At 45.7% G+C, this 91,712-nt stretch carries 81 protein-coding genes, 4 pseudogenes and 2 riboswitches; of the genes and pseudogenes, 45 read left to right on the forward strand and 40 right to left on the reverse strand.

Annotation, left to right across the window (positions count from 1 at the left end; translation table 11 throughout):
- The 6 genes and pseudogenes from QTN95_RS07260 to QTN95_RS07285 form a co-directional block, all read left to right on the forward strand.
- Positions 1-128: pseudogene (locus QTN95_RS07260) on the forward strand (ISAs1 family transposase); the annotation flags it as partial.
- A gap of 338 nt (positions 129-466) precedes the next feature.
- Complete coding sequence (locus tag QTN95_RS07265; RefSeq protein ID WP_331416955.1) at positions 467-1,039, forward strand: fimbrial protein; 573 nt, start codon at positions 467-469, stop codon at positions 1,037-1,039.
- A 65-nt stretch (positions 1,040-1,104) separates the two neighbouring features.
- Positions 1,105-3,522 (forward strand): fimbria/pilus outer membrane usher protein, encoded by a 2,418-nt coding sequence (locus QTN95_RS07270; RefSeq protein ID WP_331416956.1) that lies wholly within the window; start codon positions 1,105-1,107, stop codon positions 3,520-3,522.
- An 8-nt stretch (positions 3,523-3,530) separates the two neighbouring features.
- Positions 3,531-4,238, forward strand: a complete 708-nt coding sequence (locus tag QTN95_RS07275) for a fimbrial biogenesis chaperone (RefSeq protein WP_331416958.1) — start codon at positions 3,531-3,533, stop codon at positions 4,236-4,238.
- On the forward strand, positions 4,213-5,103 hold the full coding sequence (locus tag QTN95_RS07280; protein ID WP_331416960.1) for an OmpA family protein: 891 nt from the start codon (positions 4,213-4,215) through the stop codon (positions 5,101-5,103). Before QTN95_RS07275 ends, QTN95_RS07280 begins: the two co-directional genes overlap by 26 nt.
- Positions 5,104-5,229: 126 nt before the next feature.
- Positions 5,230-6,210, forward strand: coding sequence for a hypothetical protein (locus QTN95_RS07285; RefSeq protein ID WP_331416961.1), 981 nt, complete (start codon positions 5,230-5,232; stop codon positions 6,208-6,210).
- A gap of 295 nt (positions 6,211-6,505) precedes the next feature.
- Here the strand turns inward: QTN95_RS07285 and QTN95_RS07290 are convergent.
- Positions 6,506-6,766 (reverse strand): annotated as a pseudogene (locus QTN95_RS07290) (carboxypeptidase M32); the annotation flags it as partial.
- Positions 6,767-6,819: 53 nt separating this feature from the next.
- Between QTN95_RS07290 and QTN95_RS07295 the strand changes: the two are divergent.
- Genes QTN95_RS07295 through QTN95_RS07305 form a run of 3 tightly spaced genes read left to right on the forward strand, consistent with a single transcriptional unit; the run spans position 6,820 to position 10,584 of the window.
- Positions 6,820-9,321: a TOTE conflict system archaeo-eukaryotic primase domain-containing protein gene (locus QTN95_RS07295; RefSeq protein ID WP_331416962.1), complete on the forward strand. Its 2,502-nt coding sequence runs from the start codon at positions 6,820-6,822 to the stop codon at positions 9,319-9,321.
- Positions 9,322-9,373: 52 nt separating this feature from the next.
- Positions 9,374-9,907: a hypothetical protein gene (locus QTN95_RS07300; protein WP_331416963.1), complete on the forward strand. Its 534-nt coding sequence runs from the start codon at positions 9,374-9,376 to the stop codon at positions 9,905-9,907.
- A 2-nt stretch (positions 9,908-9,909) separates the two neighbouring features.
- Positions 9,910-10,584: a DUF6933 domain-containing protein gene (locus QTN95_RS07305; protein ID WP_331416965.1), complete on the forward strand. Its 675-nt coding sequence runs from the start codon at positions 9,910-9,912 to the stop codon at positions 10,582-10,584.
- A gap of 108 nt (positions 10,585-10,692) precedes the next feature.
- Here QTN95_RS07305 and QTN95_RS07310 read toward each other — a convergent pair whose 3' ends face one another.
- On the reverse strand, positions 10,693-12,174 hold the full coding sequence (locus tag QTN95_RS07310) for a carboxypeptidase M32 (RefSeq protein WP_331416966.1): 1,482 nt from the start codon (positions 12,172-12,174) through the stop codon (positions 10,693-10,695).
- Positions 12,175-12,338: 164 nt separating this feature from the next.
- On the opposite strand from QTN95_RS07310, the gene QTN95_RS07315 reads away from it, so the two are divergent.
- The gene (locus tag QTN95_RS07315; RefSeq protein ID WP_331416967.1) at positions 12,339-12,977 is read left to right on the forward strand and encodes a LysE family translocator; all 639 of its coding nucleotides are present in this window, start codon (positions 12,339-12,341) and stop codon (positions 12,975-12,977) included.
- Here QTN95_RS07315 and QTN95_RS07320 read toward each other — a convergent pair.
- From QTN95_RS07320 to QTN95_RS07335, 4 genes are all read right to left on the reverse strand, one after another.
- Entirely contained in the window at positions 12,939-13,679 is a 741-nt protein-coding gene (locus QTN95_RS07320) for an HD-GYP domain-containing protein (protein ID WP_443088858.1), read from the reverse strand. The genes QTN95_RS07315 and QTN95_RS07320 overlap by 39 nt on opposite strands.
- Positions 13,657-13,800 (reverse strand): hypothetical protein, encoded by a 144-nt coding sequence (locus QTN95_RS07325; RefSeq protein WP_331416971.1) that lies wholly within the window; start codon positions 13,798-13,800, stop codon positions 13,657-13,659. Before QTN95_RS07325 ends, QTN95_RS07320 begins: the two co-directional genes overlap by 23 nt.
- Before the next feature lie 382 nt (positions 13,801-14,182).
- Positions 14,183-15,556, reverse strand: a complete 1,374-nt coding sequence (locus tag QTN95_RS07330; RefSeq protein WP_331416972.1) for an alanine/glycine:cation symporter family protein — start codon at positions 15,554-15,556, stop codon at positions 14,183-14,185.
- 114 nt (positions 15,557-15,670) lie between these two features.
- Positions 15,671-15,754: riboswitch (glycine riboswitch) on the reverse strand.
- Positions 15,755-15,756: 2 nt separating this feature from the next.
- Positions 15,757-15,870, reverse strand: a riboswitch (glycine riboswitch).
- Positions 15,871-16,187: 317 nt separating this feature from the next.
- Positions 16,188-16,526 carry a 50S ribosome-binding protein YggL gene (locus QTN95_RS07335; RefSeq protein ID WP_269376940.1) on the reverse strand — a complete coding sequence of 113 codons (339 nt, stop codon included), beginning with the start codon at positions 16,524-16,526 and terminating at the stop codon, positions 16,188-16,190.
- Between the two features lie 243 nt (positions 16,527-16,769).
- Between QTN95_RS07335 and QTN95_RS07340 the strand changes: the two genes are divergently transcribed.
- The 3 genes from QTN95_RS07340 to QTN95_RS07350 all read left to right on the forward strand — a co-directional run bounded on the left by QTN95_RS07340 (position 16,770) and on the right by QTN95_RS07350 (position 19,621).
- On the forward strand, positions 16,770-16,928 hold the full coding sequence (locus QTN95_RS07340; protein ID WP_171052208.1) for a hypothetical protein: 159 nt from the start codon (positions 16,770-16,772) through the stop codon (positions 16,926-16,928).
- Between the two features lie 16 nt (positions 16,929-16,944).
- Positions 16,945-17,679, forward strand: a complete 735-nt coding sequence (locus QTN95_RS07345; RefSeq protein ID WP_331416974.1) for a chromosome partitioning protein ParA — start codon at positions 16,945-16,947, stop codon at positions 17,677-17,679.
- A 151-nt stretch (positions 17,680-17,830) separates the two neighbouring features.
- Positions 17,831-19,621: a putative bifunctional diguanylate cyclase/phosphodiesterase gene (locus tag QTN95_RS07350; RefSeq protein WP_331416975.1), complete on the forward strand. Its 1,791-nt coding sequence runs from the start codon at positions 17,831-17,833 to the stop codon at positions 19,619-19,621.
- 29 nt (positions 19,622-19,650) lie between these two features.
- On the opposite strand, the gene QTN95_RS07355 is transcribed toward QTN95_RS07350, so the two are convergent.
- A complete protein-coding gene (locus QTN95_RS07355) occupies positions 19,651-20,757 on the reverse strand; it encodes a M20/M25/M40 family metallo-hydrolase (RefSeq protein ID WP_331416976.1) in 1,107 nt (368 codons plus the stop codon).
- A 441-nt stretch (positions 20,758-21,198) separates the two neighbouring features.
- Here QTN95_RS07355 and hppD point away from each other — a divergent pair, with 441 nt between their 5' ends.
- The 4 genes from hppD to maiA are packed head-to-tail and all read left to right on the forward strand — an operon-like array spanning position 21,199 to position 25,063.
- Positions 21,199-22,272 carry a 4-hydroxyphenylpyruvate dioxygenase gene (gene hppD, locus QTN95_RS07360; RefSeq protein WP_331416977.1) on the forward strand — a complete coding sequence of 358 codons (1,074 nt, stop codon included), beginning with the start codon at positions 21,199-21,201 and terminating at the stop codon, positions 22,270-22,272.
- The gene (locus QTN95_RS07365; protein ID WP_331416979.1) at positions 22,265-23,398 is read left to right on the forward strand and encodes a homogentisate 1,2-dioxygenase; all 1,134 of its coding nucleotides are present in this window, start codon (positions 22,265-22,267) and stop codon (positions 23,396-23,398) included. The genes hppD and QTN95_RS07365 overlap by 8 nt, the downstream gene beginning before the upstream one ends.
- A gap of 11 nt (positions 23,399-23,409) precedes the next feature.
- On the forward strand, positions 23,410-24,423 hold the full coding sequence (locus QTN95_RS07370) for a fumarylacetoacetate hydrolase family protein (protein ID WP_331416980.1): 1,014 nt from the start codon (positions 23,410-23,412) through the stop codon (positions 24,421-24,423).
- Entirely contained in the window at positions 24,416-25,063 is a 648-nt protein-coding gene (maiA, locus tag QTN95_RS07375) for a maleylacetoacetate isomerase (protein WP_331416981.1), read from the forward strand. Before QTN95_RS07370 ends, maiA begins: the two co-directional genes overlap by 8 nt.
- A gap of 81 nt (positions 25,064-25,144) precedes the next feature.
- Here the strand turns inward: maiA and QTN95_RS07380 are convergent, their stop codons facing one another.
- The 5 genes from QTN95_RS07380 to QTN95_RS07400 all read right to left on the reverse strand — a co-directional run bounded on the left by QTN95_RS07380 (position 25,145) and on the right by QTN95_RS07400 (position 29,029).
- Positions 25,145-25,330, reverse strand: coding sequence for a hypothetical protein (locus QTN95_RS07380; RefSeq protein WP_269376873.1), 186 nt, complete (start codon positions 25,328-25,330; stop codon positions 25,145-25,147).
- 170 nt (positions 25,331-25,500) lie between these two features.
- Complete coding sequence (locus tag QTN95_RS07385) at positions 25,501-26,526, reverse strand: tetratricopeptide repeat protein (RefSeq protein WP_331416982.1); 1,026 nt, start codon at positions 26,524-26,526, stop codon at positions 25,501-25,503.
- A 154-nt stretch (positions 26,527-26,680) separates the two neighbouring features.
- Positions 26,681-27,349, reverse strand: coding sequence for an OmpA family protein (locus tag QTN95_RS07390; protein ID WP_331416983.1), 669 nt, complete (start codon positions 27,347-27,349; stop codon positions 26,681-26,683).
- A 145-nt stretch (positions 27,350-27,494) separates the two neighbouring features.
- Entirely contained in the window at positions 27,495-28,178 is a 684-nt protein-coding gene (locus QTN95_RS07395) for a DUF2786 domain-containing protein (RefSeq protein ID WP_331416984.1), read from the reverse strand.
- 164 nt (positions 28,179-28,342) lie between these two features.
- Positions 28,343-29,029, reverse strand: a complete 687-nt coding sequence (locus QTN95_RS07400) for a DUF3334 family protein (protein ID WP_138972244.1) — start codon at positions 29,027-29,029, stop codon at positions 28,343-28,345.
- A gap of 205 nt (positions 29,030-29,234) precedes the next feature.
- Here QTN95_RS07400 and ydiJ point away from each other — a divergent pair, with 205 nt between their 5' ends.
- A complete protein-coding gene (ydiJ, locus tag QTN95_RS07405; protein WP_331416985.1) occupies positions 29,235-32,267 on the forward strand; it encodes a D-2-hydroxyglutarate dehydrogenase YdiJ in 3,033 nt (1,010 codons plus the stop codon).
- 68 nt (positions 32,268-32,335) lie between these two features.
- Entirely contained in the window at positions 32,336-32,797 is a 462-nt protein-coding gene (locus QTN95_RS07410; protein WP_331416986.1) for a methyltransferase family protein, read from the forward strand.
- A 72-nt stretch (positions 32,798-32,869) separates the two neighbouring features.
- Here QTN95_RS07410 and hutH read toward each other — a convergent pair whose 3' ends face one another.
- The 5 genes from hutH to hutC all read right to left on the reverse strand — a co-directional run bounded on the left by hutH (position 32,870) and on the right by hutC (position 39,261).
- A complete protein-coding gene (hutH, locus tag QTN95_RS07415) occupies positions 32,870-34,405 on the reverse strand; it encodes a histidine ammonia-lyase (RefSeq protein ID WP_331416987.1) in 1,536 nt (511 codons plus the stop codon).
- Between the two features lie 11 nt (positions 34,406-34,416).
- Entirely contained in the window at positions 34,417-36,114 is a 1,698-nt protein-coding gene (hutU, locus tag QTN95_RS07420) for a urocanate hydratase (RefSeq protein WP_331416988.1), read from the reverse strand.
- A gap of 90 nt (positions 36,115-36,204) precedes the next feature.
- Complete coding sequence (gene hutG, locus QTN95_RS07425) at positions 36,205-37,233, reverse strand: formimidoylglutamase (protein ID WP_331416989.1); 1,029 nt, start codon at positions 37,231-37,233, stop codon at positions 36,205-36,207.
- Positions 37,226-38,443: an imidazolonepropionase gene (hutI, locus tag QTN95_RS07430; RefSeq protein WP_331416990.1), complete on the reverse strand. Its 1,218-nt coding sequence runs from the start codon at positions 38,441-38,443 to the stop codon at positions 37,226-37,228. Before hutI ends, hutG begins: the two co-directional genes overlap by 8 nt.
- Positions 38,444-38,547: 104 nt before the next feature.
- The gene (hutC, locus tag QTN95_RS07435) at positions 38,548-39,261 is read right to left on the reverse strand and encodes a histidine utilization repressor (protein ID WP_331416991.1); all 714 of its coding nucleotides are present in this window, start codon (positions 39,259-39,261) and stop codon (positions 38,548-38,550) included.
- Between the two features lie 101 nt (positions 39,262-39,362).
- Here hutC and QTN95_RS07440 point away from each other — a divergent pair.
- A pseudogene (locus tag QTN95_RS07440) lies at positions 39,363-39,830 on the forward strand (sporulation protein); the annotation flags it as partial.
- A gap of 5 nt (positions 39,831-39,835) precedes the next feature.
- On the opposite strand, the gene QTN95_RS07445 reads toward QTN95_RS07440, so the two are convergent.
- Positions 39,836-40,804 carry a DUF3187 family protein gene (locus QTN95_RS07445; protein WP_331416992.1) on the reverse strand — a complete coding sequence of 323 codons (969 nt, stop codon included), beginning with the start codon at positions 40,802-40,804 and terminating at the stop codon, positions 39,836-39,838.
- Between the two features lie 111 nt (positions 40,805-40,915).
- Positions 40,916-41,689, reverse strand: a complete 774-nt coding sequence (locus tag QTN95_RS07450; RefSeq protein WP_331416993.1) for a RelA/SpoT domain-containing protein — start codon at positions 41,687-41,689, stop codon at positions 40,916-40,918.
- A 333-nt stretch (positions 41,690-42,022) separates the two neighbouring features.
- Here QTN95_RS07450 and QTN95_RS07455 point away from each other — a divergent pair, with 333 nt between their 5' ends.
- A complete protein-coding gene (locus tag QTN95_RS07455; RefSeq protein ID WP_331417028.1) occupies positions 42,023-42,673 on the forward strand; it encodes a thiopurine S-methyltransferase in 651 nt (216 codons plus the stop codon).
- A 45-nt stretch (positions 42,674-42,718) separates the two neighbouring features.
- On the opposite strand, the gene purT is transcribed toward QTN95_RS07455, so the two are convergent.
- The 6 genes from purT to QTN95_RS07485 all read right to left on the reverse strand — a co-directional run bounded on the left by purT (position 42,719) and on the right by QTN95_RS07485 (position 48,771).
- Complete coding sequence (purT, locus tag QTN95_RS07460) at positions 42,719-43,894, reverse strand: formate-dependent phosphoribosylglycinamide formyltransferase (protein ID WP_331416994.1); 1,176 nt, start codon at positions 43,892-43,894, stop codon at positions 42,719-42,721.
- A 243-nt stretch (positions 43,895-44,137) separates the two neighbouring features.
- Positions 44,138-45,025 (reverse strand): cytidine deaminase, encoded by an 888-nt coding sequence (cdd, locus tag QTN95_RS07465; protein WP_331416995.1) that lies wholly within the window; start codon positions 45,023-45,025, stop codon positions 44,138-44,140.
- Positions 45,026-45,343: 318 nt separating this feature from the next.
- Positions 45,344-46,021: a CidB/LrgB family autolysis modulator gene (locus QTN95_RS07470; RefSeq protein ID WP_331416996.1), complete on the reverse strand. Its 678-nt coding sequence runs from the start codon at positions 46,019-46,021 to the stop codon at positions 45,344-45,346.
- Positions 46,021-46,386 carry a CidA/LrgA family protein gene (locus QTN95_RS07475; protein ID WP_331416997.1) on the reverse strand — a complete coding sequence of 122 codons (366 nt, stop codon included), beginning with the start codon at positions 46,384-46,386 and terminating at the stop codon, positions 46,021-46,023. Before QTN95_RS07475 ends, QTN95_RS07470 begins: the two co-directional genes overlap by 1 nt.
- Before the next feature lie 151 nt (positions 46,387-46,537).
- Complete coding sequence (gene sbcB, locus QTN95_RS07480; RefSeq protein WP_331416998.1) at positions 46,538-47,962, reverse strand: exodeoxyribonuclease I; 1,425 nt, start codon at positions 47,960-47,962, stop codon at positions 46,538-46,540.
- A gap of 122 nt (positions 47,963-48,084) precedes the next feature.
- Positions 48,085-48,771: an oxidoreductase gene (locus QTN95_RS07485; RefSeq protein WP_138972260.1), complete on the reverse strand. Its 687-nt coding sequence runs from the start codon at positions 48,769-48,771 to the stop codon at positions 48,085-48,087.
- A 546-nt stretch (positions 48,772-49,317) separates the two neighbouring features.
- Between QTN95_RS07485 and QTN95_RS07490 the strand changes: the two genes are divergently transcribed.
- The 9 genes from QTN95_RS07490 to btuD all read left to right on the forward strand — a co-directional run bounded on the left by QTN95_RS07490 (position 49,318) and on the right by btuD (position 57,787).
- Entirely contained in the window at positions 49,318-49,929 is a 612-nt protein-coding gene (locus QTN95_RS07490) for a flavin reductase family protein (protein WP_138972278.1), read from the forward strand.
- 5 nt (positions 49,930-49,934) lie between these two features.
- Complete coding sequence (cobT, locus tag QTN95_RS07495; RefSeq protein WP_331416999.1) at positions 49,935-50,966, forward strand: nicotinate-nucleotide--dimethylbenzimidazole phosphoribosyltransferase; 1,032 nt, start codon at positions 49,935-49,937, stop codon at positions 50,964-50,966.
- Positions 50,966-51,742 (forward strand): adenosylcobinamide-GDP ribazoletransferase, encoded by a 777-nt coding sequence (locus QTN95_RS07500; RefSeq protein ID WP_331417000.1) that lies wholly within the window; start codon positions 50,966-50,968, stop codon positions 51,740-51,742. Before cobT ends, QTN95_RS07500 begins: the two co-directional genes overlap by 1 nt.
- Complete coding sequence (gene cobU, locus QTN95_RS07505) at positions 51,739-52,281, forward strand: bifunctional adenosylcobinamide kinase/adenosylcobinamide-phosphate guanylyltransferase (RefSeq protein ID WP_331417001.1); 543 nt, start codon at positions 51,739-51,741, stop codon at positions 52,279-52,281. The genes QTN95_RS07500 and cobU overlap by 4 nt, the downstream gene beginning before the upstream one ends.
- Before the next feature lie 10 nt (positions 52,282-52,291).
- A complete protein-coding gene (locus tag QTN95_RS07510) occupies positions 52,292-52,906 on the forward strand; it encodes a histidine phosphatase family protein (RefSeq protein WP_240800912.1) in 615 nt (204 codons plus the stop codon).
- A 13-nt stretch (positions 52,907-52,919) separates the two neighbouring features.
- Positions 52,920-54,710, forward strand: coding sequence for a M3 family oligoendopeptidase (locus QTN95_RS07515; RefSeq protein WP_331417002.1), 1,791 nt, complete (start codon positions 52,920-52,922; stop codon positions 54,708-54,710).
- A 204-nt stretch (positions 54,711-54,914) separates the two neighbouring features.
- On the forward strand, positions 54,915-55,943 hold the full coding sequence (locus QTN95_RS07520; RefSeq protein ID WP_331417003.1) for a succinylglutamate desuccinylase: 1,029 nt from the start codon (positions 54,915-54,917) through the stop codon (positions 55,941-55,943).
- 106 nt (positions 55,944-56,049) lie between these two features.
- Positions 56,050-57,045, forward strand: coding sequence for a vitamin B12 ABC transporter permease BtuC (gene btuC, locus QTN95_RS07525; RefSeq protein WP_331417004.1), 996 nt, complete (start codon positions 56,050-56,052; stop codon positions 57,043-57,045).
- The gene (btuD, locus tag QTN95_RS07530; protein WP_331417005.1) at positions 57,032-57,787 is read left to right on the forward strand and encodes a vitamin B12 ABC transporter ATP-binding protein BtuD; all 756 of its coding nucleotides are present in this window, start codon (positions 57,032-57,034) and stop codon (positions 57,785-57,787) included. Before btuC ends, btuD begins: the two co-directional genes overlap by 14 nt.
- A 301-nt stretch (positions 57,788-58,088) precedes the next feature.
- Here the strand turns inward: btuD and QTN95_RS07535 are convergent, their stop codons facing one another.
- The 3 genes from QTN95_RS07535 to QTN95_RS07545 all read right to left on the reverse strand — a co-directional run bounded on the left by QTN95_RS07535 (position 58,089) and on the right by QTN95_RS07545 (position 60,640).
- Complete coding sequence (locus QTN95_RS07535) at positions 58,089-58,664, reverse strand: nucleoside triphosphate pyrophosphohydrolase family protein (RefSeq protein WP_331417006.1); 576 nt, start codon at positions 58,662-58,664, stop codon at positions 58,089-58,091.
- 159 nt (positions 58,665-58,823) lie between these two features.
- A complete protein-coding gene (locus tag QTN95_RS07540) occupies positions 58,824-59,396 on the reverse strand; it encodes a DUF1415 domain-containing protein (protein ID WP_331417007.1) in 573 nt (190 codons plus the stop codon).
- Positions 59,393-60,640 (reverse strand): MFS transporter, encoded by a 1,248-nt coding sequence (locus QTN95_RS07545; protein ID WP_331417008.1) that lies wholly within the window; start codon positions 60,638-60,640, stop codon positions 59,393-59,395. Before QTN95_RS07545 ends, QTN95_RS07540 begins: the two co-directional genes overlap by 4 nt.
- A gap of 107 nt (positions 60,641-60,747) precedes the next feature.
- Between QTN95_RS07545 and QTN95_RS07550 the strand changes: the two genes are divergently transcribed.
- Both QTN95_RS07550 and modF read left to right on the forward strand, forming a co-directional pair.
- Entirely contained in the window at positions 60,748-61,617 is an 870-nt protein-coding gene (locus QTN95_RS07550) for a LysR family transcriptional regulator (protein ID WP_138972271.1), read from the forward strand.
- Between the two features lie 114 nt (positions 61,618-61,731).
- Positions 61,732-63,195, forward strand: a complete 1,464-nt coding sequence (gene modF, locus QTN95_RS07555) for a molybdate ABC transporter ATP-binding protein ModF (RefSeq protein ID WP_331417009.1) — start codon at positions 61,732-61,734, stop codon at positions 63,193-63,195.
- Between the two features lie 76 nt (positions 63,196-63,271).
- Here the strand turns inward: modF and QTN95_RS07560 are convergent, their stop codons facing one another.
- Positions 63,272-64,879: an RCC1 domain-containing protein gene (locus QTN95_RS07560; RefSeq protein WP_331417010.1), complete on the reverse strand. Its 1,608-nt coding sequence runs from the start codon at positions 64,877-64,879 to the stop codon at positions 63,272-63,274.
- A gap of 239 nt (positions 64,880-65,118) precedes the next feature.
- Between QTN95_RS07560 and QTN95_RS07565 the strand changes: the two genes are divergently transcribed.
- Positions 65,119-65,364 (forward strand): Rho-binding antiterminator, encoded by a 246-nt coding sequence (locus tag QTN95_RS07565; protein ID WP_331417011.1) that lies wholly within the window; start codon positions 65,119-65,121, stop codon positions 65,362-65,364.
- Here the strand turns inward: QTN95_RS07565 and QTN95_RS07570 are convergent.
- The gene (locus tag QTN95_RS07570; protein ID WP_269376835.1) at positions 65,361-65,594 is read right to left on the reverse strand and encodes a glutaredoxin family protein; all 234 of its coding nucleotides are present in this window, start codon (positions 65,592-65,594) and stop codon (positions 65,361-65,363) included. The two genes, QTN95_RS07565 and QTN95_RS07570, sit on opposite strands and share 4 nt — an antisense overlap.
- Positions 65,595-65,710: 116 nt before the next feature.
- On the opposite strand from QTN95_RS07570, the gene QTN95_RS07575 reads away from it, so the two are divergent.
- Both QTN95_RS07575 and rlmF read left to right on the forward strand, forming a co-directional pair.
- Entirely contained in the window at positions 65,711-66,214 is a 504-nt protein-coding gene (locus QTN95_RS07575; RefSeq protein ID WP_138972290.1) for a M48 metallopeptidase family protein, read from the forward strand.
- A gap of 5 nt (positions 66,215-66,219) precedes the next feature.
- Positions 66,220-67,272, forward strand: coding sequence for a 23S rRNA (adenine(1618)-N(6))-methyltransferase RlmF (gene rlmF, locus QTN95_RS07580; protein WP_443088859.1), 1,053 nt, complete (start codon positions 66,220-66,222; stop codon positions 67,270-67,272).
- Between the two features lie 209 nt (positions 67,273-67,481).
- On the opposite strand, the gene pilW is transcribed toward rlmF, so the two are convergent.
- Positions 67,482-68,174: a type IV pilus biogenesis/stability protein PilW gene (gene pilW, locus QTN95_RS07590; protein WP_331417012.1), complete on the reverse strand. Its 693-nt coding sequence runs from the start codon at positions 68,172-68,174 to the stop codon at positions 67,482-67,484.
- Positions 68,175-68,336: 162 nt separating this feature from the next.
- Positions 68,337-69,278: a homoserine O-acetyltransferase MetA gene (gene metA / locus QTN95_RS07595; protein ID WP_331417013.1), complete on the reverse strand. Its 942-nt coding sequence runs from the start codon at positions 69,276-69,278 to the stop codon at positions 68,337-68,339.
- A gap of 130 nt (positions 69,279-69,408) precedes the next feature.
- Here metA and QTN95_RS07600 point away from each other — a divergent pair, with 130 nt between their 5' ends.
- From QTN95_RS07600 to QTN95_RS07610, 3 genes are all read left to right on the forward strand, one after another.
- Positions 69,409-69,810 carry an ATP-binding protein gene (locus QTN95_RS07600; RefSeq protein WP_138972294.1) on the forward strand — a complete coding sequence of 134 codons (402 nt, stop codon included), beginning with the start codon at positions 69,409-69,411 and terminating at the stop codon, positions 69,808-69,810.
- Entirely contained in the window at positions 69,780-70,217 is a 438-nt protein-coding gene (locus QTN95_RS07605) for a DUF3859 domain-containing protein (protein WP_138972295.1), read from the forward strand. Before QTN95_RS07600 ends, QTN95_RS07605 begins: the two co-directional genes overlap by 31 nt.
- 135 nt (positions 70,218-70,352) lie before the next feature.
- The gene (locus tag QTN95_RS07610; protein WP_331417014.1) at positions 70,353-73,079 is read left to right on the forward strand and encodes a bifunctional diguanylate cyclase/phosphodiesterase; all 2,727 of its coding nucleotides are present in this window, start codon (positions 70,353-70,355) and stop codon (positions 73,077-73,079) included.
- 71 nt (positions 73,080-73,150) lie between these two features.
- On the opposite strand, the gene QTN95_RS07615 is transcribed toward QTN95_RS07610, so the two are convergent.
- From QTN95_RS07615 to QTN95_RS07650, 8 genes are all read right to left on the reverse strand, one after another.
- A complete protein-coding gene (locus tag QTN95_RS07615) occupies positions 73,151-74,302 on the reverse strand; it encodes an ABC transporter permease (RefSeq protein WP_138972297.1) in 1,152 nt (383 codons plus the stop codon).
- On the reverse strand, positions 74,299-75,462 hold the full coding sequence (locus QTN95_RS07620) for an ABC transporter permease (protein WP_331417015.1): 1,164 nt from the start codon (positions 75,460-75,462) through the stop codon (positions 74,299-74,301). The genes QTN95_RS07615 and QTN95_RS07620 overlap by 4 nt, the downstream gene beginning before the upstream one ends.
- Before the next feature lie 14 nt (positions 75,463-75,476).
- Positions 75,477-76,454, reverse strand: coding sequence for an HlyD family secretion protein (locus QTN95_RS07625; RefSeq protein WP_331417016.1), 978 nt, complete (start codon positions 76,452-76,454; stop codon positions 75,477-75,479).
- An 11-nt stretch (positions 76,455-76,465) separates the two neighbouring features.
- Positions 76,466-77,878, reverse strand: a complete 1,413-nt coding sequence (locus tag QTN95_RS07630) for a TolC family protein (protein ID WP_331417017.1) — start codon at positions 77,876-77,878, stop codon at positions 76,466-76,468.
- Between the two features lie 118 nt (positions 77,879-77,996).
- A complete protein-coding gene (locus QTN95_RS07635) occupies positions 77,997-79,523 on the reverse strand; it encodes a tripartite tricarboxylate transporter permease (RefSeq protein WP_331417018.1) in 1,527 nt (508 codons plus the stop codon).
- Between the two features lie 18 nt (positions 79,524-79,541).
- On the reverse strand, positions 79,542-80,060 hold the full coding sequence (locus tag QTN95_RS07640) for a tripartite tricarboxylate transporter TctB family protein (protein WP_331417019.1): 519 nt from the start codon (positions 80,058-80,060) through the stop codon (positions 79,542-79,544).
- Between the two features lie 203 nt (positions 80,061-80,263).
- Positions 80,264-81,235, reverse strand: a complete 972-nt coding sequence (locus tag QTN95_RS07645; protein ID WP_331417020.1) for a tripartite tricarboxylate transporter substrate binding protein — start codon at positions 81,233-81,235, stop codon at positions 80,264-80,266.
- Positions 81,236-81,543: 308 nt separating this feature from the next.
- The gene (locus QTN95_RS07650; protein ID WP_331417021.1) at positions 81,544-82,275 is read right to left on the reverse strand and encodes a hypothetical protein; all 732 of its coding nucleotides are present in this window, start codon (positions 82,273-82,275) and stop codon (positions 81,544-81,546) included.
- Between the two features lie 336 nt (positions 82,276-82,611).
- On the opposite strand from QTN95_RS07650, the gene QTN95_RS07655 reads away from it, so the two are divergent.
- The 7 genes and pseudogenes from QTN95_RS07655 to QTN95_RS07685 form a co-directional block, all read left to right on the forward strand.
- The gene (locus QTN95_RS07655; protein ID WP_269376801.1) at positions 82,612-83,307 is read left to right on the forward strand and encodes a GntR family transcriptional regulator; all 696 of its coding nucleotides are present in this window, start codon (positions 82,612-82,614) and stop codon (positions 83,305-83,307) included.
- An 11-nt stretch (positions 83,308-83,318) separates the two neighbouring features.
- On the forward strand, positions 83,319-84,215 hold the full coding sequence (gene prpB, locus QTN95_RS07660; protein ID WP_331417022.1) for a methylisocitrate lyase: 897 nt from the start codon (positions 83,319-83,321) through the stop codon (positions 84,213-84,215).
- Positions 84,216-84,326: 111 nt separating this feature from the next.
- Entirely contained in the window at positions 84,327-85,469 is a 1,143-nt protein-coding gene (prpC, locus tag QTN95_RS07665; RefSeq protein ID WP_331417023.1) for a bifunctional 2-methylcitrate synthase/citrate synthase, read from the forward strand.
- 69 nt (positions 85,470-85,538) lie between these two features.
- Complete coding sequence (gene acnD / locus QTN95_RS07670) at positions 85,539-88,136, forward strand: Fe/S-dependent 2-methylisocitrate dehydratase AcnD (protein WP_331417024.1); 2,598 nt, start codon at positions 85,539-85,541, stop codon at positions 88,134-88,136.
- A gap of 9 nt (positions 88,137-88,145) precedes the next feature.
- Positions 88,146-89,324 carry a 2-methylaconitate cis-trans isomerase PrpF gene (gene prpF, locus QTN95_RS07675; protein WP_331417025.1) on the forward strand — a complete coding sequence of 393 codons (1,179 nt, stop codon included), beginning with the start codon at positions 88,146-88,148 and terminating at the stop codon, positions 89,322-89,324.
- Positions 89,325-89,378: 54 nt separating this feature from the next.
- Positions 89,379-91,256: a propionyl-CoA synthetase gene (locus QTN95_RS07680; protein ID WP_331417026.1), complete on the forward strand. Its 1,878-nt coding sequence runs from the start codon at positions 89,379-89,381 to the stop codon at positions 91,254-91,256.
- A gap of 350 nt (positions 91,257-91,606) precedes the next feature.
- A pseudogene (locus QTN95_RS07685) lies at positions 91,607-91,712 on the forward strand (type VI secretion system tube protein Hcp); the annotation flags it as partial.

Consider the following 91,712-nt stretch of genomic DNA (forward strand, 5'->3'; position numbering starts at 1 on the left):
GGTTGAATATGTTGCGCACAGAGCCGACTAAACTCAGTATCGTTGGAAAACAGAAGCGTTGTATGATGAACACAGCGATGCTAGAGGCGGTCTTGAGTGAAGGCCTAAACGCGGTGGGTAAAAATTAAACACTCATGCGGTCGCCCTGCCGTAATCTATTTATGGGACCAGCTTATTAATTATCATATTTGGCAAGTTCTGAAATGTTGTTTTTTTAGAATGGGTTCAATTTAATAAATGAAAGTACTTTTTGAGTTGCATTATAAATTTATTCAATAAATTGAATTTAATTAAGTTGGTGCGTCCATCACATTAAAGCCGAGACAATAAAGAAAAATCCCACAATAATTTCATTTAATTCTTGTTTAATATATTCGAATATAAAATTAGAATTGCTGCAGCTAGGAGGCCAGAAATTATAACAGCATTACAAGATATTATTGTAAATCCAAAAAGGAAATATTAAATGAAAAAAAGTGTTCTAATTAAAACTATTATTGCTAGCAGTTTGCTAATAGCTAGCGTTGGTTCTTACGCTGCCGATGGCACTATTACCTTCAATGGTCAAATCACGGCAGCTTCATGTACAGTCGGTAATGGTGCTAGTAGCACCGACCTCAACGTTACTATGCCAAGCGTTACTGCTTCAAGTATTGGTACATCACCAGATGTTCTATCTGGTATGACGACATTTAGTATCGAATTAACAAACTGTAAAAGCCAAACAACTACAGCTGAAAAAATGCGAGTTACGTTCTCTGGGCAAGGCGATGAAAATAACCCATATGTCTTAAAGAATACAGCATCTTCAGGCGCGGCCACGAATGTTGGTATCCAACTACTTGAAGCAGACGCGGTTACCCGCATCGATATTAACGCTGGTAGTAACAAAGCTAGCGAAATAACTCTTCCGACCAGCTCCGAGAATCCAGAGTCTTACGTCCTTCATTTCAACGCAGCTTACGTCAATGTCGGTGGAGCAGTACCTACTGCGGGTGCCGTAACTGCAACAGCAAATTACACCATCGAATATAATTAGAATTTTTGTACTCACTGGAGTCAGTTCTGAATAGGAACTGACTTCTTGATTTCCCTTGGTACAGCATGAAAAATCATCAATTTATACTCGTTATCCCACTGTTGTTCTCGTATCAAGTGATCGGCTCGGAGTTTGACTTGAGCTTTCTGAATAGCGATATTTCAGGGAAAAAACTTGATACAAGCTGGTTTGAGCAGGCTATTGCACCCGGTGAGCACATGATTGACGTTGAGCTTAATGGGCTTACTACACAACGTATGCTTATCGACTTCAAGCAGTTTGATAACAGTGATGTTCAGCCTTGTCTATCTAAGAGTCAGCTGCAAGACTTGAGTATCCGCGTGCCTGACATCGTCAAAAGCTGCTATACCGTTGCAGACATCAGTTCAATGGCAACTCAAGACTATGTTTCTGCCCGATCTTTGCTGTTACTCAGTGTGCCAGACATCCATATCGAAAAGAAATATGGGAAATTGAAAACCTCACCTTCTAAATGGGATCAAGGCGTTAATAGTGTAAAGCTAAATTATAATTCTTATATTAGTGGTACGAACACCTCATCCGATGTAAATGGATATCTTGGGATTCAAGCACTTACTACATTTGGTATGTGGCGTTTAAAAGGTGGAGGAAACCTATACAAAAATGGCAGCGTTTTTAACTCTAACTTGAGCGATTTCTTTGTCTACAAAGATGTCGACGCTATTACCTCTCGAGCACATTTCGGCGAAATACGCACCAGCGGGATTTCTGCCATTAACGGCTCACTACCGTTGGTTGGTCTTCGTCTCGCAAAAGCGACAAGTATGTACAAATCTGAATGGAATAACTATGTTCCTGTTTTAAAAGATATCGCCCTAAGTTCGGCCAAAGTTACCGTTCTTCAAAACGGATTGGTTCTGTACAGCAGAGTTGTGCCGCCAGGCGAGTTCGAAATTGATGATCTCGACGTATCGGGCACAGGCGCTGACTTAGAATTGGTCATAGAAGAAAGTAACGGGCAAATTCGACGCAGAATGATACCATTTACCAAGCTACCATCTTTGGTTCGCGAAGGTAATTTCAACTACTCTTTATCTGCAGGACAATATCGCAACTCAAACTCTGCTATTCAACCTGCGGTGCTTACTGGTGGCTTGGAATATGGACTTGGAGTTATTACACCTAAGTTTTCCTCTTTACTGTCCGAGCAATACTATTATGGTGAGTTAGGAATAGCTTATGATCTAGGCCAGTTTGGTGCTATGTCTTTTGAAGGCGGCGCCACTCGCTATTCTGGTTTTGATGATCAACAGCAGCAAAGTGGTTTTATTCTCAAAAGTTTGTATGCGAAACAGTTTTCTCACACAGCAACGAATTTGCAGTTAGTTGGTTATCAATATCGCTCCCCCGACTTTCTTAGCTTTGAAGAGCATATCTCTAGAGCAAATCAAGTATCCCCTGATAGAGCAGGGCTTGGTTTACGAAATCGATTTGAACTCTCATTGAATCAGCCGCTCAGCGAAGCAACACTGTATTTATCCTATAAACATGATACGTACCATAATTCATCGTTGAAAGGTACATCGCTCTACTCATCACTGCACTTTAACCTTGGACGTGTTTCCGTAGGTATGAACTACACGATAAGCGATACTGTTCTAGCCAACTATAGAGTACGTAGTGATAAAAGATTGGGTCTGTCTCTATCATTGCCATTTGGGAAGAGAAACGATTCTAGTGTTATGTTCTCATCCACCCATGAACAAAACACTGGTGCGTTTAACAATCAGCTTTCTTACAGTGGAACAACTGAAAATTACTATTACAACACGTCCGTTAGCCAAATGCTGAATGATACAAATACGAGTAACGAGTCAGTCTCGGCTATGGTGAGAAACGAGACACCCTTTGGACATTTTTCTGCAAATATCGAGTCTAATGGAGAAACAACATCCGGAAGCTTAAGTGCCAATGGCGGACTCCTCATTTATGAGGGTGGCGTTGTTGCCACTCAGTACCTAGGGGAAACTGCTGCCATCGTTCAGGTGGATGATGCTGAAGAGCTGATTGTTAACCACAATCCGACACTAAGGACTAACAAGGATGGTGTTGTTGTTATTCCTTACGCAAATGATTATAGTTCCAACATAGTCTATATGAACGCTGAAGAAAACGCTGACGTTCAGCTCGTAGAGTTCAGCAAAAACTACGTTCCACGACGAGGCTCTACAGTTTTAGTCAACTTAAAAGCTCGTGTAGGCAAACGCGTACTAGTGAAACTTAATACGGAAGAAAACTTATTTGGAGAGCCCGTTGTTTTACGAGACAACCCATCTGACGAGATGTCTTTTGTAGGTACTGACAATATTGTTTATCTATCAGGCATTAAACCTGGCCAATCCGCCACCTTCATTGTTGGTTCTGGTCATTGTGAATTTTCGATCAACGTAAGTCCCGACTCTAAAAGTCTACAGGACATCGTAGAGAGAAGTTGTAATTAGGTACAAATATGTTATTGAGAATCTTATTAATTATTATTGTTAGTCTTTTACCAATTATTCAAGCGCATGCGGGAGTGCGCCCAATAAACACAAGGGAAATAATTACAACCTCAAAAGAACACCAAGTTGATATTATAAATGATTCTGGGGGGGAATATCTCGTTCAGTCTTGGATAGAAGATAGCGATGGAAACACTAGCGGCCTTCCGCTAGTGTTAACACCACCTATCTTCAAGCTAGGCGCTAACGAACAAGGTTTTGTCAGAATTCTACCAATCGAGAACAAACTGGCTAAAGACAGAGAGAGTATCTTTTTCCTTTCAGTACAAGAGATCCCAAGAAAATCTGAAACTGACCAAAACCAGTTAAACATTGCAGTAAGAACTCGAATTAAAGTCATTGTTCGTCCAGAACGGTTGGATTTACAAGGCTTACTTGATGCGGCTAAACAACTTTCTTGGAAAGTTATTAACGAGGATGGGGAAAGGTACTTTCAAGCAACAAACAATAGTCCTTATTACCTAAGCCTTGGCCACCTACAAGCAGTTAGTGGTAGCACATCAAAAATGCTTGATGACAGATTCAACATGACTCCGCCTTTCAGTCAGCAGAAGTATGCAGTGCCAAGAGGAATCAATGTAAAAAACATGTCTTTGGAGTTCGGCATTATTAACGACTATGGTGGTTTAAGTGAAATTCAAACTGTTAACTTTTAGTATTTGTATGACAATGTATTCGGGAGCTTGGTCAGCTCCCTATTCTGCAGATGACAACGCAAAGCGTAGCGACTATTTCGGTTTTTCAACAGGTTACCAACCAACACAAGACTACTTTTCTCCCAACGTTATTTATGGGTTAGATATTGGTCCATCATTGGTGATTGAATCTCAACTTGGTTATAACAGTAATACAAAGCTAGACAATAAAAACTTCTTAACACGAGTCACTTTATATGGGCGCTCGTCATTTTCTTCTAACACTTCGCTACTGCACGGACCGTTTGTTCAGTATGAAGATGACATTAACCCATTTCGAGCAGGCTTTTCAAGTGTTGTCCAACATCGACTAGGAAGTGATGTCAAGCTGTTTGGTGGGCTTTCTGCCGTTGTCAAAAAAGAGTTTTCAGTAAGGGTCGTTCCAGAATTCAATTTAGGTATGACATGGGCGCTTCCTAGTTCAAAGACAACTCGTACCATTGCTTCAGAGCCTATGAGCTCCACAAGCCAAAAAGTTACTGAAGAAGTTGCTCAGCAGCCGACACTACCTCCTAAAGGACCAATTGTCGAAGCAACACAACTGTTCAACGTAAACTCGAGTTATATTTCCAGTACGCAAGTACTAAAAGAAAGTATCCAATATCTTAACCAGCATCCTGATGTGCATGTTCGTATAATCAACAAGCACTCCAAAGGGGGATCTGTAGATTACAACAGATGGCTGGGACAGCGAAGAGTTGAAAGGCTGCACGCTTTTTATAGTGGAAACGGAATTAATGCAGAAAGACTTGAGATCAACTCATCATTTGACGAGAGAGAAAATCTTGAGCAGCCATTGGCACAATTTTTATATTATACAAAATAATACTAATTATTCAAAAGCACACTCGGAGCATAAAATTGCTCACTTTGCTATCATACACTTACGTTAAGTTGAATAACATATTCAGCATAGCGACATGCTTATTATAAGCTAAAGGTTAATTTTATTATGAAATATGTTACTTTAACTTTGCTAGCGATATTCTCTACTTTTGTTCTGGGTGCTGCTCCAGTTGAACCCAAGCCAAATACTTGCTCTACAGGAAATCATGTATCTACCTTTATAGGTAAAGGTATACCTAATGGGAATGTAAATGCAGGTGATTCAATCGGTGAAATTTGGGAAACATTTGACTACAAATGTAATATAGCTTCAGGAGTTACTAAAAAATTTCATACAACTCAGATGGGGCCTAGCTTCCAATCAGGAAACAGATTTTATTCAAACATTACCAATGTAGAACTTGTTACCCCTCTTCCCATTATGTCATGGGATGGTTCTAACTCATCAATCATACTCCATAGTATTACCAATAATACTCAAAGTCGTCAGACATTAGAAGGTACCGTAAGAGAGAAGATTTTTGTCGTAGAAAAAGTAGGAACTGTCAACAAAAACCCACAAGAAGGGTTTAATATAAGTACCAAAAGCCCAATTTCGATGAGAAGTACTATACAAGGTGGAGTAACAACAGTAAACAGAATGAATCTGATTCGCCCTACTACTACAATTTATGATTCGACTTGTAATCTTAGATATGATTCTATTCAGAATATTCCTGACCTTATGGCTGGTCAAGAGTTCAATCATAATTTTAATATCAACTTAGAATGCGCAAGTGCTCTGTCAATAAATGGTAACGTTGAGTGGACGTTCACCGTAAGTGGGCAACACACGCATACATTTGCTAACCTCGCTATTTTTGCCGGAGACAGTGCCGATCTGCCGACATTGACTATGGATTTAAATTACGTTGATAATAACACCATAACACCCATACAATTCGGTTTGGGCCAAAATATCAATCACGGTGGAGATGAACAAACAACAACTTTTATATTACCTCTCGAAGCTAATTTTGTTGTTCACTCTACTAGTAAAACAGGAAGATATAGTTTTAACCTCATCTTCGAGGTGGATTATAAATAAAGTCAGGTTGGTTACCAAACCTCTCGATTGCGTTTATTTCAGTGTAACTGCTTCAGGTATACCGAGAACTTGCAAGGGTGAAAAAAACTATTTCTTTGCCCATGAACGTTTTTTCTCTTTTTGGCTGGCAAATTTTAATCTAGATGCGATTTTTGAATCGTGTGATGGTGAAATAGTAGTCCATTGATAGCGGGGCAGATATCCTACATGCCAGTCTTCTATAGAACTCGAATAATTTGCTTTAAAAAGCTGACATGTACTCAGTGGAAAAACAGAGTACATGTCAGTAACCAAATTAGAGGTAACGACTTTTTAAGTGCGCTTTAAAGTGTTCAGGATTTAACGTCTCACCAGTAGCGGAACTGACCAGTTCATTGGTCGTTAGCAAGCTACCTTTACTCCAGATATTGTCATTTAACCAGATGAAAATCGGTGATAAATCACCTTCTCTAATAGCTTTGTCTACATCTACAGTCTGTTTCATTGATGTCATAAATTGTGCTGCATACATAGCGCCCAACGTGTAGCTTGGGAAGTAACCGAATGCGCCATCTGTCTAGTGCAAAATGTCACCTGCACGATAAGGCTTTGATTACTTGGAAGTAAGTGGTGGCAATTGACAGTCGAAATATGAAGATTCCCGCCAGGCAGGGCAATAGGAATTTATGTGTTATCCTATTGTTATATTCACATGGTAGCGCAAGAAGCGGCGTTTTTTACCATGAATTTGTCAGGGGGGTAGGTAGTAACATCATGGATGAACTTAGTGCTATAGATCAGAAGATATCGGCACTTAAATCAGAGCTAGCACTGCTTGAGAGCAAAAGACGACAGCTAATAGCCTCGAAGCGTATCGAGTCTTCAGACTTTTGCAATACCATGGCACCCGAGCTGAAGGTTGAGCTATTTCAACGCTATTTTCGCGGAAACTCCAGTTGCTATGCGATTCGCTGGCAAAACAAGCAAGGGCGTTCTGGTTACTCCCTTGCTTGTAATAATGAATGGCAGCAAGGGCTTTGCAACAAGCCCAAAGTTAAATGTCTTGAATGCCCGAACCAATCGTTCAAGCCTCTTGATGAGAAAGCCATATATGATCATTTGTCAGGGAAATCTATCGTTGGTATCTACCCAATGGATGCTGATAGTAACTGCTGGTTCCTTGCTATCGACTTCGATAAAAAAGACTGGAAAGAGGCTTCGCTAGCCTATGCTGAGGCCTGCCAACGGAATGAGATAGACTTTCTGCATGAACGCTCTCGTTCAGGAAACGGTGCTCATGTATGGATTTTCTTTGAAACTAAAGTGGGCGCCGCCAGAGCTAGAAAACTTGGTTTTATGCTTCTTGATCAAGCGATGCAAATCCATGGTGGATTGTCCTTTGAGTCATACGACCGTCTATTTCCTAATCAAGATGTGTTGCCTGTAGCTGGAATAGGTAATTTGATAGCTCTGCCGCTTCAAAAAGGTGCAAGAGCAGAAGGTAACTCTGAGTTTATTGATGGGGAGTTTTTATCTTATCAAGATCAATGGCAGATACTGGCTTCAACAAAAAAGTTAGCCGTTGATGCTTTAGCAAAGCTCGTAACGTCTTATGATTCTAATCAGTCTTCTGATAGTGATACATCGGACTCCACATTGCCTCCGTGGGAGCGAAACTTACCCGCTACTTCTTCGGTGATATCGGGGTGTCCAGACAGTATTGAAATAACCTTGGCGAACAGAATCTATCTTCCTATCAAAACATTGCCAAATGGTCTGGTTGCCAGGTTGAAAAAGCTGGCATCGTTTTCAAATCCTAAGTTTTTCAAGGCTCAGGGACTACGGCTATCGACGAACGGAATATCCAGGTATATATCGCTGTCAGAAATCGATAGTGGGTACCTTGCTCTACCAAGAGGCTGCATAGATGATGCTTGTGAGTTGCTCGAACAGTCTGGTGTTAGCTTACTCTTTGATGATAAAAGAAGATCAGGAACCCGACTTAGCAGCATCCAATTCAGTGGTGAGCTAAGGAAAGAGCAGAAGAAAGCGGTCGATGTGGTTTCTAAATTTGATATTGGCGTGTTGCATGCGCCTACAGCATTTGGAAAGACTGTAACGGCAATAGGCCTAGTATGTAAAAGAAAGGTCAACACCTTAATCCTTGTTCACAATAAGCAACTCGTAGAGCAATGGGAAGAAAGGCTGAAGGCTTTTACGACAGGTGTAGAGATAGGTGTGATTACAGGCTCAAAGAAAAAGCCGACGAAGGTTGTTGATATAGCAACCTATCAGAGTTTACTTAATCGCGGCGACAATACAGTTAATCCTATTGTTCATGAATACGGCCAGATCATCAGCGACGAGTGCCATCACCTGTCTGCACCGCAGTATGAAAAACTATTGGGCGAGGTTCACGCAAAATACGTACTCGGTATTAGTGCGACACTGGAACGTAGAGACGGTCACCAGCCGATTATTTTCATGCAGGCGGGGAGGGTAAGGCATACTATTACTTCGTCCAGTTCGGTCAAGTTTACTCAGACCCTTCAAAAGAAGGAGGTTCATTTTGAACCACTGCTTCAACTGGCAACTCAAGATCCTCGGCCACATATCGCTGATGTGTATAGGTGGTTGATCGAGCATGAAATGAGAAATCAGCTAATCATCAGTGACATTGAAGCAGAAGTGAAACAAGAGCGCGTTCCTATCGTTCTTACAGAGCGCCGAGATCATGCGAAGTTGCTGAGTGAGATGCTAACCCAGAGAAGAATTCAGAATGAGGTGTTAGTTGGGGCAATGAAAAAGAAGGATCGCGACGAGGTTAATGAAAAGCTGGCAACAACTCAGGTACTGGTAGCGACAGGTCGATTTATCGGAGAAGGCTTTGACTTACCTCGACTTGATACATTAGTTCTCGCATTACCTGTATCCTGGAAAGGAGCGCTTGTTCAATATGTCGGAAGGATACAGCGGGAGTATGACGGTAAAACGGAAATTCGTGTTATTGATTATGTAGATATGAAAATTCCTATGCTGGCAAGAATGTACTCAAAACGCAGTCGTGGATACAAGGCATTAGGTTTTGATGAAAGTGCGTTTAATATGCAAGAGAAATTGTTTACTGAGTAAAATCCGTTTAGTGCTAGTATGCGACCATAGAAATGATAAGTATAAGCAGAGTATGAACATCCAACACATATTTGAAGAGCTGGAATCGGCCACAGACTTTGAGCTTTTTCGATTAAAATCAGCCATAGAAAAAGTGCTTGAAGACCCAGAGAGAACCAATGCTCTAAAAAGAAAAATTCAGGTCGGGATGGCAGTTGAATATTTTTGCACTGAGCGTAATAAAGCGTTGCTGTGTACAGTGTTAAAAGTCGGACGTAGCCGAGTATCTGTCCGTGAGCAAGACACTGGGCAGCAATGGTCTCTTCCTTTTTACTTTCTTAACCTTGACCATGTTGAAACAACCTTGGTGTCCAATAAAGCTGTGGGGCTTTCAAAAGCTGAGTTAGCGATTGGTGAAACAGTAGGCTTTATCAATAGCAAAGACAATCAAGAACATATTGGCCAGGTATCCAAGCTAAACCCCAAAAGGGCTGTAGTGTTGGTAGGCAATACTGCCTGGACAGTACCGTACTCAATGTTGTTTCCTGTTTTGACCTCCGAAGTGGGGGAATCGAAGCAAACACTATTATTGGCTGACAGAGATTAGTTATGTTGGTTTTTAATTGCACAAAAGCGGCGGCGGAGCACTTTTCTGTCGTCATTAATGGAATAAAGTTATCCTGTCTGGAGCCAGCTCCTCACAGTACTATTGAGGAGTCCGTCCTTTTTCCTGTTTTTCCCGATGATGTCGATCCTAGAATCAATGATGGATTTCAGTGGCAATGGGTGGTGGATTGCATCTCAATTAAAAAGAACAAGTATATGCTGGTAATGGATTATGCTTCACGTTATTGCGTGATATTTCCAGCAGAAGCCAAAGGAAATGAGATGGGGTTTTTAGATGCGTTTGAAAACCAGTTGAAGGCGAATTTCCGTTATTGGGCTGATACGCATCAGATGACAGTTGAGCGGGGCAGCGATTACATCCAAGGCTACGACATGCAGTGCCAGACCAGTTGGTTTCATCAAAGAGGTGATAGAAGTGTGCAAGCTCATCTAAAAGAGGTGAAGTGGCACCTTGAGGCTGTGTGCGCTAAAGAAGGAGCGATTACCAAACCTCTCGATTGCGTTTATTTCAGTGTAACTGCTTCAGGTATACCGAGAACTTGCAAGGGTGAAAAAAACTATTTCTTTGCTCATGAACGTTTTTTCTCTTTTTGGCTGGCAAATTTTAATCTAGATGCGATTTTTGAATCGTGTGATGGTGAAATAGTAGTCCATTGATAACGGGGTAGATACCCTACATGCCAGTCGTCTATAGAACTCGAATAGTTTGCTTTAAAAAGCTGACATGTACTCAGTGGAAAAACAGAGTACATGTCAGTAACCAAATTAGAGGTAACGACTTTTTAAGTGCGCTTTAAAGTGTTCAGGATTTAACGTCTCACCAGTAGCGGAACTGACCAGTTCATTGGTCGTAAGTAAGCTACCTTTACTCCAGATGTTGTCATGTAACCATTTGAATATTGGTGATAAATCACCATCTCTAATAGCTTTGTCTACATCTACAGTATGCTTCATTGATGCCATAAACTGCGCTGCGTACATGGCTCCCAGTGTGTAGGATGGGAAGTAACCAAAGGCGCCATCTGTCCAGTGAATGTCCTGCATACAACCGTTCTTATAATTGTTCTCTGTTGAGAGACCAAGATACTGCTGCATCTTCTGATTCCATAGCTCAGGCACATCGGTATGTTGGATATTGCCGTTGATTAGGTCACGTTCAATTTCATATCGAAGAATTACGTGAGCAGGGTAGGTCAGTTCGTCAGCATCAACACGGATAAAGTCCTTTTTCACTCGCGTGTAAAGCTTATGGAAGTTCTCCTGAGTGAATAGCGAGGCATCATGGCCAAGGAAGTTTTTAGCGGCCAATTTCGACAAATGGGCGATAAAGGGTTCGCTTCGTCCAACCTGCATTTCAAAGAACAGAGATTGAGATTCATGAATACCCATTGAACGCGCTTCACCTGAAGGTAAACCAGCAAGCGCTTTTGGCAAGCCTTGTTCATATCGAGCATGGCCAGTTTCATGAACAATTCCCATCAGTGATTGAACAAATTCACTTTGGTCATATCGAGTCGTAATGCGTACGTCGCTTGGAACACCACCACAGAATGGATGAACACTTTCATCAAGTCGACCATGGTTGAAGTCAAATTGCAGTAGTGACATCACTTCTAACCCCAACGCTTTCTGCTGATGGGGGTCAAAGCGTCCGTGCGGCTGGATGAACTGCTCCGTTGCCTGTTTATCGATGACTTGGTTGATTAGATCAGGTAGCCATGTTTTGACATCACTAAATAATTGGTCGAGAGAGGCGGAACTGGTGCCTGGTTCGTAGATATCTAGCATCGCATCGTAAGGAGAAAGACCGTTCGCCTCGGCGCGGATTTGAGCCTCTTCTTGAGACAGTTTTACGACTTCTGCCCAGTTTTTCTCAAAACCATTCCAATCGTTTTCACCTCTTTGGCTACGCCAAGCATGTTCACACTTTGAACCAGCTAATGACTTCGCTTGAACCAAGGCCTCCGGCAAGACGTTGGCTTGCTGCCACTGACGTTTAAGTTCACGTAAGGTAGCGGATTGCTGTGCATCTAATGCTTCATTTTCCGCTTCAGAGAACCACTCTTCGAGCTGTGGTTGAGTATGCAGGCCATGAATATGAACTGACAGCTCCGCCATGGCTTCAGAACGTGCTTGGTTACCCCCACTAGGCATCATTGCTGCCTGATCCCAGCCGCAGATAGCGGCTAAGTGGTTAAAATGAGAAATCTTTTTAGAATGTTGGACTAACTTATTGAATGCACTCATTGAAATGCCTTCCTTGACCTTGGAAATAGAACGTCAGTTTACCAACCATTAACAGTGATACCAAGCAGTGATCATGTCAGATGTTTTAGAGATCAATACTATTCTCTGGCAAATTAGGACGGAAATAGGTAGTTTGAAGACAAATAGTTAGGAGGATGGATCCTGTGTTTATTGAAAACTTTGAAGCGTTTGTCATCGCTATCACCATATTAACACTCACACCGGGTTTGGATACTGCTCTGGTGATCCGCAATACCTCGCGCGCGGGATTTGTGGATGGCTCGATAACCAGCGTTGGTATCTGTAGTGGTTTGTTTGTACACGCGTTATTTTCAGCGGTTGGGATCTCTGCGTTATTAGCTCAATCCGCGGAGTTGTTTGGCTTCATTAAAATGTTGGGTGCAGCATATTTAATATGGTTGGGGATCAGTAGTTTAAAGACGGTTCTGGGTAAACAGCAGGGTATGGAGTTTAAAGAGGGTAAGGATCACTCCCTCTGCATTCGTCGTTCACTGCGTGAAGGCTTTTTGTCCAATGTCCTTAACCCGAAAACGGCGGTTTTTTATCTGGCTTTTTTACCCCAGTTTATCGACCCACAAGGCTCACCATTGCTGCAATCACTATTCATGGCAAGCATCCACTTTGTCATCGCCATGTGCTGGCAATGTGGCTTAGCTGGGGCATTAACCAGTGCAAAAACGTTGTTAAAAAGTCCTCGTTTTATGAAGTGGATGGAAGGTACGACGGGGGCTGTGCTTATCCTATTAGGGGCAAAACTGATTGTTGAGGATACAACGCTTTAGTTCTGTGATAACGTCTTCTATCGGCCAGGCCGGCTTGTAACAGCGTTCATGGGTTAATGCGTCAAAGACATCTGCAACAGCAATGATCCTTGCCTCTATGCTAATTTCATCGCCTTTTAACCCTTGAGGATATCCACTCCCGTCGACTTTTTCGTGGTGTTGATGGGCTATAGTCGCAGCAGTTTGAAGAATCTTCCTTTTAGATCCAGCAAGTATGTTGTGACCGATTGCTGAGTGAGTTTTCATCACTTGCCATTCTTCGCTATCGAGCTTTCCTGGTTTGAGTAAAACAGAATCTGGGATGGCAATTTTTCCGATGTCGTGCATTGGCGCGGCTTGGCGTAATACGTTGGCTTTTTCTTCTGAATAACCGAGTAATAGGCACAATTCATAACTGAGCTCCGACATCCTCCTTACATGATTTCCTGCTTCTTGCGAGCGCGACTCAACCACATCACCAAGGCGGTAAATGAGTTCTCCTTGCGTATCAATGATCTCCTGACTAAGAGAGAGATTCTCGAACGCGAGGCTGACGCTGTAAGAAAAAAGAGTGAGCAACTGACTTTCCAGTTTGGTGATTTTTCTGGCGCCTTTTAGATAGAGTAGGCTCACTGCTCCTGAGCTGGTAGAGTCTAATTCTTCTTTTTTATCACCAATTTGAGCCAAGATTTTATATTGATTATTCGATTGGTCTGTTATCAAGTTTAAAACGTTTTAGCACCAATACGGTCACTTGATGAATATCAGCCTCATCGTCAACAATCAAGACTTTCCATGCAGGTAGTGTGGGTTCATCCATTTCCCTGAACAGCTCTAGTGGCATATCAGCTTCCTTGCTAATTTTAAACGTATGTGGCGTCTGTTAACTAGGACGGTTCCTCTTATGGGTATAGGAAAGAAAGAAATCAAATACAAGTTGAGTTAGCGGGCACTGCATAGAGACAAGGATCTCGTCCAGATATTGACGAAGATTGAACTCTCTCAGTTCGATAGAGCTCTCGGATGTCAATCCAGAATAGGGTGAATTGACATAAATCATAGGAGAAATGAGGTAGGGAGGCTTCAAGAGTAAAAGCATAGAACATCAGGCGAAAGTTTAGGGGGCTGCCAATCTTTCTTGTCAATTTAGCAGTGACGACAGTGGAATTCAGTGAGCGATGATAAAAAGGGCAAGCCGATTGGCGGCTTGCCCGATGTACAAAAGGTTAAACGACGTGTTGAGGCTTTTGAACGAGGTTGATTGCGGAGTCAAAGTAACGTTTGGTCTCTTCAATCACAACCTGACGCAGCGCGATCAGTCCGATCAAATTCGGAATCGCCATCAGGCCGTTGACGATGTCTGCGATTATCCAGATCATATCGAGTTGCAAGAATGCACCTGACGCCACTAAGCAGACGAAAACAATCTTGTATGGCCATACTGCTTTGGTACCAAAGAGGTATACGACACAGCGCTCTCCGTAGTAGTTCCAGCCTAAAATGGTCGTGAAAGCGAAGAACATCAAGCCAATAGAAACCAGCATTGGGCCAAAAGTTTGAGAGTTCAGGCCGACGGCAAAAGCGTGTGTTGTCATCGCCGCACCAGCGAAGTCACTTTGCCAAGCTCCCGTAAGAATCAACGCCAGACCTGTCATCGTACAGATGATGATTGTGTCGAAGAAGGTGCCTGTCATTGAAATAAGACCTTGCTTGACACAAGAGTCAGTTCTTGCTGCCGCTGCTGCCATGGGTGCACTACCAAGGCCGGACTCATTAGAGAACACACCACGAGCGATTCCAGATTGAATTGCCAGCATGATACTTGCGCCTAGGAAGCCTCCCGTTGCAGCCGTTGAAGTAAAGGCAGAAACGAGCACTAGTTCGATCGCATCAAGCAATTTATCTGCATTGGTGATAATCACACTTAAACAGGCAACAACGTAGAAAAGTGCCATCGCAGGGACGACTTTACCCGCGACGCTAGCGATAGATTTGATGCCGCCGATCGTCACAAATGCTACTAATAAAGTCAGTAGGCTCGCTGATATTTCGCGTGAAACGCCAAACGATAATTCACTTGCGTCAAGAATGGCATTGACTTGTGGGAAGGTGCCAATACCAAAACAGGCAACACCCAGTGCAAATACCGCGAACAAAACGGCCAGAGTTTTGGAACCAACGCCGTACTGTAAGTAGTACATCGGGCCACCAATCATCTGTCCCTTGTCGTCTGTTTGGCGGTATTTTACGGCGAGTAAACATTCTGCGTACTTGGTTGCCATACCAAACAGAGCCGCAAGCCACATCCAAAATAGCGCACCAGGCCCGCCAAGTTTGATTGCTGTCGCGACACCGACGATATTACCAGTGCCGATTGTTGCCGAAAGAGCTGTACACAAAGCAGCAAAACTAGAGACGTCGCCCTGTTTGCCAGAGTCATCTTTGCTAAAAACGAGTTTCAAAGCGGTTGGAAGGTGTCGAAACTGCAGTAAGCCGAGGCGAAAAGTGAAGTATATCCCAGTACCAACCAGCAAGATTAAAAGCGGTGGGCCCCAGACAAAATTGTCGATTGTTTTTAGTAAAGATTGCAGGTTATCCATGATTTCCCCTTAAGTGATAATGCTTATTTAAGGAGAAGAGGGAAAGCACAGAGATCAGGGATCTCTGATTAACTACAGGCAGAAAAGCGGTGTAGTAGGTTAGATCTTTCCACTCCTCTGTCCTTTTGCCTGAGAGTTTCACTTTACTTGCGTAAAGCTTGCTCCTTCGGCGACCGATTTAACGGTTCTCTCCAGAGGTTCCTCCAACTACAGTCCTCGCTACCTAAATAGCACCTGAAAGATTTACTTCTTCGGTAGGTTATTTTATGCAAATGTTAACATTTGGTAAATAACCGCTCTCCTGCAGTCTTCATCGGAACAATTGCTCAATTTAAGAGCAAAAGTTGGTCGATAGCACTGTTCGCTGTCGACGTGTGAACTTTATCATTATTTTGATGTAATTCAATAACAGAATTGCATGTTTTTGATCGATTTTATTATCGAGATAAGTGTGGGTTTTAATGAATTTATTGTGTCATATTGACTCTTGCTTAATGGTGTCAATATGACTTTATTTCTGCCTTGTTAAAGATAAGTTACGTGACACGCTGCTTAGCGCAGTACAATCTAGGAATGGAAGTGAGATAAGACCAATAAAAAAATAGCGCCGTTTAAGGCGCTATAATCGAGATTAGAAGTAGTTTGCGTCTACAAGTTCACTCACTTTCACCGCTTTCACTTCTTCACGTGCTTCTAACCATGCTAAAACTTGAGCTTGATGTTCTTCAGTCGCATCAGCATAGCGTTGGTTACAGCATAGGAAACCTTCAAAGAGTTCTAAGCCGCCACCACCAAAGCACAGACCTAGTCCATCGATGTAGTCGATGAAGTCATCAACAAATGCATCGTATCGATCAAAATCATTGATGTTTGTTTCGCAACTCAGTTCAAAACCTTTCATTGCAAACTCGCCTAGGAAAAGTTTCTTTTGAATACGGCGCTTTTTATTGTCTAGTTTGTATGGTTTCATCATTTTGGTCCCATGGTTTTATTACGGTTCTTTATACCTCATTCTAAGTGACACACCAAATAAAATGCTGATATACAAATAAAAGTGACGCCTTTTCATCCAGATTTGGTCACAACGTATTTAAAGTAACCAATTGAAATAATTTATTTAATACTGTGGGTGGCGAAAACAACCTGACTCTGACTATTTAGGCACAAAAAATGGTATAAAGTAATCAGTATAGGATCTGCCCAAGGAGAGGTTATGACAAGGTTACTTGCCATCGCGTTTTTGATTGTCATCGCGTTTGTACTGATCCGCTATCGTACGAGCGAGAAGTTGCAGAAGTACGTCGTAATAACGTTGGTTTCCAGCTTTATTATCTATACCGCAACAATCATGGTTACAGAACTAATTCGCTAGGCTTTAGGAGCAATAAGTGAACGAACAAAACGATATACAAGAGAATGATGACGTTGTTGTGATTGAGGAGAGAGACAAGCGTGCTCGCCTCTATATTGTCATCGCTGGTGCGCTGGGCCTTGCGTTAGGTGGTTTGGTGGGTTCGACACTCACGGCACAAAAGTGGGAATCGACTTACCAATCTCTTGAACAACAATATCAAACGTTAGTGGCTGACAAACAACAAATGGCCACTCAAGTAGAGCAGAGAGTTGCCAAGGTTGATGATGAGGTTGAAGAGAAGCTGCAATTGGCGATGAATGCTCAGCAACAAGAGCATAAGCTGGCTTTGGATGCGCTTCACTCTCAGGTCAACGAACTACAAACCGAAAATACGACCTTGAAAGAGCAGATTGCGCAGCAAAAACAGCAAATAACCACGGTGAATAGCCAGAATACTCAGCTCAATCGACAGGCCGATATGCAGGCAACAATGTTTGAGCGTTCACGTGAGTTGTTCCAGCAGGAACTGAAAGTCTCTCAGGAGCTAGAAGCCCTAGAGAAAGAACGTGAAGAACTTGCACCCAAAATCGTTGAATTGAAAAAACAGTGTGATGTCTATTTAGAAGGCACCTCTTGGGACGCCAAATCAGATGCGTGTGATAAGCAAGACGAAGCACAATCAAGGTTGAGTCAAGTTGAACAAATGATTCGTGTTCATCAGATGGATTTAAAACAAATGAAGGCCTTATCGCAAGAGCTGGGTCTTTAGTCTGTTTCCGCCTTCGCCCTAAAAGCGCCTCTATCTTAGAGGCGTTTTTATTATTTGTCTCAGGATAGAGGTACTGATTTGGTAACGAGTAAAGCGATTTTCAGAAAATGCGCTACGTTTAAAGTAATTGCTTGGGAAATGAAGGCTCAGGATGCGGCTGTTTAAACTCAATGAAAGCGTGCAGGTTATAAGCTATATCGCCTATATTGCTGCAGTGGGCGTCATGTCCCGTGCACTTTTATCTGATCCACATCCGTGGGAGATGCCGTTTTACCTATTTCCTGCATTACTTCTCTTTGCGTTATACACGCAAGTACTTGCATTCAAGCACCTTTGTGCGTTTGCTGGTGTAGCGATATTTATTGCCGGAGGTTTAGTGCAGCACTTCGGTCTTGATGAGATCAAGGTGTGCCTCTTTGCGCTTCCTTTATGCTATGTGGTGTTATTCCCCGGAACGTTATGGCCGATTGCTGTTTGTGCAGCGTTGATCAATGGCTACCTATATCAACTGTCACTCACTGAGTTTGATGCCTTTATCGATGTGTCGATTGAAATGACAGCGAGTAGTGTGTTCGCAACATTGATGACCTATTCATATATGAAGACCAAGCAGCAAGCCCTTGTCTTTAAAATAGAAAGTCAAACCGATTACCTCACAAAACTGCCGAATATCAATGCGTATCGGGAGGACATAAGCCGAATAAATGAGAGTAACGCCAAGAAATTTGGGCTGATCCACATTGGGTTAGAAGGGTTTAAAAATGTCAATGACAGGCTTGGTTATCGCCATGGAGATGATCTTCTCGTCGCGTTTGCCAGGCATATGAAAGACTTGGTCGGAGATGATGGTAAGGTTTACCGTTTTGGTGGTGACGAATTTCTCGTTGTTGTGGAGCAACAGGACATTGTAGAAAAGCTCAATGATCTGGTTGATAAACTGAGCCGCCATCAAAGAGTGATGTTCAATGTCGACAATACATCTCATCGGTTGTCTTACTGTATTGGCGTTGCGATGGCGGGAGATGCACTTGGCAGCACCGAAGTATGGGAAAAAAACGCAGATTTTGCATTGTATAAAGCACGCTCAGAAGGAGCGGGAGCGGTGTGCTGGTTTGATGATGAACTACTTGGCGAGACAATTAGGCAGCATCAGATTGAAACGGAGATTAAGTCGGCGTTATTAAGCGATCAATTTTTGTTGATGTACCAGCCCAAAGTGGAAATTGAAACCGCACGCATTGTTGGTGCTGAAGCGTTGTTGCGCTGGAACCATCCTCAGCTTGGGCCTATTTCCCCAGGTGAATTTATCCCTATTGCGGAAAAAACGATTCAGATCGTGCCTGTCGGCCAGTGGATAATCATAGAAGCATGCCGTCAAGCAAAACGTTACCATGATCAGGGGCTATCCATCTGTATTGCTGTCAATGTCTCAACGGTTCAGTTTGCTCATGCTGATCTGTTCGAAGTGGTATGCCACGCATTAAAAGAGACACAACTGCCATCGCATCTATTGCAGATGGAGATTACAGAGTCGACCTTAATGAGTGACCCTGAAAACATTACCGATATCTGTCGTCAGTTGAGAGCCATTGGCGTTTCGGTTGCGATTGATGATTTTGGTGTCGAATACTCTAGCCTTAAATATCTCAAACAGTTACCGACGGATGTGATCAAGATAGATAAATGTTTCGTCGATGATTGTGCCGTTAGCCACTCAGACCGAGTGCTTGTTCGAACCATCATTCAGATGGGACATAGTTTAGGCATTAAGCTGGTGGCTGAAGGGGTTGAGTATCAGGAGCAGCTTGATGTTTTACGTCAAGAAGGATGCGATCAATACCAAGGTTACTTGTTTTCTCAGCCACTGTCCTTTGAAGAGTTCGGTTCGATGATGAAACAAGAGGTACGCGAAGCGCGGCTGGTCAAATTAACCAGAGAATAAAAAAGCCGCGGTCGCGGCTTTTTTTACGGTTAGTGTGTAAGGTAGTGTTGAACAAACTCACTTACTTTGACCATATCGTCAACGGCGATAAACTCTTCTGTGGTATGTACTTTTGCCATACCTGTTGAGATATTTACGGTGGTTAATCCTTTCGCATTGAAGTTATTTGCATCACTACCACCCCCAGTTCCTTTGGTGTAAGGCTTAGCACCAATCGCCTCAAATGATGCTTTAACTGCTTCGATATGAGGGTGGTTATCAGCAATGACAAATGCGTTGTATGCGCGGGTTGAATCAATCTCTACTTGAGCACCATACTTATCGGCCGCTGCCTGAAACGTCTCAATCATATGCGATACTTGCTGGGAGAGTTTTTCATCATTTAGCGAGCGCGCTTCTGCGACCACTTTTAAAGAAGGCATAACGATGTTGGTCGCATTACCGCCTTGTACAATCCCGATATTAGCCGTTGTTTCGTGATCGATGCGCAGTAGCTTCATTTGAGTGATAGCATCTGCTGCGACTTGAATAGCGCTAATGCCTTCTTCTGGCGCCAAACCGGCGTGCGCAGGACGACCGATAAAGTTGGCGACGATTTTTTGCTGACCCGGAGCGGCATTGACTATGCTGCCAATCGGCCCTCCTGTATCGAGTACGATCGCTTTGTCTGACTGGATGTAAGACATGTCAAAGTGCTGAGAACCAAATAGTCCGCCTTCTTCATGAACAGTGAAAGCTATCTCGATGGTCTTGTGAGCTTGGTTAGCCGCTTGAATACAACGGACTGCTTCCATGATAGCTGCGATACCCGACTTGTCATCACCGCCAAGGATGGTATTCCCCTTAGAGCGGATAATGCCATTTTCGATGATAGGCTCAATACCAATTCCTGGGGTTACGGTATCCATGTGACAACTCAGTACGATGCTGTCGGCAAGTTCACCTTCCAAGCGAGCGTAGACGTTAAAGCCATTGGAGACATCTTGTGGGACAGCTAACTTATGTACGGTAAAGCCAAGCTCCCCGAGCTGCTCTGCTAGCGTTTCAGCAATTTGCTTTTCGTTGCGAGATTCACTGTCAATTTTGACAAGTTGAATAAAGTGTTCGACCAGACGTTCACGATTAATTTGAGTCATTGTTATACCTCGTTAGGAACAGAGGGGATTACCATATCTTGCTCAGCCGAGTCGCAAACTGCGCTACGTCAATCTATCGGTGACTCTGACAGGCTTTTTATCGTCAGGTATCTGTTGGGCTTATACATGTTCAGGTGATTATTTACTCGTTTTATCAAACACTAATGGCACGCACTCTTAGGTTCAGAACTCGATGTAGGCAAAGTTGAAAAATTCCTCATTCACGGCCGTTGATGCTTGAAATGTAAAATAAATGTTACTGTGCGGTTTTGTTTTAAGTTTTTGTTTTTAATCGTTAAAATTGGTTTTTAAATTCGCCGTTTACAGTTTTTGATTACATTTTCGTAACCTTGAAATTGCGCGTAAAGATTCATTTTTTGCTCGTGATAAGCCAAGTTATTGATAGATACATGGTCGTTACTAATACACGAGGGACATCAAATGAACGAAGCGTACAACCCATTAGGCACTGATGGTTTTGAGTTTGTCGAATACACAGCGGCAGATGAGAAGGGTATTCAAGACCTAAAGCAGTTGTTTAACTCACTTGGGTTTGCAGAAGTCGCAAAACACCGTTCTAAAGAGGCTTGGCTCTACCGTCAAGGTGACGTGAACTTTATCGTAAATGCTCAGCCACACAGTCAGGCTCATGCATTTGCTAAGGTACATGGTCCTTCAGTTTGTGGCATGGCCTTCCGAGTGAAAGATTCTTCGGTTGCGATGAGACAAGCACTAGACAATGGTGCGAAAGAGTACATCACTGAGATAGGTCCAATGGAACTCAGTATTCCAGCGATCTATGGTATCGGTGAGAGTCTGCTTTACTTTGTTGATCGCTACCAAGATGGCAGTATTTACGAAGTCGATTTCCGCTTTTATGACGATGCCAAACAACGTTTAGAAAAGATGGATGTCGGCTTGTACGAGATTGACCACTTAACCCATAATGTTAAGCAAGGCAATATGGATCTGTGGTCTGGATTTTACGAGCGTATCGGTAACTTCAGAGAAATCCGCTACTTCGATATCGAAGGCAAACTGACTGGCCTTGTCAGCCGTGCGATGACCGCGCCTTGTGGCAAGATCCGTATTCCAATCAATGAATCTTCTGACGACAAATCACAAATAGAAGAGTTTATCCGTGAATACAACGGTGAAGGTATTCAACATATCGCCCTAACGACGGATAACATCTATCAAACGGTACAGACACTTCGTGAACGTGGCATGGAGTTTATGCCGACACCTGACACCTACTATGAAAAGATCGATGGACGTGTGGAAGGTCACAGTGAAGACGTCGATAAGTTACGTGATCTGCGGATCCTTATCGATGGTGCGCCAATGAAGGATGGTATTTTACTTCAAATATTTACCCAGACGGTTATTGGTCCGGTGTTCTTTGAAATTATTCAGCGTAAAGGTAATGAGGGCTTTGGCGAAGGTAACTTCAAAGCCTTGTTTGAATCGATTGAAGAAGATCAAATTCGTCGTGGAGTACTAAACGATGCATAAATGGATAACATTCCCGCATCGGGAGGGAGTGTGCTCCAAGCAGGCGCACGCTGACTTCCCGGAACAAGCGATTTATGAACGCGAAGCGGGGCGCAGTGGTTTCTTTGGCCCTGCCGCTCACTTCCATCACCAGCATGCCCCTACAGGTTGGAGTGATTGGCAGGGTGAGCTAAAACCTCGTGCGTTCAATTTCAACCAAGTGGAAGCCTCGATTCAGAACTCTCCATGGTCGGTACCTTACCTTCTGCATAACGCTAACTGTAAAGTTCGTATCTGGAAGCTCGATAGTGCGATGGATCACCTAGCACGCAACGCCGACGGCGATGAACTCTTATTCATTCATCAGGGCAAAGCTGATCTGTTTTGTGACTATGGACACCTTGAGGTGGTTGAAGGGGATTACGTGATGATCCCTCGCTCGACCACTTGGCGGCTTGAACCCCATGAGCCGATGTTCATCTTGATGATTGAAAACACGGATGCCGCTTATACCTTGCCGGAAAAAGGCATGGTTGGTAATCACGCTGTTTTTGACCCAGCAGTGCTCGACGTTCCGAAAATTGATCAGGCATTTAAAGATCAGTATTCAGAACAGTCGACACAAGTTTACATTAAACGTCATGAGCAGGTGAGCGTCGTCACTTATCCGTTTAATCCACTAGATGCGATTGGCTGGCATGGTGACCTTTCTGTGGTACGAGTTAACTGGCGTGATATCAGGCCACTTATGTCGCACCGTTATCATTTGCCGCCGTCAGCGCATACGACATTTGTGGGGCAAGGATTTGTTATTTGCACATTTGTGCCAAGGCCTATTGAAAGTGATCCTGGGGCGTTAAAGGTGCCGTTTTACCACAACAATGATGATTACGATGAAGTACTGTTCTACCACGCAGGGGATTTCTTTAGTCGCGACAACATTGAGGCGGGAATGGTGACCTTTCATCCCGCTGGATTTGCTCACGGCCCACATCCCAAGGCCTTTAAAGCAGGGCAGGAGTATAAGAAGAAATTCACCGATGAAGTGGCAGTGATGATCGATACCCGTCATGCACTCGAAATTAGTGAGCACGCACGTCAGGTTGAAAATGAGCAGTATATCGATAGCTGGAAAGAACAAAAATAAGGGCAAATAGAATGAAGTTAGCAAGCCTAAAAAATGGCAGCCGAGATGGCTTATTGGTTGTTGTGAACAAATCACTCACTCATTGTGTCGCGGTGCCAGAAATCGCACAGACAATGCAGCAAGCACTGGATGTCTGGCAGCGTGTTGAGCCACAGTTAAATGAAATGTACATCGCATTGAATAACGGCGAATTGACCAACGAAATGGTTTTCTCGACTCTGCAGTGCGAATCACCGTTACCAAGAGCCTACCAGTGGGCAGATGGCTCAGCCTATGTCAATCATGTTGAATTGGTGCGTAAGGCGCGTGGCGCGGAAATGCCGCCAAGTTTCTGGACCGATCCTCTAATGTATCAGGGTGGGTCGGATGCCTTTATTGGCCCGTGTGATGATATTCCGGTCGTTGATGAAGCATGGGGCATCGATTTTGAAGGTGAGGTTGCCGTTATCACCGGTGATGTACCAATGGGAGTCAGTGTTGAAGAGGCTGCTCAGTCAATCAAACTTGTCATGCTCGTCAATGATGTTTCATTACGCGGTTTGATTCCAAACGAGTTAGCAAAAGGATTTGGTTTCTTCCAATCTAAACCTTCGTCTGTTTTTTCTCCGGTTGCGGTCACACCTGATGAATTGGGCAGTGACTGGGATGGTGGCAAGGTCAATCTGCCACTATTAAGTTTTTACAACAATGAGCCGTTTGGATGCCCTAACGCCGGTGTGGATATGACATTTGAGTTTCCACAGCTCATTGCGCATGCTGCTATGAGTCGTCCACTGTCTGCCGGTGCGATTATCGGTTCGGGGACGGTGTCAAACAAACAGGGGACAGAACATGGTACCGCGATTGCCGAAGGTGGTGTGGGTTACTCGTGCATTGCAGAAGTGCGAATGATAGAGACGATTCGTGATGGTTCACCTTCTACAGGGTTCATGCAGTTTGGTGACCGGATCAAAATAGAAATGCTTGATAACGATGGGCACTCGATTTTTGGTGCAATTGACCAACAAGTGGTTAAGTATGGGTGATCGTATTTTATATGGTTACTGGCGCTCATCTGCGGCCTATCGAGTCCGAATTGCCCTCAATCTTAAGGGGCTCGACTATCAGCAGCGATCCATTCATTTGATTAAAAATGGTGGAGAACAGCACTCGACCGATTTTAAGCGTCTCAACCCCAATCAATTGGTACCCGTTTTGATCGATGGTGAGATGCGGCTTAATCAGTCCTTAGCGATTATCGACTATCTCGATGAGACCTATCCGGAAGTGTTGTTGACGCCAACGGACCGAGCATTACGTTATCAGGTTAAGGCAATGGCTCATGATATTGCGATTGATGTTCATCCGCTCAATAACTTGCGCGTTTTACAGTATCTTTCTCAAACACTCAACGTCACGGACGAAGAGAAATCATCATGGTATGCCCATTGGATAATGAAAGGGTTTGATGCTCTAGAGCAGAGGCTAAAACTGACACGAGGGCGCTACTGTGTCGGAGACGATGTTAGCTTGGTTGATGTCTGTCTCGTTCCACAGGTTTACAATGCCAAGCGGTTTAAGGTTGATCTCTCCGCGTATCCGAACATTACTCAAGTGACGGCGTCACTTAATAAGCTTGCGGCGTTTGAACAAGCCGCTCCTGAGTCACAATCGGATGCAGATTAGCCGCCAGTTACTGAGAGACTAAAAATACAAAAGCCACCGTCATTCGGTGGCTTATTTACATCGCTGGAGACACAATGCTGATTAGCGTAGAGCGCTAAGTTGTCGCTCTCTATGCTGTAACTCTTCAATGTTAAACTGACGAACATCAAGAGTCGCTAGGTCATTGCACTCTTTACATGAATGGTGACATTTTCCGTCGACGTAATCATGTTTGGTTAGCATGTTTGGTTTCTTACACCAGTCGCACACGCCTTCAATAGTAAACATATACTCTCCCCACCTTAATTTTTTTAGGTGCTATTTTCGCCGTGGAGTATGACACAAACTACGCGGTTTGGTTAAGCATTTGTTACGTGTATTGGGAAGGAGATCGATTGCGCAGCCTTGTGTTTTAAACGCTGAAAAGGTAAGTGAAATATTTTAAAATTGAAATGTAACTATTTATTAACACTTGAAAGAATTATTTTCAACGCTTGATTCAAACGCTTCATTTCTTCTTCACTGCCTTTGAGATCTGGGTGGTAGATTTTACACAGTTGCTTGTATCTTAACTTGATCTCTTTTTCGGCGGGTATCTTGCTTGGGTTAAAGCCAAAAAGGGCACACGCTAGCGTTAGGGGCTTCTCACTGTGACTCTCTGTGACTACCGGCTTGGTATTTTCTTGCTGTTTTTTGATATGGCGATACATGACTTCCATTTGTCGTTTTTGCTGCTTGAGAATATCTTCCTTGCGCTTGAGTTCTCGTTCAAGTTTGAGCTGCTGTTGTTGCGTGTCTGACTCGGTGGTATTGGCGGCCTTTCGGAGCGTTTGGTTCTTTCGCAATAGCCAGCCGACAAGAGTGAGACTCACCAATAGCAATGCGGATAGAGCATATACCAGACTGTTTGCCGCTTGTTGGCTTTGCGATACAGACTTTGCTGTTGGACTCAATTCGATTTCTTGGTGATCAAATGCCACTTCAAGCTGATCAATAGCGGCCACTTGTTTCGCTCTTCGGGCATTAAATTGCTCTTCTAGAATACGAGCATAGGCGTTTTCTGCGTTGGGATCGTTCTTCGCGGCTTCGAGGTACCAGATCTCAGCAAGGTCCAAATTATTGGGTGGCTGCTGCAAGTTTTCGTATAGCTCACCGAGAAGACGAGGCGCTTGGGGATCTCCCTCAAACGCGGCTTTGTTCAACCAAAAAATCGCTTTTTCAACATCGGGGTTCGTTCCAACACCGTTGAGGTAAGCACGCCCTAGATAAATCGCCGCAGATGAGTTGCCACTTTCGGCCGCTTGCTGATACCAATAAAATGCCTCTGAGTCTGAGCGTTCGATACCATTGCCTTGGCTATACATCTCAGCCAGCTCAAGCTGAGCGTGGACATTGTTGTTTTGGGCACTTTTGATCAGCTCTTCTACCGTTTGGGCATAGCTAAAGGCGGACAACGCTAGCAGTAGAAGGGGAAGGATGCGCAAATTAACCTCTGGACATGATTGGCAAGCAGGCAGTATTTACTAAGTATATCAATTACTCAGTAAAAATTGATAACAATTGAACATATTTGAGGTGATGGATATAAAATTGGCTTCCGGAGAAGCCAATAGAAATGGTCACGTTGAGAAAGGCAGATTACTTAAGAGGTAGGATCTGGATTTCTACACGGCGGTTACAAGCTCGGCCTTCCGCGGTGCTATTTGAACACAGAGGGTAGCGCTCACCATTACCACGTGCGACTGCACGACCTGCAGCAACACCTTGAGATACTAGGTAAGAGCGAACAGATTCAGCGCGACGTTCAGATAGAACTTGGTTTGTGGTGTCACTACCGGTGCTGTCTGTATGGCCGTCAATTACTAAGCTTGTATCTGGGTATTCAACAAGAATTTGTGCAACGCCGCGTAGCGTGTTGTGGATGCTTGGGTCTAGTTGGTAAGAGCTCGACTGGAAGCCAATGCCGTTTTCAAGGCGAAGCAGAAGTTGGTTCTCACCAACACGTTCAACTTGAACACCAGAATTGAGAAGCTGTTTGCGTAGTGCGGCTTCTTGCTGGTCGAAGTAGTAGCCCACACCACCACCCACTGCTGCACCACCCGCAGCGCCAATGAGCGCATGTTTACGACGTTCTTTTGCATCATCGCCGGTCGCTAGACCAACTGCTGCGCCTGCGATGGCACCAATCAATGCCCCTTTGGTCGCAGAGTTAGTCTCTGATTCACCGGTAGTGGCATTTTGGCGTTGCGTTACCTGACAGCCAGAAAGTGCGATTGCTACTGCTAGAGCAAGTGTGATTTTTTTCACGATAACATCTCCGTGTATCATTATATTTTAAGCCAGACTCATGTCCGGTTTTTGGATGACAGTGAATAAACCTGATGGCCTTTATTATGTCAATTTTATCTAGCTTATTTGACCAAAGATTAACGGTAGCTGAACGAAGATTGCACTATCTGAGCATTTTGGGCGCTTGTGCACCATCGATAGGGCGGTTTACAGAAACGGTGCGACCTTTCTTCAGACCAACTTCATAATCTTCAGTCAAGTTCTTCATCGCCTCTCTTAATTGCTGCTTAAACGTTTCGCGATCGATGTTTTTAAACTCTTTGTCGATGTAGTCGTCGATCTTCTTCGCTGATTCTTCATCTGGACTGATGATAGGCAGCTTTTCCAGAGCGCCTTCTACCCAGCCTGATAAGAATGAGTTAACTCGGCGAGTGACTTCACTGGCGGGTGTCCCTGTTCCTGCAAAACCATTACGGAAGCGGCCAGTTTGTTCGTTCATCTCTCGATAAATAATATCAAATGCGAAGGCAGCAAAGATAGCGCGGTCAGCTTCACCGATAAACTCTACACGTTTGAGGCCTTTATGATTAAGTAGTACTGCTTCGACACCAAACTTAGTGTTGATGCCACGAATGATGCGTAACAAGTTTGAAGTGACACTGGTTGGAAGTAAGTGGGTCGATTGTGTTTTGCCCATTTTGATAAACTCGATATCGTCCTTATCGAGGCCATATTTGAGCATTAGACGATGAGCCATTTTGATCGCATTGGCTGCTTCGTTGACGTTGGCAGAGTTACCAAGCTCTAAACATTTGGCAATTTTTTTGAGGGCTTTTTGCTTATCCATCGACCACTTTACGTTTCACTCATTTAGAAAAGTCGAACATTTTAACGTTTTCTGAGTAAAAACGGAAATACGTTGTAGTTATAAACGTTGTGAGGTGGGGGATGTGCAACCACGCCACCGTTATCCGGTGCGTGGTTGAGTAGGGTCAAAGTGAGGTCGTGAAGTTAGATTCCTAGCTCATCGAGTAAGTCATTCGCATTGCTTGATTGATTAGAAGCCGCTTTGCTCTCTTGACTCGCTTTCATCTTAAGCTGTGTTTGTTCTAGGATCGTATCTGGACATTCATCCTCAGCGACGTCAAATTCTTCAAGTTGAATGAACTCAGTTTTGTCCATTGCTAGCTCTAAGTAAAAAATGTTGCCCTGCTCAGTTGAGAAGGTAACACGGCGTGCTTGTGGGCGATCAAGATTGGTATCGACAGACAAATTCACTTGCTTGTTTAAAGAGAGCATCTTTGGCTGGTTTTGAGTAATGTGTGTTTGCAGGTCTTTGCGTACTTGGTTGGTAAAGTGACCAACCAGTTGGTTCATCAATTCACCCAGAACATCTGCCACTTCATCTGAGGTATGCAGCACAGCAAGTTCTTCGTCGGGCATTCCCATGTTTCGCATATAGTTTGTGTAGACTTCGAGTGCCGCTTTTGCAGTGAAGTTAATCACGACTAACCCTGAGAACCCTCCGTCAAACAGTACAAAACAGCCAAAGTCAGGTTTAAGGCTGGTCTTGGTAATTTTCTGCACCATTGCAGAGTAGGTAACATTTGAGCTCGTTGCAGAAGTTAGAACACCTGAAACGGACTGACATAACTTTAATAGAATGTCTTCGGTGGTGACGATTTTATTTTTTTTCATGGATGATTCGCTCATAGAAACACTTTAAATTGGATTGATTATTTATAAGTGTGGGAAAAAAATGCGATAACTTCCATTCTGACATTGCATTTCTGTTTTGATCACCCTTTTAAATGTTGTAAAGTGACCTGATTCAAATAATAGTTTTTTACACTTTAGCGAACCCAGTGCTGATAGGATCGGCGTCGTAGGGGGCAGGAAGCAAATGTTACCAAGATTAGATTCTCAATCGGATGTGGATCCGATCGTACTCACCTTTCTCGAACAACTCAAAGCGAATGGTTTTAGTGGCGATATTGAAAGTCAGTATTCAAGTCGATTAGCCGTATCTACCGATAACAGTGTTTATCAGCAGTTACCTCAGGCAGTTGTTCATCCTAAAACAACTCAAGACGTTGCGTTAATTGGTAAGTTAGCCATTCAGTCTCAATATGAACGAGTCACCTTTTCTCCGCGTGGTGGTGGTACAGGCACCAATGGTCAATCCTTGACGAAGGGGATTGTGGTGGATTTGTCTCGCCATATGAATAAGGTACTGGAGATTAACGAAGCGGAAGGCTGGGTTCGCGTACAAACAGGTGTTGTTAAAGACCAACTGAATGATGCTGTACGCCCTTATGGATACTTTTTCTCTCCAGACTTATCAACCAGTAACCGAGCCACACTAGGCGGTATGATTAACACCGACGCTTCAGGTCAGGGTTCTCTTAAATACGGCAAAACGTCTGATCATGTGTTGTCTGTGCAAGCCGTATTTGCAGACGGTTCATGTTTGGAGTCGGATCTGTCACATGGCATGCCTACAGAAGGTGAGTATGCCTATGAGGCTTACAACACGACGGAGCGAATTTGTCGTGAAAAACGCCAGCAGATAGAAGCTAAATTTCCTCCGCTGAACCGCTTCCTAACCGGCTATGACCTTAAGAACGCACTGGATACTGATACAGACCAGTTTAACTTTACTCGCGTTCTGTGTGGCGCTGAGGGCTCATTAGCTTTTATCACAGAAGCCAAGCTTAACCTGACGCCAATTCCTAAAGCGCGCACTCTAGTCAACATCAAGTATAGCAGCTTCGATTCCGCGTTACGTAACGCGCCGTTGATGGTCGAAGCCAAGGCGCTTTCGGTCGAGACGGTTGACTCGCGAGTTCTTAATCTGGCTAAACAAGATATTGTTTGGCATACCGTTAGTGATCTATTGACGGATGTTCCTGGCAAAGACATGCAGGGCATCAACATGGTTGAGTTCGCAGGGCAAGATGTTGAGGAAGTTGAGCAACAGGTGAAGGCCTTATGTCAACGACTCGATGACATGCTTGCGAATGAAGAAGCGGGCATTATTGGCTATCAAGTGTGTGATGATGTGGCGAGTATTGGTCGTATCTACAACATGCGTAAAAAAGCGGTTGGCCTACTTGGTGCGGCGAAAGGAAGAGCAAAACCAGTCGCCTTTGCTGAAGATACCTGTGTGCCACCAGAAAATCTTGCGGACTTTATCGGTGAGTTTCGCGAATTGCTCGATGCCAAGTCTCTGAATTACGGCATGTTTGGTCACGTTGACGCTGGTGTGTTGCACGTTCGACCAGCGCTGGATTTGTGCGATCCGAAGCAAGAAGCATTGATGCATCAAGTCTCTGACGAAGTCGTCAAGCTGGTGGCTAAGTATGGTGGTTTGATGTGGGGTGAGCACGGTAAAGGTTATCGCTCTGAATACGGACCAGAATTCTTCGGTGAAGAATTGTTTGCTGAGCTGCGCCGTGTCAAAGCGGCTTGTGACCCACACAATAAGATGAACCCGGGCAAAATCTGTACTCCGATTGACAGCAATGAAGAGCTGGTTAAGGTGACGGATGTTAAGCGTGGTTACTTCGATCGCCAGATCGACGTAGAGGTACGAGATAGCTTCAAACAAGCGATGGAATGTAACGGGAACGGGTTATGCTTCAATTACGATACCTCATCGCCGATGTGTCCTTCTATGAAAGTAACCGCGGATCGTCGCTATTCACCTAAAGGTCGTGCGGGAATGGTGCGAGAGTGGTTGCGACAGCTAACAGAGCAAGGGGTTGATATTCTTGATCTCGAAAAGCAGACCCTAGAAGATAACTCAACCATCAAGACGATGATTGAAAGGGTGCGCAACACTCTCAATAAGCGTCATGAGTATGATTTCTCTCATGAAGTTTATGAAGCGATGAATGGATGTCTCGCGTGTAAAGCGTGTGCCAGTCAATGCCCAATCAAGGTTGATGTACCTAGCTTCCGCTCACGCTTCCTAAATATTTACTACTCTCGTTACCAGCGTCCAGTGAAGGATTACCTAGTTGCGAACATCGAAACCATGTTGCCCGTTTTGGCTAAAGCGCCAAAGCTGGTCAATGGCGCGCTGAAACAGCAGTGGGTTCAAGACTTAGCCGCTAAATCAGTCGGCTATGTTGATTCGCCGCTCTTGTCTGTTCCTACTCTGGCTCAGCGCACATCGGCACTCAAAGCTTTTGACCTTCAACAACTTGCCGCGATGTCCAAAGAGGATAAAGCAAACCACGTTGTTATCGTTCAAGACCCATTTACCAGTTATTACGACGCGCAAGTGGTCGAAGATTTTGCTTCATTGGTCGCGAAACTTGGCAAGACACCAGTGCTATTGCCGTTTAAACCAAATGGTAAAGCACAGCACGTTAAAGGTTTCCTTAAACGTTTCGCGCAGAGTGCTTCGAACACCGCAGCGTTTCTTCAGCAAGTGGCGGATGTTGGCGTACCACTCGTGGGTGTCGATCCGGCGTTAGTTCTTTGCTATCGAGATGAATATCAGGAGGTGTTGGGTGATCAGCGAGGTGATTTCCAAGTACTGACGGTTCACGAATGGTTAGAACCAAAACTGGTTGAATTTGAACAACGTCCGGCGAGTGAAGAGCAACCGTGGTATCTGTTTGCTCATTGTACTGAAAAAACAAAAATGCCTAACGCTGAAAAAGAGTGGGGAGCTATTTTTGCTCACTTCGGCGCCAAGTTAAACACTGTGGCGGTTGGATGTTGTGGTATGGCTGGTACGTTCGGCCATGAGGTCGACAAGCTGCAAATGTCGAAAGATATCTATGGCTTAAGTTGGAAACCCCGTTTGCAGGATTTGCCAAAAGATCGCTGTCTGATCACGGGTTACTCATGCCGCAGTCAGGTTAAGCGATTTGAACAGGTCAAAACGCAGCATCCTTTGCAAGCTCTGTTGCAGATTGTTTAAATCGAATAGCTCAGCGTCAAACGCTGAGCTATTTTTATTCTATACGATCTTATCTCTAGGGAGATTCCATGGACAAATTGGAACGTAAAATTCCACCTGTCGCACTGTTTGTACTGTTTATTGTCGCGAGTAACCAGTTGAGTCATGAATTTCTCACTTTTCAGGTAAACCTTCCACTCGGTGGCTTGCTGTTTGCTCTCTGCTTTGTCGTGGCTGGGTTTGTTGGTTTAGCGGGAATTTACGAGTTTCGCCGTGCTCAGACAACCGTAAGCCCGATAAAGGTCGACGATGCATCGACGGTTGTGGACTCTGGTATTTATTCTTACACGCGCAACCCAATGTATTTAGGGTTGTTTGTACTGCTGTTTGGTTATGCATATTGGCAACAAAATCTGCTAGCGATCGTGTTTAGCTTCGGCTTTATTGTGTACATGAATCGCTTTCAAATCTTGCCCGAAGAGAGAGCGCTAGAAGCGCTGTTTGGTTCACAGTATCTGGACTACAAGCAACGAGTAAGGCGTTGGATATAAAGGTTTGTTTGCCGTAAAAACGATAAAGCCCCTACTTATACAAGTAGGGGCTTTGTTTTTAACCCTTAGTCCTTACGCAATACTTGGTAGAATCGCTTCTGGCATTAGGTGATTGTGAACCGCCATCATAAGCAGTGAGTTTGCTGCTTCAATATCTGGAGCGAAGTAGCGATCTTTATCGTAGAAGCTAACTTTCTCACGTAGGATCTGTTTCGCCTCCTCAATTCTCGCTGATGACTTGTTTGGTGCGCGGAAATCTAATCCTTGCGCAGCTGATAAGTATTCAACCGCTAAGATACCACGTGTATTTTCGGCCATATCGCGTAGGCGACGACCAGCAAATGTCGCCATAGAAACATGGTCTTCTTGGTTAGCTGATGTCGGCAAACTGTCTACTGAAGCAGGGTGAGCCAAGGTTTTGTTTTCGCTTGCAAGCGCCGCAGAAGTGACTTGAGCAATCATAAAACCAGAGTTAACCCCGCCATTGTCAACAAGGAATGGTGGCAGTTTACTCAAAGCGCTGTCGATGAGCAGCGCCATGCGACGCTCAGATAGGCTGCCGATCTCTGCAATCGCTAGAGCGAGGTTATCGGCTGCCATCGCGACAGGTTCTGCGTGGAAGTTACCACCCGAAATAATGTCACCGTCATCTGCGAATACCAACGGGTTATCCGATACAGAGTTCGCCTCAGTCTGAAGAATATCTGCTGAATTACGGATCTGCTGTAAACATGCGCCCATAACTTGTGGCTGACAACGTAATGAGTAGGGATCTTGTACCTTTTCGCAGCAAGTATGCGATTCACCTATCTCACTCGTGTTGTCAAGCAGATGGCGGTATGCCGTTGCTGCGTCCATCTGGCCACGATGACCACGTACGCGGTGGATTCGTGGATCAAATGGACGACGACTTCCGAGTGCCGCTTCAACAGACATAGCCCCACACACAGTGGCTGAGGCGAAAAGGTCTTCTGCCGCAAACAGGCCTTCAAGTGCAAATGCTGTTGATGCCTGAGTGCCGTTGAGCAGGGCAAGACCTTCTTTCGGTGCAAGAGTAATCGGCTCTAGACCTGCAATTTTCAATGCTTCGATACCAGAGATGATCTTGCCGTTGTGACGAGCTTGCCCTTCACCTAACAAGACGGTGCTCATGTGCGCTAGGGGAGCAAGGTCACCAGAAGCACCAACCGAGCCTTTTTGCGGTACACATGGATAGACTTGAGAGTTGACCAAGTCAATTAGCGCCTGGATGACTTTAAGGCGGATACCCGAGTAGCCACGTGAAAGGCTGTTGATCTTAAGAACCATCATCAAACGAACGGTTTCGTCAGACATAAACTCACCGATGCCAGCGGCATGTGAAAGCACGATACTTTTTTGTAGTGTTTCCAAGTCTTCCGGAGCGATGCGTGTGTTCGCCAGTAGGCCAAAACCTGTATTGATACCGTAAACAGTGCGATCTTCCGCAATCACCTGTTCTACCACTTTGGTACTCTCGTCTATGGCAGGGATTGCCTCTGGGTCAAGAGTCAGGTTGATTGGTGAACGGCTGATTTTACGTAGCACTGGTAGGCTAAGTTGTCCCGGCTTAAGCGTTAGATTCAACATCTTCATCATCCTTATTTAAGCTTCTTTAGTTCTTCGTTAAGCATTGGCAAATCAAGCCCTTGATCGGCGGCACATTGTTTTGCAATCTCGTAACCCGCGTCTGCATGGCGCATTACGCCCGTTGCAGGGTCGTTGTGCAATACGCGTGCGATACGCTCTGATGCGTCCTGACTGCCGTCACAACAGATCACCATGCCTGAGTGTTGAGAGAAGCCCATACCAACCCCACCACCGTGATGAAGTGAAACCCAAGTGGCTCCCCCAGCAGTGTTTAGCAGAGCGTTAAGCAGTGGCCAATCCGACACCGCGTCTGAACCGTCCATCATGCCTTCTGTTTCACGGTTCGGACTCGCTACTGAACCAGAGTCTAGATGGTCGCGGCCAATGACGATAGGGGCTTTAAGTTCGCCATTCTTAACCATTTCATTGAATGCTTGACCTAGACGCTCACGATCTTTCAGACCTACCCAACAAATTCGTGCCGGGAGACCTTGGAACTGAATACGTTCTCTCGCCATATCGAGCCAGTTGTGAAGATGAGGATTATCTGGGATCAACTCTTTTACTTTTTGATCTGTTTTGTAGATATCGTCTGGATCACCAGAAAGCGCTGCCCAACGGAAAGGACCAATACCTTCACAGAATAGAGGGCGAATATATGCCGGTACGAAACCAGGGAAATCAAAGGCATTCTCTACTCCTTTTTCCAATGCCATTTGGCGGATATTGTTGCCGTAGTCGAGTGTTGCGGCGCCGCGTTCTTGAAGCGTCAACATCGCTTTAACTTGAATCGCCATTGATTCTTTGGCTGCGTTGACCACGGCGGCTTCATCTTTTAGACGCATTACAGCAGCATGTTCCATAGACCAACCAATCGGCAAGTAGCCATTCAACGGATCGTGAGCAGAGGTTTGGTCAGTAACAACATCTGGCGTGATGTTACGTTCAACCAACTCAGGGAAGATGTCGGCAGCGTTGCCTAGTAGACCGACTGATACAGGGGTATCCGACTCATAGATGATAGCAAGTGCTTCATCGAGACTTGTTGCCTTTTTATCAACGTAACCAGTACGCAGACGGTAGTCGATACGTGACTCGTCACATTCCACGGCAATCATTGAGAAACCTGCCATAGTCGCAGCTAGAGGTTGAGCACCACCCATACCGCCAAGACCACCAGTCAGAACCCAGCGACCCTTTGCGTTACCGTCAAAGTGTTTTTTCGCAACGGCGACAAAAGTCTCATAAGTACCTTGAACAATACCTTGTGAACCGATGTAGATCCAACTGCCAGCGGTCATCTGACCGTACATCATCAGACCTTGTTTATCTAGCTCGTTAAAATGCTCCCAGTTCGCCCAATGAGGCACTAAGTTTGAGTTTGCGATTAACACGCGTGGTGCATTTTTATGAGTCGGGAACACGCCGACAGGTTTGCCTGACTGAACGACAAGAGTTTGGTCTTCCTCTAGGCGCTCAAGCACTTCAACGATTTTATCGTAACACTCCCAGTTGCGCGCAGCGCGACCGATACCACCATACACGACTAAAGAATGCGGATGCTCGGCAACGTCTGGATCTAAGTTGTTCATCAGCATGCGAAGCGGGGCTTCTGTTAGCCAAGATTTTGCTCTCAATGTCGTGCCGTGTGGCGCGCGAATCGTTCTATTCGTATCGAGACGCTTATCTTCTACTTGGCGTTCCGTCATGGTAAGACTCCTTGTGGTTCACGTTGTTCAGGCAAAAAGGGGGCTAGGGCGCTTATGCACCGTTAACACTAGCCTCTGCCTGATGGATTATTATTTTTCGGAAAAAGCGTTTGCTATGTCCCAGCAGAGTCGAGCCGCTAGACGTGCTGTCTGGCTGTCGACATCATAAGTTGGGTTGTATTCAGCAATATCCGCTATGACCAGTTTTTGCTTGTAATGCAGAATTCGTTCAATAAATGGCGCGAGCATATCGATACTGACTCCACGCGCTGCTGGCGCACTCACTCCAGGAGCCGTCGCCGCAGGGAAGACGTCCAGATCTATGGTCAGGTAGATGTAGTCACACTTATCGATAAAATGCTGTAACTGAGTTAGGTGATAGACGTGGTTTAAATGAGCGAGGTCTTTATCCTCGACGTACCACACATCCAACTCATCTGCTCGATTAAATAGTGCTTCGGTGTTGCTCGCGCGGCTAACACCTAAGCATGCGTAATGAAACGGCCAATCGTGAGTCGCACAGTAGCGCTGGATTTGATTAAACGGGGTTCCTGAACTCGGCTTAACTTCCGCGTGTTCACTCTCGAAAGCGCGAAGATCAAAGTGAGCGTCGAAGTTGATGATGCCGATTTTTGGTGGTTTGGCTGGGTTTAGAAATTCAAAGTACTTCGCCAGCCCCTGAAATGAAGCCCAAGCGACTTCGTGCCCCCCGCCTAAAGTGATCACAGGCGTTGATTTTAAAGCCGTGGCAATGATGTCAGCACATTGAGCCTGACTTTGCTCGAGTAAGTCGTCATCACAAATGACATTGCCTAAGTCGATTAAGGCACTCTGTTTGTGCCACGCCATATTTGCTAGGGCTCGACGAATGAGATCTGGAGCTTTACGTGCGCCAATACGCCCTTTGTTGCGAGCGACGCCAGCATCACTACAAAAGCCTAACAAGCTTACAGCATCACTACAAAAGCCTAACAAGCTTACAGCATTGTGATACGGCTCGAGCTCATCAACTCTGAGCTGTTTAATCACATGATGAACACGCTTACCGAGTGCGCCATCTTCCGCATCGTGGCGGCCTTGCCAATGAAAATCTTGGTTGGTAACGACATGATTAGACATGATCTAACTCTCCGGCAACAAGACGCGCAGCCAATCTCGGAGCGCCTTGGAAATAGCTAAACTCGGCAGGATGTTCAACATCCCAGATCGCCAAATCCGCATCAAAACCTGGCGCAACTTGACCTCTGCTTTCACCGTAGCCCAGCGCTTGAGCAGCGTTCGCAGTGACGCCACGCAAGGTTTCTTCTGGTGTTAGGCCAAATAGTGTACAGCCCATATTCATCATCATAGTCAAATCTGCAAAAGGTGACGTACCTGGATTCAAATCCGTGGCAATCGCCATCGGCACGTTATGTTGACGAAGGAGCTCGATAGGCGGTAGTTGGGTCTCTTTTAGGAAGTAAAAAGCACCCGGCAGTAAGGTGGCGACCGTGTTTGATTGTGCCAGTGCGGTGACACCTTTCGAGTCGAGAAATTCAATGTGATCAGCAGACAGGCCGCCATACTTGGCAGTTAACTCTGTACCGCCAAGATTGGATAGCTGTTCGGTATGGCCTTTGATTTTTAGGCCATGTTCAATGGCTGTGACAAACACGCGTTCAGTCTGCTTTAGGTTGAACCCAATGGACTCACAAAATACGTCTACACTCGTCGCCAACTTTTCTTCGGCTACTTGAGGAATGATTTCTTGGCAGACGAACTCGATATAGTCGTCCGCACGTCCACTAAATTCAGGCGGCAAGGCATGTGCGGCAAGTAATGTGGTCGTAACACGAATTTTTCGGTGAGCTTCGAGAGCACGCGCAGCACGCAACATTTTGATTTCATCTTCTATCGTCAATCCATAGCCTGACTTCACTTCGACAGACGTCACGCCGCTAGCAATCAGCCCGTCTAAACGAGGCAATGCCAGTTCCGTCAGTTGATCAACACTGGCTGCGCGGGTTGCGCGTACAGTAGACAGAATACCGCCACCTTGTTGAGCGATTTCTTGGTATGGAACGCCTTTGAGACGCTGTTCGAACTCGTCTGCACGGCTACCGGCAAAAACAAGATGAGTGTGACAGTCGATAAATCCCGGCGTGACCAGTTTCCCTTCACAATCAAATGTATTGATCTCAGAAGAGATAGCCGATTCGCTTAACGATAGGATTTGACCTTGTTTGATATGAATATTGCTCAGAGGCGAAATGGCATAGCCACGGCTCCCCTGAGTCATAGTGACTACTTTAGCGTTGGTTAAGATGATTTCATCAACAGAGGACTTCATAGTAATACTCATAATCAAATGTATATACAAATACTGATTCAAGTTTGCTAAATGATCAAGTGCAATGTTGCAAAAATGTGATCAGTCAAAAAGTATGAAATGCTCTAAGGAAGGAGAACTTTAGAGCTTAATTTGTATCTCGTGCCAGGATGATAGAGTAATGCAGTGCTGACGAGCTTTTCTTGGCTCCATGTCCTGCGGTTAAGCAGCAGACAAGGCTCATTCATCGCAAGGCGAAGCGCCGCGCGCACGCTTTCGTCAGCAACGATAGCTTCAACCGTATGCTCTATTGCGCTGAGAGGACAGTTCTCTGATAAATATTGGTTGGGCGTGATCTGCGTAAAGTCTTGTTCTAAATAGTTGGGAGCATAACTTGCGTTCACCCAGCGCAACTCGAGTTGTATGGGGGATTTATCTTCAAAGTGAATGATTTCACTGTAGAAAACGTCACTACCTAACATGACACCTAGCTTCATGGCGACCACATCATCGGCGGTTAATGCCAGTTGTTTAACCACTTTACTGCTGTATGCTCTACCACGCTGTTCAACTTCTTTAGCGATGTTACGAATATCGAGTAATGGTGATTCCGCTTTGTCGTCTGGGGCACAAACAAACGTACCGAGGCGAGGGCGTCTGACTAAACGTCCTTCTGATACAAGGTCTCGTATCGCTTTGTTTACCGTCATACGACTGACGTCAAACTGTTTCGTCAGTTCAAGCTCGGTGGTAATACGATGGCCGACAGGCCAATAACCTTGATCAATTTGCTCGACAATATACCGTTTGATCTGGAGATAAAGGGGAGAATTACTCATAATATTTAACTTTATAATTGACTATACAAATGGTTATACATTTGTGCCAAGATTGCAAGTATCGCCCCAATTTAAGCCAATGAATTGAATTCGAGCGCACGTTTTCTTACACCGTTAGTGAAGAAACGCCAATCACGGCGCTCAATGCATTAAAAAATCAGTGCCACGTTTGGCTAGAAACCACGTTGGATATTGATTTTGCCATCGATCCAAAAGATAGGGATTTTGTCGAAGTCAGACCTTTACCTGTGGTGGCAAAGATCCTTTCTGCAATAGAGCAGGCGGGTTTTGCAATGGTAAAAGCAGACGTAGAAAAAGGCTTGTTACGTGGCGGTAACTTTAGCTCAAAATCGGGCTGTTATCAGGAAATTGAGTTTCGTAACAGTGGCTTTATAAGTAGCAAAGAGATTGAGCTTTCGTTTGTATTAGAAGGTGCAACAGTGCATTGCTTGGCGGAAGTGGATCGCTCTTTGAGTGTCCGTGGTGATCAATATCTCTCATTTTCTCTCCAGCGCCAAGCTTCTGATGCCGAAATTGCCGCGGCGGTGAACCGTATTCTCGCCGTCTAACGGGCCTACCCGCCGAAACGATATCGGAAGGCAACGCCAAACGCGATGTCAGTGCTATTGTCAGCGTTAAACATATTTTCTACCGCAGTGATCTCTACTGCGGTGTTTTTTAGCGTATAACGATAGCCGATAGTAAATTCGGTTGAAGGTTTTGAAAACTCGCCATTGTCTGTAGTGATCCCTTGATGGACACTAATTTGGCCGATAAAAGCATGGTGTTCAAACATCTGATACTGATAACTGCCGCCCATTGACCAAGTGGTACTGCGATAGGGCAATTGTGCAAAGACAGTCGGCGTATTGCGAAATGTGAATGCTAACGTGGTGTCTAAAGCGTGTTTATCTCTTCGGTAGCCGTAGTTGGCCTGTATCGCTTGTTCGAACTCTGAAGAGCTAAAAATACCGTGTTTGGTATCGTTGTAATAAAGCGATACTCCCACCGATAAACCGTGATGCTCTTGGGTAAACACCTGATACTGCAAATAACCAGTGATTGCATGACTGAGGGTTTCGCCGCGAAAATCTTCCAGTTCGATACCATACTCAGGCATGTTGATAACAAAGCGATTGTTATTGACCTCTTCTCTACCGTTCTGTTCCAGTGAAAACCAGTCATGAAAAGCGATGGTTAGGCCGTCAAGGTGATTGTTCCCAGCATAATTCCATCGGTAATGTAGGTCGAGTTGCCAGAGAGGATCGAGTTGCCATTTAGCACCAAACGCGAGTTGATTTTGATAGTAATCGAGCTCGTAGCTTGCGGTAACGGCCCAAATACTGGAAATGGTACCGGAAGTGTAGATCTCGCTTTGATCGTCTTGCAGTGAGAAACCAGAGCGTAACTGAGGCGAAAGACTGTTGGTATGAAATGGAGACTGGGTATAGCTTTGTAAAGGGCCATAGCCATCATGACCGTAGGAAAGAATGCTGGTAAACAGGCTGAAAACAAGAGTGAATTGCCAGACAGGAAACCGCATACTAAGCCTCCACCTATTATTGTTATGTTTATGATAACAATATAGTTTAAAATATGAGGCTTTGCTAAATAACGCAAAAAACTTGCCCCACACGGGATAAGTTTTTCGTCATTAAGCGGCTCTTAGATGAGTCGTGATGTAGGGTTGCCACGCATTTTGGTAGAGCTCTTTGGATTGGTGGCGCATGGTACAAATTTGTGCCTGTTCAATTTCGTTGATTTGGCGAGATTCAACAGCCGCTAATCGTTCTATCTTTTGGATTTGTTCGTAAAATTTATGTTCAGGACCATTCTTTACATCGGCGATAGCTTTAAGGTGGAGTTGCACCTCTGCAATTAGGTTCGTTTTTGGTAGTTTGACTAAAAGGTTGAGGTCTCGGTAACCCGAAGCCGCGGGTTTCTTAAAACGGTTTTTCACCTTAACCACGGTCGTTTCACGATTCAGTACTTCATAAGCCGCCATAAGGCTTTCAATATCGTCTGCGACGATGGTTGCACGTGCGAGGTCGGTGATGCGCTGTGGCTGTCCATCAAGCTCATAGGCGATCTTCTCTTTTGCTCTTTGCGCAGATTTTACTCCCGCGAAATAAGATTCAGTGGACGTTAATAGAGCGGTGCTTTTAACTAGAGTTTCGAGTTCAGCCTGAGCTTGATGGGCTTTGCTGTAAAGCACGTCGAAATCTGAATAGGGTTGAAGTGGCGTTGCTGACATTGACTGAATGCCGTAAAGGCCACTCAGGTTATGTCTAAATGCCTTAGAACACACTTCGTTCTGGTTGGTAGAACGGTTTTCCTCGTTAGCTGGTGCGGTTGGAATAGCGGCAAATGCTGGGGCACGGCTGAGCATTAAAAGCATCAGGGCCGTCGTTCGCAAAAATAGGCTCATTCACTCTCCTTAGATGTGTCGGCTTAGCTAAAAGGTGTCGAAAAAGATTCAATCACTAAGTCCACTCATCTCTACATAGTAATGGGGTTAGATTTCGCGTTTCCAATCGCTTGCTGAACCATAATGACAAAAGTTTGAACAGCATCTCATATCCTATGCCACTGTTTAGAGTGCCTCGGTTTTTAAAAGGTTCAGCGCAACTATGTAACCAAGTATAAACAGACCATATGAACTTAATCTGAATGAACTTTTCAGCTAAGAGCATTTGGCTATACCACTTCTTGATGCTTTCAGATAGGCTATGCGCTAGTAAGTAAGCAATAGAGAATGACAATGAGAGATCCCGAGTTTTGGCATGGCAAATGGGCCGCAAATCAGATTGGTTTTCATCTTGAAGATGTGAACCCATTACTTATTGAGTATTGGCAGCACACGAAACCAAACCATGAGGATACGGTGCTAGTGCCTTTATGCGGAAAGTCCGAAGATTTGGTGTGGCTAGCGACGAAACATGCCGATGTGCAGGGCGTGGAGCTAAGCAATATTGCGGTGCGAGCTTTCTTCGCTGAACATTTCTATACGCCGATGGTAGTGCCTATCAACGGTCAGCACGAACTGTTCCAGTTTGATGAGTTGTCAATTTACAGCGGAGACTTCTTTACTGCTCCCCTTAAGCCTGTCGATATCGTCTACGATCGTGCTTCACTGGTGGCGCTGCCAGAAGAGATGCGGGTGGAATATGTTGCAAGGATTAAGTCGCTGCTCAAACCTGGCGGCAGAATTTTACTGGTGAGTCTTGATTATCGACAGGATGAGATGGCTGGCCCTCCGTTCTCGGTGGCTGAACAGGAGATTCGTACGTTATTTTCTGAATTCAAAGTAACGCGACTCTACCGAGATGAAGCGGACGAAGAACACCCTAAGATTGCCAAGAAGGGGTTAACTCGTTTTGCCGAGGAAGTCTATTTAATCGAAAGTGAATAGATGAAAAAGGCTTGGTTCAACCAAGCCTTTTTCTGTTATGCGGTGTTAGTAAAGTATGTTTACTTTGCTCGTACTCTCTACGGCGTCTTTAATCGCAGTTTCAATATCTTCGCGACGAGTGATCGCGACACCAAGACGGCGACGGCCATCGATGTCTGGTTTGCCAAACAAACGAACTTGCGTTAAAGGCTGCGCTAAAGCATCCGCAACGCCTTCAAAACGAATGTTTGTCGATGTTCCTTGACCTAAGATCACCGCTGAAGCTGCTGGGCCATATTGAGTAATGGCAGATATTGGCAACCCTGTAAATGCACGAACATGTAGAGCAAACTCAGAGCTATCTTGTGACATAAGAGTCACTAAGCCGGTATCGTGTGGGCGAGGGGAGACCTCATTAAAGATCACTGTATCACCTTTGATAAACAGTTCGACACCAAAGATCCCAAAGCCACCAAGTGCGTTGACGACTTTACCCGCTGCATCTTGAGCGGCTTCAAGTGCGGCATCTGACATCACTTGGGGCTGCCAAGATTCACGGTAGTCTCCATCTTCCTGACGGTGACCGATCGGAGCGCAGAAATGAGTACCATCGACAGCGCGAACGGTTAATAGAGTGATTTCGTAGTCAAAGTCAATAAAGCCCTCTACGATGACTCGCCCAGCTCCGGTTCGACCACCTTCCTGAGCGTAGTTCCAAGCTTTTTCCACATCGTCGGCGTTTTTAATTACGCTCTGGCCTTTGCCTGAAGAACTCATTACCGGCTTACAAACACACGGAATACCTACTGCATCAACCGCTGACTTAAACTCTTGATAGGTATCAGCGAAGTGATAAGGTGAAGTGGTCAGTTGTAGCTCTTCAGCTGCAAGACGGCGGATACCTTCACGGTTCATCGTCAGCTTGGTTGCCTTTGCGCTAGGGACAACATTAAGCCCTTTTGCCTCAAGTGCGACTAAAGTGTCAGTCGCAATGGCTTCAATTTCAGGTACAACGTAGTCAGGTTGTTCTTTATCGATAATTGCCTGAAGGGCATCACCATCAAGCATGTCTAATGTATAGCTGCGGTGAGCGACTTGCATCGCAGGCGCATTTTCGTAGCGATCACACGCAATCACTTCAAGCCCTAGTCGCTGACATTCAATCGCGACCTCTTTGCCGAGTTCACCTGAACCAAGAAGCATCACACGGGTTGCATTTTTTGCTGTTGCTGTACCAAACATAATTAACCTTAAACTCTACGAGGATTAGCTGAATGGAGGCAATCATACTGATTGTGAAACAAAAAGCAAACGTTTGCGTAGGGTTTGATGTAGTAAAATGGTCGTAAAGAACCGCAACAGCCACTCGCGACGAAAAGAGGGTGCATAAGCAATAGCTGATGGAGAAAACACGCGAGAGCGCAATGGTTCTTGAAGCGAATAGCAGGATTAAAAAAGGCGCTAGATTAGCGCCTTAGAGATGCATTAAAGTTCCAAATAACTCATTGGAATATCAGGGTTAATTGCTTCCAGAGTGGATTGCGTATTGGCCAGATGGCTAATTGTACCACCTTCAGCTTCTACTAGTGCTGCCGAATCAATCTCTGCGAGATCTTGGCGGTCCAGTAACAGTTGTACTAGGGCAACTTGAAGTGGCGGTAGGCTAGGGTTAAATGCCGCGTTTTCAGCGTAAGCCCCTTGGTAAACTTTGCCATTGTTCATCTTGATCGCCACACCACTCAAGTTATGAGTGTATGGAGCATGGCTGCGGTTGAGAGCGTCAATCGCTGCCTGAACCAGCTCATCTTGCTCATCACATCTCTTGCCGTGATCGACGTTGGTCATCAGTGCTGATTTGATACCAAGGTCTGCTGGGCCAAACGATTCAGGGAGATATTCTTGTAGTGATTTACTTTCGCGCTCTGGTAACTGAATTTTCAGTTTATCTGCGGTCGAAAGTTCGTTCATAAATTGGCGACAATGGCCACATGGGCTGAAGTTGATGGTGATATCAGCAACACCTTGTTCACCTTTCATCCATGCGTGGCTAATTGCGGATTGCTCAGCGTGTACCGTTTGGCCTAACTGTACGCCTGAAAACTCAACGTTTGCGCCAAAGTAAAGCTTACCAGAAAGACCACGGACAATAGCACCAACATAAAAGTTTGAAAGGGGGGCATAAGAGTAGGCCGCAGCGAATGGCAGCAGTGCTACGCGTAGGTCAGCATCTTCCATTCCAGAAATAGTCAGTAACTGTTCAAACTGCTCGGCAGTGAGTGTCGCGTCAAAATCGTCAGCGAGAAGAATAGGCGATAAGAAATCTGCTACGTTTTTTGGCGCTGCTGACAGCGCTTGTTCAATGCGGCTTCTCATAGTGAATCCTTGTTTCAGCGTAATTGATATCTTTGAGCTTAGTCGTCAAAAGAGAAGAATAAACTCTGATATTGGTATTACATTTTATGTGAGACTCAAAAATGTTCAGAGATCTAAATCAAAATATTACTTGTAATGGTATTTGTCGTTACATAATTAGAGTGAGCTCACACATGATAACGATTGCACGATTAAATTTTATGAAGTGTGTCGTAGCACGAAACAGACCTAGGGCAAACGAGACGTCATCATCTTAAATCCTAGCGGTCATTTGGTTGCTGTGCATCTGTACCTTGCCAGAAAGTATCGATTTTTCTCTTAAGCTGACAACCAAACCGCTAGGGTAAAGAAGGAAGGCGCCAGTATCGAAGTAATCACTCCGCATACGACTAGGGCAAGAGAACTAAACGCAGCGTCTCGCGGGTCTTTCTCCGCGCAGGTAGCAGTGCCAAGTGCGTGTGAGACGGTTCCCATCGTCAAGCCTTTTGCTATCGGGTGAGTGATATTCAGCAGGTTGTAGATTGGGTAGGCCATGATGGCGCCAAACAAGCCAACAATCAGCACTAAGATAGCGGCAACTGCGGGTTCACCGCCTAAGTGGCTAGAGACCTCCATAGCGATTGGTGTGGTTACCGATTTACCCAGTAAGCTCGCAATCAAGGAGATATCCGCTTTTAGGTAGACGGCAATCATACTGGCTGTAAACATCGACATGACACTGCCGACACCACAGGCAAGCATGATGATTCGCCAGTTAGCTCGGATTTGAGGTAATTGTTCGTATAGTGGGTAGGCGAGGGCCACAACAGCGGGTTGCAGCAGATAGTTGATCCAATGGTTGTCTGCATAATAAGTCTCAAATGGGACTTTTAGATACGTGAGTAAAGGGATCAATACCGCAAGGCTGACCAACAGCGGGTTCATTAACGGGCTATTGAATTTTTGACATAACCAACGTGCTGAGAAGAAGACCGCAATAGTAACAAGTAACCACATTACTTTTGTCCTCCCTTAAGCATTCGGTCTAGCATCAAGCCAAGCAGCACCAAGACGATAAAAGTACCACCAACAGCACTCGCTAAAATCGGCAGTGCATTGGCTATCAGCATATCGAAATGTTCCATTAATCCCACACTGATGGGGACGAACAGTAACACCATATAACGGATAAACACAGTTGCGCCAGGACGAACCCAGTGCGCAGGTACGAGCCCGCTGGCAAGCAGACTAAATAAAATCAGCATTCCGATAATGCTACCGGGGATAGAAATGTCGATTAGGTGCTGAATGTTAATGCCGGTAACTAGGCACAAGAAGATCAGCCCCATAGACACAACAAAATGAAGCAAAGTTTTCGCCATAATCTAGTATTGTCCAACTGAAGAGCCATAAACTGGGGTATAAGGCTCAATAAATTTTTATTTACGCCCAATCCCAACGTCTATTGGTTATTTTGGTGATTGAGCGATCTTGTAGGGTGCAGGACTTGGTCACTATTATAATTTTTGACTACTAGGATACTCGCTTTTGCACGTATTGGTAGATGGATTTTAAGATTGCAATTTTCTTTTGGTCACTTTCATGCTCGTGAACCAAATTTTCGAGATTTAGCATGTACTCTTCAATACGACTTTCAAAGTAATCTCGGCAGTGTGAAGCCCAGCGTTGTTGTTCTACTTCATCCAATGTCCACGGATAGTTTCTAGCGCGGTAACGGAATAGCAGCGGCACAATGCGTTGGTCGCTGAAGGCAATATCGAGTGCGGCGAGATTATTGGGATCGGTTTCTCGAATAATATCCATCGCAGCTTTGTCAGCAGGAGAGAAGAAACCATCGTAAAGCATGTTGTCTACGTCCGAGCTTTTTTCGTACTCTCGTTCAATCGCGTAAATACCAATTAGCTTTTCTCGAACTTCAGGGTGCTGTCGCAATAGTGCAAGGTTTTCTAGGCATTTTTCGCGGTTGATACCGATTTTTTCTGCGTTATCTGCTGTCAATGTTTTCGCGGGTGCTAGGATCGGGCATTTGTTGAGATGAATCAGTTTAACTGGCACTGGCAACTCATCTGGCGCTAAGTCCGTATGTTTAGTGTAAAGACGTTGGTTGAGTTGTTCGGTATCCAGATCGAGCAACACCTGTGGGTCTTTGGCCAAATCAACGCAGATGACCGCGTTCTGATTAGTTGGATTCCAAGCGACAGGCACGATCCAGCTAGTGTAATGACACTCTTTACCTAACATGCCTGATACGTGCATCAAGGGCGTCATGTTAACGATATCGATAAGTTCATTGAGTTTACGCTTGTGGCGCATACTGAAAAAGTAATCGAACAGCTTTGGTTGAGCCGCTTTGACTTTCTTTGCCATCTCGATTGTTGCGATCACGTCTGCCATCGCATCATGCGCATTTTCGTGTTCGATGCCGTTCGCTTTAGATAAGTGTTCAAGCTTAAAGCTAATAAATCCCTCTTCATTCTCAGGCCATTGAATACCTTCAGGTCGCAGGGCATAACACGCTCGCATCACATCAAGCAAATCCCAGCGAGAGTTGCCGTTCTGCCAGCTCCACGCATAAGGGTCGATGAAGTTACGGTAGCAGGTGTAACGAGTCACTTCGTCGTCAAAGCGGATACTGTTGTAGCCGAGGCTTGTGGTATTTGGTGTTGCTAACTGTTGGTGAATCTTGGCAATGAATTCAGGTTCACTCAGCCCTTTAGTTTCAGCTGTTTGAGGGGTGATGCCCGTTATCAGCGCGGCTTCTGGGGACGGCAGGTAATCAGCGGGTGGTTGGCAATAGATAACCAGTGGTTCACCGATGATATTGAAGTCCATATCGGTGCGAATGCCTGCAAACTGACACGGACGATCTTTAGCAGGGCTGGTTCCCCACGTTTCGTAGTCGAAGAAGAAAAACGTAGGTTGATGCTCTTGTTGCATTATCTGATTACCAAGTGTTTAAAATTCACTTTGGTATTAGACCATTGCAACAAGGTCAAGGCAATCGGGTTGAGTCGATATCAGGTTGAGTGGTAGAAAAATGGTCGATCTTTGCAAACGGGTCACTGATATTGATGGATCAGTCTACGCATGTCGGCGCTGTCGAGTATCTCCAACGTTTTGTTTGAATGCGCAAAAAGTTGGTACTGCATCGCTTGGGCGACTTGAGCCGCGTCGATTGGAATGAGCTTGGCCAACGGGCCGAGCATGAGTGGCTTAAGAAAGGTCATCATGGTTTGAATCACCACCTCGTCTTTACGTGGGATCTCACGTAAGCCTTTTAATGGTCCTGGTCGCACAAATACTACCCGTTCAAATCCCATTCGTTCTATGGCGAGCTCCATTCGTCCCTTGCAGCGCAGATAGTGAGAAAAGGAACGTACCGAAGCACCATAGCTAGAGACGACCGCAAGTTGCTTCACGCCGAGCAGTTTCATCTCCTGAGCAACATCACAAACCAACTCATAATCGACTTTTTCTAGCGCTTGCTTTGAGCCTGCCTGCTTTAGAGTTGTACCTAAGCAAATAAAACCAAATTCAGGCTGCGGCTTTTCGTCATCCCAGTGTTGGATACGAAGTTCGGGGTGCTGGATCACTTCGAGTTTGGGATGGAAAAAAGGAAGCTCTCGTCGACTTAGGGCGTAGATGTGATTGAAAGGAGCCTGATCTAACATCTGCTTAATGAGTTCGTTGCCAATCAAGCCAGTAGAACCGGCAATTATGGTGGTGAGGGAGTTAGCTTGTTCCAAAGCCTACGTACCTTGTCCGTTGATATGATTTACCACGCGTCGTCGCATAGCTTGAGACAAGCAAGCTTCTAACAAAGTGGTAATAAATTCTGTGATCGGATCTTGAGATTGGCCAATAGTCTCGAGAGTGGGAGGGGTGTAGGGCTGAAATGGGAGTGATTTGGCATATTGGGCATTATCGACCTCGCCCGAATGGCGAGGTCTGGTCGTAACGTCAGGTTAATGACAAAGGTACTTTCTTTTGGCTACGTTGTTGTGGCTTGTTCTGTTTCTGTTTTTTTGACTTTTGATTGGCAAACATACAACCTCCTTGCACATCAAGTGGGAGAAAACAGTGATACGGCTAGATAAATGCATACTTTGTGCCGTTATAAAATGCACTCCCTAAACTAAAAGATAGGACTTTTGGGTGAAAAATTGCAGTTTTGGATGCAATCTCAGAATCTTTTTGACAGTTCATCGAGTTTTTGGGAGTCGGTTAGGGGTGTTAACTGTATGATTTCACGTTACACTCAGCGCAAAGGATTTGGCACTCAAGGAAAATCGATGAATATTGAGCTAAGCACTCTAGCACCTACCCAAATTTACCACTTAATGACTCAAACCATTATCCCAAGGCCGATCGCTTGGGTATTAACTGACTCCGACCAAGGTTGTTACAATCTAGCGCCATTTTCCTATTTTACGCCGGTATCCAGTAATCCACCGCTGCTGATGTTTTCTGTGGGTAAGAAGCCAACTGGTGAAGTGAAGGACACGACGCGAAATGTGTTGGAAACGGGGCGTCTTGTTGTCCACATAGCGCAGCAATCACAGGCCGAAGAGGTGACTCAAACTGCGGCAACCTTACCCCATGGTGAATCAGAAATTGAAGCGACTGGACTAGACTTGGTTGATTTCGACGGCTTTGAACTGCCGCGTGTCAAAGGTTGTCCTATTGCGTTTGCTTGCAAGTTAGTTGAAGTGAAAGAGATCGGTGAGACACCACAAAGTTTGATTTTTGCGGAGATCGAAAAGGTGTATGTGGACCCGCAAGTCATCGGTGAGCGCAGTGATCGCTTGGTTGTTGATGCTCTTAAAGTCAATCCACTTTCCCGTCTTGGTGGTAGTCAGTATGCCACTATTGATAACGTGTTTTCAGTCGCGAGGCCCGAATAAGCATTATGTTAGACCACAGTTATTCAGAATCTATTTGGCAGCGCATTAATCAGAAAACAAAACCGCTTGGTGCTTTAGGACAATTAGAGACATTGGCGCACCAACTGGCGCTGATCCAAAGTAATATAAAGGGTGACGTTGTCACTGATATTAAAATTAGCCAACCGACAGCGGTTGTGTTTGCTGGCGACCATGGAATAGCAGACGAAGGTGTAAGTATTGCGCCCAGCGCGGTTACTCAGCAGATGGTGTTGAACTTTCTTGCAGGTGGGGCGGCGATTAACTGTTTTTGTCGCACCAATCAGGTGGCGTTAAAAGTGGTCGATTGTGGCATCTTAATACCTGTCGATCATGATTCAGATGCCTTTATTGTCCAACGCCTTGGTGAGAGAACGAATAACTTGGCGCGTCAGGCGGCCATGATGCCAGAACAAGCAAAAAAGGGTATAGAACTCGGTAAACAGATGGTCAGTAAGATCATTGATTCAGGTTCGAACCTAGTGATGTTTGGTGAAATGGGAATAGGTAACACCAGTAGTGCCGCTGCGATTCTTTCTGCACTTAGTGGCCTGCCTGTCACCCAATGCGTCGGTCGTGGAACGGGTATTACGGATCAACAGTGGCAAAAGAAAGTCGACTTGGTGAGTCAAGGTGTCAATCGTTGTGAAGGGCTTGAAGTCATCGATGTCTTGTCAGAAGTTGGAGGCTTTGAAATCGTTCAGATGGTGGGCGGATTCTTAGCCGCGGCAGAAAGCAAAACGCCGGTATTGGTTGATGGCTTTATTGTCTCGGCAGCAGCCTATGCGGCTAGTATGCTCAACCCAGATTGTCGAGAAATCATGATTTTCGCGCACCAGTCTCATGAGGCTGGACATCAGTACTTATTGCAACAGCTAGACGCACAACCCTTATTAGATCTCTCTCTCCGACTGGGAGAAGGCACAGGTGCCGTGCTGGCGATGCCATTGCTGCGTGCAGCTGCCGAGTTTTATAACCATATGGCGAGTTTTGAGCAAGCAGGAGTGGTCGTCGACTAATGTCTACAATCAAGTATCAGTATCAGCTGTTTATGCTCGCATTAGGCTTCTTTTCTCGGATCCCCGTCCCCGTATCTATTCCATATAGCCCTGAACGAATGAATCAGGCTGGGCGGTATTTCGCCCTTGTTGGATTAATGCTAGGGGCGTTATGTGCTCTGGTGCTTTACGCTGCGCAGTTGGTGTTTCCGTCTCCTGTCGCCATTGTGCTGATGATGGTGTTTAGCTTGCTTCTAACGGGTGCTTTTCATGAAGATGGCTTGACGGATATGGCCGATGGTATCGGTGGTGGTATGACGGTTGAGCGCCGGCTTGAGATCATGAAAGACAGCCGTATTGGTACTTATGGTGCTAGCGCGTTAATCATGACCTTGCTGGCGAAATACGTTCTGCTATCAGAGTTGATTCAGGCGCAGCAAATCTTATTAATCATTGTCGTTAGCTATGGTTTAAGTCGGGCTGTCGCCGCTTCACTGATCTACGATATGCCTTATGTCACAGGCACGGATACGAGTAAAAGTAAGCCCTTAGCTGAACGACAATCTCGTCGAGAGTTAGTGATATTGTTACTCACGGGCGTGTTACCGTGCTGGTTACTTGGGTTGGGTCAAACACTCATTTTGATTGCTGTCCTTGCCTTGTTTCGAGTGCTGTTCAAGCGTTGGTTGATGGCAAGAATTGGTGGATTTACTGGTGATTGCTTAGGCGCAGCGCAACAACTGAGTGAAATGCTGATCTATCTCTCCTTGATAGCCGTACAGGGAGTCAACTTATGACTATCCATCTAGTACTTGGAGGCGCACGCTCGGGTAAGTCGCGTTATGCAGAGTCGCAAGTTACTTCCATCGCAAGCAAAAAAGTGAAGCACTACGTCGCAACAGCGATAGCCTTTGATGAGGAGATGGCCAAGCGTATTGCTCATCATCAGCAATCGCGAGGCAATGACTGGGTTGAGCATGAGTGCCCCATTGAGCTAGCGTCACTGCTCGCTCGTTTTGAGTTCGGGGATGTGGTGTTGATAGATTGTCTAACGTTGTGGTTGAACAACATCATTTACAATCATGGTCAAACCTTGAGTGAAGAGCAGATAAAGCGGCATGTCTCAGAGTTACACCAAGCGATTGTCTCCTGTAAGGCAGACGTGATTTTGGTTTCAAATGAAGTTGGCCTCGGTGTTGTCCCTTTGGGCGAAGTCTCGCGTTTATTTGTCGATCACGCTGGCTGGATGAATCAGGCTTTGGCTCAGGTCGCTCATCGCGTAACACTTATCGCGGCGGGATTGCCAATGACACTCAAACAAGTGGATGGAGCCTAGTGTGAGTCAAATCAAAAGCATCAATGTTTACTTGCTTAGACATGGCAAAACACTTGGTGAGCCTGCTCTGTATGGTCACACCGATGTGTCGGTTGCAGCAGAACATCAGCAGGACATTTATCAAAGCCTTATGAGTGAGCGGCTTGGTTTCGATACTTTGATTACTTCACCATTAAAACGATGTAAAGAGTTAGCCGAGTTGATATACGACAATGCCAAACATCTCGATTATGTTGTCGCCCATGAATGGCGCGAAATATCATTTGGTGATTTGGATGGAGTTCCTTTTGCAACAGTACCAGAATCATGGCCAGTTTTTGAGACGTTTTGGCAAGATCCAGCGAACAGCCGCTTGCCCAATGCTGAGTCCTTGGACCTTTTTTACCAACGGATCTCGACAGCGTGGGATAAATTTATGCAAACTGTCGAAAAAGACACTCTCATCGTTTGCCATGGTGGCACGATCAGAATGATTTTAGCTAAGGTACTCAAGCTAGACTGGAGCAATCCAGCCCTTTATTCGAGCTTGAATATCGCCCACCATTCTTTAACTCATATACAAATCACCAAGGCTGAACAGAGCTATCCTCGTGTTTGTATGATAGGTAAACCGCTAAACGGATAGCTAAGGAAGTATCATGACCGCACCAAGCTGGGACTTGTCCATCGCTTATCAAGATTTGAACGACACGAAAATCGAACAAGACATCGATTTGATCAGGCAGTGTATCCAGGCGCTCGGTATCCATGTTGATCATCGTGAGTCACCGTCTGTGACACAGAATGCTATTCAAACCAGCGAAGCTGCTGGAAAACTGTTGGTGACAATCAATACCTTCGCTCACTGCCACGCATCTATTGATGCATCAAACGATGATGCCAAAAGCCTGATAGGCCGTGTTGCCAAGCTCAACTCTGAGTTGTCGCAGGCTTTTGCACCGTACGAAAATACCTTAACCCTAGCACCAGAGAGCTTTATTAGTGACGTGCTCACTCACCCAAGTGGTGATGTTTATGGACAAGCTTTCCAGATAGAGTGTGCGCGTAAACAAGCGGCGATTAAGCTATCGGTAGCTGAAGAGCAACTGCTGACAGCAATGCAAGTGGACGGTCGTGATGCCTGGGGGCGCCTGTATGACAACATCACAGGATCTCTACAGGTGACGTTAGAGGATGGGCAAGGTAGTAAAGTCGGTTTTTCTCATGCCGCGAGTTTGCTGTATGGGACAGACTTTGCGAGCCAAGAGCCCGCGTGGCGTGGTATACAGGCCGCGATGAAAGCCAACCAAGAATCATTTGCTGCGATCCTTAATGCCTTGGCGGGTTGGCGTTTAACGGAATATCAAAAACGTTCTAAGTTAACGGATGTCCATTTTTTAGATGCCAGTTTACATGAAAGCCGCATAGAGAGTTCGACCCTAGACGCTATGATGATGACGGCTAAAGCCAATCGAAGCATAGGTCAAAAAGCTGGCCTGTTAATGGCTCGAGTTCATGGCTTACAAGAGATGCGTCCGTGGAATCATCTTGCGGGAATGCCGAGTATTACTAACGCAGAACCTAAAGTGTATGCGTTTGATGAAGCGATTGAGATTATCCGCACCGCGTTTGCTCAAGTGGATAGTGAAATGGCCGAATTTGTCGATGTGATGGTTGAAAATGGTTGGATTGATGCGCAACCGACTGAAAATCGTCGTTTAGGTGCTTACTGCACCAAGTTTGCCGCCACACGTTCGCCTCTGGTATTCATGACTTGGGGAGGAAGTCGCTCCGATTTGCTCACTTTAGCGCACGAGTTGGGGCATGCGTTCCACAACTGGGTGATGGGTGATATGCCTTTATGTCAAACTCGCTACCCAATGACTCTCGCAGAGACTGCCTCAATTTTCGCTGAAAACATCGTTCGAGACTATTTGCTTGCTCAAGTGAGTAGCCGTGAAGAAAAACTGGAAATGTTGTGGGAAGAACTTACATCCTGCTACGCACTAATGATCAATATCCCTGTGCGGTTTGAGTTTGAAAAAGCCTTCTACAGTCAACGTAGCCAAGGTGAACTGAGCCCGACTCAACTGTGTGATCTGATGAGCGAAACTTGGCAAGAGTGGTACGGCGATTCGATGTCAGAGCCAGATCCTTACTTTTGGGCAAGTAAACTTCACTTTTCTATTTCTGAAGTGAGCTTCTATAACTACCCATATCTATTTGGCTATTTGTTCAGTATTGGTGTTTATGCCCAGCGTGAGCGCAAAGGCGATCAGTTCTATCGCGATTACGTGAGTCTATTACGCGACACGGGTTCAATGATGGCGGAAGAAGTCGTTGAGAAACATCTCGGCATGGACTTATCACAAGCAGATTTCTGGCAACAGAGCATAGATCGAGTGAAAACTAAGATAGATGAGTTTGAATCCTTGTTAGATCAAAAATAATCATATCAAAATCATGATATTATCGGTTGGCCAAGCCAATACTTGGCCAATTTGTACAGTGGAAGACCTATTTGCCACATCTGTTAGTGGCAATCGGATAAATTGCAATGAGGCACATGATTGGTGTCAATAAGTGGGATCGCACCTACAAAATTTATCCGAACAATTCATTAACATACCCGCTGTGCAATAAAGGAGTAGCGCATGACGAAAAACCTCTTTCGCCAATCATTTCTTTTAGACAGTCTAAATTTAGAACAAGAAATGCCAGCCAACGAAGTCACGGTTGCTGGTGGAACTGTCTTTAAAATTCATCAACGTGGTGTGTTGGAGGTCATTCCAGCGAAGCTGTCTGAAGATAGTAAGCACATCATTATTTCCTGTGGTATTCACGGCGATGAGACCGCGCCGATGGAGATCACGGATAAGATCATCACTGATATTCAGTCTGGTTTCCAAACGGTGACTAACCGGCTGCTTTTCATTAATGCTCATCCACAAGCGACTAACGCGCATACGAGATTCATTGAAATGAACCTCAACCGTCTGTTTGATGAGAAAGATTATCAACCGTCTAAAGAGCTTGAGATCGCGAAGAACTTGAAGAAGGTTGTGAGTGATTTTTATCTTGGGACAGAGCAAGAGCAGCGTTGGCATCTCGATTTACATTGTGCGATTCGTCTATCGAAACATTACTCGTTTGTCGTTAGCCCTAAGGTTCGTCATCCTGTCCGCAGTCAGGCTTTGATGGAGTTTGTATCCAGTGCTCATCTTGAAGCCGTAATGTTCTCTAACGCACCTTCGAGTACCTTTAGTTGGTTTAGTGCGGAAAACTTTGGTGCTCAAGCGCTGACCGTTGAACTTGGTCGCGTGGCTAAAATCGGTGAGAATGAACTCGATAGGCTGGTCGCATTTGATCTGGCATTACGTGACCTAGTGTCAGACAGTCAGGCGGAGCATCTGCCACGCAAACCGACCATGTACCGTGTGAGTCGTACGATTGTTCGTCTTCACGATGATTTTGATTTCCTATTCGATGACAACGTCGAAAACTTTACGGCATTTAAACATGGTGAAGTGTTCGGACATGATGGCGATAAACCATTGATGGCAAAAAATGAGGGTGAAGCGATTGTTTTCCCTAACCGTTATGTCGCTGTCGGTCAACGTGCTGCGCTAATGGTATGCCCAGTGAAAACTCGTTATGAAGAAGGTCAGGTCGTTTACGATTAAGGCCATATTTTGTGACTAACTAGGTTAGTACGCTTTCTATTTTAATGGCTTAACGGTATCGTTAAGCCATTATTGTTTACGGCTTTGCCAAATAGATAACGACAACATGGAATTCTCTCAGCTACTTAACCGTAGACAACGTAGATGGACGCACTTTGGTGTACTTTTCTTGATCACTCTACTTGTTATCAGTGCCGTTTATCTCATGGTCGGTGAAGTATTCATTTCGCCTTTCGAGACACTTTCATCATTGCAAGAACAGTTAATTATGCAGCTACGTTTGCCACGCTTATTGGCGGCCGTCGCGGTAGGAGCGGCGTTAGCCGTTTCTGGGGCCGTGCTACAGGTATTACTGGGCAATGTGCTTGCAGAACCTGGAGTACTCGGTATCTCAGGTGGCGCTAGCGTCATGATGGTGCTGGTACTGTTCTTTTTTCCGCTGTTGGCAACGCCCATTGGCTTTATGCTGGCTGCGGTGTCAGGGGCGCTAGCCTTTACTCTGCTATTGGTGTTTGTTGCAAAGTCTCTGCGTTTGACTACCACTCGGTTATTACTGGTAGGGGTCGCCCTTGGCATTCTATCTGGTGCGATTGTCACTTGGGCGTTTTACTTCAGTGATGATCTAAGCCTGCGTCAGTTGATGTATTGGTTGATGGGCAGCATAGGCGCGGCAAGTTGGTATCATCATATGTTGACCTTGTTGCTAGTGCCCGTGTTGGTCTGGCTATGTTGCAAAGGGCGTTTGCTAGATAAGTTGATGATGGGTGAACAGCATGCGAAGCAACTAGGCGTCGATGTTGATAATGCTCGTTGGAAGTTGATCCTTGCCGTATCGATTCTTGTTGGTGGTGCGGTGGCATTAGGGGGAGTCATCGGTTTTGTCGGTCTCGTAGTCCCTCATCTTCTGCGACTCGCTTTTGGCAGTGAAAATAGATACTTACTGCCTATTTCCGCTCTGGCAGGTGCGACACTCGTGGTCTTTGCGGACTTGATCGCCAGAACGGCGCTTGATTCGGCGGAGTTGCCGTTAGGGGTCGTCACCACGTCAATCGGTGCACCAATCTTTATTTGGATGTTGGTAAGTAATCATGATTCACGTTAACAGTTTATCCGTCGGCGCTAGATTGTTGCCACTATCCTTCGCAGTAGAGCGCGGTGAGATCCTTCATATAATTGGTCCGAATGGCAGTGGTAAAAGTACCTTACTATCTGCGGTTGCGGGATTACTCAATTTTGAAGGTCAAGCAACCATCTTTGATTTTGATGTTGCACAAAGTTCAATCTCTACTTTGGCTGAACGTCGTGCGTATCTTACACAAAGTGACCGTCCAGCGTTCAACCTCGATGTTGTTCATTATGTGTCACTCTCTTTGCCAGCCTTTATTAACTCTGCAACCAGTGAAATTGAAAGCGTTATTCAGGAATTGGCTCAACTTTTAGAGATTGACGACAAACTGCACCGTTCCATTCATCACCTTTCTGGAGGGGAGTGGCAAAGGGTACGTCTGTGCGCGATCTGTTTGCAAATATGGCCAACTTTAAACCCTCATGCTCGTTTACTAATCCTAGATGAGCCCGCAGCTCCGCTCGATATCGGTCAGGAAAGCCTACTGTATAAACTTATTCGCCGTGTGGCTGAGATGGGAATTAGCGTGATTATGTCCAATCATGATCTCAACCGGACCCTCAAGCATGCAGACAAAGCATTGCTGCTCGATAAAGGAGTACTGCAAAGCTTCGGCGACGTGGCGCAAGTGCTGAACGCAAGCGAACTGTCACGAGTGTTTAAAACCCAAGTTAAGCACGTCATGTTGGATGGAGAGCCCATCCTGCTGTTTGAGTAATTATTTACCCCGAAAGGATTAGTTTAGTGCGTCTTGCACTGGTTTAGATCGCGGGTCAATGACTCGTGTCGCTGCTTTTTTTAAATCCATTAAAAATCAATTAGTTAAATTTTATTCAAGATTGGCACGCTATTGGCAACAGTGATAGCGATACATTCTCGTTCTTGTTAGGCGGATTTAACTAGAGGGGAGTTCTACGAGAGTGGTAACAAACCAAATGTTAATGAAGTCAGTTTTTGACTATGGCAGCTTACGCCACCTAAGGGAAACCGAAGGTGGCGTCTTTTTATCTAGCGTCGACCTATTTAGTCAGAGGCGCAAGATCCGCAGGACGGTAGTAAACCGACTTCAGTACTTTGCCTTGACGGATCGTCTTACCTTCAGCGACGAAATCTTCAGCACATTTAGCGATAATGTAATCGCCTTTTTGTACTGCCATCAGCTTGATACCTTGCTCTGCATAGTGTGCTTCAGTATCAGCGTACTCTTGCTCGTTACGACATACTTTACTCATATTGCTTGAGTGCACTTCATCCCAACATGGAACAAAGTCAATGCCACGGTTAACCGCAACATTAAGTAGCAGGTCGATAAGGTAGTTGATGGCTAGGTTGTCTTCAATTTTGTCGTGGCCTAGATGCACCAAGCGACCCATCAAAACGTAAACACTGTCGATGATCGCGTCCGCTTGTTCTGTTTTATTGTCAGCTTCTGCTAACTCAGTTAACTCTTCGATTGCAAGAGAAGTGTGTAGAGTGTCAGCCTTGTCATCTAGGCTCTCAGGAGAAGCGACAGGTAAATCGAAGGTGCTACGGAACTCAGAAATATCACGGTAAAGGTGATTGAAAATATCAGTGGTCAGTTTTGAAAGGTACATATCCATTAATCCGGATGTCATTGTGGTGGAGCAATACTACCAAAGCGGGTTAAATCCTGCTATCGGCGCTATAAAATAAATCAGTCGAGCGACAAACAATTGAACAGAGCGGGATCAAGTGCCCAATAAGGTCAGCTTGTCGTTTGTCGCTTCAACTCGTTAGCGGAATAGGTATGGGAAGAGTTTTCGACGTTCTTCAGCCGTTAAGGACTCAACGCGAGCAATGTTGGTATCTGGAATCGCCTCAGGATTTGGGTAATGTTTAAGGACTTTTTCCATGCTCTCTTCGCGGATCAGGTGAAATACGGGTACCGGAGAACGGTTGGTGAGGTTCTCATCGTCTTCAGGCTCTGCGCCCCCAAAACAGTAGTTTGGGTGGAAGGTGGCTAATTGGAAAATACCTTCCCAATCTTGCTGGCGTATAAGCGCTTCGATCCAGTCGATAAACAGGTTGTAGTCGTAGAAGTCACTGAGCATATTGGGAACCGCAACCAGTGTGGTTTCAAGTTGCTCCGGCTCAGTAGAGTCCAGTTCAAGCAACTGAGTCAGAATATCTTCCAGCAGCGCTTCTTCTGTTTCGGCTTCGCTAACGAAAATTTTAATCTGTTTGTTGCGTTGTGGCTTAGCGGCAAATGGACAAAGGTTAAGGCCGATCACCACATCGTTTAGCCATTGTTCTACAGCGCTTGCCACTTGCTGTTTGTTCATCTGTGTTGAGCTTTGGTTAGTCATTTTGCTTCCAAATTAGAATTTGGCGCAAGAATAGCAGATTCTACTGGTGCTGGCTTGTCTATTGGGCCATTAGCCTCGGATCTCGACAGCTTATGGCAGAGGATAAACACCAAAGCATAAAGCATTGAGCCTCCCGCCATGACATACGCCCAGCCCCCTTGTTGCCAGCAGTAGATAAGGAAGAACCCACCAATACTACCGCCGATGTAGTAATGAACGAGATAAAGCGCAGTCGCAGTTGCTTTAGCGTGTGTCGCCTTTTGACTGACCCAAGCATACGCGAGTGTATGAGTGAAGAACGCGCCAAAACTGATCAGGAGTAGGCCTAAAATCATAAAGGTGAGTGAATCTACATAAGCGATCAGCATACCAATTAGGCTGATTGTGGTCCCCGTAACCATTCCCGACACGCTTTGGTGACGCTTACGCCAAACCGAAGTTAATCTTGAACTCAACGTACCTGACAGATAGCAAAGGAAGATCAACGAAGCAAGACCGATTGGCAGGTTGTGCGGAGCCGCGACCAAGCGAAATCCCATCACTGAGTACAGATTGACGAACAGGGCAAAATTAACCCCACCAAGTACCATCGCAATCCAAATCGTTTTGTTTTTAAGGTGCTTCACCACAGCACGATTATGGTAGCGCAACATACCTCGTTGAGGCGTGAAGTTCACCTGCTTTGGTAGGGTAAAGTACACCACTGACGCACCGATCAGTGACACCAGTGCGACGACGATGACGGCTTGCTGCCAGCCAAGTGCATCTGTCAGAGTGCCACCAATGATTCTTCCGGCAATACCGCCCAGAGAATTGGCAGCAATGTATCCGCCGATCGCTTGGGCGAAGGCCTGTTCAGACAACTCTTCAACCATATAGGCAACCGCTACGGAGGCGAATGCAGCCAGCGCCATACCCATGAGCGCACGCAGTATAACGAGAACAACAAGTGAATCACTGATCAACATCGACAGGCCAATCACCGGCATAGCCAGCAGACCTACGAGCATTATCTTGCGCCGCCCGTATGATTCGGACGCGACTGCCCAAGGAACGAGACAAACCGACAAGGCAAGCGTACTGGCGGCAAACACCCAGTTAATTTGGGTTTCGGAAACGGAGAAATGAGTCGCCATAAACGGAAGCATCGGCTGGAACAGGTACAGGTTACAAAAAACCAAAAATGAGCCTAAGGCTAAACTAAAAGTGACGTTCCGGTACTGCTTGGTTTTAAGCTCAATCATAGTGGCGCTTCAAATAAGGAGATATGTGAGCAAAATATCAGTCAAAATGTGATAAATAAAATATATTAAAAATATTATCGTGATATAAAAATTATATAGAGATAAGTATGGACTCGAAGCACCTCAAGCACTTTGTTGCTGTCGCACAACATGGGCATTTCACTCGAGCAGCCAAAGCACTACATATCGCACAGCCGGCTTTGAGCATTTCGATAAAAAAGCTGGAACAAAGTCTGGGAGTCGAACTGTTTCGACGTGAAGATCGGCAAATATCGCTCACCGATGAAGGCGAGGTTCTGTATGAGCACGCCAAACGTATCTTACAGCAATTGGAAGATGCTCAACTTGCGATTGATGAGCTCAAAGGGCTTGAAAAAGGTGAAGTTCGGCTTGGTGCACCAAGTATGATGGGATCCTATTTCTTTCCACAGGTACTGATGGCATTTAACAGCCGTTATCCCAATCTGAAATTAACTTTGGTCGATGCGGGCACTCGAGATATTCGCAAGATGCTACTTAACGGCGAGCTCGATATTGGTGTGATTGATGATGAAAATGTGCCTGAAGACCTAGAAACCGACCATCTTTTGCAAGTGGAAATGTTGGCCGTTGTTGCCAAAGAGCATGCATTCGCAAAACAGAAATCGGTCGGCTTCGAGGATTTTTTTGACCATGAGCTGGTGATGTTTAAACAAGGTTATTTTCACCGTAACTTTCTCGAAGAAAAGGCATTGCAGTGCAGCAAAGAGATGCGCTTCTCTTTTGAAACCAATCTGTTGCCAATGATTCTAAGCATTGTAAAACACGAGTTTGCGATTACGGCACTACTTGAATTAGTGACCCAAAATGAGAAAGAGGTGGTTGGAGTACCGTTTGAACCAAGAGTCAAAATCGATCTATTACTGGCGTGGCGAAAGGATGGATACTTATCTATGGCGGACAGAACGTTTATTGATTTTGTTAAGCAATACGCCTAATGCTCTAATCTCGTTGTGAATATCACACTTTGCTATTTCCCTATCGCACTAAGCCTAGGTTTGAAGTAATTTGAGGCTATCAATCTATGTTTTGAAGGGTAGGGAAACCATTCTATGCAAATAATTATCAACCAGCTCGCTTTAGAAACAGGTACCAATCGACTCGAAATCGACGAGTGGACGATTAACCATGGACAATCATGGGGCGTGTTCAGTACCGAAGGCGATATTGGGTCCGCATTAGGATGTCTACTTACGGGCGAATATACGGTGTCGGAATCCATGCTTTCAGCAAGCGAAGGAGGCATTGCTCAAGTTTCGCTGGTTGAACAGCAACGATTATTGGAAGAGGAAATCGCCAATGATGAGACAGATTTTTTAGATAGAATTGATACAGGCACATCGGTTTACACATTGATTTATCGTCAGTGTCATTCTGAGTCGGTGACTAAAAACCTGCTTGAAAAACTGGATCTTTGCCACTTAGAAAAAAGCGGTTTCCGCGTGCTGTCGACGGGAGAAACTCGTCGTGTAATGCTTGCCCGTGCATTGGCAACACAGCCACAACTGATTGTGCTTGATAACCCCTTTACTGGCCTCGATGTCGCCCACAGAGCATCGCTAGCCGACTATCTGTATGAGTTATCGAAAACTATCCAGATGATTGTTACTTTCAATCGTGAAGAGGATATACCAGCATGGGTTGAGCAGATTGCGATGTTCAATCACGGCAAACTTGAAAGTGTTATGCCAAAGAGTGAATGGGAGTCGCATCCTGTCATTCGTCAGATTAAGGCACAGTCTCAAGAGCAGAGCGAACAGATGCTGGCATTAATCCACCGCTACCAACATAGCCACCATTTCGATAACCCGGTATTTGAAATCACACAAGGTCAAGTCGCGTACACGGATAAAACAATCTTTACGGGCTTGAACTGGCGAATTGATAATGGACAACATTGGCAAATCAAAGGGCCAAACGGCTGTGGAAAAAGTACATTGCTTGGGCTCATTTTTGGCGACCATCCGCAATGTTATTCCAATGACATCCAGATATTTGGCAAAAAGCGCGGCTCTGGTGAATCTATTTGGGAAATAAAAAAGCACATCGGCATGGTGTCGTCTGCTCTGCATCTCCAATACCGTGTCAGTTGTAAGGCACTAGAAGTCATTCTTTCGGGCTTTTACGACTCAATTGGCCTTTACCAGCAACCCTCTAAGAAAGAGATTCAGGTTGCTAAAGAGTGGCTGGAAATTCTCCATATGAGCCAGTATGCCAACATCTCGTTTAGAGAACTGGAATATGGTCAGCAGAGATTGCTGTTGATTGCTCGTGCGATTGTTAAACAGCCCGCGCTGCTGATATTGGATGAGCCATACCAAGGGTTGGATTATCTAGGAAGGCGGCTGGTAAAAAATACTCTAGAGCTGATTGCTAAGGAAAACTTAAGCCAACTTCTTTATGTTTCGCATTACCAAAACGACAAACTGGAAAGTATTGTCAATGAGGTCGAGTTTGTGTTTGATGAAACTGCCCATTGCTACAGAGCGAATGTTTCATCAGGCGAGACGCACTAACATCTTGGTTTATCAGCGATAACTCGTTCCATACGAGCTAGCTAGGTTAAGTAACAGGTAGCTCGATTCACACCATTTATGGTGTCGAATATTCCACCTCTTTGCCTTTGAGTTCAAGTTGATGAGCGGCTTGAGTTAAATCACCACCTCCATTACTGTCGCCAAAACAGACGACTGTGCCATTTGTTTTGAGTACAGCGAATGCGGTATCGGTAGCATAGACTGAATGTATATTGCTAAGATCAACGTTGGATGAGTTAGCGCCAAAATATGGATGCCCCCACGTTAAGACCGTTTCATCCTTCATTAAGGCGAAGAAAGCATGACCGTTGGTGAAGAGTTTTTCCACCCCTTGCGAGAAATCTATGGTTGAGGAATCTCCTCCTGCGCTAGCGGGTCCCCACGATACGACCGTACCGTTGAGTTTAACCGCTGAGAATGCTTGTTTGGTGGCTGAGATCGATGTTACTCCGCCGGAAAAGTCGACACCGGTTGAGTTTCCACCGTGAGCCGCGTCTCCCCATGTGATCACTGAACCATCTTTCCTTAGCGCAGCAAACGCTTTCTTTGTTGCAACAACGGTTTCTACGTTACTGATTTGGCTCACGACACCGCCATATGAGGGGTGCCCCCACGCAGTAATAGAACCGTCGTTTTTTAGTGCGACAAATGCACCGTCATTTGAAAATATATCAACAACAATGTCGTTAATTTGAGTCGGTTGGCGCCCTCCAGTATCAGGGTGCCCCCATGCGACGACAGAACCGTCGTCCAGCAAAGCGGCAAACGAAGCATCCGTCGCGAAGACCTTTTTTACCGTGCTGTTGAAGTGAACACCATTTAGATTTGCTCCAGTAAAGCTATTGCCCCATGCGACAACGCTTCCATCAGTTTTGATTGCGACGAAGGATGCGTCATTGGAGTATATCGATTCAATGTCCCTTGAAAGATCGACATTAGAACTGTTCCCACCGCTATTGGCACTTCCCCAAGTGACGACGCTACCGTCATTTTGCAGGGCGGCAAAGGCATAATCATTGGAGTAAATAGTGTTGACACCACTCGAGTTAAAGCTGACCTGACTACTGTTGGCGCCGAGTGTGTTGTCGCCCCATGTAAAGACTTGCCCCTTGTTATTCAGTGCAGCAAAAGCGCCTCCAGTGGAATAGATGCGTTTTATATCCGAAAGATCACGGTTTAAACTCCCGCCATAATAAGGGTCTCCCCAAGTCACGACCGTCCCGTTTCTCTTTAGTGCGGCGAAAGCTTTAGCGTTGCTATAGATAGTTTCAATGAGGTCTTCAGGTGGAGCGTAGTATTTGATTAGCGGAGAACTGACTTCGTCATTGGCGACGGTTAACTTAACTCTTTTGCCAAAGGTTGCCACATCGATTGTTTTAATCGGCCCAAATGATACTGAGTCTGAATGATCAAACGTACCGTCGTTGTTGCTATCCGTTTCCCACTGGTAGTCAAAATCTTGGTGAGTGCAGATATGACAAAATGCTTTGACACCTATATAGCCAGTACTGGAATTGCCGTACCAAGCACCAAATTTATTGATCTCTATGGGGGGAGGCGGCGTAGGCTTTTTAGGGGGCACAAGGGAGACTGGCTCACTGCTGCCATTACAACCTAAAATGATCATGGGGACGATAATAAACAACAAGCCTATTCGGTTCATATTTTTGGACCATAAAATCAAAACACCAAAAGTATGTGCCGTTTTTAGGCTGCCAATGTTTCAGTTGAGTAACGTCTCGCAGGCATTTAACGTTTATGTCTAACTCAGTGCTGTAAATCTTGAAGAGACAACGACTTGAGTTGTATGACTTGCATGGGTAGAGTGTTTGTTGTTGGTGCTAATAGGGTCAATGGCTGTGAGCCAAATCTGTCCATCAATGAATTAGAGCGGAGAGTAAAATGATTAGCTGCAACGATTATGACTATATCGAGATAGTGTGTTTGTACCGTTATCCTGTTCGTTTGACGCTAACAACAGGTCAAAGCATGGAAGGTATTGCTCGTGATACTGCTCGCAATCAGGACAAGCAAGAAGTGATTAAACTCGACGTAGACGGTGTCGAGCACTTGGTCGTACTCGACGAAATTTCATTAATGGACGTCTTGGTGGCGAATCCGCACTTCGCGCAAAAACGCTTTATCTAACCCTTGGAGTTATACATCTTTTCAAAGTTGTTTGGGTTCCAACCAATCATATAACGGTCTCCAATCTTCAAAACCGGCAGTGAGCGAGCGCCTATTGCATCCAGCTCTTTACGACCACGCTGCATTTTGGCATTGGTTAAACGGTACTGATAGCCTTTCGAATCGAGATAACGCTGAGCGTCTTTGCAGTGAGGGCATTTGTCTTTTACATACAGTACGAGTCGTTTCATCTTGTGTTCCTAGGCAGATATTCAGCGCAGAGTTTAATGAAAAGACCGTGAATGGCAAGTGTGAATAGGGTAGACTTATGCCCCTTTTGTAGACCAGACTTCGCTTTGTGTTAAATATGAATCCTTCATTACGCTACATCCAAGGTTATCCTGAACATATCGTGACTCCCGTTAGCCAATTGGTGGAGTCTGGACGTTTAGTCGCTTGGTTTGAGAAACGCTACCCCGATAATCATACAATCAAAAGTGAAAAAGCGTTGTTTGAGTATGCTTTAGCGATCAAAAACCGCTATATGAAGAAGACAGCTCCGTTGAGTAAAGTGGTCTACGATAACAAGATTCATCTGATAAACAACGCGCTTGGGCTACACACTTATGCCAACAAGATTCATGGCGGCAAGATCAAATCTAAAAACGAGATTAGAATTGCCAGCGTGTTTAAGAATGCGCCGGAGCCGCTTTTGCGTATGCTGATCGTTCATGAGTTGGCGCATTTTAAAGAGAAAGAGCACAACAAGGCGTTCTATCAGCTTTGTTGCCATATGGAACCGGAATACCATCAGCTGGAGCTTGATGCTCGTTTGTTTATGATTTACCTAGAAACAGTGAACCGCAATTAATCGTGATGACTCGTCGAAATAACAATACTAAGTCCAGCAATGATATGGGCCAAACCAAACCAGCATTATCAGAGACTAAAGTGATTAAGCGCCCAGCGAAAGCGGGTCTGCACAAACGAAATCTGCATAATGGACGTTACGATTTCAAAGCGTTGACCGATGCATTGCCTGAATTAAGCGCGCACATAGTGAAAAACCCGAAAGGGGAGGCAAGTATTAACTTCTCTGACCCCGTCGCGGTTAAACTGCTTAATAAGGCGTTGCTGGCGCACCATTATTCTGTGACTCAATGGGATATTCCACACGGTTACCTTTGTCCGCCAATTCCTGGTCGCGCTGATTATGTTCATCGATTAGCCGATTTACTGGCTGACGATTGCGGGCAATCTGTTGCGAGGCGCGTTAATGCTCTAGACATCGGTGTCGGTGCAAACTGTATTTATCCAATTGTGGGTGTCACCCAATACGGTTGGTATTATACGGGGTCGGACATTGACCCAGTATCGGTCAATAACTCGAATCAGATTGCAGCCAATAACGCGGTGCTTAAAGATAAGATCGAATGCCGCTTACAACAGAACAGTCGTTATCTGTTTAAAGGAATCATCAAACCGGGCGAGTTTTATCACCTCACAACGTGCAATCCTCCGTTTCATAAATCTCTCGAAGAAGCGCAGCAAGGCAGTGCGAGAAAGATCAGTAATTTGTCTGCGAACAAGGCTAAGCGTGGTCAGGGTAAAACCCAAGCGACGGAAAAAGGGCAACCGGTTCTCAACTTCGGTGGCCAGCAGGCCGAACTGTGGTGTTCAGGAGGAGAGGCCGCCTTTATCAAAAACATGGCTTTTGAAAGTCGTGAGTTCGCGCACCAAGTGCTGTGGTTTTCTACGCTAATCTCTAAAAAAGACAACGTTCGTTGGATGCGAAAGAATCTTGAAAAAGCCGCCGCGACCGAAATCCATATTGTGGAAATGAGTCAGGGACAGAAAAACAGTCGCTTTATCGCCTGGACATTCCAAACTCAAGAACAGCGTAAGCGTTGGTTGACGTTGAATAAATAAGCCGAGGTCTAGGAGGGCATATGGAGTTTGAGATTTATATGCCTTGTGAACCCGTATGGATATGTGACAGTTTCCTGTTACTGTTCGCTGTGCTGTTTATACTTGGGCTTGGCGGTTTTATCTTATATTCTTTACAAAGAGTATCTCAAGATTCATCGCGCTTCAGATGTTAGACGGCGTAGACAAACGCACCATTCACGTCGTAAACGTTAGTGCAAAATTCGCAAATCAATCTCCGTTTGTCCTTGAGCATAAAGTGCCCGTTGTTGATTTAGTTTATGGGTAGCCTGTAGCCATAGTTCATTCGCTCCATACCACTTCTGGTATTGATTTAGCCGTCTCTGCGCCTCAACAAATGCAAAATTGGCTATTTCTATCTCTGCCAAATAGAGTAAAGCGCGAGGTTTGTCGGGTTGATGTAAGAGCGCTTGCTGGAGATACAGCCGAGCTTTGTGTATCTGTTTTGCTTGAAGAGCGCAAAACGCCGCGTTCTCATAACTATCGCCAATGTTGTAATAGTCAGGAGAGCGAATGGCTTGCAGAAATCGCTCCTCTGCTTGTTGGTAGTGACCTTGCTCACAGAGATATGTCCCATAGTTGTTGAGCACGTCGCCGTTATTTGGGTGCTCGCGAACGGCTTGTTGATAGAGTTGATTAGCGTTTACGTCTTCGCCCACTTTAGCGAGATAACGGGCAAATGCGAGTTGAGCTCGGTAGTACTTGGGTTGGTATTCGATCGCTTTGTTGAGGTTTTGTCTCGCTTTAACGTAGTTGCCTTGTTCGAGATAGCCTAACCCAAGGGTGATTCTCGCGTCGGCGCGCTGCTTAGTGACTAGGGCATGGTTTGTCTGTGATTGAATGCATCCGAATAGCATCAATGTAGATAAGATGAGAATACGCATTGTGGCTGAAGTCGTGTCGAAGTCGATGATTTAGCTAAAACGACAAATGCCTAACGTGCAACGGACGGTGGCTAACGATGGAATGTAGGAAATGGGAAATGAACAAAATAATGTAAATGGGGAATGACAGAATAGGTCATTCCCCATTTAATTTGCTCGCAATTATTCGTCTTTGGTGAAATTCGCTTCACTGAAGTGTTCGAGATCGTATGGCGTTTGCTGGTAGACACAATAATTGAGCCAGTTCGAGAACAACAGATGCCCATGACTGCGCCAACTCGCACAAGGCTTGTTGTCTGGATTATTGTTGGGGTAGTAGTTAACCGGAATCGCGGGCTCCATACCTTCGCCTAAATCGCGAATATACTCTTGGTGCAAGGTGTGCGAATCATATTCTGGGTGGCCAGTAACAAACACGTTACGTTTATCTTTAGTCGCCGCGAGGTAGACGCCAGCCACATCGGAAGTCGCCAAAATGTCTAAATCGGTGTGTTCTTCGAGATACTCTGGCGAAAAATCGGCGTAGCGAGAGTGTGGAGCCAAGAAGGTATCATCAAAGCCACGTAACACTGGATGGTAAGGCTGGTGGATTTTGTGATGGTACACACCAGAAAGCTTCTCTTTACGCGTTCGTTTTGGAAGATCGTAGAGAAGTTTTAGACCTGCCTGCGCAGCCCAACAGACGTAGAGTGTTGAAGTTACATGGTCTCTTGCCCAGTTCATTATCGATTGCAGATGCTCCCAATAAAGCACATCCTCAAATTGAACTAAGCCCAATGGTGCACCAGTAATGATCAGCCCATCAAAGTTGCGATTTTTGACCATTTCAAATTGGCGGTAGAAGTTGTCTAGATGTTCTGTTGGCGTGTTCTTACTCGGTCTATCATCAATGCGTAAAAGCTCGATGTCTACTTGGAGTGGGCTGTTTGATAGCAAGCGTAAGAATTGCGTTTCAGTCTCAATCTTCTTAGGCATAAGATTGAGGATCAGAACCTTTAGCGGTCGAATTTCCTGAGTCGACGCGCGTGATTCTGGCATGACAAAGATGTTCTCAGTGCGTAACACGTCAGAAGCAGGTAGTTGATCGGGGATCTTAATAGGCACAGCTTTCTCCCTAAGCTTGATTGTGGACGTCTATACTTCCAAACTTAACCCAATCACACAGAGATGTCGATAGCTATATCGAGCCAATTTATAATATGATTCATAGCAATGAACACAAACAATGTGAAATATGACCGTTAAACTGACGCTGATTCGCGGGCTGCCAGGCTCAGGGAAAAGCACTTTGGCTCAGACATTCAACGCACAACATCTAGAAGCCGACATGTTCTTTATTGAACCGTCTGGAGAATATGTTTATCAACCAGACAAAATTGCCGATGCTCATCAATGGTGTCAAGCGATGACAGAGCAGTGCCTGAAAGAAAAGCGAGATGTCGTTGTATCCAACACTTTCGTTCAGCGCTGGGAAATAGTGCCGTATTTCAATATGGCTAAACGCTATGATGCTGAGTTTGAAGTGCTTGAATGCACCAATGATTACGGCAACATTCACGGTGTGACGCAAGAAACGATCAATAGTATGAGGAAACGGTGGCAATCATGGCGAAACGCACGCCAATCGTCGAAATGACTTCTTATGGAATCTATCAAGGCTGGGATTCCAAATCTAAAAACCTACCAAAAATAGCACAGTTCACGACCAAGGTTGTTGCCGAAGAGGGGATCGAATTTGGTTTTATTGTAAATATTAAAAGAGCCAAAGGAGAGGTGATCGAGTTTTGCATCGACCACCCAGGAATAGTGGGTAAAAAAGGCCAAATCCTCGAACCTTTTACCGGCGATATGCATGTTGGGAGCAATGATTGGGACTTCTACTTGGGGGATACCATACAGTTGCTTGGTGATATGAACGGATATGAATCAAATCTCGGCAAGTGGCGTATGACCATCTCGATGAGGGACAATGTTGTTGCTGACAAAACGTTTGAACTTTACGCACGTGATGAGGGAGAGTTCTGGAAGCAAAGAGGTTTTTAAGCGACGGAGCCACAGAGTATTGGCATTGCGAAATCGTCTGATTCATTAAAGATTAATAACTTAGATGTATATCAAGCTAAACATAGGCTATTTTTACTAGACTAGATGGTTAATAAAGAATTACAAAAATAGTCAATGAAGCAGATGCGCTTGCTAAACCTTAATCTACAAACGAAAACCGCCCTGTACTTTTTACTAGGTCTTTTGGGTGTCACGCTGAGCTGCCTTTATATCACACGTTACTTCTTCGTTGTTAGCCTGAGTAATTTGGAAACAATGGAGTCGAATCGAGCCAGTCAACAGGCTCAGCATGTCATTGCGATGATGAGTGACAAACTGGCAGAACACTCTTATGACTGGGCCTACTGGGATGAGAGCTATGAAGTTCTCCTTGGCGGCGATCTAAAAGGTTACCGTGAACGCAACTTAGCACCAGAAACTTTGGATGCACTTAGCGTTGATCTTATGTTGCTCACCGATCTGCATGGGCAGGTCGTGGAAGGGATTTCTCTGACTGAAAGTGAGACTCAGCTGTTGGTTGAGTCGGTCGCGACAAATGAGAGAGTCGTCAAACATATCAATTCGATGAATCGAGTGTTGGATAGTGCCAGAGATGGTTTGAGTGGCCTGTTCTCGGTCAATGGTGACGTTTGGACACTTGCAGTTACTCCAGTGAGAAACAGCGATGGTACCTCAGCGTCGTTAGGTTGGTTGATTTGGGGACGCAATCTCTCTGTCAGATTTCCTGGAGACTTTAAGTCAATTCTTGTCGCTGATAACCAAATCGTGAATGTGGATAGCATCACTTCAACGCCAGATGTGGACTCTAGATCCAAAATTGACAAGACCGAGCAAGCCATGACCCAACTGGCGGACTTACACGGAGTTTCGGGGCAGGTTATTGCGCAACTAGAAACGACCATCGAACGTGTTCATTTTCAGAAAGGGAACGTGCTGTTCACCTATTTGTTCGCTGCCGTAGCGATTGCGACAATCGTTATTTCATTGATTACTTATCTTACATTTAAGCGCCGCGTCGCGGTTCGTTTCTCTGACTTAGAGAAAGATATTGATGCGCTTTTTTCTGCCTATCAACTTGAAGGTCTTGATCAGCCTAATAAAGATGAGTTGGATAGACTAACGAAGCTGGTTCAGACCCTCGCAAATAACACTTCCGCTACCCAAGAGCAGCTACTGGATGCCAAGCGGAAGTTCGATGCGTTGTATCAGAGTCGCACGACGGCAATTCTCTTGGTGAGAGCTAGGGTAATTGTCGATATCAACCCAACAGCATTAGATCTACTGAATTATCAGTACGATGATTTAATGAACCAGCCGCTCGATGTGTTGTGCCCAGATTCTGAGCAGCCTGAATGTCAAATTGACCGTATGTATCACAGCTTTAGGCAGGGGCAGACTCAGTTTGAAGCGCAGATGATTACCAGTAGTCATGAAAAGATAGACTGTAAAATTGAAATCAGCATGATCCAGTATCAGGGACAAAGTACGCTGATGCTGTCGATTGTTGATGTACGTGAACACAAACAACAAGCTAAGTTGATTGAGGATCTGGTTGAACGAGACCATCTATCGGGTCTATGGAACCGAAAATCCATTATGGAACAAGCCCGTAATTTACTCGGTATAGCACCCAATAGATTCTCGTTTATGTACGTATCCGTCCCTAATTTGTCTCATATCTCTGAAGTGTATGGTCACCAAATCTTTGATGCAGCGATGGAATTGATGGCCTTTAAATTTGGTGAGATGTTGACGCCATACCCAGTAGGGAGAATCAGTGAGCATGAATTCTTGGTGCTGATTGCCAATCGTCTCGATTGCGAGAAAGCGATTCATAGCGCTGAACAAATGATGATTGGGTTAGCTGACAAACATACCGTAGAAAATGTTGAGTTGGATCTGAAATGTGACGTTGCTTTTGTCAGCCCTGAAATTACTCATGAGCCCCTCGACACATTAATTCAGGCTGCGATTTATAGTATTACAACAGACAAAAGTGTCCGTAGACTCCCTAGTGTGGTCACTGTGAACAGCGAACTATTCGAATCGGCGAAAACAGCAGTCGCAATTAAGCGGGATTTAAGTGGTGCCATTGCGAATGGAGAAATCCTCGCGGTGTATCAGCCAATCGTTGAAGCCAGCAATGGTGAAATCAATGGATTTGAGGCTCTAGCGCGTTGGCAGCATCCTGATTTTGGCTTTGTGTCACCAGGTGTTTTTATTCCTCTTGCCGAACAGAATCAACTCATTATTGCGTTAGGTGAAAGTATCTTAGAGCAAGCTTGCGTGTTTATTCAGCAAGTCAATTTGATGCGGAAGCGAACTGGGCAGGCGATGCTGACGGTCCATGTGAACCTTAGTGCTCCACATTTCTATCACGCAGATTTACCTCAACTGTTGGTCAAGTTAATCGATAGCTATCAGCTGCAAGCCGGTCAGTTGGTGATTGAAGTCACTGAAAGCATGCTGATGAGTGGTGAGCAGGAAGTGATCAGTCGAATGGAGCAAATGAAAGCGCTTGGCGTGCTGTTCGCTCTAGATGATTTTGGCACGGGCTACTCTTCATTCAGTACGTTATGTAGCTTCCCATTAGATATTGTAAAACTCGACAAGTCATACATTGACCAAATTGAGCACAATGACAGAGCGAAGAGTCTGGTGCGAAACATTGCCAACATGGCTCAAGAACTTGGCTTGACCACAGTAGCAGAAGGCGTAGAGACGGCATCTCAGGTGCGTCGCCTCAAGAGCTGGAGCATCGAAGAAATACAGGGCTACTATTTCTACAAGCCGATGCCGAGCGACAAGATTTTTGAGTTACTCGATCGTTCACGTAGTTAGCTAAGTCAATGCACTAAGTCTCAATAAAAACGCCTCCAAACATGGAGGCGTTGTTGTTTTTACGTGCCGTGTTATCGACTTAAAGCAATACGCTGTTGGGCGGTATGTTTCTGATAGCTGTAATGGGCGAGAGCACACCAAGCGAATGCTTGAATCCACAGCTGACTATACAGCCCTCTGACCGTTTGCCAGTCACCACCCATTTGATTGATAGTCAGAAAGCTTTTAATTGCTGCTGTACTTGGAAATAGTTGAGCCAACCACACGATCGGGCTTGGAATCGCCTCAGTCGGCCAGATAAAACCGGCGCTGAAAACCAACGGCATCGAACTAATTAAAACCACTAGGGTCACTAATTCTCGTCGCGGTGTGACTGCACCAAGCCAGATACCAATCGCAGCTGAACCGAGCAAGAAAGGGAGCAGTAGCAAGATAATCTGACTTGCATGAGCGAGTTGATTCACTCCATGCATGGAAAAGCTGGCGCCAAAGTAGTACATACTCAAAAAGTAATAGATACCAATCAGCACTAGATAGCGTACAGAAAGTAATTTGAAAGGAGAAACCTGACTCCAATAACCTGTCCCATCGCGCTGACTACCGACCATCAAACCAGACGCCATTGCCAGGGTTTGCTGAAGAATTAGCACAAATACAGCCGGAACAACGTAGTCGACATAACCCATGGTTGGGTTAAAAGTCGGTTTTAAGTTCAATGTCGTGGCTGAATATTGATTGACGGCTTGTGAGAGTGGGTGTCCTTCAAGAACGAGTTTGGCCACTTTAGTTTGTGCAGATAATGTTCCGCCTGCTTGGGCTAAACCTTCTACAATTGTGCCGTACACTAAGAAATAAGAAGCATCGCCAGCGTAAGCAAGGGTTGGGCTTTTACCTAGCATCAAGTCTTTATAAAAATGCTCAGGAATCACCAAAATTCCACTGATCTCACCATTTAGAAACGCGGCGCGTGCATCTGCTATGGTGTGATCGCGCTGTACGACTTTAACCTGTGGTGTCGCGTCAACCATACGTTCAAGCTGATAACTGGTTTTGCTCTGGTCAAGATTGACGATACTAATCTTCTGTTCCCTTGGAGTCTGATGACTGTAGGGCAAAGGGTAGAGAAACGAGTAAAAAACAACGCCACCAAATACGGTCAGGACGACGACAGGATTCGTCAATATCGCTCTAATCTCTGATTTGACAAGTTCGAACAAGCTCATCGTTGCTCCTTACTTTGTGGCAATCCTGAATCGATGGAGAGATGCTTGTTAATCAGTAACATCACCATAAGCAATGGCACTGCGTAACCAAACATCGGCAGTAAATGTTGCAATGATGACATTGGCGGCAAACCATAACTGACCTGACTAACTTGTACCTCGATGTAGTGGCTGATTGGTAGTAGTGCTCTCCACGCCTGAGCAAGGCTGCTCATATCGGTCACAGGGAAGGTGATGCCCATGAAAGCGAAGCTAGGCGCGGTAAATGCTCCGGCAAAACTTATGGCACGAGCCGCATCTAAGGTGAGAAAGAAAAACAGGCTACCCATGATCATGCACGCGATAATCGTGACCCATTGAGCAAATACTAGGGTGACAAAGCTACCGTTCATCGGCCACTTAAAGCCGAGATAAAACCAGCATAGAAAGGCAAAACCTTGCAGTGCGAATACCCAACTGTACGGCAGTAGCGTGTTCAATAACGATTTGAATGGCTGAAGTTGTAGCCAAACTTTCAGCCCACGATCCCGAAGATTCGCTGACAGGATTAGGATGGTGCTGACGACAATAACGATTTGCCAAAGCGCAGGCACAACCGCAGAAACCAAAAACTGAGCGTAGTTGGAATTTTTGTTAAACAGTGGCGTAATTTGAGTTCTGATTGGCACAGCACTCGCCATTGCAGAAGCAAGAACATGGTTGCCTTGAGCTAAGTTACCAATGGTACTTAGCTGGGCGTTAAATGTACCTTGAGCCTGTAAAAAAGCGGAGTTTACCAGTTTTCCGATAAGGATCATCTGGCTGTTGTAAAACACACTGACTTGCGGCGCCAACTGTTTGTATGTGTCTTGCTCAAAGTTGTATGGGATAACTGCATAGGCATAGATATCGCCTTGAACTAGCGCTTGTTTTGCATCACTGACACTTTGGTATTCGCGTTGAATCGCCATACTTGAGGTTGCATCGTAGTATCGAATCAGCTGCTGTGACAACGCACCTTTATCCAGATTAACCACCCCAACAGGGAGATTTTGGGCTATTCCTTGCGAGAATATCGCCCAAATCATCACCGCAAGTAGAATAGGGATCCACGTCAGACTGGAGAGCAACCACTTGTCACGACGGATCACTGCTAACTGAGAGGTGTTGTGAATTTGCATATATTTTGCAACCGTTAGTCTAACTCGACGACTAAGCTCATTCCCATACGCAGCCCTTGCTGTGGCGTGGTAGGAATGGCTTCGACTTCAAAGGTGCGGAGATCAAACCCTTGTGAGGCATCAGTGGAGCGCCAGGTTGCGAAATCACCCATAACTGAAATGTGTGAGACCTTGAACTCCACTTGCTTATCAAGTGCTGGTAGGTAAGCGTTGAATGTCGCGCCTTTGTTGAAGTACTTCAGCCAGTCTTCTCTGACATTCAATACCGCCCATGAATCTGCTGTGTCAATCACAGTCACGACAGGAAAACCCTGAGGAGCAAGCTCACCACTTTGCAGCAGAACTTGTGAAACCTCACCTTTGAACCAACTCTTGATGGTGGTGTCTTGTGCATAGGCTTCAACTTCGGCTACTGCGCCCGCCGCCATGCGAGCTTTTTCGGCTGCCGCAAGTTTGGTTTCACTACGCGCACCTTCCTGAGCCAGTTTGTACATCTGGTAAGCCGCACTTTCGGTGTATTTTGCCGCATCCCATTGAGTCTTAGCTTCATCGCGCTTTTGTTCGGCGACGACACCATCTTGATAGAGATTGTTAACACGCAAGTAAGTCTTTTCCATTAACGCAGAAGCGGCTTTGGCTTTTTGCCATTGATCTTTAGCGGCTTGAATTTGCTGAATTCTGGCGCCTTTTTCAGCCTCCAACGCCATAGCATCAGCCGCTTTTTCACCCGCTTTCGCTTGTTCGAGCTTCGCTTCGATTTCAGGACTGTGTAGGGTGAAAATCAGGTCACCCTGTTTAACCTGATCGCCCTTACGGACCAAAACGTGATCAATGCGCCCCGGTACTTTGGAAGAGATGCTGTATTGCTGAGATTCAATCTGACCTTGCAAACGCACAGGTTTAGGCTGGTATGCTTGATAGAAACTATAGCCAATCCAAGATGCGACACCGAATGCAACGGCAGTGATCAGAAGTGGTTTTGCATTTTTCATCTTAGACCCTTTTATAAACGAGAAGTGTTGATAGCATTGTGTTGGTATTGGCTAAATGCGTCCATTTTGTTGGACAATGCCAGCAGTTTTGATAGCGAGATGAGGTAGTTAAAGCTCGCGACAGATTGCTGGGTTTGTACACTGGCCAGATAAAGCTGAGCATCAACCACGTCCGTTGATGTAGAAAGACCTTGAGAGAATGCGGTCTGACGAAGCTTAAGATTTTCGTTGGCCAAATCGAGACTTGAGGTTAATCCTTCCACCTCTTGCTGCGCTTGCAGAGCTTCAAGATAAGTTTTCTGGACAAGAACAGACAAGTCCTGCTTTGCTTGTGCTTTAAGGTAACGGACTTGAGAAACCGCACTGTGCGCGGCTTTTACTTGATCACTGCGACCTGAGTTTTCGATCAGCGGAATGTTGACTCCGACTCCCACCAACCAGTCCGGTTTCATTTGACTTGCCAATGAGTCGTCTTCGTGAAGACTATAATCGCCGTAAAGATAAACCTCTGGGTAGTACTTGCCTTGCTCTGCTTTGATCAAGCTTGATGCTTGCTTCTCTTTAGCGTCAAGTAGCGCTAAGCCAGGGTAAGTTGCCAGTGTCTGTTCGACAAATAGAGTTTGATCCGGCAAGTTCTGATTGACGAATAGCGTATCAGCGGGCTCAACGGTGGTGGTTTGGTTAAGGATTTTGGTCAATGCGGCGCGAGCAATTTCTAAACTCATTTGTGCCTTTTTGCGCTCAACCACTGCTTTGTCGAGGGCTGACTCTGCCTGAAGTCTTTCAACGCGAGCTATTTGCCCTTGTTGTTCCATCTTTACTGCATTGTCACGGTGTTGAGTGAGGCCTTGCTCGACAAGTTGGCGGGTTTTCACCACCTCTTGCGCCAGTACGACAGAAAAGTAATATTTACTCAAATCCTCAAAGCGCGCTTGTGTTTCCATCGCGAGTTCACTGCGGGCTTGATCTTTTTTGCCTTCCGCTGCCGATTGCGCAGCATTAATTCGACCACCAGTAAAAATAGGCCAAATAGCGCGAATTGAAGAAGTGAAGATATCGCGTTCGCTGATGGTTGATGTCACACCACCTAGCTGGGAGATCAGTGGAGTGAGCATAGGACCAAGTACAGGGCCCAAATTTGGCAGTGCCTGACCGGTACTTTCAACAAGTTGCTCACCAGAGACCGTGACGTCTTTGTCTAAACGAGTGAAATTGGCACCGATCAATACCGAGGGTAGATTGAGATTATCCGTTGCATTTTCGAGATGCTCATAACGTTCAACATTCGACCGTTGAGCCGCCAGTGAATAGTTCTCTTGCTGTAAGACCTGCCATGCTTGCTCAAAGCTTATGGCCGCAGAGTGCGAAACAGGGGAGTAGAGTCCAAGGCAACCAAGGAGCAGCGCAGCGGGACGCAACGACATAGTAATGTACCCTAATTATTAAAAAATAGAGTTTATACTCTAGTGTGCAGTGTGGCAATCGCAACGCACAAAAAAGGGGGCCGAAGCCCCCAAAAACCAACATAGGAATGTTACTCAGTTATTGTTCGACCTTACTTGGGGTCGGTTTTAGCTTTTGCAACAGCTTGACTAACACTGGGCTAAACAGAACAAGAGTTGCTAGTACAGTGAAGACCAGAGTGATAGGACGTTCCCATAGGAAGCTCAGTTCACCATCACTAATCATTAGTGCTCGACGTAAGTTCTCTTCCATTAGACCGCCTAAGATGAAACCAAGTAGCAGCGGTGCTAACGGGAAGTTGGCTAATCGCAAAGCAATAGCAGCCATGGCAATCAACAGCATCACAAACACATCCATAGTGTTAAATGACACTAGGTAAACACCCGTTATCGAGAAGAACAGAATCATTGGCAACAATACCGTTCTTGGCACTGCAAGCAGTTTAGAAATGTACGGGATCAATGGTAGGTTGAGAATAACCAGTACAATGTTACCAAAGTACATTGAGATGATAACTGACCAGAATACATCAGGGTGCTCTACAAACAGGCGAGGACCAGGTTGGATACCGTAAGCTATCAACGCACCTAGCATGATCGCAGTCGTACCTGAGCCAGGAATACCCAGAGTGAGTAGCGGTACAAATGAACCGCTAGACGCCGCATTGTTTGCAGATTCTGGTGCCACCAAACCACGGATGCTACCTTTACCAAATTGTTCTTTTTTACCTTTTGGTGCAAGGTTTCGTTCCATACCGTAGCTAAGGAAAGCGGCGATTGTCGCGCCTGCACCTGGTAATACGCCTGTAAAGAAACCAAGAATTGATGAACGAATTGAGACGGGAGCGACTTCCTTGAACTCCTCTTTGGTCACTTTCATGCTACCAATGTTGCTCATCTTAGCTTGCTCTTCCGCGCTGGTATCATTCTCTGGCTTTAGAATGCCCATCAGCGTTTCGCCCAGTGCAAATGTTGCCATCGCGAGCAATAGGAAGCTGAAACCATCCATTAGATCGGTAAGACCAAATGTGAATCGCTCAACACCGACACCTTTATCGATGCCGACGGTTGATAGCATCAGGCCAAGCACAGTCATCATCCACGCTTTGATTACCTGACCTTTACCTGCAAAGGCTGCAACAGCCGATAGACCAAGTAGCATCAGTGCGAAGTAGTCCGAAGACTGGAAGCTAAGCGAAACGCTGGCTAGAGCAGGAGCGGCAACAAGCAGCATGATGGCAGATAGCGTACCGCCGGTGAACGACGAGTAAGCAGCGAGTGCAAGCGCTTTACCAGCCTGACCTTTCTGAGCCATAGGGTAGCCGTCAAATGCGGTTACAACAGTTGAGGAACAGCCTGGCGCGTTGATCAGAATGGATGAAGTTGAGCCACCAAATACGGCACCGTAGTAAACACCTGCCATCAGGATCAGACCTGACGAAGGGTCTAAACCGTAAGTGATAGGTATCATTAGCGCGATTGCAGAAATAGGGCCGAGACCCGGCAGCATGCCAATAAAGGTACCGACGAAACAACCAACGATCACCATCATGATGTTCATTGGCATTACGGCAGTAGATAGGCCTTGTAAGATTCCATCTAACATAATGTCATTTCCTATAAATTACGACCACAAGCTGAAAATAACACCAGGCTCTAAGTAGATATCTAGGCCTTGGGTAAGAAGTAGGTAGAACGCAATAACAAATGGGAAAGAGGCACCAAGCAACACTTTCACACGACGTTCACCTAACAAATAGAAGCCAGCCAGCAAGAACAGACTGGTTGCTAACACAAATCCGATGTACGTCAGACCGACGCCATAAAGTGCCATTAACACTAAGAAGCCAATCAGCAGTTTCCATTTGAATTCAAGCACAGCTCCACTTTTAACATCAGGTTGACCCGTAACGAGCAGGATCAAAGAGAGTCCAACGCCAATAAAGGTCAATATGGTTGGTAAAGTACGAGCGGTGAACGGTTCATACTCATCACCAGGGAACATTGGGATTTGGGACGTTTGGTAGCCGTAGCAAAGGCAGACGATTAAAAAAATCATCGCACCGACACGGTCACGGCATAGGAGATTCTCTTTAGAGAAAAAGCTCCCGTTTTTGAAAGAATTCGTTGGCAAGTCCGACATATCCAACTCCATAAACGTAACAGGCAGGGGAAATAAAAAGCCGTACAAGAGAGTTAATGAGCATGTTTCACTAACAAATAAGCCATTTGCTGCTAGTCAAGGAGGCTTAACTGTTTATACATAAACAGAGGAGATTGTTTGTTACTCATGTACGGCGAAAGGGGAAGAGGGTGAGTTGTTCACCCTCAAACTAGGTTAAAAATCTATTTCAGGAAGCCTAGCTCACGCATTAGGTCCCCCATTTGCTTCTCTTGATCTTCAAGGAAAGCGTAGAATTCTTTGTCTGCTTTGTAGTTGTCGATCCAGCCGTTACGGTCACGAACCACTTTCCACTCATCAGTTTTGTACATCTTAGTAAGTGCTGCGTTCCACTCGTCGATCTTCGCTTGGCTAGCACCTGGTGCTGCAAAGAATCCACGCCAGTTAGCAAACACAGTTTCGTTGCCGTATTCCGTTAGTGTTGGGATATCTGGAGCCACTTCTAGACGCTTAGGAGCGGTGACAGCAAGAATTTTAACCTGACCAGATTTCGACATTTCTAGTACTTCGCCCAGACCAGTAGAAAGAAGCTGAGTTTCACCAGAAAGTAGAGCAGCCATGGCTTTACCGCCTGCATCGTACGCAATGTAACGTACTTTCTTCGCGTCGAAGCCTTCACCTTTGAATGCAGCAGCAACCACTAGGTGGTCCATACTGCCTCGTGCTGAACCGCCAGCAATTTTCACTTTACGTGGGTTCGACTCGAAATCTTTAACTACGTCTTCCCAAGTGTTGTAGCCAGAGTCAACGGCCGTCACGATTGCACCATAGTCGGCGATTGTTGCTGCAACTGGAGTTAGGTCGCGGAATGATTGAGGGAAAATACCAGTCAACGAACGAACGACGATCGGTGTAGAGTTAACCATCAGAGTATCTTCTTGACGCTGTGCTGTTTCGATTAGGTGTGCAATCGCTTTACCGCCGCCGCCACCAGATAGGTTCTGGAATGAGACATTTTCAACGATGTCAGATTTAACAAGAACATCGCCTGTACCACGAGCTGTCATGTCCCAGCCACCACCAGCGCCACCAGGGATTAGAAAGTGGATTTTCTCAACATCTGCTGCAAAAGCGTTGAAAGAAAAAGACGCAGCGATGATGGATGCTGCCAGTGTTGGTTTGAGTACCTTAAACATGATTCACGTTCCTTATGTGTACGCCTGTTCTTCATTGAGAACTGGCTTATCGTTATCAATTATCTGCTACCAAGGAAGGGATACTTGCTAGTAGATGAACATAAGGTTAATAGTGTGTTAAAACTTTGTCTGTAATGCGTTGATAAAAACAATATTGGGCATTTTGGTGGTTTTGTTCATAAAGTTCACGGCATGACGTCGTCAACCAAAAGTCGGCAAAACTGAGAAATAGGCAAGCCAGAGCCAAATCGATTAAGGTCAGTTGCTGATCCTTTTGTCACAATCGCTTGGCTATTAACCACGATAGCTTATTGGCTATCCACTATCAGTAGTTTGGCTGTGCGATAAGCGAAAGCCATGCTTTCCACTTCGTTTGGTCGCTGGATGAGATGATCGACAGAAGGAAGTACGACAAAGAACACCAGTGGTTCTGGATAGATGTACTTCCACGTATGGTCACTAGAGGACTTTTTGTATGCCTTGAGATTGATGGTCAGTACCAATTGTTCAGGGGCGAGTCTACTGCCTTTAAATTTACCCAGCTCGTGAACGGCTCCCCACAGAGAGTCTAATGAACGCTCATGGGTACTCTTGAGAAACATCTCTAACTGTAATGTATTCTGTTCATTCTGTTTTATCGTGCTAATGCGTTGGGTGAAACGTAGTCCTTGTTGAAAAGGGAGGTAATCTAGGGAATTGTCGACAATCTGATTTTGCTGTGGGCATAGCTGAACAGAATCGCTGGCTTGTTGGCTTGCATAAAGTTCACAGCTGAACTGTTTGATTATCTCTTCTAAAGCTAGATGAAATTGCTCACTTTTTAGATCTTCTACCGTCACCGCTTGGTTTTCTATCGCTTCAGCGAAGACCTGCTCGAAAGACTGATTCACACTGTGTTTGTCTTCAACCAGCACGAACTCGTTATGCACAATCGCCGCTTTGAGCACATTGTTCGATTCGATAACAGTGATGTCATCATCTGAGTACGTTACGTCTCGTATCTGGGGATAGTAGGGCTGACGTTCTGCTGGAGAAAACATCGAGCAACCAGCCAAAGTAACTACTGTTAACCCTAATAGTATGGTTTTAACCTTACCAACGCGCATAAGCCTTTGTCGTTATTTATTGGTGAATGTATCTAGGATACTAATTGTATACTGACTGAGAGTCATTGATATCCTTGCAATAATGTTGCCCTAGGTCACATCACCGTTTTTCTTTGCCTTTGTGTGCTTATCTCATTACTGGCATTTAGCCTACTACCTTAGTCTAAATTGTCGACAATCTACTTGATTGTCGACAATATAATGGTCTATTTTAATTCTGTACCAACAAATTGTAGACAGTCTGCTGTCGTTAGCGTGAGTAATTCAGATATGAACCTAGAACTTAAATCTCGTCGTAAAGAAGGCGCGGCCGAAAAAGAGAATACTAAATCTGAGACGCTGACAGAGTCTTTGGTCGAGGCGATAGTCAATGGCGATATTGCACCAGGCAGTAAAATCTCTGAGCCGGAACTGGCAAAGAGTTATCAAGTTAGCCGTGGCCCGTTGCGTGAAGCGATCATGCGCCTTGAGGGATTAGGTTTGATTGAGCGCATTCCTCATGTCGGTGCACGTGTGATTACCTTCTCTCCCGAAAAACTTATCGAGCTCTATTCAGTGCGAGAAGCTCTAGAAGGGATGGCAGCTCGTTTAGCCGCTAGGCATATTACAGCTGAAGAGTTGGCGGGCCTTGAAGCCGTTTTGTCGACACATTCAAATCATATTGATGAAGTCGAAGGCGCGTCCTATTTTCACCAGCACGGTGATTTCGACTTTCACTACCGAATCATTTTAGCCAGTCGCAACAGCCAGCTGATTTCGTTGTTATGCGATGAGCTTTACCACTTACTGCGCATGTACCGCTATCAGTCACCGCGAGCACAGTCTCGTCCGGTAGAAGCGTTGGATGAGCACAAATACATTTTGCAGGCGATCCGTAACCGTGATGAAGAGTTGGCTGAAATGCTAATGCGTCGTCATATTTCTGGAAGCCGCACACTGATTGAACAACAAATCCTAAGGGACTAGAGGAAACAGTCATGAGTTTATCTCAAGGGGCGAAGTTCAGACTTGCCGTCGAGCAAAATAACCCACTTCAAATCGTCGGAACGATTAATCCGTACTGCGCCATGATGGCGAAAAACTTAGGTCATCAGGCGATTTACTTGTCAGGTGGCGGTATCGCCAATGCTTCGTATGGCTTGCCTGACCTGGGTATCACCACTCTAAACGATGTTTTGGTTGATGTAGAGCGTATTACAAACGCATGCGACTTACCGTTACTGGTTGATATCGATACCGGTTTTGGTGGAGCGTTTAACATCGCGCGTACCATCAAAGCGATGGAGAAGGCTGGTGCTGGTGCGGTACATATGGAAGACCAAGTTGCTCAAAAGCGTTGTGGTCACCGACCGAATAAAGCGATCGTTAGCCAGCAGGAGATGGTCGACCGAGTCAAAGCGGCCGTTGATGCTCGCAACGATGAAAGCTTTGTCATCATGGCACGCACCGACGCCTTGGCTGTTGAAGGTATCGACAGTGCGATAGAGCGTTCTATCGCTTGTGTGGAAGCTGGGGCGGATATGATTTTCCCCGAGGCGATGAACAAACTAGAGCAGTACGTTCAGTTTTCTCAAGCTTTAGAGCAGGCGACGGGCAGACATGTTCCAATCCTTGCCAACATTACTGAATTTGGTCAAACGCCTTTGTATGGTTGTGAAGAGCTGGCTAAGTCACGAGTGGATATGGTGCTTTACCCGTTAAGTGCGTTCCGAGCGATGAACAAGGCGGCGGAAACCGTCTACAAACACTTGTTGGAAGTAGGGAACCAAGAAGCGCTCACGGAATCAATGCAGACGCGCAAAGAGCTCTACGCTCACCTCAAATATCACGATTATGAAGATAAGCTGGATCAGCTATTTTCAGAAGGAAAATAATCACTCGGAAGCCCAGGAAAACGAATTCGGAATTAATCCAATAACGTGAAATCGTCGGCTATTAAATCGCTCCGCTAAAGAGAGCAGTAGCCGATGGAAAAGGAGTTCAAAATGTCTCAAGCATCAAACAAAACAGCAGAGTTAGGCGGCGCAGGCCTACGTGGTCAGAGCGCAGGTAGCACGGCTTTGTGTACTGTCGGAAAAACGGGAACAGGACTGACGTATCGTGGTTACGACATTACCGACCTAGCTAACAATGCGCAGTTCGAAGAAGTTGCACACTTATTGTTACGCGGTCACCTTCCAACTCAAACAGAACTGGATGAATACAAAACACGCCTCATCAGTTTACGTGGCCTGCCAGCAGAGCTAAAGCAGGCACTGGAGTTGATCCCAGCCTCTGCGCATCCGATGGATGTTATGCGCACAGGTTGTTCTGTGCTGGGCAACTTGGAGCAAGAAACCAGCTTTGATGAGCAGGTTGCTGCGACAGAACGTATGCTAGCGCTGTTTCCTGCCATTATTTGTTACTGGTATCGCTTTAGTCACGACGGTGTGCGCATAGACACGGCAGATCAGTCTGAGACTTGTATCGGTGGCTACTTCCTTAAAATGTTGACAGATAAAACACCCACAGACATGCACAAGCAGGTGATGCACTGCTCATTGATTTTATATGCAGAGCATGAGTTCAATGCGTCGACGTTTGCGGCGCGCGTGTGTGCATCAACATTGTCCGATTTGCATTCATGTATCACGGCGGCTATCGGCACATTGCGTGGGCCACTTCACGGTGGTGCGAATGAAGCGGCTATGGAGATGATTGAGGATTGGCAAACGCCTGATGAAGCTGAAGCTAATATCATGCAGATGCTAGCCAATAAGGACAAGATCATGGGCTTTGGTCATGCGATCTACCGTGAGAGTGACCCTCGTAACGCACTGATCAAACGTTGGTCAAAAGAGCTCTCACAGGCTGTGGGCGATACTCATTTGTACGCGGTTTCCGAGCGCGTAGAAGCGGTAATGAAGCGCGAGAAAGGATTATTCTGTAATGCCGATTTCTTCCATGCTTCGGCGTACCACTTTATGGACATCCCAACCAAACTGTTTACGCCAATCTTTGTGATGAGCCGTTTAACTGGCTGGGCAGCGCATGTTTACGAACAGCGTGCAAACAACCGCATCATCCGTCCGAGCGCGGATTATACAGGCCCTGATCATCAAGATTGGGTACCAATCGAAAACAGGTAACCCCACAAAAACTGCTCCCTCGCAGTTTGAGGGAGCGAAGAAAAACGATTTACCTGAATGGAAGCCGCTATGACTGTTAACACCCAATATCGCAAACCGCTTCCGGGAACTCATCTTGATTTTTATGATGCCCGAGAAGCTGTCAATGCCCTTTGTGAAGGGGCATATGAAACATTACCCTATACTTCACGTGTCCTTGCCGAACAGCTAGTTCGTCGCTGTGATCCAGACACGTTAACTCAAAGCCTACAACAGATTATCCAACGCAAGCGTGATCATGATTTTCCTTGGTATCCCGCTCGTGTTGTATGCCATGACATTCTTGGTCAAACGGCATTGGTCGATCTGGCAGGTCTTCGCGATGCCATTGCAAAGCAAGGCGGCGATCCTGCCAAAGTCAATCCAGTGGTTGAAACTCAGTTGATCGTTGACCACTCGTTAGCCGTTGAGCACGCGGGTTTTGAACCTGATGCATTTGAGAAGAACCGAGCAATCGAAGAGCGCCGTAACGAAGATCGCTTCCATTTCATTGAGTGGTGTAAAACCGCATTTGAGAACGTCAGCGTGATCCCTGCTGGTAACGGCATCATGCACCAAATCAATCTAGAAAAAATGTCTCCGGTTGTTCAAACAAAAGACGGTATTGCCTATCCCGATACCTGCGTTGGCACCGATAGCCATACTCCACATGTCGATGCTCTTGGTGTTATCGCGATTGGTGTGGGTGGTTTGGAAGCCGAAACGGTCATGCTGGGCCGCCCTTCAATGATGAGATTGCCAGATATCGTTGGTGTGAAGTTGATTGGTAAACGTCAGCCGGGCATCACGGCGACGGATATTGTCTTAGCGATTACAGAGTTCTTACGCACAGAACGGGTTGTTTCATCCTACTTGGAGTTTTTCGGAGAGGGTGCTCGAGACCTTACTATTGGTGATAGAGCAACGATCTCGAACATGACGCCTGAATATGGGGCAACAGCAGGTATGTTCTACATCGACGAGCAGACCATTAACTACCTTAAGTTAACTGGTCGTGATGACGAACAAGTGGCTCTGGTTGAACAATACGCTAAGCAGACTGGCTTGTGGGCTGATGATCTTGAAAGCGCGCAATATGAACGTGTATTGGAATTCGATTTATCAAAGGTCAGCCGCAACATGGCCGGTCCATCGAACCCACACCGCAGGCTGCCAACATCGGAATTAACCCAGCGTGGAATTGCGATGTCACCAGCAGAGCAGCCAGAGGTTGAAGATGGTCAGTTACCAGACGGTGCCGTGATCATTGCAGCGATTACGTCGTGTACTAACACCAGTAACCCGCGCAACGTGGTCGCGGCTGGTTTGGTGGCGAAAAAAGCCAACCAGTTGGGGCTTGTTCGTAAACCTTGGGTTAAATCATCGTTCGCGCCGGGTTCTAAAGTTGCCAAACTCTATCTTGAGGACGCTGGTCTACTTCCTGAGCTGGAGAAGCTCGGATTTGGGATTGTCGCGTATGCCTGTACTACTTGTAATGGGATGAGTGGCGCGCTCAACCCAGATATTCAACAAGAGATCATCGATCGCGATGTCTATACGACGGCAGTGTTGTCAGGTAACCGAAACTTCGATGGCCGTATCCATCCTTATGCCAAGCAGGCCTTCTTAGCGTCGCCTCCTTTGGTTGTTGCTTATGCCTTAGCCGGAACGATGCGTTTCGATATTGAACGTGATTCGCTAGGTAATGATCAAAATGGCAGTCCTATCTACCTCAGTGACCTTTGGCCAAGTGATGAAGAAATTGACGCAGTTGTTGGCAAGCATGTAAAACCTGAGCAGTTCAAGCAGGTTTACATCCAGATGTTCAAACTTAATGATGAACAACGTAACAGCAATCCTCTTTATGACTGGCGTGAGAAGAGCACATATATCCGTCGTCCTCCATACTGGGAAGGGGCGTTAGCGGGAGAACGCACGTTATCAGGCATGCGTCCGCTGGCGGTATTGGGCGACAACATCACAACGGATCACTTGTCACCTTCGAACGCAATTTTGGCAAGCAGTGCGGCTGGAGAATATCTCGCTTCCATGGATGTTCCTGAGGAGGACTTTAACTCCTACGCGACGCACCGTGGCGACCACCTTACCGCGCAACGTGCAACTTTTGCCAATCCGAAACTGTTTAATGAAATGGTCAAGGAGAATGGTGAAGTTGTACAAGGCTCGTTAGCACGAATCGAACCGGATGGCAAAGTGACACGCATGTGGGAAGCGATTGAAACTTACATGAATCGTAAGCAACCACTGATTATTGTTGCGGGTGCGGACTACGGCCAAGGTTCTTCTCGCGACTGGGCTGCTAAAGGGGTTCGCCTTGCGGGTGTCGAAGCAATTGTTGCTGAAGGTTTCGAACGTATTCACCGAACCAACTTAGTGGGTATGGGCGTCTTGCCGCTGCAATTCAAACAGGGGACAGACCGCAAAACTCTTGAGCTTGATGGCAGTGAATTGTACGACGTAATCGGTGAGATCAAGCCGGGAGCGGATCTGGCACTTGTCGTTACTCGCGCAAACGGTGAGAAATTTGATGTGCCTGTGACATGCCGATTAGATACGGCTGACGAGGTTAATGTCTACAATGCTGGCGGCGTATTGCAACGCTTTGCTCAAGACTTCTTAGCTCAGTAGGTGACGGTCATGAAACTACGTCAGATTAAAGTACCTGCGACCTATATGCGTGGCGGAACCAGCAAAGGGGTGTTTTTCAGTCTGCAAGACCTGCCGTTGGAAGCTCAACAGCCCGGTGAAGCGCGTGACCGTCTGTTAATGCGTGTCATTGGCAGCCCTGATGCTTACGCTAAGCAAATTGATGGCATGGGCGGCGCAACGTCTAGCACCAGTAAAACGGTGATCGTTTCTAAGAGTGAAAAACCGCAACACGATGTTGACTATCTATTTGGTCAGGTCGCGATAGATAAGCCGTTTGTCGATTGGAGCGGTAACTGTGGCAACTTGTCTGCGGCAGTTGGCCCGTTTGCGATCCATGCAGGGCTAGTCGACCCTGAACGCATCCCTGACAATGGTGTTGCTGTTGTCAGAGTGTGGCAGGCAAACATCGGCAAGACGATTGTGATTCACGTGCCGATTGTTGATGGGCAAGTGCAGGAGCTTGGGGAATTTGAGCTAGACGGCGTGACCTTCCCAGCAGCCGAGATTCAGGTTGATTTTATGCAGCCAGGGGATAGTTCGGGCAGTATGTTTCCGACCGGCAATGTTATTGATGAACTCAATGTACCGTCGGTTGGTAGTTTCGAAGCGACGATGATCAATGCGGGTATTCCAACCATCTTTATTGATGCTCATGCTCTTGGCTATACAGGCAGTGAGCTACAGCAAGACATTAACAATGATCAAGATGCTTTGGAGCGTTTTGAAACAATTAGAGCATATGGTGCGCTAAAGATGGGTTTGATTGACTCAGTCGAACAAGCACAAGCGAGACAACACACGCCGAAAGTGGCCTTTGTCAGTGAGGCGAAAACGTATGTTTCTTCGAGCGGTAAAGTGGTTGAAGAGCAGCAGATTGATCTGCTGGTCCGTGCTCTGTCAATGGGCAAGCTGCACCACGCGATGATGGGCACAGCGGCGGTCGCCATTGCTTCCGCTGCATGTGTACCAGGCACGATAGTAAACAGAGCCGCAGGAGGGGGAGAGCGTGAGTCGGTTACATTTGGTCACCCTTCTGGCACTTTGAAAGTAGGTGCTAAGGCGAGCGAGAGCGACAACGGATGGCTCGTTGAAAAAGCGGTTATGAGCCGAAGTGCTCGAATCATTATGGAGGGATTTGTGTACGTACCCTCCGATGTCTTTGCGTAGTTGACTGAATCTGACTACCTACAAGCAATGTCGAGACATACTGGAGGAAGCAATATGTCTGCATATGAAAAAGAATATCAATGGGCCCTCAATCAACCACAAGCGTTTTGGGGGGCACAGGCAAAACATATCGATTGGTTCAAAGCACCGGAAACCATATTGGCGAACGACGAGAATGGTGTAGAGCGTTGGTTCCCCGATGGGCTACTGAATACCTCGTGGCTTGCACTGGATTATCACTGTGAGCAGGGGCGTGGTGAACAAACTGCACTCATTTATGATTCTCCGGTCACAGACACCAAGCGAAGCTACAGCTACCGTGAGTTACGTGATCAGGTGGCAAAAATCGCTGGCATGCTTGCTCAGCAGGGCGTTGAAAAGGGCGATCGCGTTGTTATTTACATGCCGATGATACCTGAAGCGGCAATGGCGATGCTGGCTTGTGCTCGTCTTGGTGCTATTCATTCGGTGGTATTTGGCGGATTCGCTGCCAACGAACTTGCGGTGCGTTTGGAAGATGCTGAGCCCAAAGTCGTTATGACAGCCTCGTGTGGAATTGAAGTGAACAAAGTCATTCCATACAAACCATTGGTCGATAAAGCGATTAAGGACAGCCGTTGGAAGCCTGAGTACGTCATTGTACTGCAAAGGTCTCAGTGTGAAGCTTCTCTAGAGAGTGAACGTGATATTGATTGGCACAAAGCGTATCAATCTGCGTTGCCACATGCTTGCGTTCCTGTTCTGGCAACGGATCCGCTCTATATCCTTTACACATCGGGTACGACGGGCAAACCAAAAGGGGTTGTTCGAGATAATGGCGGTCATGCGGTCGCGATGAAGTACTCAATGACCTCCATCTACAACATCCCACAAGATGGCGTGTTTTGGGCAGCATCTGATGTGGGTTGGGTGGTTGGTCACTCTTATATTGTGTACGCGCCATTGATTCATGGCTGTACCACGGTGCTGTTTGAAGGCAAACCAGTGCGTACTCCAGATCCTGGTGCCTTCTGGCGAGTGTGCGAAGAGCACAAGGTTGATGTGTTGTTCTCAGCGCCAACCGCGTTTCGTGCGATTAAGAAGGAAGATCCGGATGGTCACTTCATTAAGCAGTTCGACCTATCAAAATTAACCACAATCTTTATGGCCGGTGAGCGCCTTGATCCACCAACATTGGAGTGGGTGGAAAGCAAGGCCGACAAGCCAGTGATTGACCATTGGTGGCAGACTGAAACAGGTTGGGCAATTGCCGGAAACCCGACGGGTATTGAGATGATGCCAGTGAAAGCGGGCTCAGCGACTAAGCCTATTCCAGGATATCAAGTTGAGATCCTTAATGAGCTTGGCGAGGCTGTTGAGGCGAATCAACAGGGCTTTGTTGCTTTGAAGCGCCCACTGCCACCAAGCTGTTTGCAAACGGTGTGGCGTAACCATGACCGTTTTGAATCCGGTTATCTAAGCCAGTTTCCAGGCTACTATGTTTCTGGTGATGGTGGCTATCTTGATGAAGAGGGCTACCTATTCATTATGGGGCGTATCGATGACGTGATTAACGTTGCGGGACACCGTCTATCAACTGGTGAGATGGAAGAGATAGTTGGCGGCCACCCTGCAATTGCCGAATGCGCTGTCATTGGCGTGCATGATGACTTAAAAGGTCAGTTACCTCTTGGTCTCGTCGTACTTAAAGATGGTGTGAAAGTTGATGATGCACAACTCGAAGGTGAATTGATCAATAAGGTACGCGAACAGATTGGTGCGGTAGCCTGCTTTAAACACGCGCTGGTGGTTGAGCGTTTACCTAAAACACGTTCTGGTAAGATTCTACGCCGTACCATTCGCCAGATTGCTGATGGTGAGCAATACACGGTACCATCAACCATTGATGATCCAACAAGTCTAGAAGAGATAGAAAAAGCACTTCACTCTTAGTTGGCGCATCTTACGTAGTTCAAGCCCCTCATACAAAGGTAACTCCTATCACTTAACGTGTTCGCAACGTACTGGATAGCAAACCATACTGTTGCGAACGGCCCCTCTGTAGCAGTGGGGTATTTTCTGATTTTTCATAATTTGTGATTGTTCACAGTCTCCTCGGTGCATTTTTTGCTTCCGGGCAACTTTTTGCTCGATCTGAGCAAGATCTTGCTCGATTCGAGCAAAAAGTTGCTCAGCTTGTATATTAACAAATGCTTAAATTATTGAAATATATGCATTTTCATTTTGGCACGCTTTTTGATTAAGAGTGAGTGTCATTACACACAACCTCTAAGGATTTTACTATGCCAACTCCATGTTATATTTCTATCGACGGTGAAACTCAGGGTCTGATCACGGCGGGCGCCTGTACGGCTGACTCTATCGGTGACTCTTATGTAGAAGGTCACG

It is taken from the genome of Vibrio sp. M260112 (assembly GCF_036533775.1).
Taxonomy (GTDB): domain Bacteria; phylum Pseudomonadota; class Gammaproteobacteria; order Enterobacterales; family Vibrionaceae; genus Vibrio.

Excerpts from the sequence above, each read along its gene's own strand:
- maiA (WP_331416981.1), top strand. The coding sequence starts at position 24,416 with ATGGGTGATCGTATTTTATATGGTTACTGGCGCTCATCTGCGGCCTAT.
- ydiJ (WP_331416985.1), top strand. The coding sequence starts at position 29,235 with ATGTTACCAAGATTAGATTCTCAATCGGATGTGGATCCGATCGTACTC.
- cdd (WP_331416995.1), bottom strand. The coding sequence starts at position 45,025 with ATGAGAAGCCGCATTGAACAAGCGCTGTCAGCAGCGCCAAAAAACGTA.
- QTN95_RS07535 (WP_331417006.1), bottom strand. The coding sequence starts at position 58,664 with ATGTACCTTTCAAAACTGACCACTGATATTTTCAATCACCTTTACCGT.
- QTN95_RS07515 (WP_331417002.1), top strand. The coding sequence starts at position 52,920 with ATGACCGCACCAAGCTGGGACTTGTCCATCGCTTATCAAGATTTGAAC.
- QTN95_RS07540 (WP_331417007.1), bottom strand. The coding sequence starts at position 59,396 with ATGACTAACCAAAGCTCAACACAGATGAACAAACAGCAAGTGGCAAGC.
- QTN95_RS07560 (WP_331417010.1), bottom strand. The coding sequence starts at position 64,879 with ATGAACCGAATAGGCTTGTTGTTTATTATCGTCCCCATGATCATTTTA.
- QTN95_RS07365 (WP_331416979.1), top strand. The coding sequence starts at position 22,265 with ATGCATAAATGGATAACATTCCCGCATCGGGAGGGAGTGTGCTCCAAG.
- QTN95_RS07335 (WP_269376940.1), bottom strand. The coding sequence starts at position 16,526 with ATGAAACCATACAAACTAGACAATAAAAAGCGCCGTATTCAAAAGAAA.
- QTN95_RS07285 (WP_331416961.1), top strand. The coding sequence starts at position 5,230 with ATGAAATATGTTACTTTAACTTTGCTAGCGATATTCTCTACTTTTGTT.
- QTN95_RS07650 (WP_331417021.1), bottom strand. The coding sequence starts at position 82,275 with ATGTTTTCTCCAGCAGAACGTCAGCCCTACTATCCCCAGATACGAGAC.
- hutG (WP_331416989.1), bottom strand. The coding sequence starts at position 37,233 with ATGTCTAATCATGTCGTTACCAACCAAGATTTTCATTGGCAAGGCCGC.
- QTN95_RS07400 (WP_138972244.1), bottom strand. The coding sequence starts at position 29,029 with ATGAAAAAAAATAAAATCGTCACCACCGAAGACATTCTATTAAAGTTA.
- QTN95_RS07615 (WP_138972297.1), bottom strand. The coding sequence starts at position 74,302 with ATGAGCTTGTTCGAACTTGTCAAATCAGAGATTAGAGCGATATTGACG.
- QTN95_RS07270 (WP_331416956.1), top strand. The coding sequence starts at position 1,105 with ATGAAAAATCATCAATTTATACTCGTTATCCCACTGTTGTTCTCGTAT.
- QTN95_RS07325 (WP_331416971.1), bottom strand. The coding sequence starts at position 13,800 with ATGCCACTAGAGCTGTTCAGGGAAATGGATGAACCCACACTACCTGCA.
- QTN95_RS07550 (WP_138972271.1), top strand. The coding sequence starts at position 60,748 with ATGGACTCGAAGCACCTCAAGCACTTTGTTGCTGTCGCACAACATGGG.
- QTN95_RS07410 (WP_331416986.1), top strand. The coding sequence starts at position 32,336 with ATGGACAAATTGGAACGTAAAATTCCACCTGTCGCACTGTTTGTACTG.
- hutI (WP_331416990.1), bottom strand. The coding sequence starts at position 38,443 with ATGAAGTCCTCTGTTGATGAAATCATCTTAACCAACGCTAAAGTAGTC.
- QTN95_RS07565 (WP_331417011.1), top strand. The coding sequence starts at position 65,119 with ATGATTAGCTGCAACGATTATGACTATATCGAGATAGTGTGTTTGTAC.
- hutC (WP_331416991.1), bottom strand. The coding sequence starts at position 39,261 with ATGAGTAATTCTCCCCTTTATCTCCAGATCAAACGGTATATTGTCGAG.
- QTN95_RS07640 (WP_331417019.1), bottom strand. The coding sequence starts at position 80,060 with ATGTCGGACTTGCCAACGAATTCTTTCAAAAACGGGAGCTTTTTCTCT.
- QTN95_RS07490 (WP_138972278.1), top strand. The coding sequence starts at position 49,318 with ATGAATATTGAGCTAAGCACTCTAGCACCTACCCAAATTTACCACTTA.
- hutU (WP_331416988.1), bottom strand. The coding sequence starts at position 36,114 with ATGACGGAACGCCAAGTAGAAGATAAGCGTCTCGATACGAATAGAACG.
- QTN95_RS07620 (WP_331417015.1), bottom strand. The coding sequence starts at position 75,462 with ATGCAAATTCACAACACCTCTCAGTTAGCAGTGATCCGTCGTGACAAG.
- QTN95_RS07455 (WP_331417028.1), top strand. The coding sequence starts at position 42,023 with ATGAGAGATCCCGAGTTTTGGCATGGCAAATGGGCCGCAAATCAGATT.
- QTN95_RS07445 (WP_331416992.1), bottom strand. The coding sequence starts at position 40,804 with ATGCGGTTTCCTGTCTGGCAATTCACTCTTGTTTTCAGCCTGTTTACC.
- QTN95_RS07350 (WP_331416975.1), top strand. The coding sequence starts at position 17,831 with ATGCGGCTGTTTAAACTCAATGAAAGCGTGCAGGTTATAAGCTATATC.
- modF (WP_331417009.1), top strand. The coding sequence starts at position 61,732 with ATGCAAATAATTATCAACCAGCTCGCTTTAGAAACAGGTACCAATCGA.
- pilW (WP_331417012.1), bottom strand. The coding sequence starts at position 68,174 with ATGCGTATTCTCATCTTATCTACATTGATGCTATTCGGATGCATTCAA.
- QTN95_RS07520 (WP_331417003.1), top strand. The coding sequence starts at position 54,915 with ATGACGAAAAACCTCTTTCGCCAATCATTTCTTTTAGACAGTCTAAAT.
- QTN95_RS07370 (WP_331416980.1), top strand. The coding sequence starts at position 23,410 with ATGAAGTTAGCAAGCCTAAAAAATGGCAGCCGAGATGGCTTATTGGTT.
- QTN95_RS07600 (WP_138972294.1), top strand. The coding sequence starts at position 69,409 with ATGACCGTTAAACTGACGCTGATTCGCGGGCTGCCAGGCTCAGGGAAA.
- prpC (WP_331417023.1), top strand. The coding sequence starts at position 84,327 with ATGTCTCAAGCATCAAACAAAACAGCAGAGTTAGGCGGCGCAGGCCTA.
- purT (WP_331416994.1), bottom strand. The coding sequence starts at position 43,894 with ATGTTTGGTACAGCAACAGCAAAAAATGCAACCCGTGTGATGCTTCTT.
- QTN95_RS07265 (WP_331416955.1), top strand. The coding sequence starts at position 467 with ATGAAAAAAAGTGTTCTAATTAAAACTATTATTGCTAGCAGTTTGCTA.
- acnD (WP_331417024.1), top strand. The coding sequence starts at position 85,539 with ATGACTGTTAACACCCAATATCGCAAACCGCTTCCGGGAACTCATCTT.
- QTN95_RS07605 (WP_138972295.1), top strand. The coding sequence starts at position 69,780 with ATGGCGAAACGCACGCCAATCGTCGAAATGACTTCTTATGGAATCTAT.
- QTN95_RS07655 (WP_269376801.1), top strand. The coding sequence starts at position 82,612 with ATGAACCTAGAACTTAAATCTCGTCGTAAAGAAGGCGCGGCCGAAAAA.
- prpB (WP_331417022.1), top strand. The coding sequence starts at position 83,319 with ATGAGTTTATCTCAAGGGGCGAAGTTCAGACTTGCCGTCGAGCAAAAT.
- btuC (WP_331417004.1), top strand. The coding sequence starts at position 56,050 with ATGGAATTCTCTCAGCTACTTAACCGTAGACAACGTAGATGGACGCAC.
- QTN95_RS07545 (WP_331417008.1), bottom strand. The coding sequence starts at position 60,640 with ATGATTGAGCTTAAAACCAAGCAGTACCGGAACGTCACTTTTAGTTTA.
- QTN95_RS07635 (WP_331417018.1), bottom strand. The coding sequence starts at position 79,523 with ATGTTAGATGGAATCTTACAAGGCCTATCTACTGCCGTAATGCCAATG.
- hutH (WP_331416987.1), bottom strand. The coding sequence starts at position 34,405 with ATGTTGAATCTAACGCTTAAGCCGGGACAACTTAGCCTACCAGTGCTA.
- QTN95_RS07380 (WP_269376873.1), bottom strand. The coding sequence starts at position 25,330 with ATGTTTACTATTGAAGGCGTGTGCGACTGGTGTAAGAAACCAAACATG.
- QTN95_RS07305 (WP_331416965.1), top strand. The coding sequence starts at position 9,910 with ATGTTGGTTTTTAATTGCACAAAAGCGGCGGCGGAGCACTTTTCTGTC.
- QTN95_RS07330 (WP_331416972.1), bottom strand. The coding sequence starts at position 15,556 with ATGGATAACCTGCAATCTTTACTAAAAACAATCGACAATTTTGTCTGG.
- QTN95_RS07625 (WP_331417016.1), bottom strand. The coding sequence starts at position 76,454 with ATGAAAAATGCAAAACCACTTCTGATCACTGCCGTTGCATTCGGTGTC.
- QTN95_RS07475 (WP_331416997.1), bottom strand. The coding sequence starts at position 46,386 with ATGGCGAAAACTTTGCTTCATTTTGTTGTGTCTATGGGGCTGATCTTC.
- rlmF (WP_443088859.1), top strand. The coding sequence starts at position 66,220 with ATGACTCGTCGAAATAACAATACTAAGTCCAGCAATGATATGGGCCAA.
- hppD (WP_331416977.1), top strand. The coding sequence starts at position 21,199 with ATGAACGAAGCGTACAACCCATTAGGCACTGATGGTTTTGAGTTTGTC.
- prpF (WP_331417025.1), top strand. The coding sequence starts at position 88,146 with ATGAAACTACGTCAGATTAAAGTACCTGCGACCTATATGCGTGGCGGA.
- QTN95_RS07450 (WP_331416993.1), bottom strand. The coding sequence starts at position 41,689 with ATGAGCCTATTTTTGCGAACGACGGCCCTGATGCTTTTAATGCTCAGC.
- QTN95_RS07570 (WP_269376835.1), bottom strand. The coding sequence starts at position 65,594 with ATGAAACGACTCGTACTGTATGTAAAAGACAAATGCCCTCACTGCAAA.
- QTN95_RS07680 (WP_331417026.1), top strand. The coding sequence starts at position 89,379 with ATGTCTGCATATGAAAAAGAATATCAATGGGCCCTCAATCAACCACAA.
- QTN95_RS07310 (WP_331416966.1), bottom strand. The coding sequence starts at position 12,174 with ATGAGTGCATTCAATAAGTTAGTCCAACATTCTAAAAAGATTTCTCAT.
- QTN95_RS07500 (WP_331417000.1), top strand. The coding sequence starts at position 50,966 with ATGTCTACAATCAAGTATCAGTATCAGCTGTTTATGCTCGCATTAGGC.
- QTN95_RS07470 (WP_331416996.1), bottom strand. The coding sequence starts at position 46,021 with ATGTGGTTACTTGTTACTATTGCGGTCTTCTTCTCAGCACGTTGGTTA.
- QTN95_RS07275 (WP_331416958.1), top strand. The coding sequence starts at position 3,531 with ATGTTATTGAGAATCTTATTAATTATTATTGTTAGTCTTTTACCAATT.
- QTN95_RS07645 (WP_331417020.1), bottom strand. The coding sequence starts at position 81,235 with ATGTTTAAGGTACTCAAACCAACACTGGCAGCATCCATCATCGCTGCG.
- QTN95_RS07575 (WP_138972290.1), top strand. The coding sequence starts at position 65,711 with ATGAATCCTTCATTACGCTACATCCAAGGTTATCCTGAACATATCGTG.
- btuD (WP_331417005.1), top strand. The coding sequence starts at position 57,032 with ATGATTCACGTTAACAGTTTATCCGTCGGCGCTAGATTGTTGCCACTA.
- QTN95_RS07610 (WP_331417014.1), top strand. The coding sequence starts at position 70,353 with ATGAAGCAGATGCGCTTGCTAAACCTTAATCTACAAACGAAAACCGCC.
- cobU (WP_331417001.1), top strand. The coding sequence starts at position 51,739 with ATGACTATCCATCTAGTACTTGGAGGCGCACGCTCGGGTAAGTCGCGT.
- cobT (WP_331416999.1), top strand. The coding sequence starts at position 49,935 with ATGTTAGACCACAGTTATTCAGAATCTATTTGGCAGCGCATTAATCAG.
- QTN95_RS07300 (WP_331416963.1), top strand. The coding sequence starts at position 9,374 with ATGAACATCCAACACATATTTGAAGAGCTGGAATCGGCCACAGACTTT.
- sbcB (WP_331416998.1), bottom strand. The coding sequence starts at position 47,962 with ATGCAACAAGAGCATCAACCTACGTTTTTCTTCTTCGACTACGAAACG.
- QTN95_RS07630 (WP_331417017.1), bottom strand. The coding sequence starts at position 77,878 with ATGTCGTTGCGTCCCGCTGCGCTGCTCCTTGGTTGCCTTGGACTCTAC.
- QTN95_RS07355 (WP_331416976.1), bottom strand. The coding sequence starts at position 20,757 with ATGACTCAAATTAATCGTGAACGTCTGGTCGAACACTTTATTCAACTT.
- QTN95_RS07340 (WP_171052208.1), top strand. The coding sequence starts at position 16,770 with ATGACAAGGTTACTTGCCATCGCGTTTTTGATTGTCATCGCGTTTGTA.
- QTN95_RS07395 (WP_331416984.1), bottom strand. The coding sequence starts at position 28,178 with ATGGATAAGCAAAAAGCCCTCAAAAAAATTGCCAAATGTTTAGAGCTT.